At 71.0% G+C, this 115343-nt stretch carries 91 protein-coding genes, 2 tRNA genes and 2 pseudogenes (1 of these 95 only partly in view); 46 read left to right on the top strand and 49 right to left on the bottom strand.

The window, feature by feature from the left end:
* Positions 1 to 451, bottom strand: partial view of a peptidylprolyl isomerase gene (locus ACYVNR_RS19965; protein ID WP_045188955.1) — the 5' portion only. The gene continues 68 nt to the left of window position 1, outside the view; only the first 451 of its 519 coding nucleotides appear in the window; it begins with the start codon at positions 449 to 451; its stop codon lies off the left edge, out of view.
* A 189-nt stretch (positions 452 to 640) separates the two neighbouring features.
* Here ACYVNR_RS19965 and ACYVNR_RS19960 point away from each other — a divergent pair, with 189 nt between their 5' ends.
* The 4 genes from ACYVNR_RS19960 (at position 641) to ACYVNR_RS19945 (ending at position 3985) form a co-directional block, all read left to right on the top strand.
* Complete coding sequence (locus ACYVNR_RS19960; RefSeq protein WP_461050483.1) at positions 641 to 1264, top strand: antitoxin; 624 nt, start codon at positions 641 to 643, stop codon at positions 1262 to 1264.
* A gap of 42 nt (positions 1265 to 1306) precedes the next feature.
* Positions 1307 to 2422, top strand: coding sequence for a hypothetical protein (locus tag ACYVNR_RS19955; RefSeq protein ID WP_461050481.1), 1116 nt, complete (start codon positions 1307 to 1309; stop codon positions 2420 to 2422).
* A gap of 449 nt (positions 2423 to 2871) precedes the next feature.
* A complete protein-coding gene (locus ACYVNR_RS19950) occupies positions 2872 to 3303 on the top strand; it encodes a hypothetical protein (RefSeq protein WP_461050479.1) in 432 nt (143 codons plus the stop codon).
* Between the two features lie 109 nt (positions 3304 to 3412).
* The gene (locus tag ACYVNR_RS19945) at positions 3413 to 3985 is read left to right on the top strand and encodes a DUF6529 family protein (RefSeq protein ID WP_461050477.1); all 573 of its coding nucleotides are present in this window, start codon (positions 3413 to 3415) and stop codon (positions 3983 to 3985) included.
* Positions 3986 to 4001: 16 nt separating this feature from the next.
* Here ACYVNR_RS19945 and ACYVNR_RS19940 read toward each other — a convergent pair whose 3' ends face one another.
* The 15 genes from ACYVNR_RS19940 to ACYVNR_RS19870 all read right to left on the bottom strand — a co-directional run bounded on the left by ACYVNR_RS19940 (position 4002) and on the right by ACYVNR_RS19870 (position 25015).
* Positions 4002 to 5216, bottom strand: a complete 1215-nt coding sequence (locus tag ACYVNR_RS19940) for a sensor histidine kinase (protein ID WP_461050475.1) — start codon at positions 5214 to 5216, stop codon at positions 4002 to 4004.
* Positions 5209 to 6036: a response regulator transcription factor gene (locus ACYVNR_RS19935; protein ID WP_461050473.1), complete on the bottom strand. Its 828-nt coding sequence runs from the start codon at positions 6034 to 6036 to the stop codon at positions 5209 to 5211. The genes ACYVNR_RS19940 and ACYVNR_RS19935 overlap by 8 nt, the downstream gene beginning before the upstream one ends.
* A gap of 442 nt (positions 6037 to 6478) precedes the next feature.
* Positions 6479 to 8293, bottom strand: coding sequence for an Ig-like domain-containing protein (locus ACYVNR_RS19930; RefSeq protein WP_461050471.1), 1815 nt, complete (start codon positions 8291 to 8293; stop codon positions 6479 to 6481).
* Positions 8294 to 8485: 192 nt separating this feature from the next.
* Positions 8486 to 9133, bottom strand: a complete 648-nt coding sequence (locus tag ACYVNR_RS19925; RefSeq protein ID WP_461050469.1) for a signal peptidase I — start codon at positions 9131 to 9133, stop codon at positions 8486 to 8488.
* 107 nt (positions 9134 to 9240) lie between these two features.
* Entirely contained in the window at positions 9241 to 9801 is a 561-nt protein-coding gene (locus ACYVNR_RS19920) for a TasA family protein (protein ID WP_045188972.1), read from the bottom strand.
* 1340 nt (positions 9802 to 11141) lie between these two features.
* Complete coding sequence (locus ACYVNR_RS19915) at positions 11142 to 13178, bottom strand: DUF262 domain-containing protein (protein ID WP_461050467.1); 2037 nt, start codon at positions 13176 to 13178, stop codon at positions 11142 to 11144.
* Positions 13179 to 13625: 447 nt separating this feature from the next.
* Positions 13626 to 14480: an IS21-like element helper ATPase IstB gene (gene istB, locus ACYVNR_RS19910; protein ID WP_458803621.1), complete on the bottom strand. Its 855-nt coding sequence runs from the start codon at positions 14478 to 14480 to the stop codon at positions 13626 to 13628.
* The gene (gene istA, locus ACYVNR_RS19905; protein WP_461050465.1) at positions 14480 to 15748 is read right to left on the bottom strand and encodes an IS21 family transposase; all 1269 of its coding nucleotides are present in this window, start codon (positions 15746 to 15748) and stop codon (positions 14480 to 14482) included. The genes istB and istA overlap by 1 nt, the downstream gene beginning before the upstream one ends.
* A 1163-nt stretch (positions 15749 to 16911) precedes the next feature.
* Positions 16912 to 16987, bottom strand: a tRNA-Ala gene (locus tag ACYVNR_RS19900).
* A gap of 14 nt (positions 16988 to 17001) precedes the next feature.
* Entirely contained in the window at positions 17002 to 17184 is a 183-nt protein-coding gene (locus ACYVNR_RS19895; RefSeq protein ID WP_045188998.1) for a DLW-39 family protein, read from the bottom strand.
* 27 nt (positions 17185 to 17211) lie between these two features.
* Positions 17212 to 17288: transfer RNA gene (locus tag ACYVNR_RS19890), tRNA-Ile, on the bottom strand.
* 133 nt (positions 17289 to 17421) lie between these two features.
* Positions 17422 to 18168 (bottom strand): DUF3566 domain-containing protein, encoded by a 747-nt coding sequence (locus ACYVNR_RS19885; protein ID WP_082080753.1) that lies wholly within the window; start codon positions 18166 to 18168, stop codon positions 17422 to 17424.
* Positions 18165 to 20855: a DNA gyrase subunit A gene (gene gyrA / locus ACYVNR_RS19880; RefSeq protein WP_461050462.1), complete on the bottom strand. Its 2691-nt coding sequence runs from the start codon at positions 20853 to 20855 to the stop codon at positions 18165 to 18167. The genes ACYVNR_RS19885 and gyrA overlap by 4 nt, the downstream gene beginning before the upstream one ends.
* Positions 20856 to 20954: 99 nt before the next feature.
* Positions 20955 to 23150 (bottom strand): DNA topoisomerase (ATP-hydrolyzing) subunit B, encoded by a 2196-nt coding sequence (gyrB, locus tag ACYVNR_RS19875; RefSeq protein WP_461050460.1) that lies wholly within the window; start codon positions 23148 to 23150, stop codon positions 20955 to 20957.
* A 413-nt stretch (positions 23151 to 23563) separates the two neighbouring features.
* Complete coding sequence (locus tag ACYVNR_RS19870; RefSeq protein ID WP_461050458.1) at positions 23564 to 25015, bottom strand: M4 family metallopeptidase; 1452 nt, start codon at positions 25013 to 25015, stop codon at positions 23564 to 23566.
* Positions 25016 to 25251: 236 nt separating this feature from the next.
* On the opposite strand from ACYVNR_RS19870, the gene ACYVNR_RS19865 reads away from it, so the two are divergent.
* Both ACYVNR_RS19865 and ACYVNR_RS19860 read left to right on the top strand, forming a co-directional pair.
* Complete coding sequence (locus tag ACYVNR_RS19865; RefSeq protein WP_461050456.1) at positions 25252 to 25758, top strand: SigE family RNA polymerase sigma factor; 507 nt, start codon at positions 25252 to 25254, stop codon at positions 25756 to 25758.
* On the top strand, positions 25755 to 27038 hold the full coding sequence (locus ACYVNR_RS19860; RefSeq protein WP_461050454.1) for a WD40 repeat domain-containing protein: 1284 nt from the start codon (positions 25755 to 25757) through the stop codon (positions 27036 to 27038). Before ACYVNR_RS19865 ends, ACYVNR_RS19860 begins: the two co-directional genes overlap by 4 nt.
* A gap of 7 nt (positions 27039 to 27045) precedes the next feature.
* Here the strand turns inward: ACYVNR_RS19860 and ACYVNR_RS19855 are convergent, their stop codons facing one another.
* The 6 genes from ACYVNR_RS19855 to ACYVNR_RS19830 form a co-directional block, all read right to left on the bottom strand.
* Positions 27046 to 28515: a protealysin inhibitor emfourin gene (locus ACYVNR_RS19855; RefSeq protein ID WP_461050452.1), complete on the bottom strand. Its 1470-nt coding sequence runs from the start codon at positions 28513 to 28515 to the stop codon at positions 27046 to 27048.
* Between the two features lie 189 nt (positions 28516 to 28704).
* Positions 28705 to 29298, bottom strand: coding sequence for a DciA family protein (locus ACYVNR_RS19850; RefSeq protein ID WP_461050450.1), 594 nt, complete (start codon positions 29296 to 29298; stop codon positions 28705 to 28707).
* Entirely contained in the window at positions 29291 to 30625 is a 1335-nt protein-coding gene (recF, locus tag ACYVNR_RS19845; protein WP_461050448.1) for a DNA replication/repair protein RecF, read from the bottom strand. Before recF ends, ACYVNR_RS19850 begins: the two co-directional genes overlap by 8 nt.
* A 77-nt stretch (positions 30626 to 30702) precedes the next feature.
* Complete coding sequence (gene gnd / locus ACYVNR_RS19840) at positions 30703 to 31719, bottom strand: phosphogluconate dehydrogenase (NAD(+)-dependent, decarboxylating) (RefSeq protein ID WP_045189015.1); 1017 nt, start codon at positions 31717 to 31719, stop codon at positions 30703 to 30705.
* A gap of 158 nt (positions 31720 to 31877) precedes the next feature.
* Positions 31878 to 33005, bottom strand: a complete 1128-nt coding sequence (gene dnaN, locus ACYVNR_RS19835; RefSeq protein WP_045189017.1) for a DNA polymerase III subunit beta — start codon at positions 33003 to 33005, stop codon at positions 31878 to 31880.
* A gap of 637 nt (positions 33006 to 33642) precedes the next feature.
* Entirely contained in the window at positions 33643 to 34404 is a 762-nt protein-coding gene (locus ACYVNR_RS19830; protein WP_461050445.1) for a TetR/AcrR family transcriptional regulator, read from the bottom strand.
* A 116-nt stretch (positions 34405 to 34520) separates the two neighbouring features.
* Here ACYVNR_RS19830 and ACYVNR_RS19825 point away from each other — a divergent pair, with 116 nt between their 5' ends.
* Positions 34521 to 35486, top strand: coding sequence for an NAD-dependent epimerase/dehydratase family protein (locus tag ACYVNR_RS19825; protein WP_458799030.1), 966 nt, complete (start codon positions 34521 to 34523; stop codon positions 35484 to 35486).
* Between the two features lie 35 nt (positions 35487 to 35521).
* Here the strand turns inward: ACYVNR_RS19825 and dnaA are convergent, their stop codons facing one another.
* Entirely contained in the window at positions 35522 to 37189 is a 1668-nt protein-coding gene (gene dnaA / locus ACYVNR_RS19820) for a chromosomal replication initiator protein DnaA (protein ID WP_461050442.1), read from the bottom strand.
* A gap of 544 nt (positions 37190 to 37733) precedes the next feature.
* Here dnaA and rpmH point away from each other — a divergent pair.
* The 11 genes from rpmH to ACYVNR_RS19765 all read left to right on the top strand — a co-directional run bounded on the left by rpmH (position 37734) and on the right by ACYVNR_RS19765 (position 47419).
* The gene (gene rpmH / locus ACYVNR_RS19815; RefSeq protein ID WP_010849920.1) at positions 37734 to 37871 is read left to right on the top strand and encodes a 50S ribosomal protein L34; all 138 of its coding nucleotides are present in this window, start codon (positions 37734 to 37736) and stop codon (positions 37869 to 37871) included.
* A gap of 18 nt (positions 37872 to 37889) precedes the next feature.
* On the top strand, positions 37890 to 38240 hold the full coding sequence (gene rnpA / locus ACYVNR_RS19810) for a ribonuclease P protein component (RefSeq protein ID WP_045189024.1): 351 nt from the start codon (positions 37890 to 37892) through the stop codon (positions 38238 to 38240).
* Complete coding sequence (yidD, locus tag ACYVNR_RS19805) at positions 38237 to 38566, top strand: membrane protein insertion efficiency factor YidD (RefSeq protein WP_458799033.1); 330 nt, start codon at positions 38237 to 38239, stop codon at positions 38564 to 38566. Before rnpA ends, yidD begins: the two co-directional genes overlap by 4 nt.
* Positions 38563 to 39555, top strand: coding sequence for a membrane protein insertase YidC (gene yidC, locus ACYVNR_RS19800; RefSeq protein WP_045189026.1), 993 nt, complete (start codon positions 38563 to 38565; stop codon positions 39553 to 39555). The genes yidD and yidC overlap by 4 nt, the downstream gene beginning before the upstream one ends.
* A gap of 95 nt (positions 39556 to 39650) precedes the next feature.
* On the top strand, positions 39651 to 40358 hold the full coding sequence (locus tag ACYVNR_RS19795; RefSeq protein WP_461050439.1) for a Jag family protein: 708 nt from the start codon (positions 39651 to 39653) through the stop codon (positions 40356 to 40358).
* A 72-nt stretch (positions 40359 to 40430) separates the two neighbouring features.
* On the top strand, positions 40431 to 41294 hold the full coding sequence (gene rsmG / locus ACYVNR_RS19790; RefSeq protein ID WP_461050437.1) for a 16S rRNA (guanine(527)-N(7))-methyltransferase RsmG: 864 nt from the start codon (positions 40431 to 40433) through the stop codon (positions 41292 to 41294).
* Positions 41295 to 41379: 85 nt separating this feature from the next.
* Positions 41380 to 43095 carry a ParA family protein gene (locus ACYVNR_RS19785; RefSeq protein WP_461050435.1) on the top strand — a complete coding sequence of 572 codons (1716 nt, stop codon included), beginning with the start codon at positions 41380 to 41382 and terminating at the stop codon, positions 43093 to 43095.
* 323 nt (positions 43096 to 43418) lie between these two features.
* Entirely contained in the window at positions 43419 to 44606 is a 1188-nt protein-coding gene (locus ACYVNR_RS19780) for a ParB/RepB/Spo0J family partition protein (RefSeq protein ID WP_461050433.1), read from the top strand.
* 81 nt (positions 44607 to 44687) lie between these two features.
* A complete protein-coding gene (locus ACYVNR_RS19775; protein WP_045189407.1) occupies positions 44688 to 45548 on the top strand; it encodes an Fpg/Nei family DNA glycosylase in 861 nt (286 codons plus the stop codon).
* 70 nt (positions 45549 to 45618) lie between these two features.
* Positions 45619 to 46512, top strand: coding sequence for a metallophosphoesterase (locus tag ACYVNR_RS19770; RefSeq protein ID WP_461050431.1), 894 nt, complete (start codon positions 45619 to 45621; stop codon positions 46510 to 46512).
* Between the two features lie 100 nt (positions 46513 to 46612).
* Positions 46613 to 47419 (top strand): alpha/beta fold hydrolase, encoded by an 807-nt coding sequence (locus ACYVNR_RS19765; protein WP_461050429.1) that lies wholly within the window; start codon positions 46613 to 46615, stop codon positions 47417 to 47419.
* Positions 47420 to 47507: 88 nt separating this feature from the next.
* On the opposite strand, the gene ACYVNR_RS19760 is transcribed toward ACYVNR_RS19765, so the two are convergent.
* Together ACYVNR_RS19760 and ACYVNR_RS19755 are read right to left on the bottom strand one after the other, a co-directional pair.
* Positions 47508 to 48533 (bottom strand): glutathione S-transferase family protein, encoded by a 1026-nt coding sequence (locus ACYVNR_RS19760; RefSeq protein ID WP_461050427.1) that lies wholly within the window; start codon positions 48531 to 48533, stop codon positions 47508 to 47510.
* Positions 48534 to 48543: 10 nt separating this feature from the next.
* A complete protein-coding gene (locus ACYVNR_RS19755) occupies positions 48544 to 50043 on the bottom strand; it encodes a peptide ligase PGM1-related protein (protein ID WP_052677134.1) in 1500 nt (499 codons plus the stop codon).
* Between the two features lie 168 nt (positions 50044 to 50211).
* Between ACYVNR_RS19755 and ACYVNR_RS19750 the strand changes: the two genes are divergently transcribed.
* Positions 50212 to 50874 (top strand): GNAT family N-acetyltransferase, encoded by a 663-nt coding sequence (locus ACYVNR_RS19750; protein WP_045189040.1) that lies wholly within the window; start codon positions 50212 to 50214, stop codon positions 50872 to 50874.
* Positions 50875 to 50930: 56 nt separating this feature from the next.
* Here the strand turns inward: ACYVNR_RS19750 and ACYVNR_RS19745 are convergent, their stop codons facing one another.
* From ACYVNR_RS19745 to ACYVNR_RS19710, 8 genes are all read right to left on the bottom strand, one after another.
* Positions 50931 to 52157, bottom strand: a complete 1227-nt coding sequence (locus tag ACYVNR_RS19745) for an N-acetylmuramoyl-L-alanine amidase (RefSeq protein WP_045189042.1) — start codon at positions 52155 to 52157, stop codon at positions 50931 to 50933.
* A gap of 144 nt (positions 52158 to 52301) precedes the next feature.
* A complete protein-coding gene (trxA, locus tag ACYVNR_RS19740; RefSeq protein WP_223128242.1) occupies positions 52302 to 52625 on the bottom strand; it encodes a thioredoxin in 324 nt (107 codons plus the stop codon).
* A gap of 90 nt (positions 52626 to 52715) precedes the next feature.
* The gene (gene trxB / locus ACYVNR_RS19735; RefSeq protein ID WP_045189046.1) at positions 52716 to 53762 is read right to left on the bottom strand and encodes a thioredoxin-disulfide reductase; all 1047 of its coding nucleotides are present in this window, start codon (positions 53760 to 53762) and stop codon (positions 52716 to 52718) included.
* Between the two features lie 219 nt (positions 53763 to 53981).
* Complete coding sequence (locus ACYVNR_RS19730) at positions 53982 to 54836, bottom strand: hypothetical protein (RefSeq protein ID WP_045189048.1); 855 nt, start codon at positions 54834 to 54836, stop codon at positions 53982 to 53984.
* 186 nt (positions 54837 to 55022) lie between these two features.
* Positions 55023 to 55595 (bottom strand): RNA polymerase sigma factor SigM, encoded by a 573-nt coding sequence (gene sigM, locus ACYVNR_RS19725; RefSeq protein WP_045189050.1) that lies wholly within the window; start codon positions 55593 to 55595, stop codon positions 55023 to 55025.
* Between the two features lie 3 nt (positions 55596 to 55598).
* Positions 55599 to 57572: a protein kinase family protein gene (locus tag ACYVNR_RS19720; protein WP_045189052.1), complete on the bottom strand. Its 1974-nt coding sequence runs from the start codon at positions 57570 to 57572 to the stop codon at positions 55599 to 55601.
* Between the two features lie 54 nt (positions 57573 to 57626).
* Positions 57627 to 60035 carry a DUF6049 family protein gene (locus ACYVNR_RS19715; protein WP_461050422.1) on the bottom strand — a complete coding sequence of 803 codons (2409 nt, stop codon included), beginning with the start codon at positions 60033 to 60035 and terminating at the stop codon, positions 57627 to 57629.
* 41 nt (positions 60036 to 60076) lie between these two features.
* On the bottom strand, positions 60077 to 60562 hold the full coding sequence (locus ACYVNR_RS19710; RefSeq protein WP_045189055.1) for an NUDIX hydrolase: 486 nt from the start codon (positions 60560 to 60562) through the stop codon (positions 60077 to 60079).
* Between the two features lie 108 nt (positions 60563 to 60670).
* Between ACYVNR_RS19710 and ACYVNR_RS19705 the strand changes: the two genes are divergently transcribed.
* From ACYVNR_RS19705 to ACYVNR_RS19635, 15 genes and pseudogenes are all read left to right on the top strand, one after another.
* On the top strand, positions 60671 to 62149 hold the full coding sequence (locus tag ACYVNR_RS19705; RefSeq protein ID WP_461050420.1) for a CCA tRNA nucleotidyltransferase: 1479 nt from the start codon (positions 60671 to 60673) through the stop codon (positions 62147 to 62149).
* Positions 62150 to 62350: 201 nt separating this feature from the next.
* Positions 62351 to 62848, top strand: a complete 498-nt coding sequence (locus ACYVNR_RS19700) for a hypothetical protein (protein ID WP_052677135.1) — start codon at positions 62351 to 62353, stop codon at positions 62846 to 62848.
* Positions 62845 to 63657, top strand: coding sequence for a PP2C family protein-serine/threonine phosphatase (locus tag ACYVNR_RS19695; RefSeq protein WP_045189059.1), 813 nt, complete (start codon positions 62845 to 62847; stop codon positions 63655 to 63657). The genes ACYVNR_RS19700 and ACYVNR_RS19695 overlap by 4 nt, the downstream gene beginning before the upstream one ends.
* A 2-nt stretch (positions 63658 to 63659) precedes the next feature.
* Positions 63660 to 66227, top strand: coding sequence for an FHA domain-containing protein (locus tag ACYVNR_RS19690; protein WP_461050417.1), 2568 nt, complete (start codon positions 63660 to 63662; stop codon positions 66225 to 66227).
* The gene (locus tag ACYVNR_RS19685; protein ID WP_461050415.1) at positions 66224 to 67939 is read left to right on the top strand and encodes a serine/threonine-protein kinase; all 1716 of its coding nucleotides are present in this window, start codon (positions 66224 to 66226) and stop codon (positions 67937 to 67939) included. The genes ACYVNR_RS19690 and ACYVNR_RS19685 overlap by 4 nt, the downstream gene beginning before the upstream one ends.
* 178 nt (positions 67940 to 68117) lie before the next feature.
* A pseudogene (locus tag ACYVNR_RS19680) lies at positions 68118 to 68822 on the top strand (hypothetical protein); the annotation flags it as partial.
* Positions 68823 to 68974: 152 nt separating this feature from the next.
* The gene (locus ACYVNR_RS19675; RefSeq protein WP_461050413.1) at positions 68975 to 75310 is read left to right on the top strand and encodes an Ig-like domain-containing protein; all 6336 of its coding nucleotides are present in this window, start codon (positions 68975 to 68977) and stop codon (positions 75308 to 75310) included.
* A gap of 84 nt (positions 75311 to 75394) precedes the next feature.
* Positions 75395 to 76399, top strand: coding sequence for an AAA family ATPase (locus tag ACYVNR_RS19670; protein ID WP_045189067.1), 1005 nt, complete (start codon positions 75395 to 75397; stop codon positions 76397 to 76399).
* A 47-nt stretch (positions 76400 to 76446) separates the two neighbouring features.
* Positions 76447 to 77952, top strand: coding sequence for a DUF58 domain-containing protein (locus tag ACYVNR_RS19665; protein WP_461050410.1), 1506 nt, complete (start codon positions 76447 to 76449; stop codon positions 77950 to 77952).
* Positions 77949 to 80648 (top strand): DUF3488 and transglutaminase-like domain-containing protein, encoded by a 2700-nt coding sequence (locus ACYVNR_RS19660; protein WP_461050408.1) that lies wholly within the window; start codon positions 77949 to 77951, stop codon positions 80646 to 80648. The genes ACYVNR_RS19665 and ACYVNR_RS19660 overlap by 4 nt, the downstream gene beginning before the upstream one ends.
* Entirely contained in the window at positions 80645 to 85045 is a 4401-nt protein-coding gene (locus ACYVNR_RS19655; protein WP_461050406.1) for an FtsK/SpoIIIE domain-containing protein, read from the top strand. Before ACYVNR_RS19660 ends, ACYVNR_RS19655 begins: the two co-directional genes overlap by 4 nt.
* Positions 85046 to 85318: 273 nt before the next feature.
* Positions 85319 to 85594 carry a WXG100 family type VII secretion target gene (locus ACYVNR_RS19650; RefSeq protein ID WP_082080755.1) on the top strand — a complete coding sequence of 92 codons (276 nt, stop codon included), beginning with the start codon at positions 85319 to 85321 and terminating at the stop codon, positions 85592 to 85594.
* Between the two features lie 50 nt (positions 85595 to 85644).
* Positions 85645 to 85920 (top strand): WXG100 family type VII secretion target, encoded by a 276-nt coding sequence (locus ACYVNR_RS19645; RefSeq protein ID WP_458799055.1) that lies wholly within the window; start codon positions 85645 to 85647, stop codon positions 85918 to 85920.
* 230 nt (positions 85921 to 86150) lie between these two features.
* The gene (locus ACYVNR_RS19640; RefSeq protein ID WP_458799056.1) at positions 86151 to 86738 is read left to right on the top strand and encodes an RNA polymerase sigma factor; all 588 of its coding nucleotides are present in this window, start codon (positions 86151 to 86153) and stop codon (positions 86736 to 86738) included.
* A complete protein-coding gene (locus ACYVNR_RS19635; RefSeq protein ID WP_045189078.1) occupies positions 86735 to 87232 on the top strand; it encodes a hypothetical protein in 498 nt (165 codons plus the stop codon). Before ACYVNR_RS19640 ends, ACYVNR_RS19635 begins: the two co-directional genes overlap by 4 nt.
* Positions 87233 to 87256: 24 nt before the next feature.
* Here the strand turns inward: ACYVNR_RS19635 and ACYVNR_RS19630 are convergent, their stop codons facing one another.
* Positions 87257 to 89818 (bottom strand): CHAT domain-containing protein, encoded by a 2562-nt coding sequence (locus ACYVNR_RS19630; RefSeq protein WP_461050403.1) that lies wholly within the window; start codon positions 89816 to 89818, stop codon positions 87257 to 87259.
* A gap of 143 nt (positions 89819 to 89961) precedes the next feature.
* On the opposite strand from ACYVNR_RS19630, the gene ACYVNR_RS19625 reads away from it, so the two are divergent.
* Positions 89962 to 91284: a S8 family peptidase gene (locus ACYVNR_RS19625; RefSeq protein ID WP_461050401.1), complete on the top strand. Its 1323-nt coding sequence runs from the start codon at positions 89962 to 89964 to the stop codon at positions 91282 to 91284.
* A gap of 13 nt (positions 91285 to 91297) precedes the next feature.
* On the opposite strand, the gene ACYVNR_RS19620 is transcribed toward ACYVNR_RS19625, so the two are convergent.
* A complete protein-coding gene (locus ACYVNR_RS19620; protein ID WP_045189089.1) occupies positions 91298 to 91936 on the bottom strand; it encodes a peroxiredoxin in 639 nt (212 codons plus the stop codon).
* Between the two features lie 216 nt (positions 91937 to 92152).
* Here ACYVNR_RS19620 and ACYVNR_RS19615 point away from each other — a divergent pair, with 216 nt between their 5' ends.
* From ACYVNR_RS19615 to ACYVNR_RS19605, 3 genes are all read left to right on the top strand, one after another.
* Positions 92153 to 92827 (top strand): DedA family protein, encoded by a 675-nt coding sequence (locus ACYVNR_RS19615; protein ID WP_461050399.1) that lies wholly within the window; start codon positions 92153 to 92155, stop codon positions 92825 to 92827.
* Between the two features lie 104 nt (positions 92828 to 92931).
* Entirely contained in the window at positions 92932 to 93480 is a 549-nt protein-coding gene (locus tag ACYVNR_RS19610) for a DUF4190 domain-containing protein (RefSeq protein ID WP_461050397.1), read from the top strand.
* Positions 93405 to 93803 (top strand): septum formation family protein, encoded by a 399-nt coding sequence (locus ACYVNR_RS19605; protein ID WP_461050395.1) that lies wholly within the window; start codon positions 93405 to 93407, stop codon positions 93801 to 93803. Before ACYVNR_RS19610 ends, ACYVNR_RS19605 begins: the two co-directional genes overlap by 76 nt.
* A 118-nt stretch (positions 93804 to 93921) precedes the next feature.
* On the opposite strand, the gene ACYVNR_RS19600 is transcribed toward ACYVNR_RS19605, so the two are convergent.
* The 4 genes from ACYVNR_RS19600 to ACYVNR_RS19585 form a co-directional block, all read right to left on the bottom strand.
* On the bottom strand, positions 93922 to 95013 hold the full coding sequence (locus tag ACYVNR_RS19600; RefSeq protein ID WP_045189093.1) for an inositol-3-phosphate synthase: 1092 nt from the start codon (positions 95011 to 95013) through the stop codon (positions 93922 to 93924).
* A 3-nt stretch (positions 95014 to 95016) separates the two neighbouring features.
* Positions 95017 to 95664 (bottom strand): PadR family transcriptional regulator, encoded by a 648-nt coding sequence (locus tag ACYVNR_RS19595; protein ID WP_045189095.1) that lies wholly within the window; start codon positions 95662 to 95664, stop codon positions 95017 to 95019.
* 76 nt (positions 95665 to 95740) lie between these two features.
* A complete protein-coding gene (locus ACYVNR_RS19590) occupies positions 95741 to 96832 on the bottom strand; it encodes a hypothetical protein (RefSeq protein ID WP_461050392.1) in 1092 nt (363 codons plus the stop codon).
* Positions 96829 to 97374, bottom strand: coding sequence for a SigE family RNA polymerase sigma factor (locus tag ACYVNR_RS19585; protein WP_461050390.1), 546 nt, complete (start codon positions 97372 to 97374; stop codon positions 96829 to 96831). Before ACYVNR_RS19585 ends, ACYVNR_RS19590 begins: the two co-directional genes overlap by 4 nt.
* A 296-nt stretch (positions 97375 to 97670) precedes the next feature.
* Here ACYVNR_RS19585 and ACYVNR_RS19580 point away from each other — a divergent pair, with 296 nt between their 5' ends.
* From ACYVNR_RS19580 to rplI, 6 genes are all read left to right on the top strand, one after another.
* A complete protein-coding gene (locus tag ACYVNR_RS19580; protein ID WP_461050388.1) occupies positions 97671 to 99920 on the top strand; it encodes a transglycosylase domain-containing protein in 2250 nt (749 codons plus the stop codon).
* 39 nt (positions 99921 to 99959) lie between these two features.
* Positions 99960 to 101327: a glycosyltransferase 87 family protein gene (locus ACYVNR_RS19575; RefSeq protein WP_461050386.1), complete on the top strand. Its 1368-nt coding sequence runs from the start codon at positions 99960 to 99962 to the stop codon at positions 101325 to 101327.
* A gap of 266 nt (positions 101328 to 101593) precedes the next feature.
* Positions 101594 to 101881, top strand: coding sequence for a 30S ribosomal protein S6 (rpsF, locus tag ACYVNR_RS19570; protein WP_045189105.1), 288 nt, complete (start codon positions 101594 to 101596; stop codon positions 101879 to 101881).
* Between the two features lie 59 nt (positions 101882 to 101940).
* Positions 101941 to 102558 carry a single-stranded DNA-binding protein gene (locus ACYVNR_RS19565; protein WP_045189107.1) on the top strand — a complete coding sequence of 206 codons (618 nt, stop codon included), beginning with the start codon at positions 101941 to 101943 and terminating at the stop codon, positions 102556 to 102558.
* Between the two features lie 112 nt (positions 102559 to 102670).
* Positions 102671 to 102907: a 30S ribosomal protein S18 gene (rpsR, locus tag ACYVNR_RS19560; protein ID WP_013494395.1), complete on the top strand. Its 237-nt coding sequence runs from the start codon at positions 102671 to 102673 to the stop codon at positions 102905 to 102907.
* Positions 102908 to 102933: 26 nt separating this feature from the next.
* Positions 102934 to 103380, top strand: a complete 447-nt coding sequence (gene rplI, locus ACYVNR_RS19555; protein ID WP_045189111.1) for a 50S ribosomal protein L9 — start codon at positions 102934 to 102936, stop codon at positions 103378 to 103380.
* Between the two features lie 95 nt (positions 103381 to 103475).
* Here the strand turns inward: rplI and ACYVNR_RS19550 are convergent, their stop codons facing one another.
* The 6 genes from ACYVNR_RS19550 to ACYVNR_RS19525 form a co-directional block, all read right to left on the bottom strand.
* A complete protein-coding gene (locus tag ACYVNR_RS19550) occupies positions 103476 to 103910 on the bottom strand; it encodes a DUF6299 family protein (RefSeq protein WP_461050384.1) in 435 nt (144 codons plus the stop codon).
* 324 nt (positions 103911 to 104234) lie between these two features.
* Positions 104235 to 105266, bottom strand: a complete 1032-nt coding sequence (locus ACYVNR_RS19545) for a LacI family DNA-binding transcriptional regulator (RefSeq protein WP_045189113.1) — start codon at positions 105264 to 105266, stop codon at positions 104235 to 104237.
* Entirely contained in the window at positions 105263 to 106777 is a 1515-nt protein-coding gene (locus ACYVNR_RS19540) for a GH1 family beta-glucosidase (protein WP_461050381.1), read from the bottom strand. Before ACYVNR_RS19540 ends, ACYVNR_RS19545 begins: the two co-directional genes overlap by 4 nt.
* Entirely contained in the window at positions 106774 to 107655 is an 882-nt protein-coding gene (locus tag ACYVNR_RS19535; RefSeq protein WP_458799071.1) for a carbohydrate ABC transporter permease, read from the bottom strand. Before ACYVNR_RS19535 ends, ACYVNR_RS19540 begins: the two co-directional genes overlap by 4 nt.
* Entirely contained in the window at positions 107652 to 108644 is a 993-nt protein-coding gene (locus ACYVNR_RS19530; protein WP_045189119.1) for a carbohydrate ABC transporter permease, read from the bottom strand. The genes ACYVNR_RS19535 and ACYVNR_RS19530 overlap by 4 nt, the downstream gene beginning before the upstream one ends.
* A 68-nt stretch (positions 108645 to 108712) precedes the next feature.
* A complete protein-coding gene (locus tag ACYVNR_RS19525) occupies positions 108713 to 110044 on the bottom strand; it encodes an ABC transporter substrate-binding protein (protein ID WP_461050378.1) in 1332 nt (443 codons plus the stop codon).
* 213 nt (positions 110045 to 110257) lie between these two features.
* Here ACYVNR_RS19525 and iolC point away from each other — a divergent pair, with 213 nt between their 5' ends.
* Positions 110258 to 111232, top strand: coding sequence for a 5-dehydro-2-deoxygluconokinase (iolC, locus tag ACYVNR_RS19520; RefSeq protein WP_045189123.1), 975 nt, complete (start codon positions 110258 to 110260; stop codon positions 111230 to 111232).
* A gap of 304 nt (positions 111233 to 111536) precedes the next feature.
* The gene (locus ACYVNR_RS19515; RefSeq protein ID WP_461050376.1) at positions 111537 to 112130 is read left to right on the top strand and encodes an MSMEG_6728 family protein; all 594 of its coding nucleotides are present in this window, start codon (positions 111537 to 111539) and stop codon (positions 112128 to 112130) included.
* A 174-nt stretch (positions 112131 to 112304) separates the two neighbouring features.
* Here the strand turns inward: ACYVNR_RS19515 and ACYVNR_RS19510 are convergent, their stop codons facing one another.
* From ACYVNR_RS19510 to ACYVNR_RS19495, 4 genes and pseudogenes are all read right to left on the bottom strand, one after another.
* Positions 112305 to 113651, bottom strand: coding sequence for an MATE family efflux transporter (locus tag ACYVNR_RS19510; protein ID WP_461050374.1), 1347 nt, complete (start codon positions 113649 to 113651; stop codon positions 112305 to 112307).
* On the bottom strand, positions 113648 to 114358 hold the full coding sequence (locus tag ACYVNR_RS19505) for a DNA alkylation repair protein (protein WP_461050372.1): 711 nt from the start codon (positions 114356 to 114358) through the stop codon (positions 113648 to 113650). The genes ACYVNR_RS19510 and ACYVNR_RS19505 overlap by 4 nt, the downstream gene beginning before the upstream one ends.
* Positions 114359 to 114468: 110 nt before the next feature.
* Positions 114469 to 115089, bottom strand: a complete 621-nt coding sequence (locus tag ACYVNR_RS19500) for a class I SAM-dependent methyltransferase (RefSeq protein WP_461050370.1) — start codon at positions 115087 to 115089, stop codon at positions 114469 to 114471.
* Between the two features lie 19 nt (positions 115090 to 115108).
* Positions 115109 to 115343 (bottom strand): annotated as a pseudogene (locus ACYVNR_RS19495) (metallophosphoesterase); the annotation flags it as partial.

The following is a 115343-nucleotide window of genomic DNA, read 5'->3' as shown; positions in this document are numbered from 1 at the left end:
CGGTGCCGATCTTGTCGACGACGTCGCGCGAGGACTGGTCGGCCACCTCGCCGAAGATGGTGTGCTTGCCCTGGAGCCAGGTGGTCGGAGCGGTCGTGATGAAGAACTGGGAACCGTTGGTGCCCTTGCCCATGCGCTTGCCGGCGTTGGCCATGGCGAGGATGTAGGGCTTGGTGAAGTCCTTGTCGGGGCTGATCTCGTCGTCGAACGTGAAGCCCGGGCCGCCGAAGCCCTGACCGATCGGGCAGCCGCCCTGGATCATGAAGTTCGGGATGATGCGGTGGAAGATCAGGCCGTCGTAGAACGGCGTCGGGTTGGTGCGACCCGCCTCGTCCTTGTACTCCTTCTCGCCCTTGGCGAGGCCGACGAAGTTCTCCACCGTCTTCGGGGCCTGGTGCTCGAAGAGGTCGACGACGATGTCGCCGTGGTTCGTGTGCAGGGTTGCCTTCATGGGCCCAATCCTCGCATGACCGCGCACGTATGCCGTGCCGCCGGCCGCCCGCTCCCGGGTACGGGCATCTGCGAAATGCGGAACGGCACGGCTGGACCCGCCGTTGCCCAAGGAGAAGGATCGTTCCCATCCCCACCGGGGACGCGACCCGATAGCCGCCGGTGAACACCGGCGCAGGACGGAGTGCCGATGTCGTTTCTGGACAAGCTGAAGAAGAAGGCCGAAGAGCTCGACCTCGAGACGAAGGCCAAGCACCTGCAGGAGCAGGCCGCCGCGGCCGCGAAGCAGGCGCGCGAGAAGGCGGGTGACTACGCCGCCCAGAACCGCGAGAAGATCGACGGCTACGTGGAGACGGCCGCGTCGAAGATCGACGAGAAGACGGAGGGCAAGTACGCCGACAAGGTCGCCAAGGTCAAGGAGCAGGTCGGCCACGGTGTCGACAAGGTCGCCGAGGGCCACACGTCCGGGCCGACCACCGCCACGGGCGCCGCGGCGGCTGCCGGCGCGACGGACGTGACCGGCGGGGACCCCTACCCGGTCGACCCGGAGTCCCCGACGGCGGACCCGGCTGCCGGTCAGGGCGATCCGGGCCCGGACACTCCTGTGGACAGCGGGTTCGGGGCGGCCGCGGGCGACGTGCCGGCACCCACCCGCGAGTCGCTCGAGGACACGACGCTCGAGGACACCGTGCTGGGTCTCGACCACCCGCCGACCGTTCCCGGGCACCACGGGCAGGATCCCCTCAAGGGACACGACGCACCCGGCCCCGAGCAGGCGACGCCCACGACGGACGGTCGTGCGGAGCGTCCCTGAAGTTGGCAGGATGGGTAAGGACGAGTGGACCTAGGAGGACGAATGTTCCGAACCAAGCAGTCCCGCACGGAGGCTGCCGTCGACCAGGCGCGCGCCACAGCAGCCGACCTCGGCTCGGCCGCGAGTGATCGCCTGGACGCGCTGAAGCACAACGCCGCCGCTTCGGCGAGCGAGGCTTCCGCAGCAGCGAGGGAGGCCGCACTCGTGCGGGCGCACTCGGCTCGCGAGGCCGCCGCACCGGTGTTCCACGACGCCGCAGAGGCAGCCCGCGACCGCCTCGCCGCAGCGAGGGAGGCAGCCTCACCCGCGCTCCACGACGCCGCCGACACCGCCCGCGAGCGCTTCCAGGACGCCGCGGCCACCGCCAGGGACGTCGCCGGAGAGGCCCTGCACGAGGCCGCCGACCGCGCGAAGCCACGGGTGGAGGCTGCCCAGTCGACGCTCGTCGACACGGTGCTGCCCAAGGTCGGCGCGGCCATCGCCACGGCTGCCGCCGCCCTCGCCGCGGGCGCCGAGCAGGCCCGAGAGGCGGCCCAGCCCCACCTCGAGCAGGCCGCGGCACAGGCCAGGGAGACCGCAGCCGTCAGCGGGCATCGTGCGCAGGACGCGTACGCCGTGCTGAAGGGCGACGCCGTGGCCAAGAAGCGTGGCGGCAAGGGCAAGTGGCTCATCGCGGTCGGCCTGACCGCGGCAGCCGTGGCCGCCGTCGCGGCGTTCCGCAAGCAGCAGCAGGCCGACGACCCGTGGGCCACCCCCCTCGACTCCCGCACGGCGGGCACGGCCGGCACGTCCGACGCCGCCACCCTCAAGGACAAGGCCGCCGAGCAGGTGACCCACGCCAAGGAGGCCGTCGCCGACGCCGCGACCAAGGCCAAGGAGAAGGGCTCCGAGCTCGCCGATGCGGCCAAGGACAAGGCCGGCGACCTCGCGGCGAAGGGCCAGTCGGCCATCGCCGACGCCAAGGACCGCTCCGGCGAGTCCGACGCGTCTGCGACCGGCCCGTCGGGCCAGGTGACCTCGGTCGACCCGGCGCCCGACTCCGACGCCATCACGTCCGACGCGGTCGAGGGCGGCACCATCAACGGTGCGTCGACGACCGCCTCGTCGCGAGGCTCGGCCCGCACCCGTGCGCAGCGGGGCGACAAGCCGGGGAGCTGACCCACGCCGGCGGCGTCTCCGGACGCGACGGCCGGACTCAGAGCGGACAAAGGGAAGGACCCGGGTGCCAGAGGCATCCGGGTCCTTCTCTGCTTGAGCTGGCTCGCACCGACAGGGGGACAGCGCGAGCCAGCACATGCAGAAGGGCTGGGCGCGGTTCGTGCGGGCCCAACCCTTCGCTACTGACGAGTGTAAACGGAACAAGGCCAGTTGCGAAAGACTTCTCGATGAAGTTTGCATCATCAGTCGCAACGATCGATGGTGCTGCATCGAGCATGGCACTCCTCGGAGCGATTCGCCAGAGGTAGCGCCCACGGATTCCCTGTGCGGGCGTCGCCTCCGTCCGGGTCCACGAGACGACCTGCTGAAGCGAGTGCTTCGACTGCGCGGTCACGGACGCCGACGGCCGCCACACGGTCGGTCCGCTGGCGGCCGGCACCTACCGCCCGGTGGTCTACGTGGGCTACGGCGCGGGCCCGTGGGCTCCCGAGTGGTCAGGCGGCTCCACCACCTACGAGGGCGCCACCGCAGTCACCCTGAAGCCGGGCAGGGCGGGCACGTTCTCGGCGGCGCTCGCGCCGGCCAGCAGCATCGCCGGTGAGCTCGTCGAGTCCGACGGGTCGCCGGCCGGTGAGGGCTGGATCGGCTTCGTCGAGAGCACGACCGGCCGCCACATGGGCGACTTCGACGTGTTCGGCGGCAACACGTTCAGTCCGGTCACGCTGCCCGCCGGCCAGTTCAGGATCCGCCTGGAGAACGTCTACACCGGCGAGAAGGCTTGGTACGACGGGTCGTCCACGGAGGAAGGCTCCACGGTCGTGACCTTGCAGGAGGGTGAGGCCCGGTCGCTCACCATCCACCTGCCGGCGTCGGCGGGCTAACCCGAAGCGGTCCCGTTCGTCGGATGCCCGGTCGCGTGAGTGCGCGGCCGGGCATCCTGCGTCGGACGCGCGCTCGACGCGCATGGGAGGTCGGGAGCATCCTGACGGCATGACAGAGGGCCTGACAGGGGGCGTGCAGCCGCGAAGCATGGTCGTCCCCTTGGCGGCGTTCGCCGCGGGAGCCGTGGTCTCCCTGCTCGTCGGCGTGTTCGGCAAGGTGCACGACCCGACGCTCGCCGGCACGACGACGCTGGGCTTCCGCACCGTGATCTCCATGAAGGTCGTGCTGTCGGTGGTGATCGCCGTGCTCACGGTGCTGCAGCTTCTCGGCGCCCTGTGGATGTACGGCAGGTTCGGCCGTCCGGCGCCGGCCTGGGTCGGTCCGGCCCACCGCGCGTCGGGAGCCGTCGCCCTCGTGCTGACCGTCTTCGTCGCCTACCACTGCGTGTGGGCGATCGGCCTCGAGTCGGGCACCCTCGCTGACGGGGAGCCCGTCCCCACCCGGACCGTCGTCCACGGCGTGATCGGCTGCGCTGTCGTCGGAGCCGTGGTGGTCAAGCTCGTGGCGGTTCGCTCGCGACGCGCGGCGGGGTGGTTCCTGCCCGTGGCGGGTGGGATCCTCTTCGCCACGCTCGTCCTCGCCGTGCTGACCTCGACGGTCTGGTACCTCGCCGCCGGGTGAGCGGGCGTTGCGGGCGTCACACCTCGGAGCGCGGGAGGAGCAGGCGGTAGCGGTGCGTGGGAGCGTCGGCGACCATGAGCCGCCCGCCGAACGACTCCGCCGTGAGGGCGGCGCCGGCGAGGTGCCGGGGAGCGCTCTCGGGGTGGACGAGGTCGGGTGCCGCGCGGGGCGGCCCTTCGTCCGACACGACGACCTCGACGTGGGTGCCACGGTCGGTGACCTCGGCGCGGACCGTCCCCGTGCCGGTGCCGACGCAGTCGTCGAGCAGGGCCGCGACGACCTCGGTGAGAGGGTCGGCCGGCACGTCGACGAGCACGGCTCCCGGCGCCGTCACCTCCACCCGGCGTCGCACCCTGCGTGACCCGAGCCGCTCGACGGCCTCGCTGAGGAGCGGGGTGGCGTCGACGGCCTTGGCGCCCGCGCCACGCTCGTCGCGAGCCGACCCGAGAACGTCGACGACCGCCACGGACAGGCGGTCGAGACCGCGGTGCAGCTCCTCGACCTCGGCGCGGGCGTCGTCGGGGAGCCCCGGGTGCAGGCCGAGACCTTCGACGCGCAGCTTCAACGCGGTGATCGGGCTGCGCAGCTCGTGCGAGGCGGTCACGGCGAACTGCTGCTCGCGGTCGTGCAGCCGGTCGATGCGCGCCAGGCCCTCACGAAGGGCGGCGCCGATGGACTCGGCTTCGGGCACGCCGTAGTGCGGCACGCCGACCCCCGTCCTGCCGCGTGCCAGCGCCCGGGCTGCGACCGCGAGCTCCTGGAACGGTCGCGAGAGGCGGCGGGCGAGCACCCAGCCGGCGGCGGCTGCGGCGAGCACCATTCCGAGGGCGAGCAGGACCAGGGGAAGCAGCACGTCGGAGATGCGGCGCCCGATGTCGTCGGCGGGGCGCACGACGCTGAGCCGCGACCCGTCGGGTCGGGTCGAGTCCAGCGCGAACTCACGGTCGGTCGCCGACACGGAGGGTCCACCTGTCACGGCTGCCCCCGCCGCGGGCTGGAACCGGATGTTGACGACACCGCTCGACAGGGCGGTCAGGAAGTCGGGCGTCACCGGTCGTCCCGCGGCCAGCCGCTCGTCGAGGGCGACCGTGGCCATGGTGAGGGATCGCTCGACCGTGGTGTGTGCGGTCCGCTCGACCTCTCCGGCGAGGGCGTAGGCGCGCACGACCGTCATGACGACGACCACGACGACGACCGTCCCGACGAGTGCGGCGACGAGCCGCTCACGCATCGGGCGGCTCGTCCTCTAACCGGAACCCGACGCCGCGGACCGTGGCGATGCGGGCGGGGCTCGTGGCCGTCTCGAGCTTCTGGCGCAGCCGGCCGACGGTGGCGTCGAGCGTCTTGGTGGAGCCGAACCAGTTCTCGTCCCAGACGTCGCTCATCAGCTGCTCGCGGGTGATGGCGGCACCGCGCTCGGCGTCGAGCAGCGCCAGCACGTCGAACTCCTTGGCCGTCAGGGCCAGCTCGGCCCCGCGGACGAAGGCGCGCCGCGAACGGGTGTCGACGCTGAGGCCCGTGGACGACGTGACCGACGAGGGCGTTGACGCGGCCAGTCCGGCTGCCGGGCTCGCCGGCGCCGCACCGGAGCCGTGCGTCCAGACGCCTGCCGGATCCCGCTCCGCGCGGCCGAGGGCGTGCTGGGGCGGGTTCGCAGCAGACGACTCGGGCTGCGTCGTGCCTGCCCACCCGCGGCGCAGGTTCGCCCGGATGCGCGCGAGCAGCTCGGACAGCGAGAACGGCTTGGGCAGGTAGTCGTCGGCTCCCACGTCGAGCCCGACGACCCGGTCGAGCTCGCCACCGCGGGCGGTCAGGATGATCACGACGCCCTGGTAGCCATGGGCGCGGATGCGGCGGCAGACCTCGAGCCCGTCGATGTCGGGGAGGCCGAGATCGAGCAGGACGACCTGGGTGGGCCGGGAGGTGATGTGGTCGATCGCAGCGGTGCCGTTGGAGACACGAGTGACCTCGTGGTCGTCTCGGGCCAGCGCCATGACCAGCGCACCAGCGATGTCGTCGTCGTCCTCCACGAGCAGAACCTGGTTCGCCATGTGCCCAAATTATCCGGATTCGCCCTTGTCGAGGCGTGATTCGTCCATCGACGTCGACGCGCCGCATCGCCGGCCAGTCCGGAGAGGACGGCGACGCCGAGGGCGAGCGCCGCCCAGGCCGTGCCGCCCGCCGGCACGGGGTCTCCTCCCGGCTCGCCGACGGTCAGGAGCAGGCCGACACCGGCCAGGGTCATGACGGAGACCACGACCGCCACCATCCGCGACACCACGCAGTTGCGCAGGCCGATGCCGACGCCCGCCGCCGCGGCAGCGAGCGCCCCCGCGACCAGGAGCACCCGCACGTATGCCGCGGCGTCGGGTCGGGCGGCGAGGGCTGCCGTCTGGAGGACGGCGAGGCCCCACGCACCCAGGGCAGCCACGCGCGACCAGGGCGAACGGCATACGGCCGGGGTGGACGGCAGGACGACGGGCTCGAGCGGCATCAGAAGTCCTTGTCGAGCGTGCCGGTCTCGGTGACGGGCGCGCCCGAGGAGGCGGTTCCGAACAGGTCGGTCGCGTTCGTCGACGGGGTCCAGACCATGTTCTGCGCCGTGGAGACCGTGCGCACCGCGCCGCCGCTCGAGAGCGAGCCGAGCTTCAGGGTGATGACCGTGCGGTTGGCCGACCCGACGACCACCGTGTTCGCCGTCATCGTGGCGTTGTAGACGGTCGTCTTGCTCGACTTGACGAAGTCCTCCCTGAGGTTCACCGAGCCGAGGTTGACGACCGAGCCACCGACGAGCACGTCGAGGGTGTCGTCCTTGCTGGTGAGGCCGAGGAGGGCACCGTCGCGGATGCGGACCTGGACGGCCAGGGCCGAGCCGGTGAAGGTCGGGGTGACCGACGACGGCTTGACGGTGTCGGTGTAGGTGACCGTCAGCGAGTCGTTGGCCTCGATCCTGCCGAGCGTCGCACCGCCGTTCGCCGCCTGGGCGTCGACGCCGCGCAGGGCCGTGTTGTCGACGCGGCGCGAGCTGACGACCGCGGAGGTGGTGACGGCGCCGCCGGTCTCGGTGAGCACGGCCCGGAAGTCGTAGAGGCCGTCCGGGGTGCTCGTCGAGGCCCACGAGCAGGAGAACGGCGACGAGCCGGTGAGGGTGCACACCGTCGTCCAGGAGCCGGCGCCGTTGGGGGAGCGCTGGATCGCGACCGACGCCACGCCGGTGCGGGCCGTGGCCGTCGCGGTGAGGGTGACGGTGCCGGTGAGGTAGGCCCCAGGGTCCTCCATGGCGACGGACGAGACCGTGTTGTCGACGGTGCGGCCAGTGACCGAGGCCGACGTCGCCGAGTTGCCGGCGTTGTCGGTGGAGACCGCGCGGAAGTCGTACTTGCCGTTGCCGAGCTTGGTCGTGTCGAAGCGGCAGGTGAAGGGCGAGGAGCCGATCGTGCAGGCCGTCGTCCACGTGGTGGTGCCGTTCGGCGCGTACTGGATGACGACCTGGCCCACGCCCGAGTCGGCGTCGGTCGTCGTGGCGCCCAGGGTGACGGTGCCGCTCAGGGTCGCGCCGGGGTCGGTCATCGTCACGGCCGGCGCCGTGTTGTCGACCATGACGTCGGTGACCGCGGCCGAGGTGACCTTGGTGCTGCCGGCGGTCGCGACGGCCCGGAGGTCGTAGGAGCCGCTCGTCAGGCCCGTCGTGTTCCAGGTGCAGGTGAAGGTCTGTCCGACCGCGACGGGGGAGCACAGCGGAAGGGTCTTCCACGTGGTGCCGCCGCTGACGGCGTACTCGAAGGTCGTCGTGTAGACGAGCGACCCGCCGCCGTAGATCGTGGCCGAGAGCGAGACGCTGCCGCGGACGTAGCTGCCCGGGTCGCTGAGGACGACCGTGGCGTTGTTGGCGACCATCGTCGACACGGGGTCGGAGACGGTGACGTTGCCCGCCTTGTCGGTGGCCGTCGCGCGCAGGGCGTAGGAGCCGTCGGTGCGGGTCGTCGTGTCCCAGCTGCACGACCAGGGGCTCACCGTCGACGTGCAGATCGTCGTCCACGTGCCGCTGGACGTGTAGTACTCGTAGAGCACCGATGCCAGGCCGCTGTGCGCGTCGGAGGCGGTGGACGTGAGCGTGACGGTCCCGCTGACCGCCGTGCCGGGGCTGTTCATCGTGATGGTGGGCGGGGTCCAGTCGGTGGCGGCGGTGAAGACGGCCGGCTGGTTCGTCGACTGCGACGTGAAGGACGCCGAGGAGAACGACGAGGTCATGCCGAGGACGGTCGCCAACGCGGCGACCGCCAGCAGCAGAACTCGAGCTCTCGGCATGCTCCAAACGCTACGGAGGAGGGCGCCACGGGCGCCTCGCCGGAGCACACGCCCGGGACGCGGGACTTCCACAGTTTGGAACTCCGTTCGTCGGTTCTGGGACGGAGAATGCCAGCAGGCCCGCCCCTGAGGGACGGGCCTGCTGGTGGTGCGGCCCACCGGCGCAGGGAAGCCAGTGGGACGTTGACCGGCCTAGACGACGGCCGGAAGACGAGGGGCCGAGGGCGCGACGGCGGCATCCGGCGCGGGATTCTCGGCGACAGCCGGGACGGTCTCGTCCCGCCCGACCTGGTCGCCGGCGCGCTTCTCGCGCCGGGCGTTGCGGAACGCCTCGAGGATGCTGGCCAGGGCGATGAGCCCTGCCGGGACCCCGACGACCAGCTTCCGGTGGCTCGGGTCGGCGAGGTAGAGCAGTGCCCAGCCGACGTGAGGGACGTCGAACTCGACGACGACCTGCTCGGCGCGGTCGAGCGTGAACGCCCACGGGTCGATGCTCGGGTTGGCGTCACCCTTGGTGCGGTAGACGATTCCCTTCGTGCCCGCCTCCGCCGAGACGATGCGGTGCGTCACGAGGTTGGTGACGCCGCTGCTCGCCGGCGGGATGTACGTGATGACGTCGCCCACCCGCAGCTGCGAGGTCGGGACGACCTTCTCGAAGACGACCGACCCCTTGTCGTAGGTCCCCTGCATGGACCCGCCGGTGATGACGTAGCGCTGGAAGCCCAGCAGCGACGGCAGCACGTAGGCCACCGCGAGCAGCATGAGGCCGAGGACGGCCAGGTTGCCGAGGGTGCCGGCGATGCGGGCGCTGCGCCGGCGGGGGCTGGTCTTCGCGGCCATGGCTGGGTCCTCTCGGATGGGCTCTGGGTGGTGGGTCTCTTGGTCAGGCAGGTCCTGCGGATGGGCCCGATGCCGACGCCCTCCCGCGTCGGCACCGGGGTCACGGATCAGGGGGCCGGGGTGACGGCGCTCGTGTCGAAGTTCGTGACGGTGGGCGAGGTCTGGGTGCCGTTCCAGGCGAAGGCCGTCGACGCCGTCTTGCCCTGCTCGGTGTTCGTCGCGCTCGACAGGAGCGTGACGGTGACGCGGTAGGTGCGCGCCTCGCCGGCGGCCCAGCTGCCGAGCGCCTTCGTGCCCGCGCCGCCGAAGTTGCCGCTGTAGACGGTGACGGGGGAGGTCGAGTTCGTGACGTCCTCGATCTTCTCGGTGAGGGTGCCGGCCGTGAAGCCGGACGTCGCGGACTCGGTGACGGAGAAGATGGAGCCGAGCGAACCGGTGTTCGTGATGGTGACCTGGCCGTAGACGGAGTCGCCGGGCTTCATGTTGCTGAGGTTGAGGATCGACGCGTTCGCCTTGCTGTTGGACTGCGTCAGCGTGCCGGCGGTGACGGTGCTGGCCGTGTTGCCGGACGTCGAGGAGAAGTCGGCACCGGAACCGACGGCGAGGGCGCCGGCGATGGCCGCGGTGGCGAGGGGGACGAGGACCTTCTTGCTGGTGAGAACGCTCATGGTGTGTGCTCCTGTGATCGGGCCGGGCACGGCCCGGAAGTTCTGGTTTGGGATCGCTCGATCCCTCTGACCAGAAACCTACGGAGCCAGACACCACGCCTTTCCCCCACGAAGTCCACACGACTTCCACGATTCGTAACCGTTCCCGCCCAGTCGACTACCTGTTCGCCCCTAGGGGTCTAGCTCCCATGCCGGGGGCTAACACGGGGGGTCGTTCCGAGCTTTCAATGGCAGGCCATTATCCTGAGCATCTCGCATCCCATAGAGCGCCAATGCACAAGAGTCCCGTACCGCAACCACTCCCAACAACGGTGTCGTCGGACGACAGCGGGGTCCGGAATCTAGCGGCTGGGTCACGAGGGAAAGGGCTCGAAGCCTGATGGCCAGTGGAACCCGTTTCTGGCCTCTCCACTCTGCCCATGCCTTCATCTCGGGGTGGGTGGCAAACAGCCAGGTTCAGAGAGGCGTAGACAGCACGGAAATCTCAACTGCCCAGACGCCGCCCTGTCGCGTACTTAAACACCGTTGGCACCCTTACGTGGCCAGCGCTCTATCCAGACTTCTGACCCAAGTCAAAGAGTGATGCCCGCATATCCTCCTTCAATCTGATCAACTCATACAGAAGCTCAAACACCGGCCTGGTCAAGATCTCCTCGACCGCCTGGCGCTTCACCCCTCCCGGACTTAGGCTCTCGGCCACCAGCCCGAGCGTCATGTCTCGCCCCCTTCCCCGATGGAGACCCACACGAAAGACTCGTCCGCAATAGGCGCGTGACGCCATGCCGACTGGCGACGTTTCGTCTGCCAGTCCCCAAGCTGACATCACGGTTCGCCACCCGTCGGGATCATTCGCCGGATCTGGGACTGTCGGCATTTCGTCGATACCGCCTTTTGCCTGATCCGCGGAAGACATGGCAATTCGAAGAACTCCTTGCGTAGGAGCAAGCTCCACATACTCCCCTGAGATTTCATAAGCGCGTTGGTTGGCTGCTCTGGCTTCAAGTTTCCACCTTCCCCCGTCGCTTTGGGACGAGAAATCCAAGCGGTATAACGTCAAGCGCCAGCCAGCACCGCCCTCGCCCAGGCCGAGGCTCTGGGCCGTCTCGCGAAGTACGTGGTCCAAGTCCACGGCTTCTACTAGTCTGTCGACGCTACTTTGCATAGCACGCTTTTCGCGATTCCCGAGAACTAGGCTGCCGATGTATAACAGTAGAGCGAGCCCACCCGAGATGGCAGTCAAGTACCAAACACGTGCGAACAAGCCCAGAAAAGCGGCCAAGAAAGTTAGAAGCTGGGCAGCCGTCGCAAGTGTCTGCGCCCGAACCCGCAGCAGCACCGCGCTAACTCCTTTCAGCGACATCGGCGCCGACTCTCTCCAGTGAGGCGACGGCGTCATTTATCGAGATTCGCGCGGCCTGCTTGGTATCAAAGCCGTCTAGGTCGCTGAGTCCGGGGATTCCGTCCACTTCCGAATGGAGATCGATGGCGCTGAGCAGGTGGTAGCCAGCTTGCTGAATCTTCTCCACAACTGAGTCTCGCGGCTCCCCGACGAGCTGGGCCAGGTCCTCTAGTGCAATCCACGAGTCGGGTGGGATTGCGTCGAGAACGTTACCTACCGTAAATCCCTCCGGCAAAAGCGTTGTGAAGAATGCGGCCTTCTCCGGGCTTTCGATGGAAGGGCGCGCCCACACGCGTACCGCGAGGCCGAGCAGCTCAGCAGATCTCGCGTCGATCATTTCTGGTGTCCAGCTGTCACCAATTCCAGCAGAGCGGTTGATAGGCAGGTTTGAGTTCCTGAGGAGTTTTGACTTCTCAGCCGGGGGGCGCTGCCCAAGCAACGAGTTCTGACCCGTTAGGGTGAGATTTCCCAACACGTGAAGCTTTGCTTCTGCCACCTCTACGGGGATTCCATGAACCTGCAGCATCGACTTCCACGCATCAGTTAGCGTTTGAGGCATGATGTGTTCCACCGTCAGGTCTTGGCGACTCACCGATTCAGAAGGCATCAGTTTGTCATTCATTTCGGCCAACAAGAACCGCACCTGCCCAGCTTGAAGAGTGTGGTAGAGCGGTGAGGTCAGGCCGCGGTCAAGAACCTCTTTATCGGTTGGCCAGTATTTGTTTCCGCGTAAGAGCTCGTGCGCCAACTGCTCGGCGACAGGGCCGCGCTTCAGCACCGCTGGAATGCCAGACAGAATGCGATTAAGGTTGTTAGTCGGAATGCCGCAGAGCCCTCGGCGCACCAGGAACGACAGTAGGTACCTAAGGGTCTTGGTTGCGTCCCCATCGGTCGTCTCACCCTGTGCGAGACGACTGAGAGTCTCTAGCGTGAGAGGAAGGTGGGTCGACGAGCCCCACGAGTGCAGGTCGCTGATCGCTTCTCGGAGGTCATCACTCCAAGACTCAAGACTGCGCTTCGCAGGATTTAGAAGCGCTAGAAACAAGGGCGCCTCCCGCTTAAGCCTTTCCAGCTCCTTCTTGGCCACCGTCGACGCCTTGTCATGCGAACCACGTTGAAGATCCCGCAAATTCTTCTGAAAGGGGGCATATAGGTCTCTTTGCGTCGTCTTCGGGTTATGCCTCACCAGCTGTGCCCACATATATTGTGAAAGAACGCTTTCGGACTCCATGGAGTCTTCTAGCGGCTTCCAAGTGTTCAGATAGACATCGGAAGCCTCCGAGTTGTCGAACTGCATGAAACTATGATTGCGGATCAGATCAATTGCCGATAGGCGCATCCCCGAATGATTGATGGTATTGAAGATCTGGTTGATATTGTCGTCGTCGGAGGTGTTTATCTCTACGACGATCAGTCTCAGCAGGACAGCATTTTCAAATTTCTTGAAATCGAAGCCCGGGGCTGATGCGGCGCTCTTTATTTGCCGTCGAAACCACTTGAAAGCGTCGCCGATTTGCCCCTCGGGCTTCTTGTTGTAAACAGTCGAGACGAAATCGGCGCGATCGTTATCGCCTGGAACAAGTCGGTGCGGCTGATCGGGATTGAACGGGTTGCTCAGATACTGGTTCGTGTAGGTGTCCGGGTTCCAGTCCTCTTCCAGTTCATGCCGAACATCGCGCAGCGCCGCCAGAAGTGCGAGCAGCGTCGTCAGGCGCTGCTGGCCGTCAATAACCCAGTATCGTGCCACCGTGGAAGCTGGGCCAGGCGCAGGATGAAGAACGATGCTTCCAATGAAATGGCCCTCGTTAGGTATCGGGTTGCCAGCCTGCACGTCTGGCGCCTCGTACTGATCAAGGATGTCCTCGTAGAGCTCCAGCCACTGCGCCTGCTTCCACTTGTAGTGGCGCTGGAACTGAGGTACGACAAAAACTTTAGTTCCGATGAGGAGTCGAGCCAGGTCTGTTTGCTTCGTCTGCACCAGAAGAGCTTATGACTGGCGGTCCTAGTATGTGGGGATGTCAGCCCAGTGTGCTCCTATGGCTGTCATGTAACTAGCCCATGAGCGCGCTGCACTGGTCCGACCCTGAAGTGGCGCGTGCTGCGGAGGCTCACGGGCTCACCGCCCGGCGATGCTGTCTGTAGATCGAAGTTCACAGGTACAAATGGGGTTCGTGCCTCCGACCTACCGATAGGGAGATGGCGCACGCGGCCGTAAACGAGTCTCTTGGGCACCGCGGCCCCGTCTTGGCATTGCCGTCCCGATGGGCGTATGGTCGCTCGCCGTTCTAGCCTTACTGGCTTAAAGTGCACCGACAGGTGCGCTGGCTAGGGGTCTTCCGGGGAATGGGCCTAACGGCAGGTTGAGCGTGTCAACGGCACTCGAAAACTGACCCCCTGACGGCAGGTGAAAACTGACCCCCGCATATCAGTTCTCTTCCTGGTTGGTGGCGGCGGGGACGCGGCCGAGGTCGCGGTCCTTGAGCCGGTACGAGTCGCCTTTGAGGGCGATGACCTCGGCGTGGTGGACGAGCCGGTCGATCATCGCGGCGGCCACGACGTCGTCGCCGAAGACCTCACCCCACCGCCCGAAGGGCTTGTTGGAGGTGACGATCAGGGAGGCGCGTTCGTAGCGGGAGGACACGAGCTGGAAGAACAGGTTGGCGGCTTCGGGTTCGAACGGGATGTAGCCGACCTCGTCGATGACCAGCAGCGGGTACCGGCCCAGTCGTCGCAGCTCATCCTGCAGGCGGCCGTCGTGGTGGGCGCCCGCGAGCCGGTCGACCCATTCGGACGCGGTCGCGAACAGGACCCGGTGCCCGGCTTGGCAGGCGCGGATCGCGATGCCGGTGGCGAGGTGGGTCTTGCCGGTGCCGGGCGGCCCTAGGAAGACGATGTTCTCTCTGGCGGTGACGAAGTCGAGGGTGCCGAGGTGCGCGATCAGGTCGCGTCGCAGGCCGCGGGCGTGGTCGAAGTCGAACTCCTCCAGTGACTTTCGGGCGGGGAACCGGGCGGCGCGGATCCGTCCCTCGCCGCCGTGGGACTCGCGGGCCGACACCTCGCGTTGAAGGCACGCGGCGAGGAACTCCTCATGAGTCCAGGACTCGGCGCGGGCCCGTTCGACCAGCCGCGGGACGGCCTCGCGCAGGGTCGGTGCCTTCAGCGCCCGGGTCAGGAACGCCAGCTCGCTGCTCACGTCACGCCCGGGCCGTCCCGGACCAGCGGCCGGCTCGGTCGTGCCCGCCGTGGTCGTGCCCGAGGTCCTGACCGGACGGCTGGTCATCACGCCACCCCGCTTCCGGCAGCGTCCAGCCCGGTGCCGTCGGTGCCGTCGGTGCCGAGGGCGGTGTCGTAGCTGGCCAGGTCCCGGACCTGCACCTCGGCGTGCTGGGGTGGCCGGGCCGCGGCGATGTGCGCGCGTCGCATCGCGGCGGCCGCGGTCGCGTGAGCGGGATCGGTGAAGGACTGGTGTTTCGCCCAGGAGCGGGGATGGTCCGCCACGACATTCCCGTCACAGGTCACGACCACCCGTTCCAGGCCGGCGGCCACCTCCACGCGGCGCCCGACCGCGCCCGGGTGGACCGAGTAGTCGTTGCTGTCCAGGCGGACGTAGTGGTCCCGCGGCAGCCGGGTGCTGGCGTGCCAGCCGGTAACTGGAGCCACCGGCGGCAGCGGCATCATCGCCGCCTTGTCGGGCTCGACCCGGTCCGCAGGCCGGCACCCCAGCACCCGCATGTGCCGGCTGTTCGTGCGTGCCACCCACGCGCTCAGCTGGGTGTTGAAGTCGGCCGGGGAAGCGAACGTGCGCCCGGACAGGAACGAACGCTCGAGGTGGTCGTGGAACCGCTCGACCATGCCCTTGGCCTCCGGGTCGGCCGGCTTACAGATCACGACCTTCGCGCCGAGCACCCCGCGGAAGGCCTGACAGGCCCCGGTCAGCTCCGGCTGCCGGGCCCGCCACCGCCCGACCGCGCCTTCCCCGTCCCACACCAACGCCCGTGGGACCGCGCCGAGGACGTTCAGGAGCTGCCACCACCCGGCGTACAGGTCCTGCTCGCCGCGGGTCGGGACCAGGACCGCGCAGCGCCAGCGGGAGTACCCCGACACCATCGTCAACACCGGCAGGCCAGTCGCGGTGCGGTGCTGCCCGGCCCCGACCGGGAGCCGGATGTCGGGGAACCAGAAGTCGAACTGGGCCAGCTCACCCGGCTCGTAGCTGGTGCGGGAGGCGGGGTCCGGCGGCAGGTACGCCGGCCGCAGCTCGGTGACCCGGTCGCGCAGCACCCGGATCGAGTGCTCCCAGCCGATCCGTTCGGCGATCACCGTCGCAGGCATGCTCGGCCAGCCCTGCAGGTACTCGCGGATCAACGGCTCCACCGCGTCGACCACCGACCCGGACGGCGCCCGGGAGTAGGACGGCGGCCCGGACGCGGACAACGCCTTCTTCACCGTGTTCTTCGAGCAGCCCATGGTCCGCGCGATCACCTTGATCGGCATCCCCTCGGCCTTGTGCAGTCGACGGATCTCAGCCCAGTCCTCCACAGACAACACCCGCTTCCTCCCGCCCTCGCAGTTGAGGACAGGATCCGGCAGGGGGTCAGTTTTCACCTGCCGTCAGGGGGTCAGTTTTCAGGTGCCGTCGACAGAGCGCGCACTCGCTCGCGATGAGTCGGCATAAGGGCACTTGGGTCTTCGCCCTGAACAAGCCTTATGATCGCCGCGCCACTCAGCTGGGAGGCAGGCCTAGCGACTTGGGAGGAGCCCCCAAAGGCAACGTTGGGCAGGATCGCAGCTGACCCTCTGGAAGGCACGTTGCAAACGTGCCGGGCTGCCGTGGATCGAGGAGACCTCGACGAACCGCGGTCGAGCGGCTGCTTCATGGTGCTCAGCCGGAAGTGATTCGGCTGCTGACCTTGTCTGGATTGCGCCCGCGGGCGTGCCGGTGGTGGGGTTCGGCGGTGGTTAGCCTCGCACGAGCGGTGGGCTGCCGGTCCGGTTGAGCGGTTCTCGTGGCGTCGTTGCGCTCGCCGGCACTGGGCGATCCTGACCCGGTAGTGCGGCCTGTCGGGCAGCGTGGCCAACCGCTCCAGATTGTCCACCTCCGCCCTGCGCGCGATCTCTCCTCGCCGGTGTAGGTCCATCGGCGACTCTGCTCGGTCACCGCTTGTGGCGTCTTCCTTCGGCCGCGCTCGCCTTGGCTGCTGCCGCGCCGGCGCGCTCTTTCCGATGCCGGGCCCTCTCGCCTTCGACCGTCGAGTACGTCCTCGTTTTGGGCGACCATCTCGGGCCTGTTTGTGCAGCTTTGGCGCCCTTCGATGTCCTCGTGTACGCGGCCCCTGTCGACGTCCGGACGGCACCCTGGCTGCTGCCTCTGACCGGGCGCACACGCTCGTCGGCCGCTCCGGCTCTGCAAAGGGCTCCAATCTTTACGAACTGCGGCACTCGCTCGGGTCGATCCTCTCGAGCGCGGGTGGGCCACCGAGGAGATCTCGCGCCTGCGGGCCACTCGTGCACAGCGGCCAAGCGAGCTGGTCTATTGGCACAAGCTGCGCCCGGGGCTCGAGTCCGGGGCCAGCGTGATGGACACCGTCTTCCCGGCCCTCAACGACAGAAGCGAGGTCGGCGATGACAACCGCAGGTAGTCATCCGGTTTGTCAGGATCGGTCCCATTCTTTGCCGACTGCGCGTCGGCCAGCATCTAGTGGGGTGGGAGGTGGTGGAGCCAAGGGGACTCGAACCCCTAACCCCCTGCTTGCAAAGCAGGTGCGCTACCAATTGCGCCATGGCCCCTGGATGGGAGGAGGTCAGCTCGCGCTGGTGGCCTGGCCGTTCGCCGAGGGCGAGGCGGGGGCCGGGACGACCGGTGCCTGCACGTCGTCGGTGGCCTGCGTCCACAGGTCCTGCTCGGCCTGCTGCTGCTTGGCCTTCTTGCGCAGGAGCACGAGGCCGGCGACCGCGCCACCGATGAGGGCGAGACGCTTGAGCATTCGAGATCCTCTCCGAAGTGGCGGTGATGGTGGGCCTAGGAGGACTTGAACCTCCGACCTCTTCCTTATCAGGGAAGCGCTCTAACCGTCTGAGCTATAGGCCCATCGTCACCTTCGCGCGCCAGATCGACCCCGTCAGAGGTGACGACCGGACGCGAGGGGAAACGTTACCCGATGGCCCCGCGAACCTACAAAACGGCTGCGATCCGCGGGCACATCAAGCCGCGTCGGGCGACGTCAGTCGTCCGTCAGGGTGAGCTGCACGCCGCCGACGAGGGCCGAGCAGATGTTGTAGAGGAACGCCATGACGGTCGCGATGGCGGTCATCAGGATGACGTCGATGACGCCGATGACGATCGACAGCGACACGACCCGGCCGAAGCCGACGTAGTCCTTGATCGAGAACGGGTCCGAGGTCGTCGTCTGCAGCGACTGCAGCACGCCCTCGATGTCGGTGAAGACGTTCATCGTCGACAGGATCATCCACAGCACGGCCGTGAGGATGACGCCGGCGATGCCGAGCGCCACCGAGAGCAGGAAGCTCATCTTCATGACCGACCAGGGGTCGACGCGCGCCACAGCGAGGCGGACCCGACGGGGACCCTTGTGCTTGCGGGGCACCGTGCCTGCGGCGCCGGCGGGACGGCCCGGTGCAGCACCGACCTTCTGGGTCGGGGCCGTACGCGTGGTCACGGCTCCGCGCGAGAGCGACGTGGTCGTGTCGCCGACGGACGCACCCGACGTGCTTCCGGTCGAGCCCGACGAGCCTGATCCGGAGGCGTATGCCGCCCCGCCCGACCCGTAGTAGCCGTTCGTCGAGCCGCCCGACGCGCCGGAGTCGGACCCGGATCCGCTGCCCGAGCCCGTGCTCGGACTGGCCGAGCTGCCGCTCGAGGTGGCGCTCTTGCCGCTGCCTGAGCCGCGCGACGAGCCGGCGCCGAAGCCGGCCTTGCCGAACGACCCCTCGGAACTGGTCGTGCTCATGCGTCACCTCCGTTGTCGTCCTCGGACGAACCGCCCTCGTCAGTCGAGGTTTCGTCCGACGGTACGCCATCATCGGCGGGAACCGTAGCGGGCGCTCCCGTGCCGGACGGCTGGTCGACGGGCTCCCCGGCCTCGATCTCCTCGACGGCGGTGGCCGACTCGGCGTTGCGAGCGACGGCCACGATCGAGTCGCCCTTGTCGGGCGTCGCGAACTTCACGCCCTGCGACGAACGGCCGGTGTGGCGTACCTCGTCGACACGCGAGCGGACGATCTTGCCCTTCTCCATGACGACCATGACCTCGTCGGTCTCGACGACGGTGAGGGCGCCGACGAGGTCGCCGCCCTTCTCCGACAGCTTCGCGACCTTGATGCCGAGGCCGCCGCGGCCCTGGAGGCGGTACTCCGACACGGGCGTGCGCTTGGCGAGGCCGTTCTCGAAGACGACGAAGACGTCGGGGCTCTCGCCCTCCTCGACGACGGACATGGCGAGCAGGTCGTCGCCGTCGCGGAACTTCATGCCGGTGACGCCGGAGGTCGACCGGCCCATCGGGCGCAGCGCCTCGTCGGTGGCCGTGAAGCGCACCGACTGGCCCTTGCGCGAGACGAGCAGCAGGTCGTCGCGGTTCGAGGCGAGGCCCGCGCCGACGAGCTCGTCACCCTCGCGGAGGTTGACGGCGATGAGGCCGCCCGAGCGGTTCGAGTCGTAATCGGCGAGCCGGGTCTTCTTGACGAGGCCGGCCTTCGTCGCGAGCACGAGGTAGTCGCCCGCCTCGTAGTCCCGGATCGCGAGCACCTGGGCGATCTGCTCGCCGGGCTGGAACGCGAGCAGGTTGGCCACGTGCTGGCCCTTGCTGTCGCGCGAGCCCTCGGGCAGCTCGTACGCCTTGGCCCGGTAGACGCGGCCGAGGTTGGTGAAGAAGAGCAGCCAGTGGTGCGTCGTCGTGGTGAAGAAGTGCTCGACGACGTCCTCGCCGCGCAGCGTCGCGCCGCGCACGCCCTTGCCGCCGCGCTTCTGCGAGCGGTACTGGTCGACCCGGGTGCGCTTGGCGTAGCCGCCGCGGGTGATCGTGACGACGACGTCCTCCTCGGGGATCAGGTCCTCCATCGACATGTCGCCGTCGAACGGGATGATCTCGGTGCGTCGCTCGTCGCCGTACTTGTCGACGATCGCCTGCAGCTCCTCCGAGACGATCTCGCGCTGGCGCAACGGCGAGGCGAGGATCGCGGTGTACTCGTCGATGAGGGCCTGCAGCGCGTCGTGGTCCTGCTGCAGCTTCTCGCGCTCGAGGGCGGCGAGGCGGCGCAGCTGCATGTTGAGGATCGCGTTGGCCTGCGTCTCGTCGATGGCGAGCAGCTCGATGAGACCCTCGCGAGCGATCTCGACGGTGCGCGACCCGCGGATGAGGGCGATGACCTCGTCGAGCATGTCGAGCGCCTTGAGCAGGCCGCGCAGGATGTGGATCTCCTGCTCGGCCTTGTTGAGGCGGAACTGCGTGCGCCGGACGATGACCTCGATCTGGTGGTCGACCCAGTGCCGGATGAAGCCGTCGAGCGGCAGCGTGCGCGGCACGTCGTCGACGAGGGCGAGCATGTTCGCGCCGAACGTCGTCTGCAGCTGCGTGTGCTTGTAGAGGTTGTTGAGCACGACCTTGGCCACGGCATCGCGCTTGAGCACGATGACGATGCGCAGACCCGTGCGACCTGACGTCTCGTCACGGATGTCGGAGATGCCGGCGATCTTGCCGTCCTTGACGAGGTCGGCGATCTTGAGCGCCAGCATGTCGGGGTTGACCTGGTAGGGCAGCTCCGTCACGACCAGGCACTGGCGGTTCTGGATCTCCTCGACGTTGACGACCGCCCGCATGATGATCGAGCCACGGCCGGTGCGGTAGGCGTCCTCGATGCCGCGGTGGCCCATGATGAGCGCGCCGGTGGGGAAGTCGGGCCCCTTGATGATGCCGAGGAGCGCCTCGAGCAGCTCCTCGCGGGAGATCTCAGGGTTCGACAGGTAGTACTGCGCACCCGCCGCGACCTCGCGCAGGTTGTGCGACGGGATCTGCGTCGCCATACCGACGGCGATGCCGGCCGAGCCGTTGACGAGCAGGTTCGGGAAGCGGCTCGGCAGCACGGCCGGCTGCATCGTCTTGCCGTCGTAGTTCGGGACGAAGTCGACGGTGTCCTGCTCGATGTCCCGCACCATCTCCATGGCGATCGGAGCCATCCGGCACTCGGTGTAGCGCGGGGCGGCCGCGCCGTCGTTGCCGCGCGAGCCGAAGTTGCCCTGACCCTGCACGAGCGGGTAGCGCAGCGACCAGTCCTGCACGAGGCGCACGAGCGCGTCGTAGATCGCGCTGTCACCGTGCGGGTGGTAGTGACCCATGACGTCGCCGACGACGCGCGCGCACTTGTTGAAGCCGCGGTCGGGGCGGTAGCCACCGTCGTACATCGCGTAGACGATGCGGCGGTGCACGGGCTTGAGGCCGTCGCGCACGTCGGGCAGCGCACGGGACACGATGACCGACATCGCGTACTCGATGTAGCTGCGCTGCATCTCGGTGTTGAGGTCGATCGGCTCGACCCGGTCGTGCTCGCCGGGCTCACGCGCGATGACCGCGCGTGCGTCGACGTTCTCCTCGGAAGGCTCGGTGACGTCGTCCCCGTTGGTGGGAGGCAGGTCGTCGCTCACGTCAGATCCCTTTGTCTCTCAGTCAGATTCGTGCAGTAGAGGACGTATGCCGGGTGGCGACGTTTCACGTGGAACGTGGCGGCCGGCATACGGCGGCGGTCAGATGTCGAGGAACTTCACGTCGTGCGCGTTCTTCTGGATGAACGTGCGACGGGACTCGACGTCCTCACCCATGAGCACCGCGAAGACCTCGTCGGCCTTGGCGGCGTCGTCGAGGGTCACCTGCAGCAGCGTCCGGGAGTTCTGGTCCATCGTCGTCTCGCCGAGCTCCTGGTAGTTCATCTCGCCGAGGCCCTTGTAGCGCTGGATCGGGTTGTCCTTCGGCAGGCGCCAGCCCTTCTCCTCGCCGAGCTTCTTGAGACCGTCGCGCTCCTTGTCGGAGTAGGCGAACTGGTGGTCGGCGTTGCTCCAGCGCAGGCGGAAGAGCGGCGGCTGCGCCAGGTAGACGTAGCCGGCCTCGATGAGCGGGCGCATGAAGCGGAAGAGCAGGGTCAGCAGCAGCGTGCGGATGTGCATGCCGTCGACGTCGGCGTCGGCCATCAGCACGATCTTGTGGTAGCGCGCCTTCTCGATGTCGAAGTCCTCGCCGATGCCGGTGCCGAACGCCGAGATGAGCGCCTGGACCTCGTTGTTGGCGAGGATCTTGTCGATGCGCGCCTTCTCGACGTTGAGGATCTTGCCGCGGATCGGGAGGATCGCCTGGGTGTGCGGGTTGCGCGCCTGCGTGGCCGAGCCGCCGGCGCTGTCGCCCTCGACGATGAAGACCTCGGAGATGCTGGGGTCCTTGCTCTGGCAGTCCTTGAGCTTGCCCGGCAGGCCGCCCGACTCGAGCAGGCCCTTGCGGCGAGTCGCCTCGCGCGCCTTGCGGGCCGCCATGCGGGCGGCTGCGGCCTGCACCGACTTGCGGACGATGTCCTTGCCCTCGTTGGGGTGCGCCTCGAGCCAGTGGCCGAACTCGTCGGTCATGGCGCGCTGCACGAAGCCCTTGACCTCGGAGTTGCCGAGCTTGGTCTTCGTCTGGCCCTCGAACTGCGGCTCACCGAGCTTGACCGAGATGACCGCGGTGAGGCCCTCGCGGACGTCGTCGCCGGTGAGGTTCTCGTCCTTCTCCTTGAGGAGGTTCTGCTTGCGGGCGAACTCGTTGACGAGCTTGGTCAGCGCCGCGCGGAAGCCCTCCTCGTGGGTGCCGCCCTCGTGGGTGTTGATGTTGTTGGCGTAGGTGTGCACCGACTCGGAGTAGGCGGTGGTCCACTGCATCGCCAGCTCGAGCGAGAGCATGCGGTCGCCGTCCTCGACCTCGAGGGAGATGACGTCGGGGTGCACGGGCTCGCTGCGCTTGCTGCTGTTGATGTGGTTGACGTAGTCGACCAGGCCTCCGTCGTAGCGGTAGGTGACCTTCTTCGCCTTGACCTTCTTGGGCTCGCCCCCGGTGGGGGCGTGGCCGTTGTCGCCCGACTCCTCGACCTCGGTGACCTCGTTGTCGACGCCGTCGAGGTCGACGGCGTCGTCCTCGGCCTGCTCGATGCGCTCGTCGACGAGGGTGATCGTCAGGCCCTTGTTGAGGAAGGCGGTCTGCTGGAAGCGGGCCCGCAGCGTCTCGAAGTCGTAGTCGACGGACTCGAAGATGTCGGGGTTGGCCCAGAACGTGATCGTCGTGCCGGTCTCGTCGGTGGCCTCCTCCGGCTTGAGCGGCCCGTCGGGCACACCCATGGTGAAGCTCATCCGGTGCACGTGGCCCTTCTGGCGCACCGCGGCCTTGAGGGTCGTCGAGAGCGCGTTGACCACGGAGGAGCCGACGCCGTGCAGGCCTCCCGACACCTTGTAGCCGCCGCCACCGAACTTGCCGCCGGCGTGCAGCTGCGTGAGCACGAGCTCGACCGCGCTGATCTTCTCGACCGGGTGGATGTCGGTGGGGATGCCGCGCCCGTTGTCCTTGACCCGCACGCCGCCGTCGGCGAGCAGGGTCACGTCGATGTGCGTGGCGTAGCCGGCGAGCGCCTCGTCGACGGAGTTGTCGACGATCTCGTAGACGAGGTGGTGCAGGCCGCGCGGGCCCGTCGACCCGATGTACATGCCCGGACGCTTGCGCACGGCCTCGAGACCCTCGAGGACGGTGATCGCGCTGGCGTCGTAGTCGACGCCGTTGGGTCGGGTGTCCGCAGGGGCGGCGGGAGTCGGCGCCGGTGCGGGTGCGGGTGCGGGTGCCGAGCCGTTGGTCGAGTCGGGAACCGAGTCTGTGGAGCCCGCGGGGCTCGGGGTGGTGCTGGTGGTGGTCGGCTCGTCGGCGTCGGACACGTCTCTCCTCTGTGACCCTGTCTGACCGTGCGGTCAGACCTCATGCGGGCGGCTCGACGTGACGTCGAGCCGCAACCTCATCATTCTAACGGTCCGCGAGGGGGAACCGTGCCCTCAGACGCGCGGAACGGCCATTTTCCGGCCCGTACCCCCCGTCATCCGAGGGGGGAGTCACGACCCGGCCCCCCAGCGCGCCTGTGACGCCTTCTCACGGGCCGCACCGTTCGCAGCCGTCGCGCTGGGCACACGGGCCATTCTCCCGCTCCCGGACGCCCCCGTCACGCACCGTCCACAGGTCCCTTCGCGCCTCGACACCACTCTTCCCACGAGGTATGCCGGAAGGCCGGGTCCCAGCGGAACCCGGCCTCCCGGCATACGCAAGAGGTGGTGCGTCACCCCGCCGACGGGACCCGTCAGAGGATCCCGCGGGCCTGGAAGGCGGCGCGCACGGTGGCGGCGTCGGTCGCGCCGTAGAGCGCGGAGGCCGTGTCGACCGTCTTCTGCGCGGCGGCGGCCCACGTCGTGGTGGGGGAGTAGCCGAACTGCGCCTCGAGGATGATCCGGGTCGCCTTGTCGCGGCCGAGGCCCTTGTTCATGTCCCAGAGGGCGTGGCTCCAGATCTCGCCGTCGTCGTGCACCTCGCCCGTGCGGTTCGCGACGGTCTTGGCGGTGTCGAGGCGGCGGATGCAGTGGGGCGTGCTCGACGTGTAGCTCGTCGAGTCCCAGTCCATGACGCACGCCCACGGGGTCGTCGCCGTGTCCGTCGAGTTCGCCTGCGACATCGTGGCGGCGAGGTAGTCGCCGAAGCCCTCACCGATGGCGCCGCCGTCGTTGCTCGCACCGAAGCCCGGCACCTGGTCGTCCTGGACGGCGTGGCCGTACTCGTGCCACACGACCTCCTGGTCCTCACCGTCGTCGACGCCACCGGTGCCGATGGTGATGGTGTCCTGGCTCGGGGTGTACCAGGAGTTGTCCTGCGTCGTCGTGTTGACGCTGAGGTCCTGAGCCTCGTTGTTGACGTTCGTGAAGCCGAGCGACTGGATGTAGGTCTGCACCCGGTCGACCGCGTAGTAGCTGTTGACCTGCTCGAACCGGCTGTCGCTGCGCGTGAAGTCGAAGGTGTTCGTCGACGAGAAGGCGGCCGGGTTCTTGCCCTTGGCGCCGTTCACGACCGTCGCGTACGCGCCGCGCAGGTAGCCGGACCCGTCGAGGTTCGCGAGCGTCACCGTCTTGTACGCAGTCGCCGGAACGGCGGAGTCGGCGTTGGCGGAGTCCTTGAGCGACTCGTTCTGCAGGGCCACGACCGGGTTCGGGTCGAAGACCTTGCCGGAGCCGGTCGCGAGCCGGCGCTCGTCGGTGACCTTCGCGACCTTGCCGCTGCGTGCGTCGACGAGGACCTGCTTGTCCTGGTCGGTGGTCACCTCGTAGGCCAGCGTCGCCGGAGCGCCGGAGGCACCGGGCACGACGACGAGCCGGGTCGAACGGGCGTTGCCGTGGGCCTTGGCCGCGGTGGCCGCGGCGGCCCGGGCCAGGCCGGGAGTCACGGAGGCGAGGCCGCTCACCGTCTTGCGGCCGTCGTCGACGGAGGACGTCGCACCCGTCGAGTGCACGGCGTAGAAACCGCCGAGCACCGGCACGCCGCGGTAGGTCTGGGCGTACCAGGTGTGCGACCCGAGCAGGCTCTGGCGCACCTGGACGAGGGTGAGATCGGCGGGCAGGGCGGCCGAGGCCGCTGAGACCGCGGTGGCGGCCGTCGGCAGGGCAGCCGCGACCGATCCGGTGCCGGCGGTGCAGAGCAGGGCGCCTGCCGCGGCGACGACCGCGACAGGGACGGTGACGCGGGCGACGAAGGGTGAGCGACGCATGTCGACCTTTCAGGGAAGGAGCTCGAGGGGAACCTCGGGCGAGGTGGTGGCGACGACACAGGCAACCACCGCGCGGGCGCCGCGACCGGCAAGGATTCGTAAAGAGTTCGCCCGATTTCGGCAAGCGGGGCGGGACCCCGGAAATCGGTCGCCGTCCGCGACAACCCGGCGAGCCTCCCGGGTGTTCTGATGTGTGCCGGCAACCGCCGGGTGGGACGGGACAGGGGAGACCACGGATGGACGACGCCGAGCGCCGGGCCGACTTCACGGCCTACGTGCGCGCCCGCGAGCAGGCACTCGCCCGGCTCGCGTACCTGCTGACCGGCGACCGCGACCATGCGGACGACCTGCTCCAGAACGCGCTGGCGAAGGTCTACCGCAACTGGGACCGCGTGCGCGCGGTCGAGCTGCCCGACGCCTACGTGCGCCGGATCATGGTCAACGAGAACAACTCCCGCTGGCGCCGGACGCTGCGGCGGCACGAGTCGCCCGGCAGCCACGTGATCGAGGTGCTCGACCCGCCTACCCCTGCCGGGCTCGACGCCTCCGAGTCGCTCGACCTGTGGCGCCACGTCCAGGGACTGCCGACCCAGCAGCGCGCGGCCATCGTGCTGCGCTACTACGAGGACCTGTCCGAGGCCCAGACCGCCGACGTGCTGGGGTGCTCCGTCGGCACCGTCAAGAGCCACACGAGCCGCGCGATCTCCGCGCTGCGGAGCAGGATGAGCGAGGCCACCGCATGAGCCACTTCGACCCGGAGCTGAAGTCCGCGCTCGACCGGCAGAGCGAGGGCGTACGCGTCGTCGCCGACCTCGCGGAGCGCGCCATCGCCCGCGACCGTTCCAACCGCCGCCGCAAGCTGGGCGCCGCCGTGCTCGGGGCGGGGCTCGTGCTCGCCGTCGCGGTGCCCGTCTCCGTCGGCTCGCTGAACCGCGACCCGGCGACCACGATCCCTGCCGGGCCCACCCAGTCCCAGTCCACGACGGGCCGGACCACCGAGGCGCCCCCGCCGAGCCGGACCGCCTCGACCGCACCCACACCGACGAGCATCCCGACCATCAGGGCGACGGGCGCCCCCGGAGCCGCGTCCCTGCGACCGGCGAGCGGCCCGGTGACGGGCACCACGGCAGTGGGTTATCTCGTGGACGGCACCTACCACCAGGGGACCACGACGATCCGGCTGCCGGAGGAGCTCCGCACGACCGACTACGTCGCCCGCCTCGGGGACGGCGTCCTCGTCAGCGGACCGGACGGCCACACGGTCGTCGGCGCCGACGGGCACAAGCGCGCGGTGATCGCCTCCTCGCAGCAGCGACCCCGGGTCGGTGACGACGGCGCTCACGTGCTGGCCGGCGATGCCGACGGCAACCTCGTCTACGCCGACAGCTCCGGGAAGCCGATCGCCAGCCTGAAGCCGCGATCGACGTCCGACGCCGGGTACTCCCCGGCCGGTCTCGTCGGCACGACGGCCTACGCGGCTCGACCCGGCACGGGCCGCTCCATCGCCTGGGACGTCGAGACCGGGGCCGTGCGTTCGCTCGAGGGTGAGCTGTCGTTCGTCAACGCGCCCTCGGGGCTCGGCCTGTCGTTCGTGGGCGGCGACGCGGGCGGTGACGGTTCGAAGAGCTGCCAGATGCTGGTCGACCTCGCCACGGGCCGCGAGATCTGGCGTCTCTGCGGGCCGCTGCAGATGCTCGGGTTCTCGGACGACGGCCAGTACCTCCTGGCGAACGGCCACGTCGACGGCTTCCGCGACTGGACGTTCGGCAGCCTGGTGGTCGTCCGAGTGGCCGACGGCGTGGTCGTGCTGCAGGCCGGCGGCCCCGAGATGGGCGCCGACGAGATCGTCGACGCGCGCCTGGGCGCCGACCAGCAGCTCACCGTCCAGGTCTGGAACGGCACGCGGCGCAACCTCCAGCGGTGCGGTCTGGACGGCACCTGCGAGGTGGTCGGCGCGTCGCGTCCCCTGCCGAACCCCGACGTCCCCGATGAGCCCGGGCCCTACGTCGTGGCGGACAACTGAGGACTGCTCAGCCCTCGGAGAGGGTGCGCTCGAAGAGGGAGTGGATCGCCTCGGGCAGGTGCGGCTCCTGGATCGTCACGTCGCACCCGGCCTCGTCGCACACGACGGAGTAGATGTACGCGTCGGGGTGGGTGCGCTCGGTCGAGGCTGCGATGCGCTGGAGCGTCGGGGCGGCCAGGAGGTGCTGCCAGTCCTTGGCGTCTCGCTCGGACAGCTCACCGAGGGCGATCTGACGCTCGCGCACCTGGCCGGCGAAGCCCCCGGTGCGGCGCAGCAGCACGTGGGCGTCGGGGCCGGGCGGAGTGCCGTGACCGTCGCCCTGGCCCGGATCGGGAGCCGACCGGTCCGGCCGGCCGGACCTGCCGGCGCTCCCGGGGCTCCCGGCGCTCCCGGCAGCGTCCCCGGCGTCCGCGGCCAGCACGCCGACCTGCTCCCACGCCGAACGCACCGCCTGCTGCTCGGAGGAGCCGTCGCCGTGGGCCGTGCCCGCCGCGGCCACGGTGAGGCCGGCGAAGGTGGCGAAGTCGCAGTCGGCCTTGATGCCGTCACCCGACACGACGGCATACCAGATCGAACCCGCTGCCTCCCAGGCGTTGCCGCCGATCGCGAGCGCGGCGAGCACGAACGCGCGGTTGGGGATGCCGGAGTTGATGTGGACGCCGCCGTTGTCGTCGTCGGTGTCGACGAAGTCGTCCATGTGCGCCGGCTGCGGGTCCTTGCCGAGCCGTGGGTCGTCGTAGGCGGTGCCGGGCTCACGCATGTCGCGCAGCGCCCGGCCCTTGACCGACGGGGCCAGCAGGTCGGCGCCGACGAGCCAGTCGGCCGCCTCGGCGCTCTGGCCGAGCTGGTGCTGCTTGACGAGCACGCCGAAGACGTCGGAGATCGACTCGTTCAGCGCGCCCGACTGACCCTGGTAGAGCAGGCCGGCCGTGTGCTCGGTGACCCCGTGGGCGAGCTCGTGCCCGATGACGTCGACGCTCTTGGTGAACCGCTCGAAGATGACCCCGTCGCCGTCGCCGAACACCATCTGCGAGCCGTCCCAGAAGGCGTTGTCGTAGTTGCGGCCGTAGTGGACGGTCGCGAGCAGCGGCATCCCCTTGCCGTCGAGCGAGTCGCGGGAGTACGCCTGCGACCACAGCTCCCACGTGGCGCCGAGCCCGTCGTAGGCCTCGTTGACCGCGTCGTCGTCGGAGGCCGGCGCGCCCTCGGCGCGCACCTCGGTGCCGGGCGTCGTCTGGGTGCCCTTGGCGTCGGAGATCGTGCGGTGGGGGCCGGTGCCGTGAGCCTCGGCGCCGTGCTTGCGCCGCGGGGGTCGCTTGCCGGTGGGGCGTGCCGTCGGCGTGCGGCGCGTCGCGCGCAGGTGCTCGTCGTGCTGCAGCGCCTCGCGGGCATGCTCCGCCACGGCGGGCTCGTCGCTCGCCGCCAACGCCTCGAGGATGTACGGCGGGACGATCGTGCAGCGCGGCGTCTGGGTCATGACGACAGTCTGCGACGGATCACCGACAGCCGCCCGTCGGCGCGGCCCTGCCGTCGGGAAGTGAGCACTCGACCGGAACTTGGCGTCGGGAAGTGAGCACTCGACCCACAGGACCCGGCCCCCTTTCCCGGTCGAGTGCTCAGTTTCCGACGCGCAGACCGTCGGGAAGTGAGCACTCGACGTGGGCCGTCAGCCGTAGGTGTCGCGAGGACCCCGGGAGTCGGGGGAGCGCCGACCGCCACGGCTCCACGACGGCGCGCTCGGCCCGACGACCCGCAGCTCGCTCACCGCGCCTGCGCCGATCTCCTCGTCGATGCGGGCCAGCAGCGACGACGCGAGCAGGCGCATCTGGGTGGCCCAGGCGGTCGAGTCGGCCTGCACGGTCAGCACACCGTCGACGAAGGTCTGAGGCGTGACGTGGCCGGCGATGTCGGGACCGACGATCTCGGGCCAGCGACCCATGACGGAGCCGACGGCGACGTCGACCTTCCAGCCGCGGTCGAGGAGCAGCCGGTCGAGCTGGTCGCCGAGCAGCGAGGGGTCGCGCCCGTCACGCGCGGAGCCGGAGAGCACCGGCGCGCGGCCGATCGGGCGGCGACGTTTGCGGGGCTTCATGCCCGGCCGCAGCCCCTTGTCGGCAGCCGCGGCGCGCGCCCGGGCCAGAGCCGACGCCGCCGCGTCGGCGATGCGGGTCTGCTCGTCGGTCGGCGTGGGCGCCTCCTCGGGCGAGGCGTCCTCTCCCGACGGCGTCGCCGCCTCCGGCTGCGGCTCGTCGTCAGGCATCGTCGTCCGCCTCGGAGGTCACGACGGTCTCGGATTCAGCAGAGACGACCGGGTCGACGGCGCCGACGGCGTCGACGGGGTGGATGGCAGCCACGGGATCGTGCCCCGCCTCAGGCACCGCAGCGCCACCGACCGGCCCGACCTGACCGAGCACGACGGCATACGTGGTGCCGCTCTCGCGGAGCACGTCGGGCACGTCGGCGCCCACGGCCGCGGTGATGAGCACCTGCTCGCAGTCGGCGACGAGCGCGGCCAGCCGCTCACGCCGGCCGGAGTCGAGCTCGGCGAAGACGTCGTCGAGCACGAGCACGGGGTCGTCGCCGAGGTCGCGGCGCAGCAGCCGGAAGGCCGCGAGCTTGAGTCCCAGCGCGAAGCTCCAGGACTCGCCGTGGCTGGCATAGCCCTTGGCCGGCAGGTCGCCGAGCGAGAGCACCAGGTCGTCGCGGTGGGGTCCGACGAGGGTGATGCCGCGCTCGATCTCGTTGGGGCGCACCTGCTCGAGGGTCTCGAGCATGCCGGCGCGCAGCTCGTCGATCTCGGGGACCTCCCCCTCGGCGAGACGCTTGGCGAGGTCCTCGTGCAGCGAGCTGCGGTAGGTGGCGCGGGCGTTCGACGCGACGGCGCTGACGGCGTCGTAGCACTCGGACAGGTCGGGCACGAGGTCGCGCAGCAGGCGCAACCGCGCATATACCAGCTGTGCGCCGACGGTCGAGAGGTGGTCGTTCCAGACGACGAGGGTGTGCAGCGCCGACTCCCGGGCCTCGTCGAGCGGCGGGTCGCCGGGGCGGGGCTGGCGCCGGCCCCCCTTGCGCAGCACCGGGGCCGCCGACTTCAGCAGGGCGTTGCGCTGCTTGAGGATCTTGTCGTAGTCGGAGCGCACCCCTGACCAGCGCGGCTGGCGCTGGACGAGCAGCTCGTCGAGGAACCGGCGCCGCTCGGACGGGTCGCCCTTGACCAGGGCGAGGTCCTCGGGGGCGAAGAGCACCGTGCGGACCGTGCCGAGCACGTCGCGCGGCCGCGACACGGGGGAGCGACCCAGCCGGGCCCGGTTCGCGCGGCCCGGCGTGATCTCGAGCTCGACCATGGTCTCGCGCTCGTCACGCACGATCGCGCCCCGCACGATCGCCTGGGCCGCGCCGAACCGCACGAGCGGCTGGTCGGTCGCGACCCGGTGCGAGCCGAGCGTGGCGAGGTAGCCGACCGCCTCGACGAGGTTGGTCTTGCCCTGTCCGTTGAGGCCGACGAGCGTCGTCACCCCGGGCGTCAGCGCGAGCTCGGCGCTCGGGTAGCTGCGGAAGTCCTTGAGGGTCAGGTGGCGGACGTGCACGTCAGGTCGGCTGGTTTCTCGAGGGCGGCCGCGTGCGGCGTCGACGCGGGTGCCGTCGCCGGACGCGCCACGGGAGGTCAGGAGGTGGAGCCGGTGCCCGAGGAGGGCCCGGCGTTCGCGGCGTCGTGCGCCGCCGAGCCGGGCTGCTCGGGGGCGGGCGCCGGGTGGGTCGAGCCCTCGTCGCCGGTCTTGCGACGCAGCTGCTCGCCCTCGGCGATGGTCATCACCTGGTGGCCGCCGAACTGGCCGCGCAGTGCGGCGACCGCCTGCATGGTCGGCGAGCTCGGCTGGCGCGAGGCGAAACGGGCGAAGAGCGAGGCCGAGATGACCGGCATCGGAACGCCGAGCGCGATGGCCTCCTCGACGGTCCAGCGACCCTCGCCCGAGTCGTTGGTGTAGTCGGACACGTCGTCGAGGTGGGGGTTGTCCTCGAGGGCCTTGACCATGAGGTCGAGCAACCACGACCGCACGACGGTGCCGCGGCTCCACGCCTTGAACGCCCCGGGGACGTCCTTGACGATGTCCTTCTTCTCGAGCAGCTCGTAGCCCTCGGCGTACGCGTGCATGAGGCCGTACTCGATGCCGTTGTGGACCATCTTCGTGTAGTGCCCGGCGCCGACCTCGCCCGCGTGGACGAAGCCCTCCTCGCGCGGGCCCTCGGGACGCAGGGAGTCGAAGATCGGCATCGCCTTCTCGACCCACTTCTCGTCGCCGCCGCACATCAGGCCGTAGCCGTTGTCGAGGCCCCAGATGCCGCCGCTCACGCCGCAGTCGACGTAGCCGATCTGCTTCTCGCCGAGCAGCTTCGCGTTCTCGAAGTCGTCGGTGAAGCGCGAGTTGCCGCCGTCGATGACGAGGTCACCCGGCTCGAGCAGGCCGCCGAGCTCGGCGACCGTCTGGCGGGTCGGTTCGCCCGCCGGGACCATCACCCACACGACGCGGGGTGCCTCGAGGGCCTGGACGAGCTCGGGGAGCGAACCGACGTCACGCACGTCGGGGTTGAAGTCGAACCCGACGACCTCGTGACCGGCGCGGCGCAACCGCTCGCGCATGTTGCCGCCCATCTTGCCGAGACCGATGAGACCGAGCTGCATGTCGCGAGCCTTTCTGACGGGAGGACGGGGGTCGATCTGGTGGCGCGGTTCGAGGCTACGCCTGCCGCCGTGCGGACGGCAGGGCGCCCACGGGGTGGAGGGTGGCCCTCCGCCCGCAACCGATCGCGTACGCCATGGGCGACGTCGGCGACGGCGGCTCAGCTCGCGAAGCGCACCGGCATGAGCACGTAGCGGTAGCTGCTGTCGGGCTCGGAGTCGGCCTCGGCCTGCCCGGTCAGCACGGCGGGCCGGCTGGGCTGGGTGAAGCTGAGCCGGCTCCAGGCGGTGCCGACCGCGTGCAGGCCGTCGAGCAGGAACTGCGGGTTGAACGCGATCTGGATGTCGGGACCGTTGAGGGTCGCCTCGACGGCCTCGGAGGCCTGCGCGTCGTCGCCGGTGCCGGCCTCGATCGCGACCTGGCCGTCGGTGAACTTGAGCAGCACGGGGGTGTTGCGCTCGGCGACGAGCGCCACGCGCTTGACCGCCTCCTCGAGGGCCGCCGTCTCGACGACCGCCTCGGTGTCCACCGACGTGGGGAAGATCGAGGTGACCTTCGGGTACTCGCCGTCGAGCAGTCGGGTGGTCGCTCGACGCTGGCCGGCCTCGAAGCCGATGAGGCCGTCGCCGCCGTGGCCGAGCGCGAGCTCGACCGAGCCGGAGGCGCCGAGCGCGCGGGCGGTGTCGGAGAGCTGGCGGGCCGGGATGAGCGCGACGTGGTTGGCGTCGGTGGCGGACGGGCTCCACGTGAGCTCGCGCATCGCGAGCCGGTAGCGGTCGGTGGCGAGCAGGGTGACCTTGTCGCCGTCGATCTCCATGCGCACGCCGGTGAGGATCGGCAGGGTGTCGCCCTTGTCGGCGGCGATGGAGACCTGCGCGACGGCTTGGGTGAAGACGTCGCCCGCGATGGTGCCGCTCGTCTCGGGGGCCGCGGGAAGCGTGGGGTAGTCGGCCACGGGCATCTCGCGCAGTGCGAAACGGGACGAGCCGCAGGCGACGTTGACCTTCGTGCCGTCGGTGCTGACGTCGATCGGCTTGTTGGGCAGGTTGCGCGAGATGTCGGCGAGCAGACGGCCGAGCACGAGGACCTGACCGGACTCGGCGACGTCGGCCGGCACCGTGATGCGCGCGGACACCTCGTAGTCGAACGCGGAGAGGGTGAGCGTGCCGTCCTCGTTCGCGTCGACGAGCACGCCCGCGAGCACGGGGACCGGCGGGCGGGCCGGCAGGCCACGGGCCACCCAGGTCACGGCCTCGGCCAGGACGTCTCGCTCAACCCGAAACTTCACGGTGCACTCACTTCGACGGGGAAGGTCATTGGGGCTCAGACACTAGTGCCTGCCGGTGACTGACACCACAGACACTCCCCGAATGACCAGACAGGTCGAAATCACCCGTTTGGGCGGCCGCCCGTGGTCGTTCGTCCCGACCCTCGTTGTCGGGGCTCATCTCCTCGACTTGAGTCTCGTCATAGTCATAGGTGGTGTGGATTGTGTGGACAACGCGAGTCCGCGCAGGTCAGGGGCTCTCCAGGGATGTGCACGAGGTGTGGGCGCCCGACAGCCGCGCCAGGCGCGGGCTGTGGACGGATTTCGGCGGTGCACAGCGTCCCCACAACCAGGAGGGAGCTTGTCCGCAGGCGGGTCGGCGTCGTCCACACCCGTCCACAGGCCGGTGTGGAGGAGCGGACGGCATATGTCCGCTTTGCCATGCTTGGTGACTAGTCAGCTGTGCATGGAGAGCGGCTCCGCTTCCACAGAGTTTTCCACAACCGGTGGACAACGTTCCGGCGGATCTGTCGGCGGCGTCTGGAGTGGCGGGTCACGGCGAGATCACGCTGTGCACACAGGTGTGGAAAAGACTGTGGACAGATGTGGACGTCCCGAGGACGCAGGCGGCAGGAGCCGTGCCGACAACGGGCAGGGACTAGTTCGCGGAAGCGTCGGTGACCACGAGGTGGCGCGACGCGCCGAGCAGCGTCTCGAAGAGCGCGGGGGCGTCGGGGAGAGGCCCCAGCTGCGAGAAGACCTCGCTCGTGACCGCCCCGAGGAGCAGGGTCCACGCCGCGACGCCCTGCGCCAGCATCGCGGGGTCGATGCCCGTGCCGGCGAACATCGGATCCGCGAGCAGGTCCCCCAGAGCTGCCGTCGCGGGAGCCTCGGGTATCCCGAGTCCGGACGCCTCGGGCACACGTCGTGCCGAGCGGGCGTCCTCGAGCAGGGTGACGAGCAGGGCCATCACGGCGGTCCCGGCCTCGGTCGTGCGTTCTGCGGGCGCGTCGTAGTCGGGCACGGGCGAGCCGTAGATGAGGGCGAAGTCGTGCGGGTGCTCGAGGGCCCAGGTCCGCAGCGCGCGACCGAGGGCGTCCCAGCGACCGCCCAGGTCGTCGGGGTCGACGGCGTCGTGCGCGGCCCGGACCGCGTCGGCGAGGGAGAGATAGCTGTCCACGATCAACCTCGTGAGCAGCTCGTCGCGGCTCTCGACGTAGCGGTAGACGCCGGACGACACCATGCCGAGGTCGCGGGCCACCGCTCGGAGGCTGAGCCCGGCCGCGCCGGAGGTGGCCAGGTGCTCGCGCGCGACGCGGAGGATGTCTGCCTCGACGGCTCGCCGGTTGCGGGCGCGCTTGCCGAGCTTCGCGGCGGGGGCGGCGTGGGCGGCGTGGGCGGCTCGGGCGGCGGTGTCCATGCGCCCAGCCTGCCACGAAGTGCTGCGTAAATGTGAGCACTGCTCTTGATTTCTGTGAGCTGGTGCGTCACCCTTTGAATGTGAGCGGTGCTCACACTTACTGTCCAGGAGACGCCATGACCCACCACCTCGTCCTCGGCGCCGGCGGCGTCGGCCGCACGACGACCGCCGCCCTCGTCGCCCAGGGCCACACCGTCACGCTCGCGTCCCGATCGGGTCGGGTGGTCGAGCGTCCCTGGGAGGCGTCGAACCCGGATGCCGTCGAGGTCGTCGCCGCCGACGCGGGCGACGCCGGGCGCCTGACGAGCCTTGCGACCGGCGCGACGAGCATCGTCAACGCCGTCAACCCGCCCAGCTACCTCACCTGGGACACCGACTGGCCGCCCGTCGCGGCCGCCACGCTCGCCGCGGCCGAGGCCACGGGCGCCGGGCTCGTCATCATCGGCAACCTCTACGGCTACGGCCGGGTGGACTCCCCCATGCGTGAGGACACCCCGCTGCGTCCCGCGGGGCACAAGGGAGCGATTCGCGCCGACATGTGGGCCGAGGCGCTGGCCCGCCACGAGGCCGGACGCCTGCGCGTCACCGAGCTGCGCTCCAGCGACTACTTCGGCCCGGGCACGACGCCGCGCACGAGCTATCTGGGCGACGTCATCCTGGACGCGCTCCTCGCGGGCCGGCCGCCCTTCGTGCCGGTCGGCCGCGCCGACGCGGCGCACTCGTGGACCTACGTCCCCGACGTCGGCGCCCTCGCCGCCCGCGTCGCGACCAGCGACACGAGCGATGACGCCTGGGGCCGGGCCTGGCACGTGCCGACCTCGGCGCCGCGCACGTTCGACGAGACGGCCCGCGACATCGCGCGGCTCGCCGGCGTCAAGCCCCGCAAGGTACGCGTTCTGCCCCGCCCGCTCGGAACCGCAGCCGGACTCGTCGTCCCCTTCATGCGCGAGGTCCGCGAGACGCGCCACCAGTTCGAACGGCCGTTCGTGCTCGACTCCGCCCTGACCGAGCAGACCTTCGGGATCGCCCCGACCCCGTGGGACGACGCGCTCACCGCCACCATCGCCGCGCGACGGCGCTGACGGCATACGCCATCGGGGCCGACCGGCCCCTGCCGTCAGTGGGACTGCTGGCGGATGCGGTTGGTCAGCTCCGTGACCTGGTTGTAGATCGCGCGGCGCTCACCCATGAGCTCGCGGATCTTGCGGTCGGCGTGCATGACGGTCGTGTGGTCGCGGCCGCCGAAGTGCTGACCGATCTTCGGCAGGCTGAGGTCGGTCATCTCGCGGCACAGGTACATCGCGATCTGGCGGGCCGTCACGAGCTGGCGCGAGCGGCTCGAGCCGCAGAGGTCCTCGATCGTCACCGCGTAGTAGGCGGCCGTGACCGCCATGATCGTCGCCGCGGTCACCTGGTTGGGCGTCTCGTTCGGCAGCACGTCCTTGAGCACGATCTCGGCGAGCGGCAGGTCGACCGGCTGGCGGTTCAGGTTGCTGAACGCCGTGACGCGGATCAGTGCCCCCTCGAGCTCGCGGATGTTGGTGCTGAAGTTCGTCGCGATGTACTCGAGCACGTCGTCGGGCACCGACATGCGGTCCTGGATCGCCTTCTTGCGCAGGATCGCGATGCGGGTCTCGAGGTCGGGCGGCTGCACGTCGGTGAGCAGGCCCGACTCGAAGCGGGTGCGCATCCGGTCCTCGAAGCCGGACAGCTCACGCGGCGGCAGGTCACTGGTGATGACGATCTGCTTGTTCGCGTTGTGCAGCGTGTTGAAGGTGTGGAAGAACTCCTCCTGGGTCTGCAGCTTGCCCTGGAGGAACTGGATGTCGTCGATGAGCAGCACGTCGACGCTGCGGTAGCGGTTCTGGAACGCGCTCGCCTTGTCGTCGCGGATGCTGTTGATGAAGTCGTTGGTGAACTCCTCGGAGTTCACGTAGCGCACCCGCACGTTCGGGAACATGGTGCGCGCGTAGTGGCCGATCGCGTGGAGCAGGTGCGTCTTGCCCAGACCGGACTCGCCGTAGACGAAGAGCGGGTTGTACGCCTTCGCCGGCGCCTCGGCGACCGCGACCGCCGCCGCGTGGGCGAAGCGGTTGCTCGCGCCGATGACGAAGGTGTCGAACGTGTACTTCGGGTTGAGTCGCGTGTCGCCGGGCGAGCTGGGCTCGGGACGCTGCTGGAGACGCAGGGGGCCGCTCTCGCCGCCGCTCAGCGGGTCGGGGCCGAGCTCCATCTGAGTCTGCACGTCGGGGTATGCCGGCCGGGCGGGTTCGTCGAGGTCGGCGCCGTTGAGGGCGGGCGCGCTCTCGGCGAGGTCGCGCAGCGGGTTGTGCTGGGCGTGGTGCGCCTGTGGGTGGATGCCGGGGTGGGCGGGGCTGCCGAAGCCTGCGGATCCGGTGGCCGCGCCACCCTGGGCGAGGCCGTTGTGATGCCCCGCCGAGCCGTTGCTGTCGGAGCCGGCCTGGCGGCGGCCGTCGTTCACCTGGCCGGTGGGCTCGTCGCTGATCATGCCGAGGTCGGTCTCGAGACTCTCGTCGACCGAGACCGCGACCTGGACGGGGTGCCCGAGCTGGTCGGCGAGAGCGGTGTGGACCTGCTCGCGCACGCGCGTCTCGAGGAAGTCCTTGGTGAAGGTGTTGGGAGCGCGCACCAGCGCGATCTGGTCGAGCACCCCGACGAGGCGGCAGAGCCGGACGAAGGCGCGCTCCTGGTTCGACAGTCCCGAGTCGAGTGTGCCGAGCGTCTGCTGCCAGATCCGCGCGTAGTCGACGCCTGTCTCGGCCACCAAACCCACCTGCCCCTGACTTCAATTCCGTTGCACTTGTTGCGATCCCGGCGCTGAGCGCACTCGAGCGGGCCGGAGCGGGAGCTCGACCGTGCCGGGTCGGACGACTGGGGACGTCCGGTGCCTTGGTGAACGATGCCCTGTTGTCCACACGTTTGTCCACAGCCTGTGCATGGGTCGGGCGAGGATCGTGAAGTCGAAAACCTACCCCGGCTGAGCCGCCGTGACAATCACGTCCGGAAGAGAACTTTCTCGTCGTCGGCGTGTCGCCTTGCAATCGTCCACCGACGTTCGAAGATCGTCGGTTCTGCCCTCATCGGCGCGACTCCTCCCACCGGTTTGACCCTTCTTCCGGGCGCCCGTATCGTTGACCGAGCGTGTCTGCGACCTCTTTCGCATGCCCATGGCCCCGGGCCCGGTTCGTCCGGTTCCCGGTCCTCCCTGGGCTTGCCGATTGCGGTCGCATCGGCCACCGCCAGCCCCACCCCGGGCGCCTCCCGTCGCAGCTGCGCCGGGCGTGCACCCGCAACCTACGGAGAACCTCGTGAGCAAGCGCACCTTCCAGCCGAACAACCGTCGCCGCGCCAAGACGCACGGCTTCCGCCTTCGCATGCGCACCCGCGCCGGTCGCGCCATCCTCGCTGCCCGTCGCCGCAAGGGCCGCGCCGAGCTCTCTGCCTGAGTCGCCGGAGGCCGCGGCGTGCTGCCGGCACGTCACCGACTGCGTGAGCGGGCGGACTTCACCACGGCAGTACGCGGGCCCGGCGCCAGCAGAGCAGGCGGGCGACTCATCGTCGTGCATGCCAACCGGACCGATGCGCGTGCGGAACTTCCGCCGCGCGTCGGTTTTGTTGTGTCCAAGGCCGTCGGCAACGCGGTGGTGCGCAACCGCACCAAGCGTCGCCTGCGCGCCGGCGTCGCGACCCGGCTGGACGGCATACCTGCTGGTCTCGACCTCGTCGTGCGCGCCAACCCGGCCGCGGCCCAGGCCACCTGGGCCGAGCTCGACACCGCCCTCGGGCGCCAGCTCGAGAAGGTGTGCCACCCGTGAGCGCCACGCTCAACCGCGTGCTCGCGGCCCCGTTCGTGCTCGTCGTCCGGCTCTACCAGCGCCTCATCTCCCCGATGCGGCCGCCGACCTGCCGCTTCTACCCGAGCTGCTCCGCGTATGCCGTCACGGCACTCACGCGGTTCGGCCCCCTGCGCGGTGGCTGGCTCGCAGCCCGGCGCATCGGCCGGTGCCACCCGTGGAACCCAGGCGGCGTCGACCCCGTTCCGATGACGTGGGCCGAGCGCAACGACTGGGACCCCGCAGACTTCCGGCCACCGGGTGAGCCCCACCCTGCCGGTCACCCGATGACAGAGGAAAGACGTTGATCGACTTCTTCAACACCCTGCTCTATCCGATCAAGCTCGGTGAAGCATGGGTCATGTACGCCTGGCACTGGCTCTTCGAGACGCTCGGCCTGAGCGGGGCCTGGGCGGGATGGGCGTGGGCGCTGTCGATCGTCGGCCTCACCGTCGTCGTCCGGGTGCTGCTCATCCCGCTCTTCGTCCGCCAGATCCACTCCTCGCGCCGGATGCAGCTCATCCAGCCCGAGATGCAGAAGATCCAGAAGAAGTACAAGGGCAAGCGCGACCCCGAGAGCCAGAAGGCGCAGCAGGCGGAGATCATGGATCTCTACCGCCGCACGGGCACCAACCCGTTCAGCAGCTGCCTGCCGATCCTCATCCAGTCCCCGTTCTTCTTCGCGCTCTTCCAGCTGCTCAACAACCTGCGGGCTCAGGCGGAAGGCAAGCAGGCGGGCATCGGGCCGATCACCAACGAGGTCGCGCGCGCCATCGAGGGCTCGACCATCTTCGGATCCAGGCTCTCCGACGCCTTCATCATGCAGGGGGGCACCTCGCCGCTCAGCACCAAGATCCTCACCGCGGTGCTCATCGTGCTCATGTCTGCGACGACGTTCACGACGCAGTACCAGCTGATGCGCAAGAACATGCCGGCGTCGGCGCTCGACAACCCGTTCGCGAAGCAGCAGAAGGTGCTCCTCTACCTGATGCCGATCTTCTTCGCGATCTCCGGCGTCAACTTCCCGGTCGGTGTGCTCCTCTACTGGCTCACGACGAACCTCTGGACCATGGGCCAGCAGTTCTACGTCATCCGCAACATGCCGGCCCCGGGATCCGAGGCCGAGGCCAACCGCCGCAAGCGCCTGGAGCGCAAGGGAAAGACCGTCGAGGAGCTCACGGTTCCCGGACTCGACTCCGGTGACGACGTGCCCGACGACGCCCCCAAGGCCGGTCAGCGCCAGCAGCCCAAGAGCAAGAAGCGCGCCCGCACGCAGGCCCCCAAGAACCGTCGCTGAGGGTTCTTCCACAATCTTGTCCACACTGCTCTTGGGCCTCTGAACTGCGAAGACGCGAGTTTTCCACAGAGCCCGGGTGAACGAAGGAGTCAACCATGAGCGAGACGCAGGCCACCGAGGCCGAGAACCCGACCGACCTCACCGCCGGAGACGAGCCCACGTCAGCCACGACCACGCCCACCACCGAGCGTCCGGTCTCCGGTGACGCGGATCTGTCGGTGGAGGCTGCCGAGTCGGAGTCTGACCATGACGCCGACGATGACGCCGGTGACGGTGACGGTGACGGCGGCGACGCAGAGACGGCCAAGGCCGACAAGGGCGACAAGAAGTCGCGCGTGCGCCAGCTCGAGCGCGAGGGCGAGGTCGCGGCCGACTTCCTCGAGACGCTTCTCGACATCGCCGATCTCGACGGCGACATCGACGTGGACGTGGACGGCGACCGCGCCGCCATCGCCATCGTCGACTCCGACGAGGGCCGGGTGCCCCGTCGTCTCGTCGGCGCCGACGGCAAGGTGCTCGAGGCCCTCCAGGAGCTGACCCGACTGGCCGTCCAGGCCGAGACGGGCGAGCGGAGCCGGCTCATGCTCGACATCGCCGGTCACCGTGCGCAGCGCCGGTCGGCACTCGTCGAGCGGGCCAAGGTGGCCATCGCCGAGGTCAAGGAGTCCGGCACGAAGCGTTCGCTCGAGCCGATGAGCGCCTTCGAGCGCAAGGTCGTGCACGACGAGGTGGCCGCTGCCGGGCTCGTGTCCGAGTCCGAGGGCGTGGACCCGCACCGCCACATCGTCATCCTTCCCGCCTGACCCATCGCGTTTCACGTGAAACACGGCTCGTGAGAGGCGTGGCAGGACCAACTACCTGAGGAGTGGGAGCGCGTGAGCCACGAAGCTCCCGAACCGGTCGGGCCTCGCGATCCGACCGGGGTGGCCGGGCGAACGGTCTTGCCCGGCCCGGCGGCCGAGCCTGAGGCGCCAGGCGTACCGCCCACACCGGCGGCCGCGACCACCGTCTTCGGTGCCCGCCTCGCGCTCGCGGAGCGGTTCGTCGCGATCCTTGCCGACACCGGGATCACGCACGGGCTCATCGGTCCCCGTGAGGCGCCCCGGCTCTGGGACCGTCACGTCCTGAACTGCGTCGTCGTGCACCAAGCGATCCCGGTGACGGGGGAGATGCAGCGCGTCATCGACGTGGGCTCCGGTGCCGGTCTCCCGGGTCTGGCCCTGGCGATCGCGCGAGCTGATCTCGAGCTGCACCTGGTCGAGCCGCTCGCCCGACGCACGGCCTGGCTCACTGACACGGTCGAGCAGCTGGGCGTGTCGAACGTCACCGTCCACACGGCCCGGGCCGAGACGCTCTGGGACGAGCTCGATGCGCCGTGGGTGACCGCCCGGGCCGTCTCCAAGATCGTGCAGCTGGCCGAGTGGACCCTGCCGCTGCTCCGTCCCCACGGGGCGCTCCTCGCCCTCAAGGGCTCACGCGCCCAGGTGGAGCTCGACGAGGGCCGCGCCGCGCTGACGCGCCTCGGCGTCGTCGATGCCGAGGTCGAGGCGTACGGAGCGGACCTGCTGGACGAACCGACTCTGGTGCTCCGGGCGACGATCGGTGAGGCCGTCGACCGCCGACGGTTCCGGTCGCGGCAGCCCTCGAGCGCCGGCTCGGCACGACGACGCGCGGATCGACCGCGCGGATCGCGACGCTCCGGCACGGCAGCGGGCGGTCGTCGGCGCCATCAGCCATGATCGTGTCCAGACCCATTCGATGGTCGGCCCCGCCCGCGGGTGGGGACGAGCCGGCCCTCAAACCGGAGGTGCGCTCCCTGTGACGATGTCGACCAACCTCGGCTGGCCGAGTGAACCCGACCCGGAGCCCGAGCACCGACGTCTGGGGTGGTTGGCTCGCATGCTCGGTGTTTCACGTGAAACGGACACTCCCACGAACGCGTACACCGAGGCCCAGGTCGTCACGGTCGAGCCCGCCACAGTCGCAGGACCACAGCCGCAACCGAAAGAAGATGAAGAGATCGTCTCCGCATCCCGCACCGACGACACGCCTGTCGATCCGGGTCCGGTCGTCGAGGATTCCGTCATCGTCCCGGCCTCGTCGACCTCGGAGAACCGTTCTGCCCCTGCGGCCCCGACGTCCGATCTCGACCAGGCCCTGGCGGTGCACCAGCGAAGCGACGACGTGGACCGGGAGGAGCGCGGCGACATCGAGCACGGCGTCGACGAAGACCGCCGCTCCGGTGACCAAGGTTCCCCCGCCGAGTTGGATGACGCGACCTCGGAACAGGATGAGTTGGGCCCGGTCGAGGGCCGGGACGCGGACGGGAGTGACACGGAGCGGGACGTGACAGCGGGCCACGGCGCCCAGCACGACGTCGACGACCGGACCGCCGACGCATCGGGAGAGACTGCACTCGCGCCGAGTGAGGGGCCCGCGCAGACTTCACCCGTCGCGGTCTCCGGGAGCCTCCCGACCGACGAGCAGGCCTACGGCAGCCCTGTGGACAACGCGGTGGATGAAGCGGTCCGAGGCGGTACCTCTGAGCGAGGAAATCGCCCATATCGGGCTGGGGACAACGTTGTGGACGAATCGGCCGACACGCTGCGCCAGCTCGCTGACCACGCCGACCGAGAGGCCCTCGTCGCAGCCCTGCCGACGCCCGGAAGTGACACCCCCCTGGCGAGGGAGCTGGCCGAGAACGCCCGCCGTCGCATCCAGCTGACGGGCCGCCCGTTCCCGAAGCCGGTGGCGCCCCGGGTACTGACCGTGGCCAACCAGAAGGGTGGCGTCGGCAAGACGACCACCACGGTGAACATCGCGGCAGCCCTGGCGCAGGCCGGGCTGTCGGTGCTCGTCATCGACCTCGACCCGCAGGGCAACGCCAGCACCGCGCTCGGCATCGACCACCACGCCGAGGTCCCGTCGATCTATGACGTGCTCGTGGACGGCACCCCGATGCTCGAGGTCGTGCAGCCGTGCTCGACGGTCGAGAACCTGCACTGTGCGCCTGCCACCATCGACCTGGCCGGCGCCGAGATCGAGCTCGTGTCGCTCGTGGCTCGCGAGTCGCGGCTGCAGAAGGCGATCGCCGCGGCGGTGGAGCAGGGTCATTCGTACGACTACATCCTCATCGACTGCCCACCCAGCCTGGGACTGCTCACGGTCAACGCGATGGTGGCGGCCAGCGAGGTGTTCATCCCGATCCAGTGCGAGTACTACGCCCTCGAGGGCCTGTCGCAGCTGCTCAAGAACATCGATCTGGTCAAGCGTCACCTGAACCCGGCGCTGCACGTGTCGACCATCCTGCTCACGATGTATGACGGCCGCACCCGCCTCTCGGCCCAGGTCGCGGACGAGGTGCGCGAACACTTCCCCGAGCAGGTGCTGCGGACGACGGTGCCGAGGTCGGTCCGCGTCTCGGAGGCGCCGAGCTTCGGGGAAACGGTGATGACCTACGACCCAGCCAGCAGTGGTGCCCTCGCCTACCTCGAGGCGGCGGGCGAGCTGGCCGACCGCGGGGCGGCCGGCGACGCCTGACTGCCTGCCGCGCTCACGCGATGAACGGGACCGCCACACGCGTGGCGGTCCCGTTTCACGTGAAACACCCACCTTGTCGGCGGGGGTTTGCGAGAACGCACTCTCCCTGTCAGACAAGGGGACAGGCGGAGAGGTCACGCCGTGTTTCACGTGAAACCCCCTCCCGATCCTCAACGTCACGGGCGTTTCACGTGAAACAGACGGCCCGCGATGGTCGCAACCAGCGCGCGAGTCGTCGGAGCGGGTGCGCAAACCCCGGTCACCCACCACCTAGACTGACGCCGGACGCGATGGCCGCGTCGAGGACGACAAGGGGTTGGCGAATGGCGGAGAAGCGTCGAGCACTGGGTCGGGGCCTGGGGGCTCTCATCCCGAGCGCACCGAGCGGGGGCGCCGGCCGTCCCGTCGATGTCTTCTTCACGGAGCAGAAGCAGCCGACCCCGCCGACCGCGACGCCCGAAGAAAGGCCGGCCGGCTCGGACGGCATTCCCGGCGCCGGCTCGGAGACGGCCCAGAACGGTCAGGGCCCGGCCTCCCAGAACGGGCACGGCGGTCCGGAGAGCGGTCAGCCGACAGAGGGCGCCGACGAGGCCGCCACCCAGCCGGACGCAGAATCGACGAACGGGCCCGCTGTCGGAGAGAAGCTCGAGGATGCCGCGACCGGGCTCGCCGTGGTGCCGGGTGCCGAGTTCGCCGAGCTCGACATCGAGTCGATCCGCCCGAACCCCAAGCAGCCGCGCACGGTCTTCGACGAGGACCACATGGCCGAGCTGGTCCACTCGATCCGCGAGATCGGCGTGCTCCAGCCGGTGGTCGTCCGCCGTATCCCTGCGGACCAGCTGGCCGAGGCCGACGGCAAGACCTTCGAGCTCATCATGGGTGAGCGCCGATGGCGCGCCTCCCTGGCGGCCGACCTCGGTGTCATCCCAGCCATCATCAAGGACACGAGCGACGACGACCTCCTGCGCGACGCGCTCCTGGAGAACCTCCACCGGAGTCAGCTCAACTCGCTCGAGGAGGCGGCGGCATACCAGCAGCTGCTCGACGACTTCGGTTGCTCGCACGAGGAGCTCGCGACCCGTATCGGGCGGTCACGCCCGCAGATCTCGAACACGCTCCGCCTGCTGAAGCTGCCTCCGCTGGTGCAGCGCCGTGTGGCAGCGGGGGTCCTGAGTGCCGGCCATGCGCGTGCGCTGCTCGGCATGGCTGACGGCGGGGCGATGGAGCGCATGGCGCAGCGCATCGTCGCCGAGGGACTGTCCGTGCGCAACGTCGAGGAGCTCGTGGCCCTGGGGGAGGGCAACGACGCTCCCAAGCCGCGTCGTCCTCGCGCCGGTAGCCGTCACCCTCAGCTCGACGACTTCACGTCGAACCTGTCCGACCACCTCGAGACCCGAGTCGCGATCGCCCTGGGTCAGCGCAAGGGCAAGATCACCGTGGAGTTCGCCTCGATGGAGGACCTGCGCCGCATCCTCGGTCTCATGGGCATGGGGTCGCCTAACCGCGACTGACCCCACAGTCACAGCCACAGACCTGGCCCCAGCCGGCGCCGCCCGAGAGCTGGAGCACCGACACCGAGACGGAGGGTGATCGTGCCCGAGGGCCACACGATCCATGCACTCGCCGACCGTCTGGAGCGGGCGTTCCGCGGCCACCGGGTCGAGGCGAGCAGCCCACAGGGGCGGTTCGCCGCGGATGCCGAGCGGCTGGACGGCAAGGTGCTCGAGCGCGCCGAGGCGTGGGGCAAGCACCTGTTCGTCGACGTGGGCGACCTCGCGTTGCACGTGCATCTCGGCCTCATCGGCCAGTTCCCGGTGCGGCCGCTGCGCGCTGGCACCCCGCCGGCACCGGTGGGCGCGGTGCGGCTGCGTCTCGTGGGGCCGGATCATTTTGCCGACCTGCGCGGTCCGATGATCTGCACGCTCGTGGACCGTGCGCGCCGCCGTGAGATCGTCTCCACCCTCGGACCTGATCCGCTGCGACGACGGAGTCAGCCGCAGCCTGGATGGGAGCGGTTGCATCGCAGCCGGCGCCCGATCGCGGAGCTGCTCATGGACCAGTCCGTCGTGGCCGGGGTGGGCAACGTCTACCGCTGTGAGGTGCTTCACCGCCTGGCGGTAGACCCCTTCACTCCCGGACGAGACCTTTCGGAGTCGGTGTGGAACGAGATCTGGGACGATCTCGTGCTGCTCATGCCGCTGGGGCGGGCGTTCTCGCAGATCATCACCATGCCCGACCAGGTGGAGGCGGCACAGCGGACGAAGCGCTCCGGCCGTGCCCGCGCCATAGCCAAGGAGCTCACCGGCGAGCGTCTGGGCGATACCTTCGAGCGGCGGTTCCTCGTCTACAAGCGGACCGGTGAGCCGTGTCCACGATGCCGAAACACGGTGCAGCGAAGAGAGATCGCCGGCCGCCGGCTCTACTGGTGCCCCGCCTGCCAGATCCGACGCTGACGGGGCCCGACCAGACCACGCGCGCCCGTCAGCACGTGCCCGGACGTACTCGCGGCCCTAGGCTGACGCCATGGCCCTCACCGGATCCCGGCCTGCGCCGACCCACGTCATCGCCCACCTGTCCGACCCGCACCTGATCGCGGGCGGTGGGCTGCTCGCCGGCCACATCGACACCCGGGAACAGCTGCGCAAGGCCCTGGCGCGGGTCGAGGCCTCGGGCGAGCACATCGATGCGCTCGTCATCAGCGGAGACCTGGCCGACAGCGGCGACCCGGCCGCGTACGACCTGCTCCTCGAGATCGTCGGCCCGGTCGTCGAGCGGCTGGGCGCCGCACTCGTGCTCACCGGGGGCAACCACGACGAGAGGCGCCCGATGGCCGAGCGCCTCTACGGCCGAGACACCGACGAGCCGCAGGACTCAGTCACCGTCGTGGGCGGCCTGCGCATCATCGCGGTGGACTCCGCCGTGCCCGGCTACCACCACGGCGGCTTCGCGGACGCGCAGTACGAGTGGCTCGCCGGCGAGCTGGCCACCCCGGCTGAGCACGGGACTCTCCTCGTCGTCCACCACGCCCCCATCACCTACCGGTCACCCGTCATGCAGCTCCTCGACTTCGACGACGTCGAGCGTCTGCAAGAGGTGATCGAGCCGACCGACGTGCGTGCGGTGCTCAGCGGTCACCTGCACGTCACGAGCTTCGGGACCCTCGGCCGGGTGCCGGTCTTCGTCGCCGGCGGCGTCTGCTATGTCGACGACGTGGGCGCACCCCGCGAACTGCTCATGGGCGTCGACGGCCCGCAGTCGTGGAACCTCGTGGAGGTGCATGCCGACCAGGTCGTCGGCACCGTGGTGCCCATCGAGCAGCACAAGACCTGGCCGGCCCTCTCGGAGGCCGTCATGGAGTTCATGGACACGGTTCCGGAGGCCGAGCGGCGCGAAGTCTTCTCGCGCAAGCGAACCTGACGGCAAAACTTCGAGAATCAAAACGTCGAACCGCGTCCGCGCTGTTCGACGCTGAAGTGAGGACCCGACAGGCGGGTCGCACAGTCAAGGAGATGCAGTCATGAGCCAGGTCCACAAGGCCACGTCGTCGGACGGCACCACGATCGCCTACGAGGCCTACGGCGACGGGCCCGTCGCCGTGATGGTCGGAGGTGCGTTCTGCGACCGGGGCGCGTTCCGGGACGTCGCGGTCGAGCTCGGCCGACTCGGCTTCACCGGGGTCACCTACGACCGTCGCGGACGGGGGGACAGCGGTGACACCGAGCCCTATGCGGTCTCCCGCGAGGTCGACGACCTCACTTCCGTGATTCAGGCAGCCGGTGAAAACGACTCTCCCGCCTACGTTTTCGGTGTCTCATCGGGCGGTGCGCTTGTCATCGAGGCCATCGCGGCAGGCGCGCCGATCGCCAAGGGCTCGGCCATCGAGGTGCCGTACCGCACCGCGGCCTGGCCGCCGCCCCCGGCCGACTACATCGGGACCCTCCAGGCCTTCGAGGCGAAGGGTGACCGTGCCGGGATCGTGCGGTACTTCAACAACGAGGTCGTCGGGATGCCGCCAGAGATGGTCGACGGCATGGTCGGCACCCCGGTGTGGGACGCCCTGGTGTCGATGGCCTACACCGTCAAGTACGACGGCCTGTGCCTCGGCGGTGACGAGCAGGACATCCCGGTGGAAACCTTTGCGCGGGTGACGGTTCCGTTCCTCTCGGTCTGCAGCAGCGGCACCCAGCTGCCCTGGCTCCACGACGCGGCCGGCGTTGTGGCAGAGGCACTTCCGAACGCCACGGCGGTCGAGCTGCCCGGCGAGTTCCACCAGGTGCCTGCTGGCGTGCTGGCCCCGGCACTCGCGGACTTCTTCCGCTCCTGACGCGACGTCGGCAGGATAGCGACGTCAGCTGACCGGTGGGTTCCCTTGCACGACATGGGGACCCACCGGCAAACGCTGAGTGACGTGGTCAATCGGCCAGCAGAGCCAGGGCCGGATTGTGCTCTGGCGCAACGACTTCGCGCGGCGGGCCCGGGGGAGTGGCTCCCGCACCGAAGGGTGAACCACCGAGAGCCTCGCGACCGTGCGGGGTGGCCCAGTTCTCCAGGGCGGGCCCGAGCGGCACGATGCCCGTGGGGTTCACGTCGCTGTGCACCACGTAGTAGTGACGCTTGATGTGGGCGAAGTCGACGGTGTCGCCGAATCCTGGCGTCTGGAAGAGGTCCCGCGCGTACGCCCACAGCGCCGGCATCTCGATCAGCTTGTTGCGGTTGCACTTGAAGTGCCCGTGGTAGACGGGGTCGAACCGCACGAGCGTCGTGAAGAGCCGCACGTCGGCCTCGGTGACGTGGTCGCCGACGAGGTAGCGCCGGGTGGAGAGCCGGTCCTCGAGGAGGTCGAGGTGCTCCCACAGCCGACGGTAGGCCTTCTCGTACGCGTCCTGGGTGCCGGCGAAGCCGCAGCGGTAGACGCCGTTGTTCACGAAACGGTAGATCGGCTCGCTCACGGCCTCGATCTCGTCAGCCAGGTCGGCGGGGTAGAGGTCTGGCGCGCCGTCGCGGTGGAGGTCGCGCCACTGCGTCTCGAGGTCGATGGTGATCTGCTTGAAGTCGTTGGTGACGACGGCACCGGAGGGGATGTCGACGATCGCGGGAACCGTTATCCCACGCGGGTATTCGGGGTCGCGTCGGAAGTAGGCGTCCTGGATGCGGGGGATGCCGAGCACCGGGTCGAGACCGCCTGGGTCCAGGTCGAAGGTCCAGCTCCGGCTGTCGTGCGTGGGGCCGCAGATGCCCATCGACAGGGCGTCCTCCAGGCCGAGGAGCCGGCGCACGATGATGGCGCGGTTGGCCCACGGGCACGCCCGCGCCACGACGAGGCGGTAGCGTCCGGACTCGACGGGAAAGCCGTCGCGCCCGTCCGCGGTGATGCGGGTGGTGATGTAGTTCGTGTCGCGCTTGAAGCTCTTCTCGACGTACGTCCCCGGTTCGCTCATGCGCCCAACCCTAGTTCGCGGTCTGGCGCCACCAGCCCCTCCCGCCCCTCCCGGCGCAACCACCGATGACGAGGCTGCCGTGCTCGGCGAGCTGCTGCGCTGCTGCGGTGGTGCGCCCGATCGCGGTCAGCCCGACCCGCCCGTCGATGGCGAGGCCCGAGAGCATCTGCAGCACGAGCCCGGTGCCGGTCGCGGGGTCGAAGCCGATGCCTGCTGCCTGCACGGCCGCCACGACCTGGAGCGGGTCGACGCCGAGCCAGTGCGGGTCGACGATGTTGTCGGTCGAGGAGTAGCAACGCTGCGAACCGTCCGGCGTGACCCAGCACCCCCTCGTCGGGTCGTAACGGCCGCTCACCAGGGCCGCGAGTCCTGCCAGCGGATGGGTCGTGCCGCCGTTGCGCAGGTTCACCTCGATCGCCAGCACCTCCCACCGGTCTCCGTCGCGCCTGGCGACGAAGTCGACCCCCACCCGACCGCGGGCCCCGAGGGCGCTCAGCCGCTCGGCGACCGCGGCAGTCGCGCGCGCGACGGCGACGGCATACGCAGGCTGTGCAGGGAGCACGCACCCGGCGTAGACCTGCCCGTCCGGGCCGCCGAGCACCTGCTCGTGCGTCGAGACCACGGTCACGGTGCCGTCGGGCGCGATGTCGGCCTGCCCGCTGGGACTCGTGACGTCGTCGCCGACGACGAGCTCCTCCACGACGCCGCCGGCAGCGAGCTCGGCCAGGTACGACGGCGGCACCGCCTGCGCCAGGGCCTGCAGCAGACGGTTGCCCGTGAGGTCACCTCCCAGGGGGTCGCGTACGCGCACGGTGACGTTCCCGTCGCCGGCTGCGCTGTCGTCGAGCTTGACCACGACCCGTTCCGTGCCGGGCCGGCGCCGGCGGACCTCCTCGACGGCCCGGGCGACGTCGTCGAGGTCGCGCACGTCCTCGCACCCCACCGGGGTGTCGACGCCGACGGCGTGGAAGTGGCGCCGGCCGGCGCTCTTGAAGCCGAGCGGGCGCAGGCGCGCGGGCGTGCCGTCGATGGGGACACCGAGGGCGATCGCGGCCTCCTCCTCCGTCGTGGTCACGTTCCAGACCTGGAGGAGTGCCGGCCGCCCGTCCACGACGGCGCGAACCCGGGCGACGGCGGCCGGGTCGTCGAGCAGCTTGGCGGCCGTCGGGCGCCAGGACGGGTCGTCGACCGTGACGACGTGCAGGCGCTGCAGGAAGCCGGCGCGTTCGGAGGGGGCCAGCAGGGAGGCGTAGTAGTCGAGCACGCCTGGTCCGGGGGCGAGCGAGCTGACGTAGACGACCTCGCAGCGTGGGTCGCGTGCGGCCAGGGCGAGCAGGAGGTAGCGGTGCTCCATCGACCCGAGGCGCGCGCCGTAGTGCTCGAGGAGCTGGCCCTGGACGCTGAACGAGGGCATGACGACGAGCACGTGACGCGTCTCGTCGCCGCCGCCCGCGCGGCGGGCGTCCCAGGCGGCACCGAGGCCCTGCTGGAGCTGCTCGAACGTGCCCATGCGTCGGCCTTCCGCGAACCTGACCCGTCGATGGTAGCGACGAGGACCCCGCCACCGCGTCGTCGCGGGGCAGGCCTGGCAGCCTCCGACCCGCCACCGGGACCGCCGGTGGTGCCGACTGACGGTGCGCGGGCCAGAATGGCGGTATGCGGGAAATCCGGTGGCGCGATGCGTGACCTGCGTGCGCTGACGCCCGACCTCGTCGACGACCTCGTCGGCATCGGCACGTGCGCCCCGTGCACCTTCTGGCAGACCGTGCCGCGCAACGGCCACGGCGACGAACACCCACCGCGCGAGGTGCTCGCCGAATGGGTCGGCACGGTCACGAGCGACTGGGGCCCGCCCGGCCGCGTCGCGTACGTGGACGGTGAGCCGGCCGGCTACGTCATGCTCGCGCCGGCGCGGCACGTGCCGCGCCTCGCCGCGTTCCCGACCTCGCCCTCGGACCCGGCGACGCTCATGCTCCTCACCGCGGTCACCGCCCAGCCGTATGCCGGCCGGGGCCTTCGCAAGGTGCTGCTGCAGTCCGCGGCGAAGGACGCCCTCAAGCACCAGGTGCGCTCGCTCGAGGTCGTCGCCGCACGTCCGCTGGCGGTGTCGAAGCACCCCTGCGTGCTCGATGTCGACGTGCTGGAGAAGGTCGGCTACCGCGTCGAGCGGGACCACCCGACCTACCCGCGCCTGCGGATGGACCTGCGACGCGTCATCACGCTGCGCGACGAGGCGGCTGCCGCGGTGGCGCGCGCGCTGGCCAGGGTGCCGGGGCTGCGCCCCGTGCCGGAGACCCACCCGAACGGGTCGAGCCACGCCAACGTGACCGACCGGGCCTGACCGGTTCCAATCGGGCCCGACCGGGTCTGACCGGGCCCGAGTGGGCCCGAGTGCCTTCAGCCGACGGTGCGGTCGCCCGTCGCGCTGCCGACCTGGGCGGCGCGCATCGACTCGAGGTGGCGGCGCAGGTCGTCGAGGCGCAGCACGCCGGTGCGCGCGGTGTCGGCCTCGCCGAGGTAGACCCGCTGGAGCGCGACGACGACGGCCTCGGCCACGAGGTCGAGCGTGTGCGGCTGCGCCAGCGCCTCGGCGTCGCCCGCGTGGCTGAGGTAGCCGAGGTCGAGGCGGACGGCCGGCATGCGGGTGCGGCGCAGCAGCGGCCAGGTGCGGGCGTGGGAGCGGCAGTCGGTGAGGCCGGTGCGGGCCACGACCTCGCGCAGCAGCAGGTCGGCGAAGCTCTCGCCGATGACGGACCAGTCGCTGTGCTTGGCGTTGTCGGGGTGGCCGTAGAAGTACGTCGCGACCCCGTGGGCCGAGCCGGACTCGGTGTGGTCGGTGTGGAGGGAGAGCACGAGGTCGGCGTCGCAGGAGTTGGCGAAGGCGGCGCGCTCCTCGTCGCTGCCGCCCTCGGTGGTCTCGGTGCGGGTGAAGACGACGCTGACGCCGTGCGCGGACAGCCGCCCCTCGATGCGTCGGGCCAGGTCGAGGGCGAGCCTCGCCTCGACGAGGCCGCTGCCGCCCTCGGCACCGGTGTCGGCGCCGCCGTGGCCGGGGTCGAGGACGATGGTGCGTCCGCTGAGGCTGTAGCCGCTGCGCCGCAGGTGCTCGCGCTCGCGCAGCGCATTGGCCGAACCGCCGCTGACCGAGCGGCGCAGGCCGGCGAAGGCGCGCATCGTCTCGGGGCCTGCGGTGCCGTCGGGGACGAGGCCCACTGCGGCCTGGAAGGCTCGGAGTGCGGCGTCGGTGGCCGGCCCGTGGAGGCCGTCGACCTTGCCGGGCGTGAAGCCGAGCTCGGCCAGGCGTCCCTGGAGGGCGACGACGTCGTCACCCTCGACGAAGTGGCCCGGCAGGTAGCGCAGCACCCGGTCACCGAGGGCCCAGCGGGCCCCGTCGAGCACGGCATACGTCGAGCGTCCGACGATGCCGTCGACGATGAGCCCGCGCCGCTGCTGGAACGACTTCACGGCCTGCTCGACGCGCTCGTCGAAGACGGCGTTGCCGGCCGCGTCGGTGGCTCCCGGTCCGCCGGGAAGGTCACCGGACAGGACGAGCCGCTCGCAGACGGCCGCTACCGCGGGCCCGGCGTCGCCGCGCCGGAGCACGACGGTCTGGGGAGGGGTCATCTCGGCTCCTTCTGGGAGGGCTCCCGGTGGTCGCAGGTGAGTCGCGGCTTGCTGTGCGACATCGGGAGAGACGGGCGCCGTCAGCACTGTAGTACGCGGAAGGGGTGGCACCGTGCCGGTTGCCACCCCTTCGTCGTCGCCCGGTCAGGCGATGAACTCCTCCAGCTCGCGCAGCAGCTTCGGCTTCGGGTGCGCGCCGACGATGGTCTTGACGACCTCGCCCTTGACGTAGACGTTGAGCGTCGGGATCGACACGACGCCGTAGCGGGCGGCCGTGTCGACGTTGGCGTCGGTGTCGAGCTTGACGACCTCGATCTTGTCGCCGTACTGCTCGTTGATCTCCTCCAAAATCGGGGCGACCTTGCGGCACGGGCCGCACCACGTCGCCCAGAAGTCGACGAGCACGGGCTTCTCGCTCATGAGGACGTCGTCGGCGAAGGTGGCGTCGGTCGTGTTCTTCAGTGCCATGGAGATTCCTTCTCTGGTTGGCGCGGGGGGCGGGGTGGGTGTGGCGCTGGCGGCAGCGGCCGGAGCCGGGGTGCCGGGTCTGCTTCGAGGTTAGGCGTCGGCGCCGACGGTGGCGCGCGGTGCGGGGATCTCGCCGGAGTCGGTCTCGTCGATGGCCGCGGCCTCGGCGGCGGCTTCGGCGGGTGAGGTGGTGTCCTCGAGCGCGGCGAGGTAGTGCTCGGCGTCGAGGGCGGCGGCGCAGCCGGAGCCGGCGGCGGTGATGGCCTGGCGGTAGGTGTGGTCGACGAGGTCGCCGGAGGCGAAGACGCCGGGCAGGTTGGTGCGGGTGGAGCGGCCCTGGACGAGCACGTAGCCGGCGTCATCCAGCTCCACCTGGTCGACGTCGCCGTTGCGCAGCAGCTCGTTGCGGGGGTCGTGGCCGATGGCGACGAACAGGCCGGTGACGGCGAGCTCGCGGGTCTCGCCGGTGACGGTGTCGCGCAGGGTGACGCCGGTGAGCTTGCCTTCGCCGTGGATCTCGGCGACCTCGGAGTTCCAGGCGAAGCGGATCTTGTCGTTGGCGTGGGCGCGGTCGGCCATGATCTTGCTGGCGCGGAGGGTGTCGCGGCGGTGGATGATCGTGACGGTGCGGGCGAACTTCGTCAGGAAGGTCGCCTCCTCGATGGCCGAGTCGCCGCCGCCGACGACGGCGATGTCCTGGTCGCGGAAGAAGAACCCGTCGCAGGTCGCGCACCAGGAGACACCGTGGCCCGAGAGCTCCTTCTCGCGGGGGAGGCCGAGCTCGCGGTAGGCCGAGCCCATCGAGAGGATGACCGCCTTGGCGCGGTGCACGTTGCCCTCGCCGTCGGTGACGGTCTTGATGTCGCCGGTGAGGTCGACGGCGGTGACGTCGTCGGTGACGAGCTCGGCGCCGAAGCGCTCGGCCTGCGCGCGCATGTTGTCCATGAGGTCCGGGCCCATGATGCCGTCCTGGAAGCCGGGGAAGTTCTCGACATCGGTCGTGTTCATCAGCGCGCCACCGGCCGTGACCGCGCCCTCGAAGACGAGGGGCGCGAGGTTCGCGCGGGCGGCGTAGACGGCGGCGGTGTAGCCCGCGGGGCCGGAGCCGATGATGATGACGTTGCGGACGTCGGACATGTGGGGTGCTCCTCGTAAAGCTCTCGTGTCGTGCGGCTCTGGGACGATGCTGCCGCTCCTGCGGCTCGCCGTCGTGCTCCCGGTCCGTGTCGGAGCACGGACTCCGCGAGACGCATAGGCCTCAACCGATCCTAGGCGTTCGTTGTTCCCTCGCCCGTCGGCACGCTGGTGCGGTGGCCGTGCCTGCGCACGCGCGTGGCCCGAGCCCACTCGTGGGGGTCACGGGACGGGAGTTGCGCCCTTGAGCACACCGGGAGTGCCGGTGCTGCAGCTGCGCTGGACGGCCCAGGCGGTGCTGGTGCCGCCGCGCGTCACGACCACGACCACCGCGGGCCGGCCGTCGAAGGTCGCGAGGTCGGCCGACACGGCATCCGGGCTCGGGTTGGCGGCATCGAGGGCTCCGATCTCCTCGAGGCAGGCCTCGAGCCCGATCGGGGTGCCGATGGGTCCGATGCCGGGCGACTCGGCGGCGAGGTCGCGCAGCGGCTGGCCCGGGTGGTCGAGCAGCGCGCGCGCCTTGGTGGCGAGGTTGGCGCCGTCGTATGCCGTCTCGCTGAGCTGGATGTGCAGGCCGCCGTTCGTCGTGGCCCCGGAGGTGGGTGCGGTGCCCGTCGAGCTCCTCGTGTCGCCGACGATGGCCGCACCGTTGGGTCGCTTGGTCACGTGCAGCACCGAGGCGCCCACCGCCACGACGGCGGCGGCCGCGGCGACGGCCGCGGCGAGGTAGATCGGCTTGGGCCTGGTGGCTCGTGGGGGCAGGGCGAGCACGTCGGCACCGGTGTGGCTCGCGCCCGTGCCGTCTGCCGCGGGTCCGCGGCCCGGGCCGGCCGTCTCACCGGTGGCCATCGGCCCGGGGTCGACCCGCAGCCGGGCGGCATCCTGCAGGGCCGCGGAGATGCGGGCCTCGACGTCGGCGGGCATCGGGCCGGGGTCGGGAGCGGAGGCGAGCAGGGCGGTCACGTGCGCCTCCACGGCCGGGTCGAGCCGGGGCGCGGGCCCGTCGTCGAGGTCGTCGAGGTCGCCGATGTGGTCGCTGGTGTGGTCGTCGTCGGGGTGGTGCGCGGACTCGTCCACGGAGGGTCCTTCGGGCAGTGCGTGCGGGGGTCGTGCCGGCGCGCGCAGGTATGCCGCACGCCGAGGCTTCGACGGTCCCTGTACCCATCGAGGTTCCACCGGATTCAACCACCTTCGACGGATCCGGTCGGCCATCCGGTCGGTGAGGCGGGTCGGGCTCCGACGACTGGCGCCGGGTCGCCCCTGTCAGTCCCGCTCGACCGGGCGCCGGCCCGGGGTGAGGCCCAGGTGCTGCGCCAGCGCAGCACGCCCCCGGGCGCACCGCGACTTGATCGTGCCTTCGGCGACGCCGAGGATGACGGCGGCCTCGGCGACCGGGACGGCGTGCATGTCGACGAGCACGAGGGCGGCGCGCTGGCCCTCGGGCAGCGTGGCGAGGGCCTCCTGGATGTCGAGGCGCACCTCGGTGGAGGCGTAGTGGTCGTGGCGGTCGGCGAGGTCGTACTCGGGCAGCTCGGTCGTCGGCTTGCGACGGCGGAGCCGGTCGAGGCAGGCGTTGACGACGATGCGGTGCAGCCAGGTGGTCACCGCGGCCTCACCTCGGAAGGACTCGGCGCGCCGGAAGGCGGCGATGAAGGCGTCCTGCACGCAGTCGGCAGCGAGCTCGGGGTCGCGCACCGTGCGCAGCGCGACCGCCCACATGCGGTCCTTGTGGCGCCGGAAGAGCTCGGCGAACGCGTGGTCGTCACCGGCGACGTGCAGCGTGAGCAGCTCCCGGTCGCTCAGCTCGGCGATCGGGGCGGCAACCCCCGGGGTCATCGGTCAGCGCACCGTCACTTCGTTGATCTGGGCGCGATAGCGGCGGTCGGACTCGGCGGGCCCGGCCTTGGTGATGAGCACGACGATCTTGCTCGCGGGCTTGAGCCCGCCTCCGGCCTTGATCGTGACGGTGCCGTTGGCGCCGGTGGCCGAGCCGACCTCCTGGGCTCCGTCGAGCGACTTCGTGGAGTCGGAGTCGGTGGCGTAGACGGTGACGTCCTGGGCGGCGCCGAGGACGAGGTCGACCTCCTTGACCACCGTGGGGCTGCTGAGGTCGAGCACGACGCCGACGCCGTCCTTGTCGCCGTTGAACGTGGGGGTGCCGTACCAGCGGGACCGCCAGCCCTCGCCGGGGTTGCCGTCGAAGACGCGCTTGACGTTCTGGTCGGCCTCGTTGCCGTCCTGGGGGTCGAAGCCGCGGCCCCCGACGATCGACACGGGACCGGCGGCGGATGGAGCGGTGGTCGTGGCGGCCGGCGGCTTGGTCGTGGTGGGCTTCGGGGCCTGCGAGGCGCTCGGGGCGCGCGTCTTGGTGACGGTCACGGCGCCGACCGGGCCGTCGTGCTGGCCGATCTTGGCGACGTTCTGGATGCCGATGACGAGCGCGACGAGCACGAGCACGCCGACGATGGCCAGGGCGATGCGTGACTGGGCCCCGCTCGGCGACTCGGGCACGTCGTGACCGAAGACCGGCAGTGGCGGCTCGAGCCGGGTGGTGGGCGCCTCGTCGAGGGCGTCGTCGAGGCCGATCTCCTCGCCGTCGAAGTCGTCGTGGGCCGATCGGCGCTCGGCGGCCCGGGCAGCGGCCTTGTCGGCGGCTGCGCGTGCGAACGAGCCGACGCGGTCACCGATGACGCTGGCGACGCCGGCTGCGGCCGCGCCGGCCGCAGCCGCCCCGGCGGCGATGCCCGCGGAGGCACGCTCGGCCGCCGCGGCCACGGGCCGCTCTGGTGTTTCCACCGAGGAGGCGTGCTGCTCGTCGGGGAGGCTGTCGAAGAACATCGTCTCGGTAGCGCTGGCGTCACCGGCCGGGCTCGCACCCGCGACCCCGGCGGCGGACGCAGCACCTGCGCCGGCCCCGACCGCTGCTGCGCCCGCGCCGACGGCGGGCAGGACACGCGTGGGCTCGAACTCCTCGCGGTTGCGCAGGCGGATGCCGGTGGCGCCGTCGGAGGTCGCCTGCTCGGTCGCCCAGGGCGCGATCTGCAGCGCCAGGTCACCGGGGGAGACCGGGCCGCGGTTGCCGCTCGCGAGCGTCATGCGGCAGATGAGGTCGAGGTCGTTGGGGACGCCGACGGCGATCTCGGACGGAGCCGCGACTCCGCCGACGATGGTCGGCGCCGGCTCGAGGCCGACCGGGCCACCGGCGGGAATCAGCCCGTCGTCGACCGACACCATCGGCCAGCGACCGGTGAGGCCGGCATACGCGATCTTGACGAGCCCGACGGCGTCGGCGCGCGAGGCCCGCTCGTCGGACAGGCGGTCGGTGTCGGTGAGGGCGGCCTCGGTGGCGAGCCCGCGCACCTTGACGGCGCCGTCGGGCATGCGCAGCAGCGAGCTCGGGGTGAGCGCCAGGTGGTGCAGCCCACGGTGCCCGGCCTTCTCGAGCGCCGTCGCGGCCTCGCCGGTGAGGCGACGCACCTCGTCGGCCGAGAGGCCGCCGCCCTGCAGCAGGTGGGACAGGGCGGTGGCACCCGTCAGGGGCTCCTCGACGATGAACCCGACGCCGCGGTCGGTGCCCACGTCGAGAACGCGTACGAGGCGGGGGTCCTCGATGCCCGCGGCACGGCGGGCGGCGTCGAGCGCGGGGGCGGCCACCGACGAGGCGGCCGGGAAGCAGACGAGCACGACCTCGCGCTCGAGGGTGTGGTCGTTGGCGCGCCAGCGCTCGTGGTGAGTGCCCTCGGAGGTGCGCAGCGTCACCGCGTAGCGGCCGCCGAGGACGGATCCAGGTCCGACTCCCTGCACGTGCGTCACCCTCCTCGTCCTGGTGTGCGTGGATGCGTGGCTCGGCACCCATCCTAGGACGAGTCAGTGCCGATCCCTGTCGTCCGCATCGCCGAGCGTCTGGTGTGCCGCGGTGACCGCCTCGATGTCGGCGATCTCGTCGACACGCGACGTGCCCTTGAACACGGCGCGCAGGACGCCCGCGAGGAGCACGAGCCCGGCGAGCACCCCGCCGACCCAGTAGATGGCCCCGTCGAGGGGGTTGGCAGCGACGGGGATCGTCGCCGAGGAACCGATGACGGTGCCGTCGGCCGTGGTGAGGAAGGCCCGGATCTGGGCCCGTCCGGCGGCGACGGCGGCCACCTCGACGGGGACGTTGGTGCGCGACCCGGGACCGATCGAGATGGGGTCGGGCTGCGTGACGACGCGGATGCGCGGGTTGTCGGGCACGAGCCGCAGCCGGATGCCGTCGACGGTGTAGTCGAGGCCGTTCTCGAGGGTGATGCGCAGCGTGCCGTTCTCGGCGAGCAGGTTGATGGTGCTCGTGCGGGGCACGACCCGGATCGCGCTCGTCGCGGCGCGCACGTCGGTCGCGACGGAGCTCGCGAGGGTCCCCCACGACGTCGGTCGGTCGCGCCAGCGGGCACTGGCGAGCTCGTCGAGCACCTCGCGGTAGGTGCGCTCGAACTGCTCGCCGTCGCGCAGGACGGAGGAGACGCTGAGCAGCGTGTCGCGCTGGTCGGCCATCTGCCTGAGCCGGCCGGCGTCGAGCACCGGTCTGGCCGCGGCCGACGCGACGGCGGTCGTGGGCCTCGACTGCACCTCGGCCTTGTCGCTGCCGCTGTCGGTGAGCAGCGAGGCGGCGTCGACCGGCTCGAGCCACGGCGCGCTCGCCGTCGCGGAGAGGAAGGAGGCCAGACCCGCCTCGTCGGGGTCGTAGGAGCGGGGTGCGGCGACGAGCACCGAGCGCTGCGTGCCGGCGCGCTCGCCGAGCAGCACGAGAGACTCGGCCAGGTAGCGCTGGGTCGAGAGCACCGGGCTCGGGTCGGTGCGCTTGGGCAGCAGGGCCGACAGACGAGGGTCGTACGCGAGCAGCCGGGTGCCGCCCGCCGCCACCCGTCGCGCGCTGGGCGTGTATGCCGACGGCTTCGTCACCGCCGCGGCGTTGACGACGATGCCGGCGGGCTTCTTGACCGGGGTCGCCGACAGCAGCGTGCGGATGCCCTGCTCGCGTCCGCCGGGGAGCAGGCCGTCGACGGGCCAGACGATGTCGGAGCGGACGGGCTGGCCGACTCGCTGGGCCAGCCCGGCTGCGCGGCTGACGAGGTCGCGCACGAGGGAGTTGGCGGGCGCGGTGCCCACGGTGGCCGCGATGTCGGCGTCGGCGTACGGGAGGGCCCAGAGGGTGCGTCCGCTCAGCTGGGAGCGCAGCGTGTCGCCGAGGCGGGCGATGGCCTGGGCCGCCGCCGACTGGGTGGGTTGCCCCGTCGGCGTGGCCGACGAGGGGGGCGTCGAGGTGGGCGTCGGGGCGGGCGTCGGTGCGGTGCCCGTCGGGGAGGGCGTGGTGGGGGTCGTGCCAGAGGTCGTCCCGGGAGTGGTCCCGTTCAGTGCCGGGGTGCCGGGCGTGGTGGACGTCCCCGTGCCACTGGGCGTGGGGCTGCCCGTCGACGTGGGTCCCGTGGGGGCCTGCCCGCCGGCCGGGGCCGTGCCGAGCACCGCGGGGTCGACGGCGAGGGTGACCGACGTGCCGCGGGTGCCGCTGACGATGCGCTCCACGCGCGAACCGGCACCGATGGCGCGCTCCCAGGCGGTCTCACGGGTGGCGTCGTCGCGCGAGAACAGGTCGACGTCGGGGTCCAGCGTCACGGGCAGCACGGTGGCCACCTTGAGCGGCACGTACTCCTTGCGCCCGTTCCAGGCGACGAACGTGCGCGTGCTGCCGGTGGGCTGGCTCGCTCCCTGCTGGACCACCTCGACCGAGATCGGCACGGCGGCGAAGGCGTCGTCGGAGCGAAGCTGACGCCAGGGCACCGTGGCGGTGAAGGTGCGGGTCTGTCCCGCGGCGACGCCGGGCAGGGCGGTGCTGTCGATCGTGGGGCCGGACGTCGCCGTACGACCGGACGCCCAGCCGTCGAGGGCGGCGCGCTGGTTGACGACGACGTCACCCCTCACGACCCGCACGGTGGGCCCGGTGAGCGGCCCGGTGAGCGGAGCGGTGACCGACCCGGTGATCGTGAGGTCGGTGCCGGGGGCGACGACGGCGGGCCGCATCGAGTCGAGCACGACGACCGCGACGTCACGGGCGGGGGTGACGGCTCGGGGGCGTGGAGTGGCCGACGACACGGAGGCCGAGCCCGACGCGGCGGCCGGACCAGCAGGGGACCCCCAGGGGCGGGAGGGCATCGCGGCGCTCGCGAGGACGCCACCCGACGTCGTCGCCACCGCGGCGAGCACGGTCGCAGTGGCAGCCAGCCGGCGAGCGAGGCGGGTCACGCGACGCCCGCTCGATCCCGGACGCCGCGACCCCAGGTGGGTCACGCCGTCCCCGCCAGCCGGTTCCACGCCGCCTGGGCGATGCGGCGCTCGTTGGGGAAGGTGAGCCTGCGGTGCACCTCGTCGAGCCGCATCCAGGCGACGTCGATGGCCTCGTGGTCGGGGTCGTTCTCGATCGAGAGCTCGCCGCCCGTGGCCTCGAGGAGGTAGTGGTGCACGAACTTGTGCACCCGCTTGTTGGAGGTGGCGAACCAGTAGTCGATGGTGCCGAGCTCGACCAGGACGCGGCCCACGATGCCGGTCTCCTCTGCCACCTCGCGCGCGGCCGTCTCGACGAGTGTCTCCCCGGGCTCGACATGACCCTTGGGCAGGCACCACTCGATGCGCCCGGCCCGGTTGCGACGGGCGATGATCGCGATGAGGGCGAGACCCTCGCGCACGTCCACGACGATGCCTCCGGCAGAGCGTTCCTCGACGGCGGGCAGGCGCCTCCCCGGCACGGGGCTGGGGAGGGGCTGGGCGCTCACATCGCCACCATAACGGGCGGGGCCATGGGCCCCCTGTCGTCGTGTTGGCGACACGGGGCCGTCATCGGCGCCGACGGCGCCCCACCGACCGCTCACTAGGCTGGGCGCGTGCCTGACCGACCCGACACGCCCACCGACGCCGGCCTCCCGCTGCTGCGGGCCGCCGTGGCCCGCCTCGCCCCCGTGCTGCCGATGCTCAGCGAGCTCGGCGAGCGGTTCGCCGCGGCAGGTCACGAGCTGGCGCTCGTCGGTGGCCCGGTGCGCGACGCGTTCCTCGGCCGGGTCTCGCCCGACCTCGACCTCACCAGTGACGCGAAGCCCGACGAGATCCTGTCGGTCGTCCTCGGCTGGGCCGACGCCCACTGGGACATCGGCCGCGAGTTCGGCACCATCGGGCTGCGCAAGGGCGCCCACGTCATCGAGATCACCACCTACCGCGCCGACACCTACGACCGCACCTCGCGCAAGCCGGAGGTGATGTTCGGCGACAGCCTCGAGGGCGACCTCGTGCGGCGCGACTTCACCGTCAACGCGATGGCCATCCGGCTGCCGAGCCTCGAGTTCGTCGACGTGCACGGTGGGCTCTCCGACCTCGTGGCGCGCCGCCTCATGACCCCCGCCGCGCCGGAGGAGTCCTTCGCCGACGACCCGCTGCGGATGATGCGGGCCGCCCGTTTCGCCTCGCAGCTGGGTTTCGAGGTGGCCCCCGAGGTGTCGGCGGCCATGACCGAGCGCGCGGGCACCCTCTCGATCATCTCGGCCGAACGCGTACGCGACGAGTTCACCAAGCTGCTCCTGTCGCCGACGCCGCGGCTGGGGCTCACGCTGCTCGTCGACACCGGCCTGGCCGACGTGTTCCTGCCCGAGCTGCCCGCGCTGCGCCTCGAGCTCGACGAGCACCATCGTCACAAGGACGTCTACCATCACTCGCTCATCGTCCTCGAGCAGGCGATCGACCTCGAGGGCCCCGCCGACGGGCCGGCCGAGTCGGTGCCCGGCCCCGACCTCGTGCTGCGCCTCGCGGCCCTGCTCCACGACATCGGCAAGCCGGCCACCCGCCGTTTCGAGGACGGCGGCGGGGTCTCGTTCCACCACCACGAGCTCGTCGGCGCCAAGCTCGCGAGCAAGCGGATGAAGGCGATGCGCTTCGACAAGGACACGACCAAGCAGGTCGCGCGCCTCGTCGAGCTGCACCTGCGCTTCCACGGCTACGGCGACGGCCAGTGGACCGACTCCGCGGTCCGCCGCTACGTCACCGACGCGGGCCCGCTGCTGAGCCGCCTGCACCGCCTCACCCGCTCCGACTGCACCACCCGCAACGTGCGCAAGGCCCAACGGCTCTCGCGCGCCTACGACGACCTGGAGGTCCGCATCGAGCGGCTCGCCGCCGAGGAGGAGCTCGCCGCCGTCCGCCCCGAGCTCAACGGCAACGAGATCGCCGAGGCGCTCGGCATCCGCCCGGGGCCGGTGCTCGGTGAGGCCTACGACTACCTCCTCTCGGTGCGCCTCGACGACGGGCCCATCGGCAAGGAGGCCGCCCGCGAGAAGCTGCTCACGTGGTGGGCCGCGCGCGAGAGCTCCGCCTGACCGAGTGCCCGGCGTGACGGCATACGGCAGGGGAGTGCTCCCCATCGCGACGTCGCCGATGCGTGCGTACGCTCGGGCGCACCCTCGTTCCCGGCCCCCTGCCGGTGACGGCGCGCTGGCCGACCTGACACCGCCCGAGGTGTTTGATTGACTGACGCCGCCGTCCCCGACCCCTGCGGGAACGACCGAAAGGAACGAGCCATGAGCACCCTCGCCTACCCGAGCGACGACTTCCCGGGCCAGCCGTCGGTGGCCCTCGAGGTTCCCGAGGGGTGGGAGCCGGTGCACGCACCGGGCACCACCATGGCCGCTCGCCTGCCCCGCGAGGGCGCCTTCGCGCCCAACGTCGTGGTCAACATCGAGGCCTGCGAGCCCGCCTTCCGCGTCGAGGACTCCCTCGACCAGCTGCGGGCCATGGCGACCTCGCGCGGCGGAGCCGTGTCGGAGCCGTATGCCGCCGAGCTGGGTGACGCGCAGTTCGTCGGGTGCGACGCCACCTGGCCCGACCCCGACGTCGAGACGGTGCTGCAGGCCAACCTCTTCCACGTGGCCGGGGCCGACTCCGGCTCGGGTGCACACCTCGTCCAGCTGACCGGTGCGGTCGGCGGCGCGTCGGCCGAGGCGGACTACGAGCTGATCCGCCAGGTGCTGACCACCGTCCGCGTCACCGCCTGGGCCGCGACGGGCGACCGCGCATGACGCCGACCCTGCCCGCGATCACCGTCGGTGTCGCCACCGACGTCGGGCGGGTGCGTCGGCACAACGAGGACTCCGCACGCACGAACGGCACCGTCTACGTGGTCGCCGACGGGATGGGCGGGCACGCTGCCGGCGAGGTGGCCAGCCGCATCGCCGCCGAGACCGTCGTCGAGCTCGCCGACCGCCCGGCAGTGAGCGTTCGCGACATCGTCGAGCAGGTCGGCGAGGCCAACCGCCGCATCCTCGGCTCCGCCGCCCGCCACCCGGAGCAGACCGGGATGGGCACCACCGTCGCCGGGCTGGCCCTCGTCTCGGTGGGCGGGTCGCGACACTGGGCCGTCTTCAACATCGGCGACTCACGTGTCTACCGCTGTCTCGACGGCGAGCTGTCGCAGGTCACCGTCGACCACTCGGAGGTGTGGGAGCTCGTCGAGCGCGGCCTCATCACGCCCGAGCAGGCGCAACGCCATCCCGGCCGCAATGTCGTCACGCGATCGCTGGGGCGCGACCCGATGGGCGTCGTCGACACGTGGGTGTTCCCGCCCTACCCCGGCGAGGTTTTCGTCATCTGCTCCGACGGGCTCTCCAACGAGCTGACGCGCGAGCAGATGCAGGCCGTGCTGGCCGAGCACCACGACGCCGACGAGGCCGCCACCGAGCTCGTGCGCCGGGCAGTCGAGGCCGGGGGACACGACAACGTCACTGCTATCGTCGTCGCGGTGCAGGGGCAGGACGCCGACTCCGACGTCGACGAGGACACCACCCCGCGCGAGAACGTGAACGGCTCATCAGGGGAGAGCAGGTCGTAGACGTGAGTGGCCCGTCCGTTGTGGTTGACCGGGCCCCCGACGGGTGGACGCACATCGGGGGCCCCGGCATGCACCTGCTCATCGGCCTCGACGAGGACGACGACCGCACCCTCGCCGCGAGCGATGCAGCCGACGGCGGCGACATCGACGACGTCGTCGAGGTGCTGACCACCGGTGGCGTGCGCAAGGCGCACCACTTCGTGGGCGTCCACTGGCAGCCCCGCACGCGCATCGTGGCCTTCGGACCGGTCTCGGCCCTCGTGACCCTCACCGACGGCACCGAGCACGACGTTCGCGCCCCCAGCGCGAAGGTGTGGACCGACCTCGAGCTGCCCGAGCACCCCGAGCGGGTCGTGCTTCGGGTGCTCGACGAGACCGAGCGCTCGCAGCCGGTGCCGCCCCAGCACCTCGTCGCAGGAGTCCCGGCCGGCCCGGGTGCCGGGGCTGCCCCGGAGTCCGCGGGCCAGGTGACCGACTCGCCTGGTGCGCAGCCCGCGGCACCGGGGGGTGCGAGTGGCGCAGGCTCTGCCGATGTCGCCCCGGTCGTCGAGGACCCTGCCACCGTGACACCGGCCGAGGGGCCGCCGGCCGGCAAGGCGCCGTCGACGCCGTCGACGCCCCCGAACCCTTCCCCGGCCCCGGCGATTCCGACCTTCGGCGCCCCGTCTGCCGCCGAGGGCGCTGGTGCGGCAGCCGGCTCGGGAACGTCGCCCTGGGGCCGCAGCTGGGCCAGCCACGACGAGACGCCAGCCGTTTCGGCTGGGCCCGTCACCACCCCCGAGTCCTCTTCTGCAGCACGTGATTCCGCTCCTGAAGTGGTTGAACCCACTGAGGCGCAGCCGACCCCGTCAGACCCGTCACCGCTCTCTGCACGTGAACCCGAGCCGGTCGCCGGTGACCCGGCACCGGAACCGTCGCCGGTCGCACCCACCCTGCGCTCCTGGGGCTCGGTCACCCCCGCCGTGCCCGTCCGCGTCGCCCCTCCGGCCGCGCCCGAGCCGCCGAGGGCCCCCGCCCTTGCCGAAACCCGCTCCACTGCAAGCCCTTCCATCACCTCCCATGACGTAGAGCGTTCAGCCGCAACGGAAACCGCCCGGCCTCCCGCGGCGCCCGTGGCGACCGACCTCCCCCCGGCACCACCGCGCGACGTCGACTCGACGTGGGCGGCCCGTCCCGTCCCGGAGAGCGACTCGACTCCGCCCACTCAGGCCCCGCACGTCGCTGAAGACGTCGCCCGGGACGGTGCTCCCGACGCGGACGGCGGCGAGGCACAGGCGGCCGCGCCGTCCTACGACTACCTCTTCGGCCACACGACCGCCGCCGACGAGCACCGGAAGGTCCTCGCGCAGCTGGCCCAGCCCGCCGACGACGACTCCACCCACGAGGACGACGAGGTGCTGTCCGTGCCGGCCGTCGCCGACACCTCGGACGCCGCGGTGACGAACGCAGCCCCCGCCCCCGAGGTGCCCGAACGCCCGATCCCGTCGGCGCCCGAGGTGCCCGAGGGCGGTCTCATCTCGTCCGTGCCGTGGGCCACCCCATCGTCGGCGCCGGCACCCAAGCCCGAGGCCGGGGTGCCGACGTTCTCCGGCAGGCACACGCCGCCGCCGGCCCCGAGCCTGCTCCCGCCCGTGAACACCCCACCTCCCGGCGCCCGCGCTCCGGAGGCGACGCCGCTCATCTCGACCGGGCCTCCGCCGGCGGTGCGCGACGAACCGCCGGCCGTGCACCAGCCGGGTGCGCGCCAGCAGGACGGATGGGCGGTGCCGCACGCCACCCCGGTGCTCCGCACGCCGCCGACGGTCCCGATCGCGACGACGCCACCCTCGGCACCTGCAGCGGGACGTGCGTCGGCACCTGCGCCTGCGCGCCAGCCGGGCGCCGGCGCCGAGCCCTCGTTCGACGTGCCGATCGCTGGTCCTGCTTCCGGCGCAAACGCCTCTGCGGCAACGGCTCCCGGGCCGACAGGCACCGCGGGCGGCGCCCCGCAGCCTGCGTGGGGCGACGCGTCGGACGCACCACCGGACGACGACGAGACCGAGATGACCGTCGACCGCAGCGCCCTGCTCGAGGCACGCAACGCTGCCCTGAACCAGACCTTCTCCGGCCCCAGCGTGCTCGCGGTGCTCTGCTCGTCCGGCCACCCGACGCCGCCGCACGGCGACCGGTGCCGCGTGTGCGGCACGGGCATCCCGCCCCAGGAGCCGTTCACCATGCCGCGGCCGCCGCTCGGCGTGCTGCGCCTGTCGACCGGCGACGTGGTGACGCTCGACCGCAGCGTGCTCCTCGGCCGGGCCCCGAAGCTCGGCGAGGGCCTCGCGGCCCACGACCGGCCCCACGTCGTCAAGGTGCCGAGCCCCGAGCGAGACGTCTCGCGCAACCACGTCGAGGTGATCCTCGAGGGCTGGCACGTGCTCATCCGCGACCTCGGCACCACGAACGGCACCACGGTGACCCTGCCCGGCGACACACCGGTCCGACTGCGGGCCAACGACCAGCAGGTCCTCGAGCCGGGTTCGCTCGTGTCGATGGCCGACGAGGTCTCCTTCACCTTCGAGGCGGCGCCGTGAGCAGGAAGGGCGCACCCCCGAAGATCCCGGGCCTCGTCTTCGTGCAGCCGCTGGGTTCGGGCGGCTACGCCGACGTCTTCCTCTACGAGCAGCAGAGTCCCCGCATGCCGGTGGCCGTCAAGGTGCTCAAGTCCGAGGGCCTGACCGACGCGCTGCGGCAGCAGTTCGTCGAGGAGGCCGACACCATGGCCGCCCTCGGCGACCACCCCTACATCGTCCAGGTCTTCCGTTCCGGCACGTCCGACGACGGCCGCCCCTACCTGGTCATGAAGTACTACCCGCCGCCCAACCTCGCGATGCGGGCCCGTGCCGAGCGGTTCTCGGTCGAGGACGTGCTGCGCACCGGCATCCAGCTGGCCAGCGCGGTCGAGACGGCGCACCGGGCCCACATCACCCACCGCGACATCAAGCCGGCCAACGTGCTCATCAGCGCCTACGGCGCCCCGGGCCTCACCGACTTCGGCATCGCCGGTCGCGGTGCGCGTGACGGTGACGTCGAGGCCGAGACCACCGACGACGTCGGGGTCTCCGTGCCGTGGGCCCCGCCCGAGGTGCTCTACGGCCAGAGCAACGGCGACGAGCGCTCCGACGTCTACTCGCTCGCCGCGACGCTGTGGCAGCTGCTCGTCGGACGCTCGCCCTTCGAGGTGCCGGGTGGTGACAACTCCGCGTACGCGTTGATGCCGCGCATCCGCAGCACCGCGCCCCCGCGCACCGGCCGCCAGGACGTGCCGGCCGGTCTCGAGCGCCTGCTGGCGCAGGCGATGGCCAAGGACCCGTCGCACCGTCCCGCGTCGGCGCTCGAGTTCGCGAGGGCCCTGCAGGCGGTGGAGCAGCAGCAGCGCCTCGCCCGCACGCCGATCGTCGTGCTCGACGAGCAGGGGCACACGACCCTCGTCAGCCAGACCCAGGGCTCGCCGACCGGCCGTGGTGGCGACGAGGACGACCGCACCCGGATCAAGGCGCCCCAGACCGTCGTGGCCCAGCTGGTCGCGCCGCCCATGCCCTCCGCCAGCCCGTCGGTGCTCGACGACGAGACGCGACGCCGCTCCGACGCCGGCGGGCAGCGGTGGTCACCGGCACCCATGCCCAGCCCCACGCGTACGTCGACGGCTGCACCCGTGCGCGCCGCCGCGGTCACAGACGCCATCTCGAGTCCGACCGCCCCGCTGGGTGCCGACACCTCCGACGAGGCGACGGTGCGCCGAGCCGCGAGCACCGTTGGCACGCAAGCACATCCGACAGCGTCACCAGCGGCCGCCTCGCCTCTGGCGAAGGCCGGGGTGCTGTGGGGGCTCGTGGCCGGCGTGGTGGTGCTGCTCGGGATCGTCGCCTTCCTCGTGATGCGCCAGAAGGCCGACGACCCGGTCGCCATCCCGACCCCGAGTGCGACGGTCTCGATGCCCGGCGACGACAGTGCCATCGGCGACGGCGTCTTCGACAAGCCCCGTGTCACCGCGCGGTCCGGTGCCGGCAGCGTCAGCTTCTCGTGGACCTACCCGCAGCCCGACACCAAGGACAGCTTCCGAGTGTCCTACGGACCCACACCCTCAGACGCAGGGAACCCGGACGTCGCCAAGCGCGTCTCGGTGACGACCCGCAGCTACTCGGTCAAGGCGGCCAAGGGCACGAAGGTGTGCGCCACGGTTCGCGTGTCCCGCTCTGGCCAGGTCTCTCCGGGCTCGGACGTCCAGTGCGAGACCGCCCAGTGAGGTCCGGCTCGCGCCGGCGGCTGAGTATGCCGGCGGGTGGACAGCGCGCGGTCGGGACGGCAGCCTCGACCCGGACAACACCAAACCACCACAAGCTTCCGTAACACCGCACGTCCGGACATCGTTGATCGCGAGTGCCAGTCCGAGACCGTGCCGACAGGGATTAGGGGACCTGATCGTGATCCACAGCAAGGTGACCGTCGTGTTCTGCGGCGAGGAGTACTCCGTGTCACCCGAGACCGGTCTCACCATCGGGCGCACCGGCGACGTCGAGGTGGACGACAACCCCTACCTGCACCGCACCTTCCTCGTGGTCTCGTTCGAGAACGGCTTCTGGTGGCTGGGCAACACCGGCTCGACCCTCACGGCCACGGTCGCCGACGAGCAGGGCCTCTTCCAGGCGTGGCTCAACCCCGGCGCCAAGATCCCGCTCGCGATGAAGAAGCTCATCGTCTGGTTCACCGCCGGCCCCACGACCTACGACTTCGAGATCCACGTCGCGAGCCCGGCCTTCAAGTCCGTGACTGCCGAGCCCGCCGCCGACGCGAGCGACGGCGAGGAGGTCGGTGCCGCCACGGTCGGCCGCGTCTCCCTGACGCCCGACCAGAAGCTGCTCATCGTGGCGCTCTGCGAGCCGTTCCTCCGGAGGCGTGAAGCGGGTACGAGCCAGATACCCTCCTCGGCTGCTGCGGCGCAACGCCTCGGCTGGACCATCACCCGCTTCAACCGCAAGCTCGACAACGTCTGCCAGAAGCTGGCCGACGCGGGCACGCGGGGCCTCCACGGCGGAGTGGGCAAGCTCGCCACCAACCGCAAGTCCCGCCTCGTCGAGCACGCCCTCTCGACCAAGCTCGTCACCGAGGACGACCTCGCCCTCCTCGACGACCCGGCCGCCTCGGGTGACGCCACCGACTCCACCGGCTCCACCGGGTCCACCGGGTCGTCCACGGCGCCCGGCCACACCGAACCGAACCACACACCACGCACCGAAGAGAACGGGTCCGGCCGGCTGGTCGCGACCGAACAGGGGACCGCATGAGCACCGCCGCCACCAAGCGACGGATCGGGATCATCTCCACCGTCGTCGTCGCACTCGTCGCGAGCCTGCTCGTCTGGCTCGCGACGCGCAGCGAGGGCGAGGTGGTCCGCAAGGCCGACCTCAACGACGGCGGCATCTGGGTGACCAACTCCGAGCAGTCGCGCTTCGGGCGCATCAACAAGGCCGCGGGCCAGCTCGATGCCGGCGTCTACGCCGACGTGAGCGCCAGCTCGGGTCTCGACCTGTTCCAGGACGGCGCGACCGTCCTGGGCTACACCCGGGCGAGCAACCAGGTCGTGCCGATCAACCCCTCGGAGGGGACGCTCCGCAACGAGCAGGCGGTGCTGCTGCCCAAGGCGAGCACGGCGACCGGCAACCGCGTCTTCACCACCCCGCCCGTCGACGTGCGTGGCGGCTCCGTCGCGATGATCGACCCGGCCACGGGTGAGCTGCGCGCCCAGCGTTTCGACCAGCGGGCGGGCCTCACGGGTCTCGACGGGCTGCAGACCCAGGCCAAGCCGCTCGCCAAGGTGGGCGCCAACGCGGCAGTCGCGGTCGGTGTCGACGGCACCGTCTACGCGCTCTCGGCGGCGAAGGGCACGATCACCGTCCTGCGCCCCACCGGACCCAGCACCTTCGACAAGCCGGTCACGACCGAGCTGAAGTTCTCCTCGAAGTCGGCGCAGGTGACCGCCGTCGGCTCCCACTGGGTCGTGTGGGACTCGGGCACGGGCAAGCTCTACTCCGACGCGCTGCCCGAGCCGCAGCAGCTGTCGGTCGGCAACGCCGAGCCCGGCAACCCCGCCTTCGCCGCCCTGCAGCAGCCGGGACCCGACGCGGCCTCGGTCCTGATCCAGGACGAGTCGCAGCTGTCGCAGGTGTCGCTGACCGGTGACAGCCCGTCGACGGGCGGCGTCAAGCTCAGTCAGGGCGCGCCGGGCCAGCAGCTCTTCCTCTCGGCCCCCGTGCGTCTCGCCAGCTGCATCCACGCCGCCTGGGCCGACCCGTCGAACGTGTACTACGGCCGTAACTGTGGTTCGCCCACCGACGCCGACACGGTCGACCTCGGGGCGATGAAGAAGGGCGTGCGCACCGACGGCGTGAAGCTGCGCGTCAACCGCGGTCTCATCGTGCTCAACGACCTCGACTCCGGCGACGTGTGGGACATCGATCGCGACAAGGTCAAGATCGACAACTGGAACTCGGTCATCCCGCCGCCCCAGACCGACGACAAGAACAAGAAGAAGGACGAGAACCTCCTCGACGACCAGCAGAACCGCACGCCGCCCAAGGCGCAGCCGGACGTCATGCAGGTGCGGCCCGGTCGCACGTCCACGCTCCACGTCCTCGACAACGACTCCGACAGCCAGGGCTCGATCCTCGCCATCTCGCCGGGTGACGTCACGCAGCCCGATGCGGCCGGCATCCAGGCCACCCCGTCCGCCGACGGGCAGACGGTCCAGGTGACGGTCCCCGAGGAGGCCCGCACCGAGGGGTTCTCCTTCAGCTACACCGTCAACAACGGCACGACGGCCAAGAACGGACGGGCCACCGCGAAGGTCACCGTCCGCATCATCACCGACGACGTGAACTCGGCCCCCAGGCTGCGCGCGGGCCAGGCCCGTCTGGCGCAGACCTCCTACCCGGTCGTCGCGAACGGCTCCGTGCGCGTCGGTGTGGTCGCCGACTGGCGCGACGCCGAGAACGACCCGATCCAGGTGACGCCCGTCGACGTCGAGACCACCGGCGTGGACGGATCCGGCGCCCTGACGATCAAGGCGAAGGGCGAGAAGGGCGACCAGGTTGCCAAGTACGTCGTCGACGACGGCCGCGGCGGCACCGCCCAGTCCTCGGTCAGCCTCGACGTGCTGAGCGAGGACGACACGAAGCCCGTCCGCCCCCGCACGCAACCCGACGTCGTGCGCGCGGTCGTCGGCAAGCCCGTGCAGCTGCAGCCGCTCGGCAACGACATCGCCGGCGCCGACCCCACCGACCCCGAGGCGCGCATGCGTCTCGCGCAGGCGGTCCGCGGCCCGGGGCAGCTGAGGCTCGACTCCAACCTCGACACCGGCGTCGTGACCGTGACGGGCCAGACGCCCGGCACCTCGGTCGTGACCTACACGGCGCAGGTCGGTGCCGGGGTGGCGACGGGGCGCATCCGCGTCGACATCCTGCCCGACAAGGACAACGACGCGCCGCCCGTCGCCACCCCCGACGCCGCGGTGCTCCGTGGGCAGACGCCGGTCATCGCCGACGTCCTGTCCAACGACTACAGCCCGCGCAGCGACGTCCTCGTCGTCCAGCGTGTCGAGTCGTCCCAGGCCTGGCTGCGCGCCTCGATCGTGCAGGGCCGGTGGGTCCGGGTGCAGGCCACGTCTCCAGTCGATGGAGCTGTCACACGTCAAGGGGCAGTCCGCTACACGATCTCCGACGGCACGAAGACCGCCGTCGGCGAGCTCTCGGTCGTCCAGAAGTCCGAACCCAAGGAGAGGGTCCGTCCGACCGTGGTCGACGACGTCGCCACGGTTCGGGTCGGCGACGCCGTGACGATCCCGGCACTGGACAACGACTCCATGAGCGAGGGCATCCCGCTCAAGCTCGCGCCCGAGGTGCGGGTGCTGTCCGGTGGCGGCCAGGCCTTCGCGTCGGGCACCGTCGTGCGCTACGTCCCCGAGGTCACGGCGATGACCGGTCCGAAGACCGCCACTCTCGAGTACACGACCTACCCGGAGGGCCAGCGCGGGCGCGGTGGAAGCGGTCGCATCACCGTGACGATCAACCCGCTGCCCGACGCCGTGAGGTACCCCAACCAGCCGCCGCAGGCCCGCAGCTTCAGCGCCAGCGTCACGGCCGGCGACACCCTGTCGATCACGGTGCCGACGAGCGGCGTCGACCCCGACGGCGACCTCACCTTCGTCAGCGGCATCGTCGGCGACGACAGCGGCCCCGTGGACCTGCGCTTCGGCCGCGTCGTCGGCTTCGGCGCGGCGACGATCCGTTACGAGGCCTACCCGCGCAGCGCGGGCACCGAGGTCATCCGCTACCAGCTGCGTGACCGGTTCGGCGCGACGAGCGACGGCTTCGTGCGCGTCGGCGTCGTGCAGCCCGGAGACCCGCAGCCGCCCGTCGCCGTCGAGGACGACGTCGTCGCCGCGCCCGGCCGCACGGTCCGCGCCGACGTGCTCGCCAACGACCTCATCGCAGCGGGCGACTCCGTCTCGCTCGTCGACCTGGCCACCCTCAACGACGCGGACGTCCTCAAGCAGTTCCAGCGGCAGAAGGACGACTCCTTCAAGGTCGTCGTGCCCGAGGTCGGCCCCGCCAAGGTGCTGACCTACGGCATCACGAACGGCCTGTTCGACCCCTCCAAGTCGACCCTGACCGTTCGTGGGCAGAAGGACTTCAACAACCCGCCGACGGCTGTCGACGACACCGGTTCCGTCAAGCCCGGCGAGACCTCGATCCTCGTCGACGCGCTCGCCAACGACCGCGACCTCGACGGCGACCAGTCGCAGCTGAAGATCGTGAAGTTCTACGGCGACGGGGTCACACGAGAGGGCCGCAAGCTGCGCATCCAGCTGCGCCCCCAGGCCCGCGTCGTCCCGTACGTCATCGAGGACGCCGACGGCGCGCAGGCGATGGCCCTCGTCTACGTCCCGGCCGGCAACAACGGCCAGCCCTACGTCGTGGCCGGCAAGACCGTCAAGATGGGCGCCGACTCGACCGTGAAGGTGCCGCTCGGCGACTACGTCATCGACCCGCGTGGCGGCAAGGTCTCGGTCACCTCGCCCGACACCGTGTCGACGTCGCCCGACGAGAACCTCCAGTCCGCGGTCACGTCGGCGACCGAGCTCACGCTGACGTCGACGAACGGCTACGTCGGTCCGGCCGCCCTCATGCTCGAGGTCACCAACGCGACGGGCCCGGGCGACAAGTCGGCCCGGAAGACGTACGTCACGGTCCCGGTCCAGATCGGACCCGACGTGCCCGTGCTGCGATGCCCCGACCACGAGGTGCTCCTCGCGGCCGACGGCCCCGCACGCACCTTCGACATCCCGCGGCTCTGCCACGCCTGGCTGCCCGACGGGCTCGACTCCGGCACCGCGGCGTACGAGGCGACCTGGGACCCGGCCGCCGACCGCGTCGACCTGTCGCAGGTCGGGCAGGGCGGCCGCCAGGTCGTCCTCAAGGCGCAGGCCGCAGCCCAGGCCGGCACCACCGGTGCCGTCGCCGTCAAGGCCAAGGGTGGGGCCGAGACCTTCAAGATCAAGGTGCGCGTCACGAGCGCGCCCCCGATCGCCACGATGCGCCCCGTCACGGTCGAGGGCCTCATCGCCGGCACGAGCCGCACGGTGAACCTCGCCCAGTACCTCGACAGCCCGCTCACCGCACCGCAGTGCTCGGTGCAGTCCAGCCAGGTCGTCTCGGGAGTCGGCGTCACCGCGTCGACGAGCGGCTGCCAGCTGACGGTCTCGGCGTCCGAGAAGGCCCGCAACGACACCAAGATCGCGGTCCGAGTCCTAGACGCCCCCGGGCGCCCGCAGGCACGCGGCCAGGTCACCGTTACTGTCCGCAGCAAGCCGGACCCCACCGACGCCCCCGTGGCCGTCGCCGACCGCATCCTCGGCAGCACGGCCCGCGTCGACTGGCGGCCGCCCACCTACGACGGCGGCCTGCCCATCGCGCAGTACGAGGTCATCGGCAACGGGGGTGAGGTGCGCCAGGTCTGCACGAGCTCGCCGTGCACCATCACCGGCCTCACCAACGGCAAGGACTACTCGTTCACCGTCCGCTCGCAGAACGCCGTCGGCTGGTCCGACGAGAGCCCGAGGAGCAACACGGTCCGCCCCGACACCAAGCCCAAGGCGACGGTCATCAGCAACGTCGTCCCCGGTGACCGCAAGCTCACCGTGAACTGGACGGCGCCGCCCAACGAGGGCAGCGACGTCACCGACTACCGCGTCCAGTACACCGACATCGGCACCAGCGCGGGGTCCGGCGGCATCGTCCCGGTCAAGGCTCCGGCCCTGACCAAGGTGCTCACGGGCCTGATCAACAACGACGCCTACAACATCCGCGTGCAGGCCAAGAACGGCGCGGGCTGGGGTCCGTTCGGCCCCACCGTCAAGGCGCAGTCGTTCGGCAAGCCGGCCAACGTGCCGGCCCCGGCGCTGTCGCCGCGCACGCCGGTGCCCGGTGAGACGAACGCCCAGGTGGTGATCTCGTGGCCGGCCACCGACCCCAACGGTCCGCCGATCACCCAGTACGACGTGTACCGGCGCACCGGTGGCGGCGCCTGGAACCTCATCGCGACCCGCTCGGGCGGCGAGTCGCGCACGGCGAGCGACACGATCCCGTACGAGGGCCAGACGGTGCAGTACGTCGTCACGGCCACCAACGGCGGGCCCGCCACCTCCGACAAGGCGAACTACGCCTCCTACGTGGCCAACGGCTACCCGGACACCCCGACCCTGCTCACCGCGACGACGCCTCGTGCCGACAAGACGATCGACGTGACGTTCCGCATCGGGTCGGCCCACGCGGCCTCGTACGACCGGATCCACTGGACGACCGACGGCGTCACGGGCTCGTTCCCGTGCACCGGAGGTGCCTGCCCGTCGGCCGGCACGACGCGCCCGCTCGAGACGACGTCGAGGACCATCGCGATCCGGGCGTGCAACTCCGCGGGCTACTGCTCGCCGATGTCCAACGCCATCCGGGTGCATCCGTACGGCCCGACGCAGGGCGTGCCCAACCTGCGCGAGACGCACGACAACAACAGCATCACGTTCTCGTGGGGCACGCCTGCGAACAACGGCCGCCCGATCACCGGCTACGAGATCGACGGTGACCGCAACACGACGGTCGGTGCGGGCACGCACTCGACGACCTTTGGGGGTCTGGGTTTCTCAGAGAGCAAGAGAATCCGTGTCAGGGCCATCGCCCAGGACTCCGGCCCCGGTCCGTGGACCGCATATGTGACCGGAACGACGAACGATGCACCCAAGCCGATCGTGCGGTCGGTCTACAAGGGCTCCCAGTGCCCGGCCTCGGGCGACTGCTGGGATCCGGTGCAACGCAAATGGTGTGGCACGAACTGCAACCACATCGGCTACAACATCGACAACTTCGTTGGTCCGATCTCCTGCTCCGTGAGTGGGTGGTCCGAGCCTGACAACGGCGGGGGCGGAACGATCGAGCCCCGAAATGGCGGCAACGACTCCAACAAGTTCCTCGGCTATCCCGACCAGTCAGTCAGAGTGACGTGCACCGGGAGGGGTGCGGACGGGCAGATCTACTCACCGTCGGACATCAAGAGTCCTTGGGGGTGACGCCGCGGACCCCTCCGCGGCGCCCCGAACCAGCCGCACGGCATACCCCAGATCGATGAAACACCTGACAGGAGAACGACACCCATGACGGCCACTCCCAGCACCGGTCGCGTCACCAGCCAGATCACCCAGGAGCAGGTCACCTGGTTCGCGCACACCTTCGACCAGCTCGTCGGCAACATCGAGAAGGCCGTGCTGGGCAAGCAGCACGTGACGCGCCTCGCCCTGACCTGTCTGCTGTCAGAGGGCCACATGCTCCTCGAGGACTTCCCGGGCACCGGCAAGACGCAGCTCGCCCGCGCGCTGTCGGCGACGGTGCAGGGCACGCACAGCCGCATCCAGTTCACGCCCGACCTGCTCCCGAGCGACGTCACCGGCGTCACGATCTACGAGCCGACGAAGCAGAGCTTCGAGTTCCACCCCGGCCCGATCTTCGCGACCATCGTCCTCGCCGACGAGATCAACCGCGCCTCGCCCAAGACGCAGTCGGCGCTGCTGGAGGTCATGGAGGAGGGCCGCGTCACGATCGACGGCAAGCCGCACTCGGTCGGTGAGCCGTTCATGGTCATCGCCACGCAGAACCCCATCGAGCAGGCCGGCACCTACCGCCTGCCCGAGGCGCAGCTCGACCGCTTCCTCATGAAGGCGAGCGTCGGCTACCCCGACCACGAGGCGACGATCGCCGTCCTCGCCGACGCCAAGACGCGCGACCGCGCCAAGACGCTGAGCCCCCTCATCGCGAGCAACGTCATCGTCGAGATGAGCAAGCTCGCCGACGAGATCCATGTCGACCCGGCGATCCTCGGCTACGTCAGCCGCATCGCCGAGGAGTCGCGTCGCCACCCGAGCCTCAAGCTCGGCCTCTCGGTGCGCGGCTGTCTCGCGTACGTGCGCTGCGCGAAGACGTGGGCGGCCAGCCAGGGCCGCACCTACGTCGTCCCCGACGACATCAAGGTGCTGGCCGAGCCGGTGCTCAGCCACCGTCTGCTCCTCAACGCGGAGGCACAGTTCGCGGGGACGACGGTCGAGCAGTGCGTGGACCAGATCCTCGGCGACATCGCGCCGCCGGCCGAGCGCGCCTCGGCCTGACCGAGTCCGGCCCGCGAAACACAGGCAGAAGCACACAAGGGGACCGCATGACCCAGCAGGACCAGGGGGCCACGTCGTCGCGCCGCGGCGGCCGCTTCCGTATGCCGTCACGCCGGGGAGCGTCGGCCGGTGCCGGGGCGCCCGTGGCCGGCGCGCCCGTGGCCGGCGCGCCCGTGGCCGGGGCGGCAGCGTCGGCCCCCGCGGCCGGGGGCCGCGCGAGGGCCGTCACCGGGACGACGAGCCGCGGCATCCGCCAGATCACCCAGCCGATCACCCGCTCCATCGAGCAGGTGGCCGACCAGACCCAGGGTGTCTGGCGGCCCGTCGCCGGCGTGCTGCGCTGGGTCTCGCCGCTCGGCTGGACGATCCTCGGGCTCGGTGTGGCCTGCTGGCTCGTCGGTGCGCGCTGGGGCTGGACCGAGCTGCTCATGGTGGCCGCGGCCGCCCTCGTGCTCTTCCTCGTCTGCTTCGCGCTCGCGCTGGGTCGCACGAAGGTCCGCATCCTGGCCGAGGTCGATCCGCGCCGGGTCGTCGTCGGTGAGCCGGCGACGGGGCGGATCCTCGTCACCAACGAGGCCCGCACCCCGATGCTGCCGATCCTCGTCGAGCTGCCCGTGGGGCTGTCGGCCGCGCGCTTCGTGCTGCCGGCACTGACGCCGGGCAACGCCCACGAGGAGCTCTTCGTCGTCCCGACGTCGCGCCGCGGCGTCATCCAGGTCGGCCCGGCGACGACGGTGCAGGGAGACCCGCTCGGTCTCATGCGCCGCACCCTGACGTGGACCGAGCGCACCGAGCTGTTCGTGCACCCGCGCACCGTCGCGCTCGAGTCGCTCGGGGCGGGCCTGCTGCGCGACCTCGAGGGCAGCACCACCGAGGACGTCTCGATGAGCGACCTCGCCTTCCACGCCCTGCGCGAGTACCAGCCGGGTGACGACCGCCGCTACATCCACTGGCGCAGCTCGGCCAAGGCGGGTCGCCTGCTCGTGCGCCAGTTCCTCGACACGAGGCGCTCGCACGTGACGATCATCGTCGACCCGGACCCGGAGCAGTACCGCTCCGGCCACGGCAAGACGGGCCGCACCGACCGCGACGTCGAGCGCGACGTCATGGCGGCCAACGCGCCGACGGCCATCCAGGCCGACGTCGAGACGGCGATCTCGGTGGGGTCGTCGATCATGGTCCGCGTCATGCTCGACGAGCAGGACTGCACGATGGTCTGCGGCGCGCAGAAGGTCACGAAGTCGGTGCCGCAGGTCGGCCTCGACGCCATGTCGCGGGTCGAACCCGGCCCCATCGACCTGTTCGCGGTGAGCCTCGATGCCACCGATCTGGCGCCGGACACCTCAACCGTCTTCATCGTCACCGGCCCGCACCGGCCGTTCATCGAGCTGCAGCGCGCGGCCGGGCAGTTCCCGCCCGAGGTGACGCGCGTCATCGTCGTGGTCGACCCGTTGGCCGAGCACGGCCTGCGCCGTGGTGGGGGTCTCACGATCCTCACGCTGAGCACGCTCGAGGACCTCCGTCCCCTCCTGTTCACCGGAGTCGCCCGATGAGCCAGACCGCCATTCCCGCACCGCCGCCGAGTGCGCTCGTGCAGCCACCGACCGTGCGCGAGCGCGTGGGGGCCCAGCTGGCGAGGCTGCGGCCGTCGGCCCCGATGCTCGTCGACGCCGGATTCACGGCGGCCCTCGTCGGTATCGCCCTCGTGGGCTTCCGCACGACCTTCTTCGGGCTCGGCTGGCTGTGGGTCGGTCTCGCCGGCCTGCTGCTCGGCCTCGTCGTGAGCCACGTGGGGGCGGCGTTACGGGCCTTCGGCGTCGTGACGCTGCTCGGCGTCGCCGTGGCCTACCTGCTCCTGGCGGGACCCATCGCCGTGCGCGAGGACCTCGTCGCCGGGTTCCTCCCTTCGGGGTCGACGTTCGCGACCCTCGTGCACATGGCGGTGCCGGGCTGGAAGGAGCTGCTGACGGCCCTGCCGCCGGTGGACTCCGAGGGCCCGTACATGGCGCTGCCCTTCCTCTTCGGGCTCGTCGGCGCAGCCCTCACCTACGGCGTCGCCCGCCGGTGGCCCGGCGCCGTCCTGGCGCTCGTCGCGCCCATCGCGCTGCTCGTCGCCTCGATCGTGCTCGGCACGTCCACTCCGGCCGCGGTGCTGGTCCAGGGCGCCGTGTTCGCGCTGGTGGCCATCGGCTGGGCGGCCCTGCGCAGCAACCGCAACCGCCCGGCGCTCCAGAACGGCGCCGGTCGCACGACGCGCGCCCTGACGACGGCCGCCCTGCTCGCCGTCGCCACCGTCGGTGGCTTCTTCGTCGGGCCGATGCTCCCCGGCGCCGACCAGGGCCGCACGGTCTTCCGTTCCTCGCTCACGCCGCCGTTCGACGTGAGCCAGTACGCCTCGCCGCTCGCCGGTTTCCGGCAGTACACGGAGCCCAACGGGGCGAAGCAGTTCGACAAGACGCTGCTCACGGTCAAGGGCCTGCCGGCGAACGTGCCGCTGCGCTTCGCAGCTCTGGACTCGTACGACGGGTACGTCTGGGGCGCGGGCAACTTCGCCAACCTCGGCGACGGTCCCGTCCCCGATGGCACGAGCTTCCGCAAGGTCGGCTCGCACATCGGCGCCGAGGGCCCGGGGCAGGAGGTCACGGCAACCGTGTCCGTGCCCGCGGGTGGCTACAGCGACGTGTGGCTCCCGACCTTCGGCACCGTCACCGGCCTCGACTTCGGCGGCGGCCGTGGCGACCAGCTCAAGGACGACCTGCGCTTCAACATCGACACCAACACCGGTGTGCTTCCGGTCAGGCTCGCGGCCGGTGACCAGTACACCGTCACCGCCTACGTCCAGACCCCGCCGAAGGACCTGCCGAAGACGGTCGACGTCGCCGACGGCTCGACCGTCGACGTGTCGGCCCTGACGTTCCTCGACGACAAGGTGACGCCGTGGACCGACCGGGTCGACGGCCAGTGGGAGAAGGTCGCGGCCGTCGCCAAGGCCCTCCAGGACGGTGCCTACACGGACGGTGGGGCGCCCGGCGACTACCAGAACGTCTTCCTGCCCGGGCACAGCCTGCTGCGGATGAGCCAGTTCATGAAGTCGACCCAGCTGGCCGGCAACGACGAGCAGTACGCCGCGGCGTACGCCTTGGTCGCCAACCGCCTCGGCGTCCCGGCGCGTGTCGTGCTGGGCGCGATCCCCGAGGCGGGCGGGGTCGTCAAGGGCAAGGACGTGCGGGCGTGGGTCGAGGTCAAGCTCGCCGACGACTCGTGGTTGCCGATCCTCGCCACGCAGTTCGTCCCCGAGCGGAACAAGAAGCCGCAGCAGCTGATCCGCAAGTCGGAGGAGAAGAAGACCGGCGCGCAGGTGCCGCCGCCCGCTGCCAACAACCCGCCGAGCGTGCTCCAGGGCCCCGACCAGGCGCAGAACGCGACGCAGCTGCGCAACCCCCCGAAGGACGACAACCCCCTCAACCCCGACAACTGGCCGGACTGGCTGCGCTGGCTGTTCTTCTACGTGCTCCTCCCGCTCGCCGTCCTGCTCGTGCTCTACGGGGCGATCCGGGGTGCCAAGTGGCTGCGTCGTCGACGCCGGCGCACGACCGGGAGCACGGCTGCACGGGTCACCGGTGGCTGGCGCGAGATCATCGACGCCGCGCGCGATCTGCGGATGCCGCTGCCCGCCAAGGGAACCCGCCTGGAGCAGGCGCGCGCGCTGGAGCTGCACGTCGACGGGCCCCCGCCGCCGAGGCCCAGCGTCGTCGTCGACGGGGCCCTCATGGGTGCGCCCATGTCGAGTGCCCACTTTCCGCCCAACCCGGCGACGGTCACGCCGTCCCCTGACGGAGGGAAGGTCAGCACTCGACCACTGGCGCTCGTGCCGGTCGCAGCCGCCGCCAACGGGCACGTCTTCGACGTGGAGGAGCCGTCGCCGGAGGAGGTCGCGGCCTTCTGGGAGGACGTCGACACCGCGCGTCGTCGCCTCCGGTCGGGCCAGTCGCTCTGGCAGCGTCTGCGCGCCGACGTCTCACTGCGCACGTTCCGTGACCACCTGCCGACGGGCTCGGGCCTCGGTCCGGCCGCCCGCCGCACCACGCGTGGGCAGGCCAAGGGGGCTCCGAGCCGGCGACGCGGCCGCAGCACGAAGGCCGGCGTCGGCACGGTCGCCCCCGGCGACACGAGGGCGAGCCGTCGAGGGAACGGACGCACGGGCAGGGCGAAGGCCGGCACGGGTGCCGGCAAGAAGGGTGACGCGTGAAGCTGAAGTTCGTCCTCCGGTCGGGCGACCGGGAGACCGATCTCGTCGCGACCACCGACTCGGCGACGACCGTCGGAGACCTCGCCGCCTACCTGGCCGCGGCCGACCCGAACCGCCCGAGCGTGCTCGGCGTCGACGCGTCGATGACGCTCGCGCTCGTCGACCAGGACCTGCGCGGTCTCGACCCCCGGGCCACCGTCGCCGAGAGCGGGCTCCAGTCGGGCATGCGCGTGTCGGTCACGCGGGCCGGCGAGGGGTTCGTCGACCGCGGCCGGCCGGCGGCGGTGGCGTACATCCGCTCCGGCCCCGACGCGGGCAAGGAGTTCGCGCTCGCCCGCGGCACGGCATACGTCGGCCGCGGGCGCGGCTGCGAGGTGCAGCTCGCCGACGAGTCCGTGTCGCGCAAGCACGCCAAGCTCGTCATCCAGGAGGTCGTCGAGGTCGTCGACCTCGGCTCGGCCAACGGCATCACCGCCGGCGGCCAGCAGGTGACGCGCGCCCACCTCAAGAGCGGCGACGTCGTGCGGCTCGGCGACACCGAGCTCGAGGTGCACGTCCAGGGTGACGGTGTCGTGAGCCGGCCCGGCAGCGGCGTCCTCTCCGGCGACGCCGGCACCGTGGCGTTCTCGCGCTCGCCGCGCGTCGCCCCGCTCTTCAAGGGCCAGGAGTTCCAGGTCCCCGACCTGCCCGAGCGCGGCAAGATCCAGCCGATGCCCATGGTCGCGATGGTCGTGCCGCTGCTGATGGGTGTCGTGATGTACCTCATCACCCGCAGCGCCTTCAGCATCGTCTTCATGCTGATGATGCCGATGATGATGGCCGGCACCTACTACGAGGCACGCCGCCAGCAGAAGAAGGACTTCGCGCAGGCGATGGTCGACTTCAAGGAGGACCTCGGCCTGCTGTCGCAGCGCATCCGCGGCTCGCTCGACGCCGAGGGCCACACCCGCCGCGGGGAGCACCCCAGTGGGGCGGAGTGCCTGGCCGCGGTGCGTGACCGCAGCGCGCTCCTCTGGACCCGCCGCCGCGACGTGCCCGGGTACGCCGAGCTGCGACTCGGGCTGGGCACGCTGGCGTCGCGGTCGGCGATCAAGATGCCGGCCGTCGGACGATCGAAGGCCGAGGCCTGGCTCGAGGTGTCCGAGCAGCTGCGCGGCCTCGAGGTGGTGCACGACGTCCCCGTCGTCGCGACCCCCCTCTCGGACGGCGCGATCGGCGTCGCGGGCCAGCGCGGCAACGCGCTCGGCGCCGCGCGGTCGGTGGTGCTCCAGGCCGCCGCCCTGCACTCGCCGGCCGAGCTCGCGGTCTGCGCGTTCGCGTCGGGCAGCTCGGCGCGCGACTGGGACTTCCTCAAGTGGCTGCCGCACACCACGTCGCCGCACAGTCCCGTCGGCACCGGCCACCTCGCGGCCAGCGCCCCGGCCTGCTCCGCGCTCGCCGACGCCCTCGAGGACATCGTCGACGCCAAGGGGTCGCCGAGCGAGCAGCAGGAGGCCACCGCCACCCGCCCCACCGTGCTCGTGCTCGTCGAGGGCGACGCCCCGATCGACCGCAGCCGGCTCGTCGCGATCGCCGAACGTGGCCACCGGCACGGTGTGGTCATCGTGTGGGTCGCCGAGTCCCAGCAGCTGCTCCCCGCTGCGTGCCACACCTTCCTCGTCGTCAGCGACGACGAGAGCTCGCTCGCCGGCTACGTCCAGGCCGGCGAACAGGTGCAGCCCGTCGCGGTCGACCGGATCGGCTACGACGAGGCGATGGCGTGTGCCCGCATGCTCGCGCCCGTCGTCGACGCCGGCGTGCCGGTCGACGACGCGAGCGACCTCCCCCGGGCCGTCTCGCTGCTCACCCTCGCCGGCACCGACCTGGCCAGCAGTGAGCAGGCCGTCATCGAGAAGTGGGGCGAGTCGCGCTCGATCCTCACCGGGCCCTACGCGCCTGCCGTGCTGCCGCGCAAGCCCGGCAACCTGCGGGCGATCGTCGGCCAGTCGAGCCAGGGCACCTTCTCCGTCGACATCCGCAGCGACGGCCCGCACGCCCTCGTCGGCGGCACCACCGGCGCCGGCAAGTCCGAGCTGCTCCAGGCCTGGATCCTCGGCATGGCGGCCGCCCACTCCCCGCAGCGCGTCACCTTCCTGCTCGTGGACTACAAGGGCGGATCGGCCTTCCGCGACTGCGTGAAGCTGCCGCACACCGTCGGCCTCGTCACCGACCTCTCGCCGCACCTCGTGCGCCGGGCGCTCGCCTCGCTCGCCGCCGAGCTGCACTACCGCGAGCACCTGCTCGCCCGGCACAAGGCCAAGGACCTCGTCGAGCTCGAGCGCCGCGGCGAGGTCGACGCCCCGCCCTCGCTCATCATCGTCGTCGACGAGTTCGCCGCCCTCGTGCAGGAGGTGCCCGAGTTCGTCGACGGCGTCGTCAACGTCGCCCAGCGCGGCCGGTCGCTCGGCCTGCACCTCATCCTCGCGACGCAGCGCCCGGCCGGCGTCATCAAGGACAACCTGCGCGCCAACACCAACCTGCGCATGGCGCTGCGGATGGCCGACGAGAACGACTCCGACGACGTGCTCGGCAGCAAGGAGGCCGCGTTCTTCGACCCGTCGCTGCCCGGCCGCGCCGTGTCCAAGACGGGCCCGGGCCGGCTCGTCCCCTTCCAGACGGGGTATGCCGGCGGGTGGACCTCCGACGTGCCGCCCCCGCCGGACATGAAGGTCGAGACCCTCACCTTCGGCGCCGGCATCGAGTGGGAGCCGCCGCGCGGAGAGGGCAGCGACGACGCCGTCGACCTCGGCCCCACCGACATCCAGCGTCTCGTCGGCAGCCTGGGCCGGGCGGCCCGGATGGCCCAGCTGCCCAAGCCGCGCAAGCCGTGGCTGCCCGACATGCGCCCCGTCTACGACCTCGCGACGCTGCCGACCCAGCGCCGCGACGACGAGCTCGTCTTCGGTGTCGCAGACGACCCCGACAACCAGGCCCAGCCCGAGGTCGCGTTCCGCCCCGACAAGGAGGGCAACATCGCGATCTACGGCACGTCGGGCTCGGGCAAGTCGGTCTTCCTCCGCTCGATGGCGGTCGCGGCCGGCTACACGGTGCGCGGCGGCCCCTGCCACGTCTACGGGCTCGACTTCGGCAACCGGGGTCTCGCGATGCTCGAGACGCTGCCGCACGTCGGCTCGATCGTCCCCGGCGGCGACCACGAGCGCGTGACCCGCCTGCTGCGCATGCTGCGCGCGACGATCGACGAGCGGGCCACCCGCTACTCGGCCGTGAGCGCGGCGACGATCACCGACTTCCGCCGCCTGTCGGGACACGGCGACGAGCCGCGCGTCATCGTCCTCATCGACGGCATGACCGCCTTCCGGCAGGCCTACGAGGTGGGTGGCCGGTTCCAGTGGCTCGACATGCTCGCCGGGCTCGCTGCCGACGGCCGTCCGGTCGGCGTGCACTTCATCATCGCCAGCGACCAGCGCACCGGCCTGCCGACCAACCTCGCCGCCGCGGTGCAGGGCCGGATCATCCTGCGCATGAGCAACCTCGACGACTACTCGGTGTTCGGGGTGCCGGGCGACGTGCTCACGATGGCGTCCCCTCCCGGTCGCGGCCTCATGGCCGGCTCCGAGGTGCAGGTCGCAGTGCTCGGTGGCTCGTCCGACGTCACGGTGCAGGCCGCCGCGATCGAGGCGTTCGCCGACGCGACCCGCAAGGCCGGCGTCAGCCAGGCGCCGCCCATCGAGAGCCTCGCCGAGGAGATCCCGCTCGGTGACCTGCCGGCGGAGTTCGGGGGCCGGCCCGTCCTGGGTGTCGCCTCCAGCTCCCTCGCGCCGCACGGCTTCGACCCCAAGGGCACCTTCATCATCACCGGCCCGTCCGGCTCCGGTCGCACCACGGCCGTCGCCGCCACCGCGGCCGGGCTCTTCCGGTTCAGCTCGGCGTCGGCGCTCTACCTCATGACGCCGCGCCGCAGCTCCGAGCTGCTCGACCTCGGCATCTGGGCCGAGACCGCCGTCGGCGCCGGCCCGACCTCGGCACTCGCGACGCGCCTGGCCGAGGAGATCGACGAGGGCCGCATCACCCGGCCCGTGGCGGTCTTCGTCGAGCGCATCGACGACCTCGCGCCGTCCGGCGCCGAGAACGCCCTGACCACCCTCGCCAAGGCCTGCGTCGACAACGACCAGCTCGTCGTCGCCGAGGGCGAGGCGGCGTTCTTCAGCAGCAACTTCGGCTTGCAGGCGCTGCTCAAGACGTCGCGCTCCGGCCTGGCGCTCCACCCGGACGGCAACGAGGGCCTGTCGGTGTTCAAGGCCAACCTGCCCGCCCTCAACCGCGCAGAGCTCCCCCCGGGCCGCGGTTTCGTCGTCGAGAAGGGCAAGTTCGAGCTGCTCCAGGTGGCCAAGCCGTGATGCTCGAGAGATCATCGAAAAGCCTGCGCCACATGGGGATTCGTGGTGCCACACGGCATACGCCCGGGTGTGGGCCAACCCGAGGAGGTCATGGGGAGTGCTCCCCATCGACACCCCACGAACGGTCACATAGGTTCATGCATGTCGACGAAAGCCGCCCATCAGGCGAAAGGGTGCGGACGTCGAGGAGTTTCGCAAGGCGCGGGCCTGAACGGTTGGTCCGGAAGAGAACTTCCCGAATCAGTCGGGGGAACACAGGCAAAGGAGAAGGTCATGGCTTGGCTCGGAATGAACGACGATGAGGTCAACGCCCAGGGCAACGTCCTGCAGCAGCAGGCGGAGGCCATCCAGAAGCTCATCACGAAGGTCGACCAGGAGGTCGAGTCGCTGAAGCAGAACTGGCAGGGTGACGACTCCAAGCAGTTCGAGCAGGAGTGGACCGGCACGCACCGTCCCGAGCTCCAGAAGGCCCAGAAGCTGCTCACCGAGATGAAGTCGACGATCGACCGCGAGGTCCAGCAGCAGCGCTCGACCTCGTCGCAGTACTGATCGACCTCACACCAGACCAACCACACGCAGACTTCTGAAGGGGAACTGACATGGCTGTTTACAAGAAGGGCATGAACGCCGACGCGGTGTCCGCGTCCGGCGACAAGCTCACCGGCTACAAGGGCGAGCTCGACGGCATCGTCGAGGCCGTCAACAGCGCCGTCTCCACGATCAAGGGCAACTGGGGCGGCACCGACGCCGAGCAGTTCCAGAGCGACTGGCACGGCCAGCGCCAGGTCGTCTCGGCCGCCGGCGACAAGCTCGACGCCATGGGCAAGAAGTGCAAGACCAACGCCGAGACGCAGAAGCAGACCTCGTCGAAGTGAGCCCGGCTGCTGCGTGAGCCCCGCTCCGCAGCACCGGACGAAGGGTGGCCGTTCCCGCGGGGGGAGCGGCCACCCTTCGTCGTTCCCCTGACTGGCCGGCCGGGCCGTATGCCGTCCGGTGACGTTTCACGGGAAACGTCGGCAGGCGGTGGCCTGATGTATCAAACGGGATGTCCCTCACGTCTTCAGGGGGTGACACCTAGACTGAGCACCCAGAGAGGGGGCGAGGCATGGGCGGACCCGGTGAGCTCACCGAGCTGCTCGCCCGCGCCTCCCGCGGCGACGCCACCGCGTGGAACGCCATCGTCGACCGCTTCGCGTCGCTGCTCTGGGCCGTGGCACGCGGCCACCGGCTCAGCCAGGAGGACGCCGCCGACGTCGTGCAGAACTCGTGGCTCAAGCTCCTCGACCACCTCGACGACATCGCGCAGCCCGAGGCCCTGGCGGGCTGGCTCGCGACGACGGCCCGCTACGAGTGTCTCGCGCTCCTGCGCAAGAGGGGCCGCGAGCACCTGGTGCGCGACGACGACCTCGCGACGAACGTCGTCGACGAGCAGGTGCGCTCGCTCGACGCGTCCCTGCTCGACGACGAGCGCGACGCGCACCTGTGGGCGTGTCTCGGGCGTCTCTCGGAGCGTTGCCAGGTCCTGCTGCGGGCGCTCATGGCGAGCGACCGTCCGAACTACAAGGCGATCGCGGAGGCGCTCGGCATGTCGATCGGCTCGATCGGGCCGACGCGGATGCGCTGCCTCGACAAGCTCAGAGACCTCGTCGGCAGCGGCGACTACACGTTCGACCGAGGAGGGCAGTCGTCATGAGCACGCATGAAACGCGCGACGGTCTGCACCCCGACGACCTCGAGCTGCTCGAGCGGCTCGGCCGCATCGCGGCCGTCGTCGACCCGGTGCCCCCGGATGTCGTCGAGCTCGGGCGCGCGGCCTTCGAGCTGCACCGGGCCGACACCCTGCTCATGTCGCTCGTCTCCTTCGGCGCCGACGCCGCGGCAGCGGTGCGCGACAACGGATCCGCCACGGCGTCGCACCTGCTGGTCTTCGAGCTCGGCGCGATCTCGGTCGAGATCGAGGTGGCCCGCAAGGGCGAGTTCGCCCGCGTCATCGGGGTCGTGATGGCCGGTGACGAGCCGTATGCCGGTGAGTGCCGGGTCTCCCTCGAGACGTCGGCGTCGACCACGACGCAGGTGCTCGACGCGGGCCGCTTCGCGTTCGAGCGGGTCCCGGTGGGCCTGGCCCGCCTCGTGCTCGACCGTGACGGTGAGCAGCCGATGCGGACAGCCTGGTTCGACGCCCGCTGACGGCGACGGCCACGGCCGCTCCTCCTACGAGCCCCAGGCGGTGAACGACGCCGCGGTCGCTGCGAGCAGGGGGTCACCGGCGGCAGCGAGCCGGGCTGCGTGCAGCCCCTCCGCGAGCGAGCAGCCGGCGGCCACGGCCGCGTGCACGTGGGTCATGACGCGGGCAGTGGCGACGTCGTTGACCGGGTTGACGCTGGCCACCACCGAGCGCGTGCCGATGGCGAGCAGGCTCGACACGAGGCCCAGCGCCTCGTCCGCCCCGATCGGGTGCACGCCGCCCGAGTCGCACGCCGAGAGCACCACCGCCCGTGGGGGCCGACGCAGCCGGTCGAGGTCGTGGACCATGAGCGGTCCGTCGGCCAGCATGAGCGAGGAGAAGAGCGGCGCGTCGCCCCGGAAGTCGCCGTGGGCCGCGAGGTGCGCCAGGTGCGCCCCCTCGAGAGCCTCGAGGGTGCGCTCCACGGTCGCCTCGTCGCCGCCGAGCACCGTGGCGTCCGCGTGCAGGCGACGCAGCTCGGTGACCTCGCGCTGCTCAGTGCTGAGCCCCGGACCGGTGACGAGGGCGACATGGGCCGTCCCGCCCTGCGTCCGGCCGGGTTCGTGCTGCTCCTGCGCCCGTGCCCACAGCGCGGTGGACGGCGACACGACGAAGGCCGTGTCGCGGAACACCGGCATCAGACCGAAGGGCACGGTGAGCAGGTTGGCGGCCGGGGAGATGAGCACCGACTGCCGGCTCCACGCGGGGTCGGGGTCGCCGAGCAGGGCGTCCTGCAGCTGCCGACCGGCGCGGTCCACGTCGACGACCCGGCCGTAGGCCGCACGGCGCAGGGCGAAGCGTGCGTAGGAGGCCTCGCGCTCGGCCGCCGTCAGGTCTCCGAGCCGGCGCAACCGGGCGCGACCGTCGGCCACGGTGACGGTGTGCAGCACGCCCCGCACCACGAGGATGTAGACGAGCACGGTCTCGCCGAGCAGCTCGCCCAGCCGGTGCAGGTCGGGTCCGGGGCTGTCCGAGCTCTCGGCTCGCAGCTGCCGGTAGCGGTTGCGCACGCTCGCCTCGAGCCGTGACCTCTCGCGCACGAGGTGTGCCTCCTCGCCCTGCAGGGTGAGCCGTCGCGTGACGTCCCGCAGCGCCGACACCTGGGTGGCGAGGACCTCGTCGTCGGGTGGGGTCGCCGACGGCCCGGTCAGCGAGGTCGCACGCCAGCGGTCCGCCCACCACAGCACCGCCCGGGCGTCACCGGCACGCACCGCGTCGTCGATCGCGATCGACACGAGCTCGAGCCCGTAGCCCGTCGCGAGGGAGCGCAGCTCGAGGTCGCCGATGAGCGAGCGGTGCTCGTCGACGGCGTCGAGCCCGCGACGGCAGGCGTGCCGCAGGGCCCGCCGGTCGCCGACCTGCTCGGCGAGCAGCGCCCGGGCGAGCCAGGCGGCGGCCCTCGGGAGCGGGGCCCCGTCGTGCCTGCGGTCCGCCGCCTCGTGCAGCGCCCGTGACCGCATCCGCAGGTGGCCCGTGTCACCCGCGACCTGCGCCAACAGCAGGAGGGCCTCCGGCACCGCCGGGTCGTCGAGGCGACGCAGGGTCCGCAGGAGGGCACGGGTGCGCTCGAGCAGGTCCGGGAGGGACGGGCGCGGGAGGGCGCTCACACCCTCGGCCGACTCGCGCGCGTGCTGCTCGGCGGCATACGAGGCCTCGAGGGCGAGCAGGTTCGAGCGGGCCGCCCAGCGGTGGCGCCGGTGCGAGCGGAAGGTCGCCTCGGCGGCACGAGCCCGCTGCACCGCGACGTCCCACTCCTCCTGGAGCATGGCGGCGCGCGACGACGCGAGCAGCAGGTCGCCCCGCCACACCGCCGCGAGGTCGTCGCGCGCCAGGGCGGCGTCGAGCATGTGCTCGGCCTCGCTCGCGAGCCGGGCCGTGAGCAGCGCCTCGGCGTGGTCGACGAGCTGCTCGACGGGGTCGACCCCAGCGGCGCGGTAGCGTTCCTCGGCCTGCTCCATCAGGGTCAGGGCGTGCACGACGTCACCCCGCTGCAACGCCACGAGGGCCCGGTTGCGGGCCGACATCGTCGCCTCGAGGACCTCACCGATCTCGAGGTGGACGGCCTCGGCGGCCGCGTAGTCGACGCTCGAGCCGGTCGAGTCACCCATGGCTCGTCGCACGTCACCGCGCGAGCCGAGCGCCCTTCCCTCCCAGAGCCTGTCGCCGGCGCGATGGCTGAGCTCGGCGGCTTCGGTGAGGTCGCGCACCGCGTCGTCGTAGCGTCCGAGCAGGCCGAAGGTGCAACCGCGCAGGTGCAGCACCCGGTGCCGGGCTGGCCCGGTGCTCAGACCCAGGGCGCGCTCGAGCTGGCCGAGGCCCTGCGAGGTGCGTCCGGCGAAGACGAGCGTCGTGCCGAAGGTCGCCCTCACCTCGGCCTCGCGGTCGGGTCCGGCCCGGTGGGCGGCGCGCACGGCCGAACGGGCGTGGCGGAGCGCGACGTCGGTGCGCCCGCGGTCACGCTCGACGATGGCGATCGCGTGGTGCGCGAGGGAGCGGTCCCGGTGGCTCGGTCGCCCGGCGAGGATCTCCAAAGCGGACGCGGCGGCCACGTCCGGCTGCGATATTGCGAGGGGAAGCAGCTCTTCGGCGCGGCGACGGGGGGCCGGTGTATCACCGGCGACGCCCGCGTCGTCTGCAGCCTGATCGGCTTTCATGGCACACCCCTGTGTCCGCGTCCCCTGGGAGGTTTCTGGTGAATACCCGCGATGATCGCAGCAACGGCAACGGCGGAGGGGGGGTTCCGGGTCACCAGGGTGGCGGCCGCTGGTGGGACCCGTGGCAACCGGACCTCGTGCTCGAGCGGTCCGACGTCCAGGTCGAGAAGATCCTCGACGTGGTCGGGCGGGAGAGCGCTGACGTCCACCGCGGGGCGGACGGCACCGTCGACTACATCCGTCGGCGCGGGCGGCTGCTCACCGGCGTCGGCGACATCGACGACGTGTACCGCCACCTGGGGCGCCCGCTTCCGCCCGTGGCCGAGCGCGGCAACCCCAAGGTGAAGAAGCTGCACCGGTTCGAGCTCGACCTCGCTCCTGGGCAGACGCTCGACGAGGTGCTCGACGACCTCGACGCGAACCTCGGCGAGGGCAGGGTCACCCCCGACCACCTGCTGCACGTGTGCACGACGTGGTGCGGGGCGACCGAGCCCTACCCCACGACCGCCACCGAACCGAGCGACCGCAACACCGACGCGGACGCGAACGGCCACGGCGTCAAGGTCTCGGTGGTCGACACCGGGCGGCTGCTGCGCGTGGTCAGGGCGCACACCTGGCTGCGCGAGCCCCAGCTGGTCGACGGCAGGGAGGAGCAAGGCAGCACGGGCCACTACACCGGCCACGGCACGTTCATCGCCGGCGTCGTGCGCGCGTACGCGCCCTCGTCCGACGTGTACATCTCAGACGTGACGACGATGGGCGGCACGGTGTGGGAGAGCGACATGGTCGAGAGCCTCGTCGACGCACTCGAACGTGAACAACCCCAGATCATCAGCTTCTCCGGCGGCACCAGGACACGAGCAGACCGTCCGCTGAAGTCCTTCGAGATGTTCTACGACGAGCACCTGGAGGGACGGGGCGACAAGACGGTCTTCGTCTGCGCCGCTGGCAACGACGGGGACGAGGGCCCCTTCTGGCCGGCCGCGTTCCCCTGGGCCGTGGGCGTGGGAGCCCTCGACGACGACAAGGAGACGCTGGCGTACTACTCCAACCGCGGCGACTGGGTCGACGTGTACGCCCTCGGCACCGATGTCGTCAACGCCTACCCGAACGGCACGTACACCTACCAGGAGCCCCCGGACAGGCAACGCCAGCCGGCGACCTTCACGAACGGCATGGCCATCTGGAGCGGCACGTCTTTCGCGACGCCGATGGTCGCAGGGCTGATCGCGGCCCGGATGTCGAGGACGGGAGGGCAGGCCCGCCCGACGTGGGACGAGGTCAAGGCGATCGCCGAAGCCGACGCCGGGGCAGGTCTCAGCGCGCGGTTGAGGGACTCGCGGGCCGCGACCCAGCCCTGACGCCGGGTCGGGCTCAGGCGGGGACGGTGGTGAAACGCAGGTAGGGCTTGACCTCCTCGACCGCGTCGTCGCCGAAGCGCTCGCGGGCGTCGGCGGTCGACAGGGTCGGGGCCACGATGACGCGCTGGCCGTCCTTCCAGTCGGCGGGCGTCGAGAACGGGCCGCTGTCGGTGACCTGCAGCGCGTCGACGGCGCGCAGGATCTCGTCGAAGTTGCGGCCGACGCTCTTGGGGTAGGTCAGGCTGAGGCGCACGGTGTTCTTCGGGTCGATGACGAAGACCGACCGCACGCCCGAGGTGTCGCCCTCGCCGGGGTGGATCATGTCGTAGAGCTCGGAGACCTGGCGCGAGTCGTCGGCGATGATCGGGTAGCCGACCGGGGCGCCACCGACCTCCTCGATGTCGCTCTTCCACGCGTCGTGCTGCTCGACGGGGTCCACCGACACGGCGAGCACCTTGACTCCGCGGGCGTCCCACTCGTCCTTGAGTGCGGCGACGCGGCCGAGCTCGGTCGTGCAGACGGGGGTGAAGTCGGCCGGGTGGCTGAAGAGCACGGCCCAGCTGTCGGCCTTCCAGTCGTGAAAGCTGATCGGGCCCTCGGTCGTCGTGGCGTCGAAGTCGGGGGCGGTCTCGCCCAGTCGCGGTGTAGCCATGGCTCGTCCTCTCGCGGGTCGGGCGCACGTCGCGCTCCGGTCTGCGAGCCATTCTGACCAGAGAACCATGCATCGCGTTATGGGTGTCCAAATGTTGTGACGCGGGTTCAGCGGACGCCCAGCCGCGGCGCAGAGACTGCGCTGACACGGCGGCGCCGCGCCGCTCGCCGCCCCGAACCCCGTCGCCCCGAACCCCGTCGCCCAGAGGAGTCCTGCGTGAGCGCCCTGCTCGACACCATCACCTCCGAGGTGCTCCACGCGCCCGTCTGGCTCGTGCTCCTCGTCGTCGGCGCCGTCGTCTTCGTCGAGGACGCGATCTTCGTCGGCTTCGTCGTCCCCGGTGAGACCGTCGCCATCCTCGGTGGCGTTGCAGCCTCCCTCGGCCACGTACCACTGGCGGCAGTCCTCATGGTCGTCGTCGGGGCAGCGATCGTCGGTGACAGCGTCGGCTTCGAGGTCGGTCGCCACCTCGGCGGCCGCGTCGTGCGGCTGAGGGCCTTCGACCGGCACCGTGACCGCATCGACCGGGCCCAGGACTTCCTCGGCCGACGAGGCGGGGCCGCCGTCTTCCTCGGTCGGTGGACCGCCTTCCTCCGCGCCGTCATGCCGGCGCTCGCCGGCATGTCGAAGATGCACTACCCGACCTTCCTGGCGTGGAACGCGGCCGGCGGGATCGCCTGGGGCAGCGTCGTGGTCACGGCCGGCTACCTCGCCGGGCAGTCCTACTCCAAGGTCGAGACCTGGCTCGGACGCGGGGCGGCGGTCGTGGTCGTGCTGGTCCTCGTCGTCGCGCTCGTCGTCCGGCAGGTGCGCCGTCACCGGGGCCAGGGCGAGTCGCCCGGGCCGGCGGGCTCCGCAAGGGCCACCTCCCGTATGCCGTCGAACGGCTGACTCCCGCCTGACTGCCGCGGCCCGTCGCCGCGCGCACGTCACGATCCGGATGTGCTGACCGGGTGGGCGCCTGACCGGCCGGCGCCCGTGCGATGCTCCACGGCGTGACCGACGAACTGCCGCCCCCGAGCGGCCCTCCTCAGCCGAACCCGGACGTCGACTCGCCCGTCCGGGCCGCTGACTCCTCGCACCCCGTGACGGCTCCGATACCGGTCCCGCCACCCCTCATGCCTCCCCCTGACGGGCGCACCGGCCTGTCGGGCACGCCGGGTGCCCACGTCGCACCCGGCCCGACCGATCCGCCGTATGGGATCCCGGCGGCAGTCCCCCCGGAGACCGGGGACCCCTTCACCGCGCGGCCACGCATCCCGGTGCCGGGCAGCAACGGTCTCGCGATCGCCGCGCTCTGCTGCGGCATCTTCGGTTTCGTGCCGCTCGCCGCGGTCGTCGCGATCGTGCTGGGCATCGTCGCCCTGAACCAGCTGCGCGACCGGATCCAGAGAGGCAAGGGGATGGCGATCGCCGGCCTGGCGCTCGGTGCCCTCTGGGTGCTGGGCTGGGTCGCGTCATCGTGGCCGTGGCGACGGACGCACCCGCCCGCAATGCCTCAGGTGCGGTCACGCAGTCGTCCGACGCCTCCGTCGAGGACCTGAAGGCCGGCGACTGCTTCTCGGGAGCAGGTCGCACGGAGGTCGACAGCGTCACGATCGTCCCCTGCACCTCGCCGCACGAGAGCCAGGTCGTGACGATCTTCGCGATGCCCTCGGGGCCGTGGCCCGGCGAGGACAAGGTCGTGGCGGCCGCCGAGGACGGCTGCTCGGAGAGGGCCGACCCGCTTCTCACCCGCCAGGCCTTCGACGACCTCCGGCCCTCGTTCATCTATCCGCAGGACGCCTTCTCGTGGCGCGGTAGCCGCGAGATCATCTGCACCGTCGACGCTCCGAAGGGCACCACGACCGGCTCTGCCCTGAGGTGACGCGCGAGGCCCCCTTCCGGCTGGAAGGGGGCCTCGCGGCATACCGGAGTGGTGGGTGGGGACGCTCGCAGGCTCGCGATCGCCACCACCCCCGGCTCCAGCTCGGTGTGACCTGAGGTCAGCGCTCCTCGGTGCCCGCGATGAAGGCCTCGAGCTTGGCGCGACCGAGGTCGTCCGGACGCTGCTCCGGCGGGGACTTCATCAGGTAGGACGAGGCGGACAGCAGGGCGCCACCGACGCCGCGGTCCTTGGCGATCTTCGCCGCGCGGATGGCGTCGATGATGATGCCGGCCGAGTTCGGCGAGTCCCACACCTCGAGCTTGTACTCGAGGTTCAGCGGCACGTCGCCGAACGCGCGACCCTCGAGGCGGACGTAGGCCCACTTGCGGTCGTCGAGCCACGCGACGTAGTCGGACGGGCCGATGTGGACGTTCTTGCTGTCGACGAGGCCGGCGAGCGGACCGGTGAGGTTGCTCGTGACGGCCTGCGTCTTGGAGACCTTCTTGGACTCGAGGCGCTCGCGCTCGAGCATGTTCTTGAAGTCCATGTTGCCGCCGACGTTGAGCTGGTACGTGCGGTCCAGCACGACGCCGCGGTCCTCGAACAGCTTGGCCATGACGCGGTGCGTGATGGTGGCGCCGACCTGGCTCTTGATGTCGTCACCGATGATCGGCACGCCGGCGGCCTCGAACTTCGCGGCCCACTCGGGGTCGGAGGCGATGAAGACCGGCAGCGCGTTGACGAAGGCGACGCCCGCGTCGATCGCGCACTGGGCGTAGAACTTGTCGGCCTGCTCGGAGCCCACCGGCAGGTAGGAGACGAGGACGTCGACCTTCGCGTCCTTGAGGGTCTGCACGACGTCGACCGGCTCGGCCGCCGACTCGTCGATCGTCAGCTTGTAGTACTTGCCGAGGCCGTCGAGCGTGTGTCCGCGCTGGACCGTGACGCCCGTGGTGGGCACGTCGGCGATCTTGATCGTGTTGTTCTCGGAGGCGTTGATGGCCTCGGACAGGTCCTTGCCGACCTTCTTGTCGTCGACGTCGAACGCGGCGACGAACTCGACGTCGCCGACGTGGTAGTCGCCGAACTTCACGTGCATGAGGCCGGGGACGCCGGTGGTGGCGTCAGCGTCCTTGTAGTACTCGACACCCTGCACGAGCGAGCTCGCGCAGTTGCCGACGCCGACGATGGCGACGCGTACGGATCCCATGGATCACTCCTTGTTGTTGGTGGTCTTGCGCTGGGTGGTGATGTCGGTGGTGTCGTCGTATGCCGCCGGGCCGGGGTCGAGGGCCGCCCGGCGTTCGGCGACGATGAGCTCCTCGAGCCAGCGCACCTCGCGCTCGGCCCGCTCCTCCCCGTACTGCTGCAGGGCGAGGGTGTAGCTGTCCATGCGCTCGCGGTTGCGGGCGCTGACCTCACGCACGTTGGCCAGGCGCTCCTCGAGGCGGGAGCGCCGGCCCTCGAGGATGCGCAGGCGCACCTGGGCCTCGGTGCGCGAGAAGAAGGCGAAGCGGACGTCGAAGTCGTCGTCGTCCCAGGCGTCGGGTCCGCTGGCGGCGACGAGGGCCTGGAAGTGCTCCTTGCCGTCGGGCGTGAGCTCGTAGGTGATGCGGGGACGCTTCGAGGGGCCGGTGCGCGTGGCCTGCGGCTCCTCGGTCTCGTGGATCCAGCCGGCGTCGACGAGGTGCTTGAGCGCCGGGTAGAGCGAGCCGTAGCTGAGCGCCCGGAAGATGCCGAGCGCGGTGGTCAGCCGCTTGCGCAGCTCGTAGCCGTGCAGGGGGCCGTCGTGGAGCAGACCGAGCACCGCGAACTCGAGGAGCGCGGCGCGGCGGCTCTGTGGACGGTCCTGCTTGGGCACCCGTCAACAGTACACGCAGATATATCGCAGCGATACATCAAGGTGACACATCCACGAGGGATCCTGGGATCCCGGGTCAGGGGCTGGGGGCGTAGACGGCGATGAAGCCGGAGCCGTGCGCGGCACGTGCGCCCTGCGTGGAGGCAGTCACCCGCACCGTCGAGTCGGCCGGCAGGACATCGGTGCCCCACCACCCGTAGCCGCGGGTCACGCTCCCGCCCGGGTAGCGGGCCAGACGCATCCCTGATTCGTCGGGCGCGTCGGTGCCGGTGAGCCCCTCACCGGCCGAGCCCCACAGGACCATCGCCGCACCCGGGTCCACGCCGACCGTCAGGTCCTGCCATCGCGGCAGCGGAGCCGAGCTCATCCGCACCTGCGTGTAGGTGTACCCCTGGTGCTCGATGGTGTTCGGGATGACAGCGACGACCTTGCCGGACGCGTCCCGGATGGGCGTGTGGTGGCCGAGGTCGGTGTACACGGCGCCGGCGACCTGGACGTCGGACCCGTCGAGAGGCTTTCCCGTCGTGCGGTCGACGACCTCCACGATCAGGGTGGCCGGCCTGCGGACCGTGAGCTCGGCCCAGCCCCGACCCGGCTCGCCGGGCGTGAAGACGCGCGTCGGCAGGTCGCGCTCGGTGGGCCGGCCGAGACACGTCGAGCCGAAGTACCCCTGCATGCCCTCGATGCGCACCCGCAGCTCGACCTCACTGGCGCGCCCGACGCCGGAGCCGTCGAGGTAGCACGCGCCGACGAGGCTCACCGACGTCGAGCTGGGAACCCAGTCGACGGCGATCCGGGACTGCCCCCGGTCTCCGATCGCCCCTCCCTCGAGCAGGTCGTCCGCGACCCGGGCCCGCAACCGCAGGCCGTCCTTGGTGATGTCGCCGGGCGCGTCGGGGACCGTGCGGTACGGCATGCCGTCGGCGCCGAGCATCGGCACCGCGCTCGACGGCGATCCCGCGGGCACGGACGGTGCCGGGCGCCCGAGGCTCGTGAGGGCGCCGACGGCGAGAGCCGCGACGGCCAGCGCCGCGCCGGCACCTGCTGCCGCGGCCCGGCGCCGCTTCGTGCGCCTGACCCTGTCGGCGACGCCGGCACGGAAGTCGGGGGCCGAGCCGAGGTCGTCGGCGTGGGTGGTCAGCTCATCGCGGAGGTCGGTGAGGTTCATCGGGCACGCTCCTCGTCGTGTTCACCGTCGCGTTCGCCGTCGCGTTCGTCGTCGCAGGCCGGGCGCAGGCTGGGGTCGATGCGGAGCTTGGCGAGCGCCCGGCTCGCCTGGCTCTTCACGGTGCCGACCGAGCACTGCATGATCTCGGCGGTCTCGGCCTCGGAGAGGTCCTCGTAGAAACGGAGCACGACGACCGCGCGCTGCCGCTTCGGCAGGCGCTCGAGTGCGCGCCACAGGTCGGTGCGCTCGTCGACGCGTACGTCGTCGGCGCGGTGACCCTCGGGACGACGCTCCGGCAGGTCGGCCGTGGCCTCCTCGCCGTTCCAACGGCGCCGCCACCAGCTCGCATACGTGTTGACCATGATCCGGCGGACGTACGCCTCCGGCCGGCCCTCGATGCGGCCCCACACGAACCACGCCTTCGACAGCGCCGTCTGGACGAGGTCCTCGGCGAGCGCGCGGTCGTGGGTGAGCAGGTAAGGCGTGCGCAGCAGCCGCGTCGAGAGGCTGGCCACGAAGTCGTCGAAGGAGGCGTGGTCCACCGTGCCTCCCCTGTCGTGTGCCCTGTCGTGCGGCCTGTCGTGCGCCCTGTCATCGGCTGCGCGCCGGCGTGCGTCGTCGTCACATGCTGTACGACCGTCCGGGACGGGAGAAAGGTTGCACGCCCTGCCGGGTATGTCCTCTTCGCCGGGCCGGGGGCGCCGGAGCCTGCCTGTGAGCACCGTGTGAGGGTCGTGTGAGCCACACCCTGCGTTTTGGGCGCGAGGGCATCCGTCGGGTCATACTGGGAGGCGGCTCGGGAGGATCTCTCGGGCCTCATCAGTGAACGGAGCAGGTTGTGACGCAGAGCAGGCGCGAGGTCCGCGCTGCCCAGCTGGCCAACAGCGGCGGCCGCGGGGGTCGTAGGTCCGGCGGAGACCGCAACGGCGGCGCCGGCTTTTCCGACGGCGGCGACGGCGAGGGCCGCACCGGTTGGAAGAAGTGGGCGATCGGCACCCTGAAGTGGGGCTCGATCGCGGCCGGCGTGCTGCTCGTGCTCGGCACCATCGGTGTCGTCATCGCCTACAACCAGACCGCGATCCCGCAGCCGAACGACCTCGCCAACAAGCAGGTCTCGATCGTCTACTACTCCGACGGCAAGACCGAGCTCGACCGCATCGCCGTCCAGGACGGCAACCGCGAGTCGGTGAAGCTGAACCGCGTGCCGAAGTACGTCCAGGACGCCCACATCGCCGCGGAGGACCGCACGTTCTACCAGAACAACGGCATCTCGGTCGGCGGCATCCTGCGTGCCGTCAAGACCAGCGTCACGGGCGAGGCCCAGGTCGGTGGCTCCACCATCACGCAGCAGTACGTCAAGAACTACTTCCTCACCCAGGACCGCACGCTGAGCCGAAAGGCTCGCGAGATCCTCATCGCCGTCAAGATCGACGGCCAGCTCTCCAAGGGCGAGATCCTCGAGAAGTACCTCAACACCATCTACTACGGCCGCGGCGCCTACGGCATCCAGAGCGCGGCCAAGGCGTACTTCGGCAAGGACGTCGGCAAGCTCACCGTCTCCGAGGGTGCCGTGCTCGCGTCGGTCATCAACGCGCCGTCGCTCTTCGACCCCGCCAACGGCGAACGGGCCAAGGCCAACCTCGAGAAGCGCTACGCGTACGTGCTCAACGGCATGGTCGAGGAGGGCTGGCTGAGCGCCGCCGACCGGGCGCAGCGCACCGAGCTGCCCAAGATCCTCCCGTACACGGGGGTCAAGTCGACGTCGGGCCCCAACGGGTACATCACGGCGCAGGTCAAGCGTGACCTGCTCACGACCGGCCTCACCGACCGCGAGATCGACAACGGCGGCCTGCGCATCGTCACGACCATCGACAAGAAGGCCCAGACGGCCGCGATCGCCGCGATGAAGGACAACCTGCCGAAGCAGGTCAAGGGCGGCCTCGTCGCCATCAAGCCCGGCGACGGCGCGGTCGTGGCCATGTACGGCGGCGCCGACTACGCGAAGGACCAGTACAACACCGCGACCCAGGCGATCATGCAGGGCGGCTCGAACTTCAAGCCGTTCGGCGTGCTCGCCGCGGTGCGCGAGGGCATCTCGACGAAGACGAAGTTCGACGGGAAGACCCCGCAGACCTTCAAGGACGTCAAGATCAACAACTTCGAGGACACGTCCTACGGCAAGGTCGACATGCGCCGCATGATCGGTCGCTCGATCAACACCGCCTTCGTGGCGCTCAACGAGCAGATCGGTCCGAGCGCGACGAAGCAGGCGGCCATCGACGCCGGCATCCCGGCGAACACCCCTGGCCTCGGCACCGACCTCACCAACATCCTGGGCACCGCCAGCCCCCACGTCATCGACATGGCCTCGGCGTACTCCACCATCGCGTCGCAGGGCGTGCGCGCCAAGCCCTACCTCGTCAAGAAGGTCACCTCGTCGAGCGGCGACTTCACCTACGAGGCGAAGCCGCAGGCCAAGCGTGCCTTCGACCAGGACGTCACGGCCGACGTCACCGACGCCATGACCTACACGGTCAAGCCGGGCGGCACCGCCACGAAGATCGGGCGCACGCTCGACCGGCCGGTCGCGGGCAAGACCGGAACGTCGGAGGAGAACCGGTCGAAGTGGTTCTCCGGCTTCATCCCGCAGATGGCGGTGTCGGTGGGCATGTACAAGCCCACCGCCGACGGCAAGAGCAGCCAGACGCTCAGCCCTGAGGAGTCGTCGCTCTCCGACGGCTCGACCATCCCGGCCAACATCTGGCTCGACTTCATGAAGGTCGTCACCGACAACATGGAGGTCCAGGAGTTCCCGCAGCGCGCCGGTGTCGGCGACGACAAGGTGCCGACCCCCACGCCGACGTTCACGCCGCCGCCGGTCACCACGACCCAGGAGCCGACGACCACGCAGGCGCCGCCGACGACGACGACCACCACCGCGCCGCCGACGACGAAGCCGACGAAGACGAACGGCACCGGCAAGCCGACGCCGCCGCCGATTACCACGTCGCAGCCGACGGTCACCATCCCGCTCCCGGGCCCGACGAGCACCAAGCCGGGCGGGGGCGGCGGGGGTGGCGGCGGGTGACCCCGGCCGAGGGCGTGGTGACCGCCCGGTGAGCCAACGGTGAGCCGCCGCACTGCCGAGAGCGTCGACGACCCCGTCGTGCGGGCGGCCTCCGAGATCATCGGAGGGCCCCGCGGACGGTATGCCGCCGCGCGCGAGCTCCCGTGGCTGCTCACGGCAGCCGTGCTGTCCGCCCTGACCGCGGTCACGGCGGGGCTCGGCATCCTGCTGCGCGCGCCGTGCCTGCGCACCGGGTTCACCGGTGACACGCAGTTCTGGAGCGCCTGCTACGCCGACCTGCCGACCGCGTACCGCGACCAGGACGTCAAGGCCGGCCTCGCGGCATACCTGCAGGGTGGCGACGGGGCGCCGGTCACCGGGCAGCCGCCCGTCACGGGCCTCGTGCTGACGGCGCTCGCGAGCCTCGGCCCCGACGGCGGGTCGCTGCGCACGCGGGCCGCCTGGTACTTCGCGCTGTGGTCGGTGCTGCTGACCCTGCTGCTGCTCGCGGTCGTGTGGCTCGTCGCGTCCTCCGCCGCCCGTCCCTTCTCGGCCGCGCACGTGGCGGTCTCGCCTGTGGCCGCGCTCGCCGCGTTCGTGTCGGCCGACCTGCTCGGGGTCGCCCTCGCCACCGCCGGCATGTGGGCGTGGTCCCGCCGCAACCCGACGCTGGCGGGCGTCCTGCTCGGCCTCGCCATCGGCGCCCGCAGCTACCCGGTGGTCATCGTCATCGCCATCGTGCTGCTCGGCGTCCGTTCCGGGCGGCTGCGCGCGGCGGGTCGCACGGCCGGCTACGCGCTGCTGACCTTCGGGGCCCTGCTGTCGGCGACCTGGCTGCTCAACCGTGGCGCCGCGGCCTCCCCCTACCAGGAGTGGGTGTCGGCCCCGGCGGGCTACGGCTCCCCGTGGCTGCTGCCCCAGCTCGCGGGCCACCCGCTGCCCGAGGGCGCCGTGACGGCCCTCGCGGTCCTCGGCTGGCTCGTCGCGGTGCTGGTCGGTGCCGTGCTGGCACTCTCGTCGGCGAGGCGGCCCGCCCTCGCCGAGGTGTCGCTCGTCATGGTCGGCATCGTGCTCGTCACCGGCAAGTCGTTCACGGTGCAGAGCTCGCTCTGGCTGCTGCCCCTCGTCGCGTGGTGCGCGCTCAAGTGGCGTGACCACCTCGTCTGGGCGGGCGCCGAGGCGCTGAACTTCGTCGCCGTGTGGCTGACGATCGCGGCCACCTCGGTGCCCGACCGCGGCATGCCGCCCCAGTGGTACGCGTTCTTCTCGATGCTGCGCGTCGTCGCGGTGCTGTGGCTGGTCGCCGTCGTGTGGCTGCGCGCCCGCGAGCGCTGGGGCGGCTCGGACGAGACGCCGGGCCCCGAGGCGGACGACCTCGCCGGGCCGATGGCCGGCGCCGAGGACCGCCTCATCGTCCGCTTCTCCTGAGCGAGGGCGTGGGGCCGTGGGGCCGTGGGGCCGCGGGCGGTGTCGGCGGTTCGATTTCTGCGTATGCCGGGTCGCCCGGTAGTCTTGCCCAGTTCGTCGTGTGCCCTGCAGCCTGTGGATTCGAGCCGACCGGTGTCGGTGAGGTCTGCGAGGCTGGGACCCGGCTGGAAGACCAGGCGGGGCCAGGCCCACGGCGGGACGAATGCAACCCTCCTGTCACGAGAGAGACTCGTGACCGCCGAGACCAGAGGAGGTGGGTTAGAAGCATGCGTCAGTACGAACTCATGGTCATCCTCGACCCGGAGACCGAAGAGCGCACCGTCGACAAGACGATGGACAAGTTCCTCACCGTCGTGAAGAACGACGGCGGCACCGTCGACAACGTCGACATCTGGGGCCGTCGCCGCCTCGCCTACGACATCAAGAAGAAGTCCGAGGGCATCTACGTCGTCGTCACGATGTCTGCTGAGCCGGCCACGGCCCAGGAGCTCGACCGCCAGCTGAACCTCAGCGAGTCGGTCATGCGCACGAAGCTGCTGCGCCCCGGCGCCTGATTCAGCTCGTTCACTGAACCGCTCGATCAACCAAAGATCACCCAAAGAAGGACTGGTCCATGGCAGGCGACACCGTCATCACGATCATCGGCAACCTGACCGCCGACCCCGAGCTGCGTTTCACGCCGTCCGGTGCCGCGGTCGCGAACTTCACCGTGGCCTCGACGCCGCGGCAGTTCGACCGCCAGAGCAATGAGTGGAAGGACGGCGAGACGCTGTTCATGCGCTGCTCGGTGTGGCGCGACGCGGCGGAGAACGTCGCCGAGTCGCTCCAGCGGGGCATGCGCGTGATCGTGTCCGGCCGCCTGAAGTCTCGTTCCTACGAGACGAAGGAAGGCGAGAAGCGCACCGTCGTGGAGATGGACGTCGACGAGATCGGCCCGTCCCTGCGCAGCGCGACCGCGAAGGTCAACAAGACCCAGCGCGGTGGCGGCGGTGGCGGCTTCGGCGGCGGTCAGGGCGCCCAGGGCGGCGGCTGGAGCGGTGGCTCCGGCGGCGGCGCGGCCGAGGACCCGTGGGCGACCGGTGGCAACGCCGGTGGCCAGGGTGCTCAGGGCGGCGGCAGCCAGGGTGGCTGGGGACAGCCGGCCGGTGGCCAGCCCGCAGCTCAGCCCTCCGGCGGCCAGCAGGGCGGTGGCTGGGGCTCGGCCCCCAGCTACGACGAGCCCCCCTTCTGATCGAGCAGGTCAGCACCGTCGTGCGGTGACCGCGCCGCACGACACACCCCAGTAGTTCAGAACCATCCCGGGGCACGAACCCCGGGCTCTCATCAAGAAGGAGAGCACCACGATGGCAAAGCCCGTTGTGCGCAAGCCCAAGAAGAAGGCCAACCCGCTGAAGGCGGCGAAGGTCGAGAACATCGACTACAAGGACACCGCGCTCCTGCGCAAGTTCATCTCCGACCGCGGCAAGATCCGCGCGCGTCGCGTGACCGGTGTGTCCGTCCAGGAGCAGCGTCTCATCGCCACGGCCGTCAAGAACGCCCGTGAGATGGCCCTGCTGCCCTACTCGAGCTCGGCTCGCTGAGCCCCGCTCGAGAACAGGAGAACATCATGAAGCTCATTCTCACGCACGAGGTCTCGGGTCTCGGTGAGGCCGGCGACATCGTCGAGGTCAAGGACGGCTACGGCCGCAACTTCCTGCTCCCGCGCGGTCTCGCGACCCCGTGGACCAAGGGTGGCCAGAAGCAGGTCGACGCCCTGACCAAGGGCCGCGAGGTCCGCTCGATCAAGGACCTCGACCAGGCCAAGGGCATCAAGGGTCAGCTCGAGGCCTCCTCGGTCAAGGTGCCGGCCAAGTCCGGCCAGTCGGGTCGCCTCTTCGGCGCCGTCAGCAACGGTGACATCGCCGCTGCCGTCAAGGCTGCCGGTGGCCCCGAGCTCGACAAGCGCAAGATCGAGGTCAAGCAGGCCATCAAGACGCTCGGCTCCTACGAGGCGACCGTCCGTCTGCACCCCGAGGTCGCGGCGACCCTCAAGTTCGAGGTCGTCCCCGCCTGAGCCCAGGCTCACCAGCACCTCAGCAGCACGGTCGAAGGGCCGGGATCCGCATCGCGGGTCCCGGCCCTTCGTCATGCCGTGGTGTGCCGGTGTCGTCAGGCGCGGCGCAGGTTGACCGCCGCGTCGAACTGGTTCCACGGGGTGTTGCCATCGCTGTCGGTCACCTCGACGTGGCCGTGGACCTGGACCCGCCCGGCGCGCAACCCGCCCGCGGGTGCCGTGACCGTCCAGTCTCTCGTGGTCCCGTCGCACGTGACGGCGACCGACCCCGTGGTGGCCACGCCCGCACGGGTGACGAGCTCGACACCGATCGTCCCGGCCCCCGACGTCGCCTCGGGGTCGGGAACGATGCAGGAGTAGGTGCCGCCCACCGTGATCTGCCCGTCGGCGAGGACGGCCTGGCGGTCGACGGTGACGGTGCTGAAGCCGGGCGCGCCACCGGCGTGCGCCGGCGCGACCGTGAGAGTGGTCGCCGTGAGGGCGGCGGAGCCGGCGAGGGCGAGGGCGGTGAAGGTGCGCGTGATGGACATTCGTGGATCCCCTTGTCTGCTGGGCTCGTTCGTCGAGCCACTGCCACCTAGAACCCTCGGTGCGCCGGATCGGTTGTCAGCCCCGCCGAGATTTCTTTGGTGCCCCCACCAGTCGAGTGCTCAGTCTTCTGCGTCGGGAAGTGGCCACTCGACGGAGACTGGGCGGGCTCCCCACGAGTCGAGTGCTCACTTTTCGACCCACTCATGAGTCGAGTGCTCGGTTCCCGACGCCTCCGCCGAGCCGGGTGCCCGGTTCGCGTGTCGGAAAGTGAGCACTCGAGTGCTTGGGCGGGGCCCGTGGCGGACTCGACCATGTGCTCTGGGTCAGGCGGAGTCGCGCTCGACGAGGTGCGTGGCGAGGGTCGTGACGCGAGGGGGAGTCTCGCCGGCGAGCAGCCGCAGCAGGGTGTCTGCCATGACGACACCCATCTCCTGCGCCGGCTGTGCCACGGTCGTGAGGCCGACTTTGCCCCGCGTGGCGTAGGGGCTGTTGTCGAAGCCCACGATGGCGACGTCGCCGGGCACCGAGAGGCCCCGCTCCTCGAGGGCGAGGAGGGCGCCGCTCGCCATGAGGTCGCTCGCGACGAAGATCGCGTCGACGTCGGGGTGCTCGTCGACGAGGGCGAGCGCGGCCCGGATGCCGCCGGCCTCGGTGAAGTCGCCGTGCGCGATGCGGTGGTCCGACAGCCCGGCGGCCGCGAGGGCGTCGCGCCACCCGAGCTCGCGGTCGACGGAGGCGGGCATGTCGGCCGGGCCCGTGATCGTGGCGATGTTGTGGTGCCCCCGCCCGACCAGGTGCTCGACGGCGTGCCGCGCACCGGTCCGGTTGTCGACGTCGATGTAGTAGTCGCCGGGGTGGGCGATCTCGCCGATCGGGCGGCCACCGAAGACGACGGGGAGCGAGCGGCCGAGCGAGGCGAGGAAGTGGTCGCCCGAGTGGTGCGAGACGACGAGCGCTCCGTCGACGTTGCCGCCGAGCAGGTAGCGGCGGGTCTTCTCCGACGGCGAGCTCGGGTGCGTCAGCTGGAGGTTGAGCACGTAGTCGCTGTCGTCGAGCCGGTCGCTGATGCCCTGGACCACGTCGGCGAAGTACGGGTCGCCGAAGAACCGGTGCGCGTCCTCGGGCACGACGAGCGCGATCGACATCGTCGCCCGGGCGACGAGGGAGCGGGCCGCCCGGTTCGGCACGTAGTTGAGCTCGGCGATGGCCTTCTCGACGACGGCGAGCACGTCGGGGCTGACCTTGGGCGAGCCGTTGATGACCCGTGAGACCGTGGCGCGGGACACGCCGGCCACCCGGGCGACCTCCTCGAGGGTGGGTCGCCCGACGGGCGATGCCAGCGTCCCGTCGCTCATGCCTCGGTGTCTCCTGCAGGTCCGGTGTCCACGTCGTCGGTGGCGTCGGCTGCGGGGAGCAGCTGGCGGGTCGCGATGATGCGGGCGTAGTCGAGGGCGCTCGCCTTGGGCGTGCGCACCTGGGTGTCGTAGTCGACTCGGACGATACCGAAGCGCTTCGCGTAGCCCCACGCCCACTCGAAGTTGTCGAGCAGCGACCAGTAGAAGTAGCCCCGTACGGGCACGCCGGCGTCGACCGCGTCGAGGACCGCGCCGAGGTGGGCCCGCACGTATGCCGTGCGCCCCCGGTCGTCGACGAAGCCGTCCTCGTCGGCGACGTCGTCGAAGGCGGCGCCGTTCTCCGTCACGTGCAGGACGGTGCCGGCGGGGCCCGCGTACTCCTCGTGGAGGCGCACGAGCAGGCGTGTCAGCCCCTCCGGCTGGATCTCCCAGTCCATCGCGGTGACGGGCAGGCCGCGCGGGTGGCGGAAGGAGGAGTCGGCGGCCGGGAAGGGCGAACGGGTCTCGCGACCGCCGTTGACGGAGTCGTCGAGGGCGGAGGCGGGCGGCTCGTGGCCGATCGCCTCACCGTTGTAGTAGTTGACGCCGAGGACGTCGATCGGCGTCGAGATGACGTCGAGGTCGCCGTCCATGATGTGGTCTTCGAGTCCCAGGTGGCGGACGTCCTCGAGCACGTCCGCCGGGTAGTGGCCCCGGAAGACCGGGTCGAGGAAGATCCGGTTCATCTGGCCGTCGACGCGGCGGGCGGCGTCGACGTCGCGCGGGTCGGACGGGTCGAGCGGGTCGGCCACCGTGAAGTTCAGCGTCAGACCGAGCTCGAGCGACGCGTCGCGGGCGCGCAGCTCCCGGACCACCCGGCCGTGACCGAGCAGCAGGTGGTGCGCGGCAGCGAGCCCGTCGGCGGGCGACGTGCGCCCCGGGGCGTGCATGCCGCCGGTGTAGCCGAGGAACGCCGAGCAGAACGGCTCGTTGAGCGTGGTCCACGTGCGCACCCGGTCGCCGAGCCGGTCGTGGACGGCGAGCGAGTAGTCGACGAACCGGTCGACCGTCTCGCGCGACGTCCAGCCGCCGCGGTCCTCGAGCGCTTGGGGCAGGTCCCAGTGGTAGAGGGTCAGCCAGGGCGCGATGCCGGCCTCGAGGAGCGAGTCGACGAGCCGCTCGTAGAAGTCGAGGCCCTTGGCGTTCACGGGCCCGCCGTCGGGGCAGACCCGGCCCCACGACGTCGAGAAACGGTAGGACTGGAGGCCGAGCGACCGCATCAGCTCGACGTCGGCGGCATACCTCGTGTGGTGCTCGCACGCGACGTCGCCGGTGTCTCCGTCGACGACGGCACCCGGCGTGTGTGCGAAGGTGTCCCAGATCGAGTCGGTGCGGCCGTCGACGTGCCGGGCCCCCTCGATCTGGTAGGCCGCGGTCGCGGCACCGAGGTCGAAGTCCCTCGGCACCGGGCGGGCCTGGGTGACAAGGGTTCTGGCAGACGTGCGCAGCGAGGTGGCGGGGTTGGCGGTCATCCCTTGACTGCTCCTTGCATGATGCCGGAGACGAGCTGCTTCCCGGCGAGGACGAACAGGACGATGAGGGGCAGGGCCATGAGCACGACCCCGTTGAGCACGAGCGAGTAGTCGACGAAGTAGGCGGCCTGCAGCTGCTGCAGCGCGACGGGCAGTGTCGGGTTGCCCGGGTCGAGCACGATGAAGGGCCAGAAGAAGTTGGTCCAGGTCGCGATGAAGGTGAAGAGGCCGAGCATCGCGGCGCCCGGTCGGGCTGCCGGAAGCGCGACCGACCAGAAGGTGCGCAGGGTGGAGGCGCCGTCGACGCGGGAGGCCTCGATGAGCTCGTCGGGCAGCGCCTCCTGGAGGTACTGCGTCATCCAGAACACGCCGAACGCGCTCACCGCACTGGGCAGGATCACGGCCCACACGCTGCCGATCCACCCGAGGCGGCTCATGACGATGAAGAGCGGCACGATCCCGAGCTGGGTCGGCACGGCCATCGTCGCGATGACGAAGACGAGCAGGCCGGAGCGGCCGCGGAAGCGCAGCTTGGCGAACGCGAACCCGGCGAGGGCCGAGAAGAGCACGACGAGCAGCGACACGGTGCCGCTGACGAGCACGCTGTTGCCGAGGGCCTTCCAGAACGGCACGGTCGTCACGACGGTGGCCGCGTTCTGCAGGAAGTGGCCGCCCGGCACGAGCGAGTAGGGGTCGCGCACGATGGCGGCGGAGTCCTTGCTGCCGATGACGAACGACCACCAGAGGGGGAACGCCGATGCGAGCAGCACGATGGTGAGGACGACGTATGCCGTCCGGCCGGCCTGGGCGCGTCGCACGACCCGCGTGCGGCGGGCGCGGCCCGTCGGGCGCGGTGGGGTCACGGTCGAGGTGGTCATCGCTGTCCCTTCGAGGCGATCCGGCGGGTGACGAGGAAGTTGACGAGGGCGAAGACGACGACGATGAGGAAGAGCATCCAGGCGACCGCGGCGGCGCGACCGAAGTTCTTCTGGGTCCAGCCGAGCTGGTAGAGGTAGAGCGTCAGCGTCTGCCACTGCCGGTCGGCGCCACCGAGGCCGTACTGGTCGTACATGCGGGGCTCGTCGAAGATCTGCAGGCCGCCGATGGTCGAGGTGATGACGACGAAGATGATCGTCGCCCGCAGCTGCGGGACGGTGATGGAGAAGAAGGTGCGCACCCGGCCGGCGCCGTCGATGAGGGCGGCCTCGTAGTAGTCGCGGGGGATGGCCTGCATCGCGGCGAGGAAGATGAGCGCGTTGTAGCCGGTCCACCGGAAGTTGACCATGGTCGCGATGGCGAGGTGGCTGGGCAGCACCTCCTTGTGCCACTGCACGGGGTCGATGCCGACGAGGCCGAGCAGGTGGTTGACGAGGCCGAACTTGTCGCCGAAGAGGTCGCTGAAGACGAGCGCCACGGCAACGGGCGCCACGACGTAGGGCAGCAGCACTCCCATCCGCCAGAAGGTGCGGGCCCGCAGCCCGCTGTCGAGCGCGGCCGCGATGAGCAGGGCCGCGATGACCTGCGGCACGCTCGAGAGCAGGAAGATGCTGATCGTGTTCTTCAGGGCGTTCCAGAAGAACGGCTGGGCGAGCACGTCGGTGTAGTTCTTGAGTCCGACGAAGTCGCCCTGGCCGCCGATGAGGCTCCACTTGTGGAGCGAGACCCACGCCGTGTAGAGCAGCGGGAACAGCCCGACGACGCCGAAGAGGATGAAGAAGGGGCTGACGTACGCGTACGGCGAGGCCTTCTCGTCGAGCTTCGTCAGGCGTCGCCGCCACCCCGCCCGCGGGGCGATGGGGGAGCGGTGGACGGGAGGGGGTGCCTCGGTCGAGGAGGGCGTCGCGCGGGTGGGGGACTGGATGCTCATGGTGCGTCCGCTCGTCGGGTGGGGGTCCGGTGCCGGCGGTGGCACCGGACCCCCACGTCAGCGTGGGGTCAGCCGAGGGCCTTGACGTCGTTGACCCACTTGTCCCAGGACTCCTGCGGGGGGGTGCCCTGCTCGACACGCGTCAGCGCCTGCTGCATCGCGTCGTTGATCGCGAAGTAGTGGGTGCCCTTGTAGGGCGAGAGCGTGACGGCCTTCGCGCGGTCGGCGAAGATCTGGCCAGTCGGCGCGTTGTTGAACGAGGCGACCTTGAAGCCGAGCAGGTCCTTGCTCTCGAGGGCTGCCTTCTGGCTCGGGAACGCGCCGACCTTCTTGAAGGCCTTGACCTGCTGCTCAGGGGCGGTCAGCCACGCGGCGAGCTCCCGGGCCTCCTTCGGGTGGGCGCTCTGCTTGGGCACGGTGAGGTAGCTGCCGCCCCAGTTGCCGCCGCCACCGGGGAAGGTGTTGGCGACGTCCCAGCCCTTGACGCCCTTGGCGTTGCCCTCGATGACACCGACCATCCAGCCGGGGCAGAGCATCGTGGCGAAGCCGTCCTTCTGGAAGCTCGCCGTCCAGTCGTCGCCCCACTGCTGGAGCTTGGCCGAGAGGCCGTCGGTGATGCCGGCGGTCACGACCTGGTCGTAGATCTTCTTGACGGTGGCGTTGTCGGTCGCCGTGATGGCGTCGTCGCTCGGGTTCTCGTAGGCGGCCTCGAGCTGGTTGACCATGCCCTGGTAGGTGGCGCCGATGCTGTCGAAGAAGGGGACCTTGGACTTGGCCTTGAACTGCTTGCCGGCCGCGAAGTAGCTCTCCCAGGTGTTGCCGAACAGCTTGGCGACCGACTCGCGGTCGCTCGGCAGGCCCGCGGCCTTGAAGAGGTCGCTGCGGTAGCAGATCGCCTCGGGGCCCGAGTCGGTGCCGTAGCCGATGAGGTGGCCCTCGGCGTCGGTGGCGGCCTTGGTCTTCCAGTCGAGCCAGCGGCCGTCGGTGTCACTGCTCTTGAGGTCGGTGAACTTGTCGGAGAACTGGAGCATCTCCGGCAGCCAGTCGACCTCGACGGCCTCGACGTCGGCCATGCCGCTGCCGGCGGAGAGGCGGGTGAAGAAGTTGTCACGGGCCTCGTTGGAGGTGGCCGCCTTCTTGTGGGTGACCTTGATGTTCGGGTGCGACTTCTCGAACTCGGGGATGAGCTCCTCGTAGCCGAACTGGTTGAAGGTGGCGAGGGTCAGGGTGACCTGACCGCCACCGGCCGGGGTGGCGGCGCCGGCCGGGGCTGCTGCCCCGTCGCCGGCCGAGCCCGAGCTGCAGGCCGACAGGGCGAGCAGGCCGACCGTGAGGGTGGCGAGGGCGACGTGGCGCGAGCGCACGGTGGGCGTGCCGGTCCGCATGGAACGGGATGTCATGGAGAGCTCCTTCGGTCTCATCCCCTGGGTGGGTGTGGGAGCGCTCTCCGTGCGTGGACACGATGCGTGAGAGCGCTCTCACGGGAGAGAATGGAGGGGTGCGGTGCTCGCCGTCAAGACCCGTGACCATTCCGTGACACCGCGTCCGGGCGCTCCGGAGGCTAGCGTGGGGCGCTCAGGCACCGACGAGCAGACGCCGAGCGGGAGGCTCCCATGACGAGCACGACCACCTACGACCTCGTCGCGATCGGGCGGGTGGGCGTCGACCTCTATCCGCTCCAGCACGGGGTGCCGCTCGACGAGGTGCGCACCTTCGAGAAGTTCCTCGGGGGTAGCGCCGCCAACGTCACCGTCGCCGCGGTCCGCCACGGCCGGCGCGCGGCCCTCGTCAGCGCCGTGGCCGACGACGCCTTCGGTCGGTTCGTGCACCGCGAGCTGCTGCAGCTCGGCGTCGACGACGCCCATGTGCAGACCGTCCGCGGTGGGCCGCCGACCCCGGTCACCTTCTGCGAGATCTTCCCGCCCGACAGCTTCCCCATCTGGTTCTACCGCTACCCCGTCGCGCCGGACCTGCTCATCACCGCGGAATCCCTTCCGATGCAAGCGATTCGACAGGCTCGGGTGCACTGGTCGACCGCCACCGGGCTCAGCCAGGAGCCGAGCCGAAGCGCGCACCATGCGGCGTGGGAAGAGCGGGGCCGGGCGCCGCTGACCGTCCTCGACCTCGACTACCGCGCCGTCTTCTGGACCGACGCCGACGAGGCCCACCGGCGGGTGAGCGATGCTCTGGGCAAGGTCACCGTTGCCGTCGGCAACGCCGAGGAGTGCGAGGTGGCCACCGGGGAGTCCGACCCCGAGCGGGCCGCCGACCGGCTGCTCGAGGCCGGGGTCGAGCTCGCCGTCGTCAAGCTCGGGCCGCGTGGCGTCCTCGCCGTGACGCCCACCGAGAGGGTGTCGGTGGGGCCGTTCCCCGTGCGCGTCGTCAACGGCCTCGGCGCCGGCGACGCCTTCGGTGGTGCACTCGTGCACGGCCTGCTCGAGGGCTGGGACCTCGAGCGCACGCTGCACTTCGCCAACGTCGCAGGGGCCCTCGTGGCCGGTCGGTTCGAGTGCTCAACCGCGATGCCGACCACGGCCGAGGTGCAGGAGCTGCTCTCGGACGTCGAGGTCGCCGACGGGGCCTTCTGAGGGCAAAAGAAAACCCGCCCCTGCTGGTCTTGTCGCCGAACTCGGCCAGCAGGGGCGGGTGCCCTTTGACCCGGTGATCCGACAGGGGGAGGAGATCACCGAGTCGCACAGGAGCAACTCACGAGAACGACTATGAACGCCCATCCTTAAAGAACGCTGGGAATGCCGTAGTAGTTGTCTCAGACTCCGCGGTCCGGTGGGCCGCGTCATTGCACATGAGGAGTGCGGGGGTCGAACCGGGCGCCTCGGGTATGCAGCCCGTGTCGCGTGGTCCGGCGGCCACACCGCACCCGAGGAGGAGCTCGTGCAGACGTTCGTGCCCTACGCGGACTTCGCCCGGACGGCGGGGGTGCTCGACACGAAACGGCTCGGCAAGCAGCGCGTCGAGGTCATCCAGATCGTTCGGGCGCTCACGGTGGCCGGCTACGCGTGGGCGTCGCACCCTGCGGTGCTGATGTGGAAGGGCTTCGAGGAGGCGCTGGGCTCGTACGGCCTCGCGATGTGCGACGAGTGGCTTGGTCGCGGCTTCGGCGACACGTGCGCCGCCACGATCCGGGCCGACCTCGCCACAGCCGGCGTGACCCGCCTGCGCGACTACGACAGCCTCGCGTCGGACGGGGCGCTGCCCCCGTGGCTGGCCGACGAGGAGGTGCAGCGCAGCCACCGCTCGGCGCTCGTGCGCAAGGACCCCGCCCACTACGCCGCCGTGTTCCCGGACGTGCCGCCGGACCTGCCGTACGTGTGGCCCGTTCGCTCGGAGGCGGTGCTCGAGCGGGAGCGCCGCCGCGAGGCCGCTGCGGCGCGGCGGGCCGAGCGCGAGCAGGAGGCGCGGCGTCGCCGCCGCAGCGCTGCCGCCGAGAAGGCCTGGCGCACCCGCCGAGCGTCCACGCCCGACTGATCCCCACCGTCGAGTGCTCGGTTCCCGACGCGCCCCCACCGTCGAGTGCTCAGTTCCCGACACGCCCCCACCGTCGAGTGCTCAGTTTCGAGACGTCGGGTACTGAGCACTCGACTCGGGGGGAGGGGAAGCGGGCGGTCGCTGGGCTCGGGACAGACGGCATACGGCGGCGGGTCAGCGCGCGCCGACGACCATCCACGCGCCCCCGCGGGCGCGCCAGCCGAGCACGACGGCGCGGATGACCATGAAGGCCGTGAACGCGGCCCACAGCACGACGACGTCACGGCTCGGCGACCCGCTCGGCCCGATGGCCCGGACGGCGAGCACGAACGGCAGGTACGCGACGAAGGTGACGACCATGCCCCACGCGAGCCAGCTGCCGTCGCCGGCGCCGATGAGCACGCCGTCGAGCACGAAGACATACCCGGCGACCGCCTGGCCGAGCCCGACGACGACGAGGGCGGCGCCGAGGGCACTGCGCACGGCCGGGTCGGTCGTGAAGAGCGGGGGGATCACGGAGTGGACTGCGGCGAGGAGCAGTCCCAGCCCCAGGCCGCCCCACACGCCCCAACGCACCATGGTGCCCATCGCGAGCCGCACCCCCTCGCGGTCGCCCGCGCCGAGCGCCCGACCGGTGATGGCCTGGCCGGCGATCGCGAGGGCGTCGAGCGCGAAGGCGAGGAACGACCACACCGTCATCGCGACCTGGTGGGCGGCGAGCGGCACGTCGCCCAGCGAGGCGGCGACCCACGTCGTGACGAGCAGGGTGGCGCGCAGGGCGAGGGTGCGCACGAGCAGCGGTATGCCGGTGCGCGCGGCCGCGAGGATGCGGCCCGGATGGGGGCGCAGCCGGGCCTTGCGTGCCCGGGACCGCGCGAGCAGGACGCCCACGAGGGCGAGCCCCATACCGGTCTGTGCGATGACCGTGCCCCACGCCGATCCGGCGATGCCCCAGTGCAGTCCGTAGACGAAGAGGAGGTTGAGCGCGATGTTGGCGCCGAAGCCCACGACCGAGGCGACGAGGGGCGTCGTCGTGTCCTGCAGGCCCCGGAGCACGCCGGTCACGGCGAGGATCACGAGCATCGCCGGGATGCCGAAGGCGGAGATGCGCAGGTAGGTCGTCGCCTGCTCGAGCGCGGCCGGTGAGGCCCCGAACGCGGCACTGATCGGGCGGGCTCCGGCAGCGACCACCGTGGCAGTGACGACACCGAGTCCCAGCGCCAGCCAGAGCCCGTCGATGCCGGCGCTGATCGCCGAGCTCTCGTCACCGGCGCCGAGGTGGCGCGCGACGACGCTCGTCGTGCCGTAGGCGAGGAAGACGAAGATGCCGGCGGCCGTGACGAGCGCGGCGCTCGCGACGCCCAGACCGGCGAGCTCGGCGGTGCCGAGGTGGCCGATGATCGCGGAGTCGGCGAGCAGGAAGAGGGGCTCGGCGATGAGGGCGAGGAACGCGGGCACCGCGAGCCGCACGATCTCGCGGCGATGGCCGGGGTGCCCGGCGTCTGCGGTCGGGTCGCTCACGCCGGCGCCCCGAGGTGCTTGAGCGCCTCGCGTCGCGACAGGCCGGAGAGGTGGGGGTGCGCCGCGACGAAGGCGAGCACCCAGTCGGGGTCGTGCCGTGCGTGGTCGCGCAGTGCCCAGCCGATCGCCTTGCGGCTGAAGAAGTCCGGGTCGTCGATGTTCGGCTCGATGACGTCCGTGAGCAGTTCCTGGTCGAGCCGTGCTCCTGCCCCGACCTGGCAGATGATCGCCGCGCGGCGCACCCACGACGAGTCGGCAGCCGCCCACTCGCGCAGCCGCAGTCCCTCGACCGCAGGGGCGGCGAGCACGGTGTCCCGCACCAGGTGAGTCGCGATGTCGTCGACGACATCCCACCAGGCGCCCGCCCGGATCAGCCTCTCCCACAAAGGCATCGCCTCGCTGCCGACCCACGCGCGATAGGCGCGGTGGCGCGCGAGGGCGATGGCGGCATACCACTGCTCCCGGTGCGTCGCCTCCTCCCAGAGGGCGCCGATGGTGGCCACCCACTGGCCACGCGACTCCATGGCGAAGGCGGGATCGCGGAGGAGGGGGCCGAGGGCGGCTTTGAGCTGCGGCGCGGTGAGACCGAAGTACGGCATCGTCGACTTCATGTAGCGCCGCTGGCCGGCGGCGCGCACCGGGTCGGCCTGCTGCTCGAGCGATGCCCGCACCGCCGACACGAGGTCGAGGTGGGGGCCGGTCGTCATGCGCCCACGGTAGTCGGAGACCGGTGTCGCGCTCCGGACTGCCCACGGGCCTCGGCGGCCCCGCCCGGCCCCCGAGCCTGGGACGTCGGCGGTGTGCGACGACCGGTCGGTCAGGACTTCGTCGCGCGGCCGAGGTAGCCGAAGGTCCACGGCTTCATGAGCGAGGGCATCGGGGCGTACGCCCGCTCCACCTGCTCGACGACGAGCCCTGACTGCTCGACGAGCTCGTCGATGGGCCGAGTGAGGTGGCAGCCGTCGAAGACGCGCTTCTGCATCGGCTCGAGACGGTGTTGCCAGCGGCGCACGCGGTCGTCGGGTGAGACGCCGTGCTCGAGGAAGTGCAGGGACCCGCCCGGACGCAGCACGCGCCGCACCTCGGACAGGGCGGCGGCGACGTCGGGGATGGTGCACAGCGTGAAGGTCGACAGCGCCGCGTCGACGCTCTCGTCGTCGAGCTCGAGACGCTGCCCGTCGAGGCCGCCGCGGACGATCGGGATCGGGCTGCCGGCCCGGCGTGTGGCTCCGAGGTCCCACCCGACGTCGGAGGGCTCGACGGCGACGCCCCGGGTGACCTCGACCGGGTAGAGCCCCACGTTGCCGCCGCTGCCGAAGCCGAGCTCGACGACCTCACCCCGGAGTCCCTCGCAGGCGCGTGACCGCAGCGCCACGAGCGCTTCGTTCTCCGCGCCGGCGACCAGCCGCGGCGTGACCTGTCTCGCCCAGAAGCCCATGCCCGCAGCCTAGGCGGGGTCAGCCCACCCGGAGCGTGATGACGGGGATCTCCGGAGGGGCCAGCACGCGTACGGGGGGACCCCACGCGCCCGCGCCGCGGCTGGTGAGGACGGGCACGTCGCCGACTGTGCCGAGCCCGTCGATGACCGGCTGCTGCAGCAGCACGGCGTAGCGGAACGGCCACAGCTGGCCGCCGTGGGTGTGCCCCGACAGCTGGAGGTCGACGCCCTTTCCACGCGCCGACTCGGCGGCC

Source organism: Terrabacter koreensis, assembly GCF_054783315.1.
This window is presented reverse-complemented; position numbering and strand designations above follow the sequence as displayed.

Coding starts and splice junctions, on each gene's coding strand:
- ACYVNR_RS19675 (WP_461050413.1), top strand. CDS start 68,975: ATGAGCACCGCCGCCACCAAGCGACGGATCGGGATCATCTCCACCGTC.
- ACYVNR_RS19895 (WP_045188998.1), bottom strand. CDS start 17,184: ATGCTCAAGCGTCTCGCCCTCATCGGTGGCGCGGTCGCCGGCCTCGTG.
- ACYVNR_RS19850 (WP_461050450.1), bottom strand. CDS start 29,298: ATGCCTGACGACGAGCCGCAGCCGGAGGCGGCGACGCCGTCGGGAGAG.
- ACYVNR_RS19755 (WP_052677134.1), bottom strand. CDS start 50,043: ATGGGCACGTTCGAGCAGCTCCAGCAGGGCCTCGGTGCCGCCTGGGAC.
- ACYVNR_RS19550 (WP_461050384.1), bottom strand. CDS start 103,910: ATGTCCATCACGCGCACCTTCACCGCCCTCGCCCTCGCCGGCTCCGCC.
- trxB (WP_045189046.1), bottom strand. CDS start 53,762: ATGTCCGACGTCCGCAACGTCATCATCATCGGCTCCGGCCCCGCGGGC.
- ACYVNR_RS19795 (WP_461050439.1), top strand. CDS start 39,651: ATGAGCGAGACGCAGGCCACCGAGGCCGAGAACCCGACCGACCTCACC.
- ACYVNR_RS19770 (WP_461050431.1), top strand. CDS start 45,619: ATGGCCCTCACCGGATCCCGGCCTGCGCCGACCCACGTCATCGCCCAC.
- ACYVNR_RS19650 (WP_082080755.1), top strand. CDS start 85,319: ATGGCTTGGCTCGGAATGAACGACGATGAGGTCAACGCCCAGGGCAAC.
- ACYVNR_RS19540 (WP_461050381.1), bottom strand. CDS start 106,777: ATGACCGCCAACCCCGCCACCTCGCTGCGCACGTCTGCCAGAACCCTT.
- ACYVNR_RS19635 (WP_045189078.1), top strand. CDS start 86,735: ATGAGCACGCATGAAACGCGCGACGGTCTGCACCCCGACGACCTCGAG.
- istB (WP_458803621.1), bottom strand. CDS start 14,480: ATGACCAGCCGTCCGGTCAGGACCTCGGGCACGACCACGGCGGGCACG.
- ACYVNR_RS19830 (WP_461050445.1), bottom strand. CDS start 34,404: ATGGACACCGCCGCCCGAGCCGCCCACGCCGCCCACGCCGCCCCCGCC.
- ACYVNR_RS19925 (WP_461050469.1), bottom strand. CDS start 9,133: ATGGCCGCGAAGACCAGCCCCCGCCGGCGCAGCGCCCGCATCGCCGGC.
- ACYVNR_RS19745 (WP_045189042.1), bottom strand. CDS start 52,157: ATGACCCCTCCCCAGACCGTCGTGCTCCGGCGCGGCGACGCCGGGCCC.
- ACYVNR_RS19665 (WP_461050410.1), top strand. CDS start 76,447: ATGACCCAGCAGGACCAGGGGGCCACGTCGTCGCGCCGCGGCGGCCGC.
- rpsF (WP_045189105.1), top strand. CDS start 101,594: ATGCGTCAGTACGAACTCATGGTCATCCTCGACCCGGAGACCGAAGAG.
- ACYVNR_RS19700 (WP_052677135.1), top strand. CDS start 62,351: ATGAGCACCCTCGCCTACCCGAGCGACGACTTCCCGGGCCAGCCGTCG.
- ACYVNR_RS19505 (WP_461050372.1), bottom strand. CDS start 114,358: ATGACGACCGGCCCCCACCTCGACCTCGTGTCGGCGGTGCGGGCATCG.
- ACYVNR_RS19865 (WP_461050456.1), top strand. CDS start 25,252: ATGGACGACGCCGAGCGCCGGGCCGACTTCACGGCCTACGTGCGCGCC.
- ACYVNR_RS19545 (WP_045189113.1), bottom strand. CDS start 105,266: ATGAGCGACGGGACGCTGGCATCGCCCGTCGGGCGACCCACCCTCGAG.
- ACYVNR_RS19500 (WP_461050370.1), bottom strand. CDS start 115,089: ATGGGCTTCTGGGCGAGACAGGTCACGCCGCGGCTGGTCGCCGGCGCG.
- ACYVNR_RS19695 (WP_045189059.1), top strand. CDS start 62,845: ATGACGCCGACCCTGCCCGCGATCACCGTCGGTGTCGCCACCGACGTC.
- rpsR (WP_013494395.1), top strand. CDS start 102,671: ATGGCAAAGCCCGTTGTGCGCAAGCCCAAGAAGAAGGCCAACCCGCTG.
- ACYVNR_RS19535 (WP_458799071.1), bottom strand. CDS start 107,655: ATGACCACCTCGACCGTGACCCCACCGCGCCCGACGGGCCGCGCCCGC.
- iolC (WP_045189123.1), top strand. CDS start 110,258: ATGACGAGCACGACCACCTACGACCTCGTCGCGATCGGGCGGGTGGGC.
- ACYVNR_RS19590 (WP_461050392.1), bottom strand. CDS start 96,832: ATGAACCTCACCGACCTCCGCGATGAGCTGACCACCCACGCCGACGAC.
- ACYVNR_RS19620 (WP_045189089.1), bottom strand. CDS start 91,936: ATGGCTACACCGCGACTGGGCGAGACCGCCCCCGACTTCGACGCCACG.
- gnd (WP_045189015.1), bottom strand. CDS start 31,719: ATGCAGCTCGGTCTCATCGGTCTCGGCAAGATGGGCGGCAACATGCGC.
- ACYVNR_RS19645 (WP_458799055.1), top strand. CDS start 85,645: ATGGCTGTTTACAAGAAGGGCATGAACGCCGACGCGGTGTCCGCGTCC.
- ACYVNR_RS19565 (WP_045189107.1), top strand. CDS start 101,941: ATGGCAGGCGACACCGTCATCACGATCATCGGCAACCTGACCGCCGAC.
- ACYVNR_RS19785 (WP_461050435.1), top strand. CDS start 41,380: ATGTCGACCAACCTCGGCTGGCCGAGTGAACCCGACCCGGAGCCCGAG.
- rplI (WP_045189111.1), top strand. CDS start 102,934: ATGAAGCTCATTCTCACGCACGAGGTCTCGGGTCTCGGTGAGGCCGGC.
- ACYVNR_RS19945 (WP_461050477.1), top strand. CDS start 3,413: ATGACAGAGGGCCTGACAGGGGGCGTGCAGCCGCGAAGCATGGTCGTC.
- ACYVNR_RS19760 (WP_461050427.1), bottom strand. CDS start 48,533: ATGAGCGAACCGGGGACGTACGTCGAGAAGAGCTTCAAGCGCGACACG.
- ACYVNR_RS19920 (WP_045188972.1), bottom strand. CDS start 9,801: ATGAGCGTTCTCACCAGCAAGAAGGTCCTCGTCCCCCTCGCCACCGCG.
- ACYVNR_RS19640 (WP_458799056.1), top strand. CDS start 86,151: ATGGGCGGACCCGGTGAGCTCACCGAGCTGCTCGCCCGCGCCTCCCGC.
- ACYVNR_RS19955 (WP_461050481.1), top strand. CDS start 1,307: ATGTTCCGAACCAAGCAGTCCCGCACGGAGGCTGCCGTCGACCAGGCG.
- ACYVNR_RS19660 (WP_461050408.1), top strand. CDS start 77,949: ATGAGCCAGACCGCCATTCCCGCACCGCCGCCGAGTGCGCTCGTGCAG.
- ACYVNR_RS19870 (WP_461050458.1), bottom strand. CDS start 25,015: ATGCGTCGCTCACCCTTCGTCGCCCGCGTCACCGTCCCTGTCGCGGTC.
- ACYVNR_RS19855 (WP_461050452.1), bottom strand. CDS start 28,515: ATGACCCAGACGCCGCGCTGCACGATCGTCCCGCCGTACATCCTCGAG.
- ACYVNR_RS19750 (WP_045189040.1), top strand. CDS start 50,212: ATGCGTGACCTGCGTGCGCTGACGCCCGACCTCGTCGACGACCTCGTC.
- ACYVNR_RS19525 (WP_461050378.1), bottom strand. CDS start 110,044: ATGACATCCCGTTCCATGCGGACCGGCACGCCCACCGTGCGCTCGCGC.
- sigM (WP_045189050.1), bottom strand. CDS start 55,595: ATGACCCCGGGGGTTGCCGCCCCGATCGCCGAGCTGAGCGACCGGGAG.
- ACYVNR_RS19930 (WP_461050471.1), bottom strand. CDS start 8,293: ATGCCGAGAGCTCGAGTTCTGCTGCTGGCGGTCGCCGCGTTGGCGACC.
- ACYVNR_RS19600 (WP_045189093.1), bottom strand. CDS start 95,013: ATGGGATCCGTACGCGTCGCCATCGTCGGCGTCGGCAACTGCGCGAGC.
- ACYVNR_RS19670 (WP_045189067.1), top strand. CDS start 75,395: ATGACGGCCACTCCCAGCACCGGTCGCGTCACCAGCCAGATCACCCAG.
- trxA (WP_223128242.1), bottom strand. CDS start 52,625: ATGGCACTGAAGAACACGACCGACGCCACCTTCGCCGACGACGTCCTC.
- ACYVNR_RS19765 (WP_461050429.1), top strand. CDS start 46,613: ATGAGCCAGGTCCACAAGGCCACGTCGTCGGACGGCACCACGATCGCC.
- ACYVNR_RS19960 (WP_461050483.1), top strand. CDS start 641: ATGTCGTTTCTGGACAAGCTGAAGAAGAAGGCCGAAGAGCTCGACCTC.
- ACYVNR_RS19780 (WP_461050433.1), top strand. CDS start 43,419: ATGGCGGAGAAGCGTCGAGCACTGGGTCGGGGCCTGGGGGCTCTCATC.
- ACYVNR_RS19825 (WP_458799030.1), top strand. CDS start 34,521: ATGACCCACCACCTCGTCCTCGGCGCCGGCGGCGTCGGCCGCACGACG.
- ACYVNR_RS19935 (WP_461050473.1), bottom strand. CDS start 6,036: ATGGCGAACCAGGTTCTGCTCGTGGAGGACGACGACGACATCGCTGGT.
- ACYVNR_RS19940 (WP_461050475.1), bottom strand. CDS start 5,216: ATGCGTGAGCGGCTCGTCGCCGCACTCGTCGGGACGGTCGTCGTCGTG.
- ACYVNR_RS19530 (WP_045189119.1), bottom strand. CDS start 108,644: ATGAGCATCCAGTCCCCCACCCGCGCGACGCCCTCCTCGACCGAGGCA.
- ACYVNR_RS19860 (WP_461050454.1), top strand. CDS start 25,755: ATGAGCCACTTCGACCCGGAGCTGAAGTCCGCGCTCGACCGGCAGAGC.
- ACYVNR_RS19885 (WP_082080753.1), bottom strand. CDS start 18,168: ATGAGCACGACCAGTTCCGAGGGGTCGTTCGGCAAGGCCGGCTTCGGC.